Raw genomic sequence first — 112,475 nt, forward strand, 5'->3', positions numbered from 1 at the left:
GCGATCATGGTCATGCCTTCGCGGGCCAGCTCCTTCATCACCTCCAGCACCTCGCCGATCATCTCGGGGTCGAGCGCGCTGGTCGCCTCGTCGAACAGCATCAGCGACGGCCGCATCGCCAGCGCCCGCGCGATGGCGACCCGCTGCTGCTGGCCGCCGGAGAGCTGCGCCGGATAGGAATTGGCCTTGTCGGCCAGGCCGACGCGCGCGAGCAAGGCCTGGGCGGTCTCGACCGCCTCGGCCTTCGGCACGCCGCGGACCTGGATCGGCGCCTCGATGATGTTGCCGAGCGCCGTCAAATGCGGGAACAGGTTGAAGCGCTGGAACACCATGCCGATCTCGCGGCGCTGGCGCGCGATGTTGCGCTCGGAATCCTCGTAGAGGCGGCCGTTGCGCTCGCGATAGCCGATCAGGTGGCCGTTCACCAGGATCCGGCCCCGCTGGATCTTCTCCAGGTGATTGATGCAGCGGATGAAGGTGGTCTTGCCGGAGCCCGAAGGCCCGACGATCACCACCACCTCGCCGCGCTTCACCGTCAGCGAGACGCCTTTCAGCACTTGGTGCGCGCCGAAATATTTGTCGACCCCGATCGCCTCGACCACCTTGTCCTTGGTCTCGGCTGGCACGCCGCCGATTGCCTGCAGGATGTCCCCGCTCATCGCGCCGAATCCCGTGCCAGCATCTTGCGCAAGCCGGCGACCAGGCCGGGATTCTGCGGAATGTTCCGCGACGGCTCGCCGTATTTCCGCTCGAGCCAGGCCTGCACGAAGCCCCAGAGCGTCGTCAGGGTCAGGTAATAGAGCGCCACGACGGAATAGAGCTCGAATACCCGGAAGGTGGCCGAGGTGATCATCTGCGTCGCCAGCAGCAGTTCCGGCACGCCGATCACGCTGACCAGGGTGGTGTTCTTCAGCATGGCGTTGAACTCGTTGCCGAGCGGCGGGACGATCACCCGCACCGCTTGCGGCAGGATGATGCGCCGCATGTATTTGAAATAGGTCATGCCGAGCGACTTCGCCGCCTCGGTCTGGCCGTTCTCGACCGAGAGGATGCCGGCGCGGATGATCTCGGTCATATAGGCGCCTTCGTTCAGGCTCAAGGCGACGATCGCCGCCTGGATATTGCCCGGGATCACCACGAAGCCGAGGTCGATGTCCTCGAAGCGGAAGATGCCGCCGGCGGCGAGCGCGGTGTAGATGAAGACGATCTGCACCAGGAGCGGCGTGCCGCGCATCAGCCAGGTGTAGAACGCCACCAGCGCCCTAACCGCGCGGAAGCGGGATTGCGTGCCCAGGGCCGCGGCGACGCCGATCAGCGTGCCGAAACCCTGGGACACCACACTCAGACTCAAGGTCAGCCAAAGCCCGTGCAGATACACGTTGGTCGGCTGAAACAGATACTTCCAGAACTCGGTCCAGTCGAAGTTCATGATGCGAGCCTAGGCTGGATCTCAGTTCAGGACATCGCCCTCCATGCCCCATTTCTTCAGGATGGCGAGATGCGATCCGTCGGCCTTCATCGAATCATAGGCGGCCTGGATCGCGGCCTTGAGCTCCGGGTCGTCCTTGCGGATGGCGATTCCGGTCAGGATCTTGCCGAAGGGCTCGCCGCCGATGTCGAAGATATGCCCGGCCTTGGACATGAAGTAGCCGGCGGATTCCAATGTCGTGCCGTAGACCTCGACCTGGCCGATCTGCAGCGCCTGGCGCGCATCGTTGTCCTTGGGGAAGACGACGATTTGAGCGGGCGCCTTGCCTGCTTCGGCGAATTTCTTGTTCTGCTCCTCGACCAGGCTCACGATCGTGGTGCCGTTCTCCGCCGCGACCTTGACGCCGGAGAGGTCTTCGAGGCCCTTGATGTTCTTCGGATTGCCCTTGGCGACCAGCAGCGCCTGGCTGCTGTACATGTAATCGACGAAGTCGACCACCTCGCGGCGCGCCGGCTTGTCGAACAGCTGCGACAGGATCGCGTCGCAGTTCTTGGCCTGTAGCGCGGGCACGATGCCGGCGAAGGGGGTGTTGGCCCATTCCGCCTTCACGCCCATCCGCTTCGCCAACTCGTTGCCGAGCTCGATGTCAGAGCCGGCCGGCTGGCTGTTTTCGTCGAAGAAGCCGAGCGGCGGTGCGGAAATGTCGGAGCAGTAGACGATCTTGCCGGCGCTCTTGATCCGCTCCGGGGTCTTGATGTCCTGCGCCTGCGCGGTGCCGGCGAAAGCCAGGAAGCCCAGGGTCAATGTGGCCGCAATGATCCGTTCGGTGAACGCCATGTGATCCTCCCGTGAGTTGATACCAATTTGGATTGGTTTCATAATTGGTTCGCGCTGCACGCTTGCATGCCGCCCAACGAAGTGTCAACAATGAAGCGGAGCTCGATACCAATCATTAAATGGTCTCAAAATTGTCGCGGCGCGAACGGGCGATGGCCAAGCTTTCGGCGGTGCTGGAAGGACCGGATTATCCGGCCAACAGCCGGCTGCCGGCCGAGCGCGACCTCTCGGTGCAGCTGGGCTTGAGCCGCAGCGCGCTCCGCGAGGCGCTCGAGGTGCTGGAGGCGCAAGGCAAGATCTGGCGCCATGTCGGCCAGGGCACCTTCGTCGGCACGCGTCCCGCAGCCGAACCGGCGGAGCTCAGCCTGGTCACGTCGCGCACCAGCCCGACCGAGGTCTTGGAGACGCGGCTGCTGCTCGAGCCCTTGCTGGCGCGGATGGCCGCCTTGCGCGCGACCGAGGCCGAGATCGAGCAGATGGAATATCTGCTGGAGAAGAGCGAGGCCGCGCGTGACGCCAAGACCTGGGAACTCTGGGACGGCCGCCTGCATCGCGCGGTCGCCGAGGCCGCGCATAACGGCCTGCTGCTCTCGATCTTCGACGCCTTCAACGCGATGCGCCGCCAGGCAAAGTGGAGCGCGCTGCGCCAGACGGCGCTCACGCCCGCGCGCCATGCCGCCTATTGCGCGCATCACCGCGCCTATGTCGCCGCCATTGCCGCCCGCGATCCCGCCAGGGCCGAGGCGGTGATGAAGAAACATATCGAGGCGGTGCGCGACGGCCTGCTCGGTGCCGCGGCCGCCGCTGAATAATCCTCCCATCATCCCAGCAAAGGTTGCCGCTCCATCATGCGCGATTTCCAGTCTCCCGGCCGCTCGCCGCTCCGCGTCACCGAGGCCGCCGCCTCGACCTCGCATCCGCTGGCGACGGCGGCGGCGATCGAGATGCTGAAGGCCGGCGGCAACGCGATCGACGCGGCGATCTCCGCCGCCGCCGTGCTCGCCGTGGTCGAGCCGCAATCTACCGGCATCGGCGGCGACGGCTTCCTGCTCTATGCGCCGAAGGGCGAGGGCAAGGTCATCGCCTATAACGGCTCCGGCCGTGCGCCTGAGCGTGCCACGGTCGATTGGTATCTCGGCCAGGGCTTCAACGCGGTGCCGACCTATGGCGTCCATGCCGTAACCTATCCCGGCCTGGTCGATGCCTGGTGCCGCATCCATGCCGACCACGGCAGCAAGCCCTTCGAGCAGCTGCTGCAGCCGGCAATCCGCTATGCCGAGGAAGGCTATATCGTCGCCGACCGCGTCGCCTTCGACTGGGCGCTTTGCAGCGAGCGTTTCGCGGCGCAGGCGAATGTCGACCCGGTGCTGTTCCCGAACGGCCGTGCGCCGAAGGCCGGCGAGAAGTTGCGCGACCCGCGCCTCGCCGAAACGCTGCGCAAGATCGCCCGCCACGGCCGCGAAGGCTTCTACAAGGGCACCGTTGCAGACGACATCATCAGCCACCTGAAGAGCCTCGGCGGCCTGCACGAGATGGACGACTTCGCCGCCACCGCCGGCGAATATGTCGAGCCGATCTCGACCAACTATCGCGGCGCCGACATCTTCCAGCTGCCGCCCAACAACCAGGGCATCACCGCGCTGCTGATGCTGAACATCTTGAGCGGCTTCGACCTCGGCCAGCTCGACCCCTTGAGCGCCGAACGGCTGCATCTCGAGATAGAAGCCGGGCGGCTCGCCTATCGAGACCGCAACGCCCTGATCGGCGACCCGCGCCAGGCCAACATCCGGACCCGGGAGATTCTGGCCAAGGACTATGCGGCGAAGCTGCAGCAGCGGATCAACCGCGACCGCGCCATCGCCGAACTCCCGCTGCCGCTGCTGGAGGCGAGCGACACGGTCTATCTCTGCGTGGTCGATCGCGACCGCAACGCGGTCAGTCTGATCAACTCGACCTATCATTCCTTTGGCAGCGGCGTGGTGGCGCCGAAGAGCGGCGTCATCCTGCAGAACCGCGGCTCGAGCTTCCGCCTCGACCCGAAGCACCCGAACGCGATCGCGCCCGGCAAGCGGCCGATGCACACGATCATGCCGGGCATGGCGGTGAAGGACGGGCACGCGCTGATGCCCTACGGCGTGATGGGCGGCGACTACCAGCCCTTCGGCCATGTGCATCTTTTGACCAACATCCTCGATTTCGGCATGGACCCGCAGGCCGCCTTGGATTGCGGCCGCGTGTTCTACGATGCCGGCAATGTCGAAGCGGAGCGGGGCATTCCGGCGGCAACCGTCGCCGGCCTGAAGCAGCGCGGCCATACCGTGATCGAAGCGCCGGAGCCCTTGGGCGGCGGCCAGGCCATTCAAATCGATCACGCGAACGGCACGCTCACCGCCGGCTCCGATCCGCGGAAAGACGGCTGCGCACTCGGCTATTGAAGGCTGGGTTCTTGAGAGAGGAAAGATCAGGGATGAGTGAAGTCACCACCGTCGCCGAACTGCTACGACAGGGCAACAGCCAAGCGGATGCGATCGGCGCCCCCGAACGCCGCACCATGTCGCGTGGCGAGCTGGTCGCGCTCGTCGATAAGACCGGCGGCGCTCTGCGCAGCGTCGGTGTCGGCCCGCAGGATGCCGTCGCGGTCGTGATGCCGAACGGGCCGGAGATGGCGGCCATGTTCCTGGCGGTCGCCTGCGCCGCGACGGCGGCGCCGCTCAATCCCGCCTATCGCGAGGACGAGTTCGACTTCTATCTCGAGGACCTGCAGGCCAAGGCGCTGCTGATACAGGCCGGGCCCGATGCGCCGGCGCGCATCGTGGCGGCGCGCCGCGGCATCCGCGTGATCGACGTGACACCGGACCTCAGCGGCCCGGCCGGCGCCTTCACCCTCTCGGTGCCCTTCGCCGACAAGGGCCCGATGCAGCCCGGTCCGGATGACGTCGCTTTGGTGCTCCACACTTCGGGCACGACGTCGCGGCCGAAGATCGTGCCGCTGCGGCAGCGCAATCTCGCGGCCTCGGCGCGGCATATCGCCCAGACCCTGGCGCTGACACCGGCCGATCGGTCGCTGGTGATCATGCCGCTCTTCCACATCCACGGCCTGATCGGCGCCTTGCTGTCGTCGATGTATGCGGGGGCGAGCGCGCATTGCCCGCCGGGCTTCAACGCGCTCAAATTCTTCGGCTGGCTCGATGAGGCGAAGGCGACCTGGTATTCGGCGGTGCCGACCATGCACCAGACCATCCTGGCCCGCGCCGAGCGCAACCAGGAGATTCTGGCGCGGCGCAAGCTCCGCTTCATCCGCTCCTCCTCGGCCTCGCTGCCGCCACCGGTGATGAAGGCGCTGGAGGAGACCTTCGGCTGCCCGGTGCTGGAATCCTACGGCATGACCGAGGCCACGCATCAGATGGCGAGCAATCCGCTGCCGCCTGCCCCACGCAAGCCCGGCTCGGTCGGCATCGCCGCCGGACCCGAAGTCGCGATCATGGATCCCGACGGCAAGCTGCTGCCGCGGGGCACGATCGGCGAGATCGTCATCAAGGGGCCGAACGTCACCTCGGGCTATCTCAACAACCCGAAAGCCAACGCCGAAGCCTTCACCAACGGCTGGTTCCGCACCGGCGACCAGGGGATCATGGACGCGGACGGCTATGTGAGCCTCACCGGCCGCCTGAAGGAGATCATCAACCGCGGCGGCGAGAAGATCGCGCCGCGCGAGGTCGATGACGTGATCATGGACCATCCCGCGGTGGCGCAGGTCGTCACCTTCGGGATGCCGCACGAGAAGCTCGGCGAGGAAGTCGCCGCCGCCGTGGTGCTGAAGGAAGGCCAGAGCGTCGCCGAAAAGGAGCTCCGCGACTTCGTGGCCGGCAAGCTCGCCGACTTCAAGGTGCCGAAGAAGATCCTGTTCATGCCCGAGATCCCGAAAGGCGCCACCGGCAAGCTGCAGCGCATCGGCCTCGCCGCGAAGCTGGGCCTTGGTTGAGAAGCGGAGGATGAAGTTCTGCATTTACGGCGCGGGTGCGATCGGCGGGCTGATCGGCGCGCATCTCGCCCGCAGCGGCGAGGACGTGACCCTGATCGCTCGCGGCGCCCATCTGGCGGCGATGCGCGAGAAGGGACTGAAGGTGAGCGGCCATAGCGGCGACTTCACCGTGCATCCACGCGTGACCGAGAATCCCGCCGAGGCCGGGCCGCAGGATTTCGTCATCGTCGCCTTGAAGGCGCATCAGGTGGCGGCGATCGCCGATAAGATGAAGCCGCTGCTCGGGCCGCAGACCGCCGTGGTCATGGCGGTCAACGGCCTGCCTTGGTGGTATTTCCATGGGCTCGAAGGCCAGCTCAAGGATCGCCGCCTGCCGATCGTCGATCCCAATGACGCGCAGTGGACACACATCGGGCCCGAGCGGGTGATCGGCTGCGTGGTCTATCCCGCCGCCGAGGTGATCGCCCCGGGCGAACTGCACCATGTCGAGAACGACCGCTTCAGCCTCGGCGAGCCCAACAATCAGAGGACCGCCCGCGTGACGGCGCTGAGCAAGGCCCTGGTCGCCGCCGGCTTCAAGGCGCCGGTCAAGACCGACATCCGCACTGAGATCTGGGTCAAGCTCTGGGGCAACGTCGCCTTCAACCCGATTAGCGCGCTGACCGGCGGCACCTTGAAGAGCATCGCCGAGGACCCCGACACCCGCGCCGTGGTGCGCGGCGTGATGGACGAGGCGGAGGCGATCGCCGGCAAGCTCGGCGTCACCATGCCGATCCCGGTCGAGAAGCGGATCGACGGCGCCGCCGGCGTTGGCGAGCACAAGACCTCGATGCTGCAGGACTTCGAACGCGGCCGCCCGGTCGAGCTCGACGCCATCGTCGGCGCGGTCGCGGAACTCGGCCGGCTGGTGAACGTGCCGACCCCGATGATCGACACGGTCTACGCCCTCACCAAGCACAAGGCGGTGGAGGCGGGGCTTTATCAGGGGTAGCTTGATAGAAAATTCTATCCAATCAATCCAACCCCGTCTTCCCGATCTCCACCTTCCGCCGCGCGACATATTCCACCAGCGCATCCTTGCGTGCCACATCCAGCGGCGGCGCCGCATAGTTCGCCAGCAGCTCTTTCCAGATCCGGTGCGCGCGCTGGGTCGCATCCATCGCGCCGGCTTCCTTCCAGGTCTCGTAATTGCGCCAGTCGGAGACCATCGGCTGGTAGAACGCGGTCTCGAACCGCTCGAGCGTATGCGCGCTGCCGAAGAAATGCCCGCCGGCCGCGACCTCATCATGGGCCGAGAGCCCGATCTCCAAGTCGTCGATCACCACCGGCTTCACGAACTCCGCCATCATCTGCATCATCTCGGCATCGAGCACCATCTTCTCGAAGGAGGCGCAGAGTCCGCCTTCCAGCCAGCCGGCGCCGTGGTGGATGAGATTGCCGCCGCCGATCACCGCGGCCCAGAGCGACATCTCGCTCTCATAGGCCGCCTGGGCATCGACCGCGTTGGAGGCGTTCACGTTGGAGGTGCGATAGGGCAGGTTATAGCGCCGCGCCAGCTGGCCGCCGGCGATGGCGGCGCGGGCATATTCCGGCGTGCCGAAGGCCGGCGCACCGGAACGCATGTCCACGTTCGAGGTAAAGCCGCCATAGACAACCGGCGCACCCGGGCTGGCCATCTGCGCGAAAGCAAGGACGCCCAGCGCCTCGGCATTCTGCTGCACCAGCGCCCCCGCCAGCGTGACCGGGCTCATCGCGCCCTGCAGGGTGAAGGGCGTGACGATCGCCGGTTGGCGCGAGCGGACCAGCTGCAGCAGCCCGCCCACCATTTCCTTGTCGACTCGGCGCGGGCTGTTCACGCTGATCACCGACATGATCGCCGGCTGCCGCAAGAGTTCCGCGACCTCGACGCCGCGGGCGATGGCCGCCATCGCCATCGCATCGGCGATGCGCGTGCCGCCGATCGCGCGGCCGAAGAATGGACGGTCGGCCAACGTCAGGAAAGCAAAGGCCGTGTCGAGATGCCTTGTGTCGGCCGGCAGGTCGATCGCCTCGACCGGCGCGCCGCCGCAGAAATGCAGCACATTGAGACTCTGCTCCAGACGAATGAGGTCGCACTGATCCTGGTAGGTGCCGGGCCGCCGCCCGCGTTCCAGATCCGAGCAGTTCGGCGGACCGCCCACCGTGCCGAAGGCGATCTCGGTCCCGCCGATCCCGATCTTCTTCGCCGGGTTCCAGGAGGAAACCTCGGCCGTCGCCGGCGCGAGGCCGATGAAATGCGCGACCACCTCGGCCGGGAAGCGAACCATGCGGCTGTCGCGATCCACCTGGGCGCCGTTGGTGGCGAGGATCTGGAGCGCCTCGTCGTTCTGGAACTCGAGGCCGTAATCCGCGAGCAGCTTGAGGCTGGCGAGATGGATGCGCTCGACCTGCTCCGCGCTCAGCACCTCCAGCGGCCGGAAGCTGTTCTCGACCCGGCGCCAGGGCAGCTGCTTCGGCCCGGCGCCGCGCCGCTCGCGCACCCGCCGCGCCCGCACCGATTCCGTCATCGCGCCCGCTCCCCTGGATTCATGACCGCAAGGCTATAACAGCGCCGGGGGGGTGGGGATGAGTTTTGTCGAAGCGCGGCTGCCTATTCCTCATGTCTGCTTTCAATGCCATGATCCGCGCCCCATCCACCGATTTCGTCTTCCGCATGCGCCGCCTCCTCGCCGTCCTGCTCCTGTCAGCCTTCTTTGCAGCACCCACTCTGGCCGAGCCGCAGGCGACGCCGGAGATGAAGGCGATCGCGAAGGCCGGCTTCGCGCCGGAGGATATCGGCTTCGTGCTGATCGATCTCGACGACGGCCGCGCGCTCGCCGAGCAGACCGCCGATGCGCTGTTCATCCCGGCCTCGGTCGCGAAGCTCGCGACGGTATACCCCGCCCAGCAGCTGCTCGGTGCCGACTACAAGTTCCAGACCGGGCTCTACCGCGCCGGCGATGTGCTTTACCTCAAAGGCGGCGGCGATCCGGTGCTGACCAATGTCGAGCTGCGCGACCTCGCCTTGCAGATAAAGGCGCTGCAGCCGAAAGGCGGCTGGAAGGCATTCTTCTACGACGCGAGCGCGACCGGTTCCGCCCCGGAGGTCAGCAACGGCCAGCCGATCCAGGCAACCTACAATGCCGGCGTCGATGGCTTGAGCGTCGACTTCAACCGCATCCAGGTGAACTGGTCGCGCGACGAGGAAGGCAAGCTCGCCTTCCAGGCGCGCGCGGTCGCCGACGGCCTGAACGTGCCGGCGGACTGGGTGCGCTTCCTCCCCGCTGATCACGCGCTGCCGCCCGGCGCCAACTTCCTCTATGCCGGCGACGCCGCGGGGGAGCGCTGGCTTTATGCGCCGGATCTGCCGGAGACCTTGCCGGAGGAAGGGGCGATCTTCCTGCCGGTGAAGCAGCCGGCGCGCAACACCGCCCTGGTCTTCCGCGAATTGGCGAAGCGCAACGGCATCGCCTTGCCGGAGCCGCAGGTCGGGACCGTGCCGCCGGATGCCATTGCGATCGCAACCGTAGAAAGCCCGCCGCTTTCCGAGGTCATGACCGGCCTGCTGAAGTTCAGCAACAACATGACCGCGGAGCTGATCGGCATGGCGACCAGCCGGAAGCTGACCGGCCAGGTCCTTGGTCCCCGCGAGTCCAGCGCGGCCTTGGGCGACTGGCTGCGGCAGCATCTCTCTTACGTCGACTGGACCGGCTTCAGGCTGGTCAACCACTCGGGCTTGAGCAGCGAGAGCCGGGCTTCGCCGCGGCAGATCGCGGCGATCCTGATGGCGATGGCACGCGAGCCGGTGCTGGCCGCCACGCCCAACAAGATCATGGCCGACGACCCGAAGGCCGAGGCGGCGGCGAAGAGCGGCACGATGGATTTCGCCTGCGGCCTCGGCGGCTTTCTCACCGCCAAGAGCGGCAAGCGCCTCGCCTTCGCGATCTTCCTGCTCGACCGCGACAGGCGCGCGGCATTGGACGCGAGCTTCGACCGCCGCATCCTGCAGCCGACGCCCGGCGCCCGGAATTGGCTCGGCCGCGCCCATGCCCTGGAAAACACCCTGCTGAAGAGTTGGCGCGAGCGCTTCTAGGCCGCTGGCTTTCGGGAAAGCTCTCCGGGGAAACGGCAAGAACCCGGGTCTTGGCCCATGCGATACCGTTAGAATTATCCCGTCACGCGCGGGCTTGACTCGCGCATCTTTGGCCGCCGGAGATAGACCCACGGCTCAAGCCCGCGGGTGACGGCTGAACAAGAGGCTTCGCACGATGACCAAGATTACCCTGATCGGCGCCGGCAGCACGGTTTTCGCCCAGAACATCCTCTCCGATGTGCTGAGCAATCCCGAGCTGGCCGAGAGCGCCATCAGCCTGCACGACGTCGATCCCGAGCGGCTCGCGACCTCCGAGATCGTGGCGCGGCGGATCGGCGAGACCCTGGGCCTCGAGAAGCTGCATGTCGAGGCGACTACCGACCGGCGGAAGGCCCTGCAAGGCGCCGATTTCGTCATCCTGATGATGCAGGTCGGCGGCTACAAGCCGGCGACCGTCACCGATTTCGAGGTGCCGAAGCGCTTCGGCCTGCGCCAGACCATCGGCGACACGCTCGGCATCGGCGGCATCTTCCGCGCGCTGCGCACCATCCCGGTGCTGCTCGACATCGCCCGCGACATGCGCGACCTCTGCCCCGACGCGCTGATGATGAACTACGTGAACCCGATGGCGATGAACTCCTGGGCGGTCGCGGAAGCCGCACCGGAGATCCGCTACGTGGGCCTCTGCCACAGCGTGCAGGAAACCTCGGCGCATCTCGCCCGCTGCCTGAACGAGCCGATCGAGAGCATCGACTACGTGAGCGCCGGCCTCAACCACGTCGCCTTCTTTCTGAAATTCGAGAAGCGGCATGCGAATGGTGCCCGCGAGGATCTCTATCCGCGGCTGCGGAAGATGGCGGAGGCGGGCAGCTACCCCAAGAACGATGCCGTGCGTTTCGAGACCATGAAACGGTTCGGTCATTTCGTCACCGAATCATCCGAGCATTTCGCCGAGTATAATTCCTGGTTCATCAAGCGCGGTCGCGACGACCTGGTGAAGAAGTTTTCGGTGCCGCTCGACGAATATCTGGTGCGATGCGAGGACCAGATCGCCGACTGGAACCGCCTGAAAGGCGAACTCGAGGACCAGGCGAAACCGCTGGAGGTGTGCAAGAGCAACGAATATGCCGGCGCCATCATCCACGCCATGGTGACCGGCCGGCACAACCTGATCTACGGCAATGTCCGCAACAACGGGTTGATCGAGAACCTGCCGCCGGAATGCGCGGTCGAGGTGCCCTGCCATGTCGATCGCGGCGGCATCCAGCCGATCCGCGTCGGCCGCGTCCCCGGCCAGCTCGCCGGCATCATGCGGTTAAGCGTCAACGTCCAGGAGATGACCGTCGCCGCGGCCCTTTCGGCCAAGCGCGAGCATATCTACCACGCCGCCATGCTCGACCCGCACACCGCAGCCGAGCTTTCCATGGATGAGATCAAGGAGCTGGTGGACGCGCTGATCGAGGCGCACGGCAATTTGCTGCCGAGGTATCATTAGCGCGCTGGATTTCTCTTTCGTCGTCATTGCCGGGCTTGACCCGGCAATCTTGCGCCGAATGGAGCCAGATGCCCGGATCAAGTCCGGGCATGACAATGGAAGGTGAGCCGCGCTCAGGCACTTACTTCCTGAACTGCATCCGATAATCCCGCGGCGTCTTGCCCATGTGGCGCTGGAAGGCGTCGTAGAAGCGGCTCAAGGAGCCATAGCCGCAGGCAAAGGCGATCTCGATGATCGCCATGTCGGTATCGACCAGCATCATCATCGCCTGGCTCAGGCGCTGGCGGCGCAGATACTGGGCGATCGACATGCCCAGAACCTTCTTGAAGACCACGGTCGCGTTGGTCGGGTGCAGGCCGCCGACCTTGGCCACATCCTCGACCTGGATCGGGTCGCCGAACGCCGCATTGATGAAGGTGGTCATCTTCTGCACCCGGTCGATCATCTTCCGGTCGGCGGTGAGATGCTGCTGCCCGGTTTCCCCTTCGGGTGCCTCGGCTTCGATGGTCGCGGCCGGCAGCGCGTGCATCGCCAGCCGCTTCACCCGCAGCCGCACCTCGTCGCGCAGAATCTGCTCATGCGCCTCGTCGGCCGACTGCCATTCGCCGGCCCAGCGCCGGAACAGCAACGGGTCGATCGCATCCGCTTGCGGCAGGGTGAGGATGCGCCCGCCCATCACCGCGCTCTTGAATCCGTCGGCGATGGCCAAAGCGAGGAAATCGGCGAAGGGCACGTAGACGCAGACCAGCTCCACCTTGCCGCTCTTCGGCTTCTCGACCGCGATCACCTGGTGCGGGATCGCGGCCCAGAAGCAGTAGACCTGGTTCCCGGCCAGGGGCACGCGCCGGCCGTTGAAGAGATAGGTCATCCCGCCGGAGAGCAGCAGGTTCAATTCGACATGGTCGTGCCAATGCGCCTCCGGCATCGCCTCGGCGATATGGTGCTCGGCGAAGAAGGCGCTGGCCTTGAGGAAGCCGTCATTGGCTTCCAGGGTCTCGGCGGCGACGGACATGCCGGCAGAATGATACTCAAAAACGGGAATCTCCAGCGGTTTTAACGGTAGAAATGCCGGATTCCCCGCCCCAGACTGCCGGATCAGTGGCAATCGACCCGGAAACCAATCCGGGCAGCACAGGTGAGGGACATGCGCGGAACGAGACATCTTTCTCTGGCGGTTTCGGCCGCCGCCCTGCTGCTCGGCGCGACGGTGGCGCAGGCCGAGACCGAGATCACCTACCAGCTCTGGGGCTCGCCGCAGGAAGGCGAGGTCTGGCAGAAGGTCGCCCAGGAATTCGAGGCCCAGCATCCCGACATCAAGGTGAAGGTCGAGGTCAACGACTGGGATTCCTATTGGGAGAAAATCCGCGTGCTGATGGCGGGCGGAACGCCGCCCGACGTCTTTGCCATGGACGCGCCGCTCTATCCCGACTGGCAGTCGCGCGGCGTGCTGCTCAATCTCCAGCCCTATATCGATGCCGAACCCGGCATCCTCGACGACATCTACCCGATCACCCTCGAGGCCTATAAGACCAAGGACGGCTATTTCGGCCTGCCGCGCGATTTCCAGACCATCGTCCTCTACTACAACAAGGACATGTTCGACGCAGCGGGCGTGGCATACCCCAACGACAATTGGACCTACGACGATTTCCGCAAGGCCGCGAAGGCGCTCACCAAGGATCTGAACGGCGACGGCAGCATCGACCAATGGGGCTTCTGGGCCGAGGTGCTCGACCCCGAGCCTTATTGGGGCGCCGTGGTCTGGTCCTTCGGCGGCGACATCGTCGACATCCCCAACGGCAAGACCTTGATCGGCAGCGAGCCGGCGATGCAGGCCTGGCATTTCATCAGCGACATGTGGCTCGAAGACAAGTCGATGCCGACCACCGAGCAGCTCCAGCAATACGGCACCGACGGCTTCCAGGCCGGCATCGCCGCGATGGGCGTCTCCGGCCATTGGTCGGTGCCGGATTACGCGCCGGCGAAATTCAAATGGGCGGTGGCGCCGCTGCCGAAAGGCCCCGCCGGTCGCGCCACCGGGGTCAACTCGGCGGGCTTCGTGATCGCCAAGGCGAGCTCGCACCCAAACGAAGCCTGGGAGTTCGTGAAGTTCGCCACCGGCCCGGTGGGGCAGGCGGAAGCGGCGAAGATCGGTCTCGCTATCCCGATCCGGAAATCGGTGGCCGAGAGCCCGGCCTATCTCGAACAGACCTCCGCGCCGATCGACCACAAGCTCTACATCGACGCGCTGCAATACGCGCATCCCAAGCCGGTATTCCGCGGTTATGAGGAATGGTCCGCGGCCGTCGGCGACGCGCTCAACAACGCCTGGACCGGCGCGATGCCGATCGATGACGCGGTCGCCGAAGCCGTGCAGAATGGCGACGACGCGCTGGCGAAGAACCGGCAATAGCGCCGGCGCCGCGTAACGCGCTGCACGGGGAGCCTGGATGAATTTCGGTTTGCGGCCCCTGGGCAGGGAGAAGCTCTGGGTGCTCCTACTGCTCGGCCCCACCTTGCTGGGGCTGGCGGTGGGCGCCTTCGGCTCGATCTTCGCGACCTTGGGGCTCAGCTTCTTCAAATGGGATTTGCTGACGACGCCGGAATTCGTCGGCTTCGACAACTACCTCGGCCTCGCCGGCGACCGCATGTTCCTGCGCTCGCTCTCCAACACCATCATCTTCTCGCTGCTCTATGTGCCGCTCACCATCGTCTGCGCGTTGTCGGTGGCGCTGCTGCTGAACCGCCGCATCCACGGCGTCGGCCTGTTTCGCACGCTCTATTTCCTGCCGGTGATCTCTTCGCCCACGGCGGTGGGCCTGCTCTGGACCTGGATCTTCGCCCAGGACCAGGGCGTGCTGAATGCGATGCTCTCCGGCCTCGGCATCCCGCCGGTCCGCTGGCTGGGGCCGAACATGGCGCTCTACTCGGTCGTGGTGGTCAATGTCTGGGGTGCCATCGGCGAGGGGATGATCGTCTTCCTCGCCGGCTTGCAGGCGATCCCGCGCGAGCAATATGAGGCGGCGCATCTCGACGGCGCCAATGCGCTGCAGCGCCTCCTCTACGTCACCTTGCCGGCGATGGCGCCGAGCCTCTTCTTCCAGTCGGTGCTCTCGACCATCCACGCCTTCCAGGCCTTCGACTACATCTACATCCTGACCCGCGTGGGCAACGGCAATTCCAGCGTGCCCACCCTGGTCTTCTCGATCTACCGCAACGGCTTCCGTTTCTTCCGCATGGGCGATGCGACGGCGCAGGCGATCGTGCTCACCGCCATCATCTTCCTCTTCACCCTGGTCTATTTCCGCATCCAGAAGCGCTGGGAGGTGCCGGCATGATCCGCATCGAACCGGCGCCGTGGGAAAGCCGCTGGCCCGATCGGTTGGCCATGCTGGTACTGCTCTTGGGCGCGGTCGCCATGGTCGGGCCCTTCGTCTGGATGCTCTCGACCTCGCTCAAATTACCCGAGGACCAGTACACCCGGACGCTGATCCCGCCCACCCTCAGCTTCGAGAACTACACGCGGATCTTCGAGATCATGTCCTTCCAGACCCTGCTCTGGAACAGCGTTAAGATCGCGCTGATCTCGACCTTCGGCCAGTTGCTCACCTGCTCGATGGCGGCCTTCGTCTTCGCCATCGTGAAGTTTCCGGGCCGGCAGGTGCTCTTCGTGCTGCTGCTGGTGACCTTGATGGTGCCGCAGCAGATCACCGCGATACCGCAATTCATCCTGTTCAAGTGGTTGGGGCTCTACGGCACCCAGGCGCCGCTCTATCTCCCGAGCTTCCTCGGCGGCGCCTTCGGCGTGTTTCTCATGCGGCAGTATTTCCTGACCATCCCGATCGAGCTCGCCGAGGCGGCGCGGATCGACGGCGCCAGCCTGATGACCATCTATTGGAAGATCTACCTGCCGCTGGCGAAGCCGGCCTTGGCGGCCTTCGCGATCTTCGCCTTCCTCTTCTCCTGGAACGACCTCTTCACGGCGCTGATCTACCTGCCGAGCGATCTCGACAAGACCACCCTGCCGGTCGGCCTCGCGCTGTTCCAGGTTCAGTTCGCCGGCAAATGGACCATCATGATGGCGGCGGTGCTGGTCAGCGTCGCCCCGATCATGGTCGCCTTCTTCATCGCCCAGAAGCACTTCATCGAGGGCGTGGCCCTCAGTGGGTTGAAGTGATTACTTCTCGGCGAAGGCCTTCTCGATCACGAAATGGCCGGGCTCGCCCATGTTGCCTTCCTCGAAGCCGCGGGCCTCGAGGATGCTGCGGAGATCGCTCAGCATCGCCGGGCTGCCGCAGAGCATGACGCGGTCGGTCTCGGCATTGAGCTGCGGCAGGCCGATGTCGTCGCAGAGCTTGCCGTTCTCGATCAGCAGGCTGATGCGGCCGTTGTTCTTGTAGGGCTCGCGGGTGACCGTCGGGTAGTAGATCAGCTTCTCGTTGACCAGCGCGCCGAAATGCTCGTCCGCCGGGAGCTTCTCCGAGATGAGATCGCCATAGGCCAACTCGCTGATATGCCGGCAGCCATGCACCAGCACGATCTTCTCGAACCGCTCATAGGCCTCGAGGTCGCGGATCACCGAGAGGAAGGGCGCCAAGCCGGTGCCGGTGCCGAGCAGATAGAGATGCTTGCCGGGCAGCAGGTTGTCCTGGATCAGGGTGCCGGTCGGCTTCATGCCGACGACGACGGGATCGCCTTCCTTCAGATGCTGGAGCCGCGAGGTCAACGGACCGTTCGGCACCTTGATCGAGAAGAACTCGAGATGATCGTCATGGTTGGCGCTCGCCATCGAATAGGCGCGCAGCAGGGGCTTACCCTCGACCTTGAGGCCGATCATGGTGAACTGGCCGTTCCGGTAGCGGAAGGCGGGGTTCCGGGTGGTCCTGAAGCTGAACAGGCGGTCGGTCCAGTGGTGGACGCTGAGGACGGTCTCTTCGTTGAAATTGCTCATCTTTCAATCCGTCTCGCTGCGGCAGGCGAAGGTCAAGGTATCCCGATATTGGGTGTATACATACGATCGCCAAGCCGGACAATGCGACTTTCTGTGCGGCGCCCATGCCGACGTGGCATATCTGTGCCAAATAACCCCAGAACTTGCATGTGTACTCACGACCGCCTAGAACGGCCGCCGGGTGAGACGTCGCAACGGCGGGGGAGGTCCCCAATGCCCGGCAAGGCCAAGGCATCCCAAGCGAGACGCAGCACCGCTCCGGCCCCCCGAATCCACGAGGGAGCCGCCGCGGCTTTCTACGTGCTCGATCACCAGATCGGCTTCGCTTTGCGCCTGGCGCATCAGCGCCATTGCGCGCTCTTCGCCGACCGCATCGGCGACGCCGAGCTGACGCCGACCCAATGGGCGGCGCTTGCCAAGCTGTGGCAGACCGGCCCGACCTCGCAGAACCGCCTCGGCCGGTTGACCGGCATGGATGCCTCGACCATCCGCGGCGTGGTGAACCGCTTGATGAAGCGCGGCCTGGTGGACACGCGACCCGATCAGGAGGATGCGCGGCTGTTGCTGGTCGGCCTGACGCGGGAAGGGACGCAGCTCTACCGCGCGCTCGCCGCCAATGCGCTGGAGATCACCGAGGCGACGCTCTCACCGCTCGCCAAGGATGAGCGCGAGACCCTGATGCGCCTGCTGGACAAGATGCGCTAGCCGACTTCCGGCGTCGACAGCAGCCAGAGCCCGAACAGGGTGTAGAACACCATCAGCACGGCCAGCGGGATTCCCAACCGCACGGCTTGGCGTCGATCGGCGGTCTCGGCGAGTGCGATGCGATGCGCGGCCAAGGTCGCCAAGATATGCCCCCCGACGATGATCGCGGTCTGCACCCGATAGGCCATGATGACACCCTCGGGGCCGAGCCCCATCGTGGTGCCGTGCTGCAGGCCTGCATCCGGCAGCAGCGACCAGCCGAGCCCGAACGGATCCGACAGCGCCAGGATCGCGGTCGGGAAATCGACGATCAGGCTCTGGAAGTAATGCGCGATGTGGTAGGCTATCGAGATCGGCACGATCGAGAGCACGAAGCGGCCGAGCAGATCGCGCAACGATGCCGGCGTCCCTGAAAGCCATCGTCCTACTGCGATCGCCACGACATAGGCCGAGCCGAGCGCGATCACGCTGAGCAGCAGGCCGACCGTGTTCGGCCCGATCACTTCCGATCGCCCGGGATATTCCAGCGGATTGAGACCGAGCGAGCCGACCCAGAAGAAAGTGCGCGACAATCCGTCGAACGAAACCGTGGCGAGCGTCACCAGCACGAAGAGCGCGCCGCTCACGTCGTCGAAGGACTCAAGCAGCCGCTCTGCCGGCGGGCCAAGGCGAGTCACCACGGCGAGCTGCGGAGCCGTCTCCAGCCGCCAGCTGCGCGTGCTCAAGCGCCCGACCATGGCGAAGAACATCGAGAAAGCCTCGCCGCGCGCGAGCCAGCGCGGACCGAACAGGATCAGTGCTGCGAAATTGACCAGCCAGTAGAGGCTCACGGCGGTGGCGAGCCGCGTCGGGTCCTGCGGCGTCGGATAGATGAGCTCGAACCAGGCGAAGGCGATGAACTGCAGGATCGCCGGTCCGTAGCCGAGGCGCTCGGGATAGGCGAGCAGTGGGCGCTTCGGCAGCAGCAACGCGAGTCCGATCCATGGATTGGCGAAGCTCCAGAGATCGCCGAGCAGGGCCACGACCAGCGTGAATCCCGCCCACCATAAGGTCCAGAGCACCGGCGGCAGCGGGTTGGCGATCGGGTCGGCGCTGCCCCAGAATCCCGCCGCGACCAGCAATGCCAGGAACAGCAGGACCAGCAAGCTGACACCGAGGACGATCGCGCGAGGCAGTTCGCGCTCGGCGCGCACGCGCATCGGCGTCGGCGCAGCACCGCGGTGGAACAGCGCCAGCACGATGAAAGTGACGAGCACCGCGGCGGCGCCACCGAGGATGTAGAGCTCGGTCGGCAGCAGCAGGATGAAGCCGGCGGCGCCGGCATGGGCTTCCGCCGCGCGCGTCGCCACGACCAAAAGCGCGAGACCGAGCGCAAGACCGAGCGCGGGCTTCAATTGGGATTGCCGCACCGTTCCCCCAGTTGACCGGTGTTCGATTGTTCGTATACTAACAATCAACGGCACAACACAATATCGTCCCAGGGAGGCGAAACAAATGCGTGTCCGTTCTGCCAGCACGTCGCGTGGTCTCACGCGTCGTCATCTGCTTGCTGCCGCCGGCGCAGTCTCCGGCCTGCAGCTCGCGAAACCCTTCATCATCACCGCCCGCGCTGCCGAGAACAGCTTGAAGATCGGCCTCCAGGCGCATCGCACCGGCATCGGCGCGGCCTATGGTCTCTGGTACGAACGCACCAGCACCGCCGCCGTCAAGGTGATCAACGCCATGGGCGGCATCGGCGGCCGGCAAGTCGAGCTGATCGTCGAGGACGATGCGACCGATGCCAAGCGTGGCACCGAGGTGATGGAGAAATTCGCCAACGAGCATAAGGTCGACTTCGTGTTCGGCCCGCTGTTCGGCAACGTGGTCGGCGCGGTCGCCGCCCGGGCCGGCGAGCTGAAGATGCCGCTCTTCGTGGTCAGCGAAGGCAGCGAGCTCGCGGCCGGTGACTTCAACCGCTACGTCTTCCAGACTGGCATCACCAACGTGCGCTCGCAGGTGACAGCGATCTCGCCCTGGGTGATCCAGAACGTCGGCAAGAAAGTCACGATGATCATCCCGGACTATATCTTCGGGTATAATCACCGCGACTTCTTCAGCGAGACCGCCAAGGCCCAGGGCGGCGAGGTCAACGCGGTGATCGCGATCCCGCCGACCGAGACCAGCTTCACCAAGTATTTCTCGCAGATTCCCGCCGGCACCGACGCGATCTATCACGTCATGGTCGGTCCGGGCGTCTTGACCTTCGTGCGTGAGCTCGGCGAGTTTTTCGGCGACAAGGGACCCAAGCTGTTCGGTTTCATCGATTCCCTCGAAGCGGTCGATATTGCAGCACCCGGACTCGAATTCCTGGAAGGCTCGCATCTCTGGGAAGCCTTCCCGCGCTATCTCTCCGGCCTCGACACCGAGAATGCCAAGTTCTATCGCGCTTCCGTCGGCATCGACGACAACGGCGCCAGCGTCGACAATGCGAAGGAGATCAGCACCAACTCGCATATGTTCGGCTGCTGGGAAACCCTGTTCTCGATCAAGGAAGCGGTCGAGAAGAGCGGCTATGCCGGCCCCGGCGACAAGGCGAAGTTGGTCGAGGCGATCGAGGCCACGACCGGCTACGACGAAGGCAAGGGCCACCCGCAGGGCAAGAAGCAGTTCATCGGCAAGGCGCACCAGATGTTCGGCCCGCAGTTCATCTCCGAGGTGAAGGGCGGCAAATTGAACGTGGTGCACACCACCTCGATCGAGGATGGCCTCTACGAGCCCAAAGCCGACTACACCAAGCAAGCGCTTTAGAGCCGACGCAGCCGTATAGAGTCATTGTGGTGCACCCCCACCCCAACCCTCCCCCGAAGCCGGGGGAGGGAGTTCTGATCGCATGCAAAGCCCTCCCCCGGCTTCGGGGGAGGGTTGGGAGGGGGTGCCGCAAACTCGATGCGGCAATGATGCACCCATGATCACCGGCTCTGCCCTGCTCCTCGCCCTGCTGGAAGGCTCGGTCGGCGCCGCGGTGCTGGCGCTGACCGCGCTCGGCCTCTCTTTGGTCTTCGGCGTGATGCGGGTGATCAACATCGCCCATGGCGAGTTCGTCATGCTCGGCGCCGTGGTCGCCTGGTGGTGCTCGGCCGATCTCCTCGGCGCGCATCCGCTGCTCGGCTTCGTCGTGGCGCTGGTGGCGGCGCCGCTGATCGTCGGCGCCATCGCCATTGCCTCGGACTGGCTGGTGCTGCGGCGGATCAACTACGACCCCGAGCGCACCATCGTCGCCACCATGGGCCTGCTCTACATCATCCAGCAGGGCGTGCTCATGGTCTACGGACCGGATGCGCGGCCCTTGGAGCCGCCGATCTATTTCCGCGTCCAGTTCCCCTGGTTCGGCTATTCCGGTTACAAGCTGATCGTCGCCGGATTGGCACTGCTGCTGCTCGGCGCCACCTGGCTGCTGCTCTCGAAATCGCGGATCGGCCTCTACATGCGGGCGACGCAACTGGATCCCGAGACCGCCCAGGCCTTCGGCGTGCCGGTGAAGCGGGTCTATGCGACCGTCTTCGCCCTGGGCGCGATGCTGGCGGCGCTCTCCGGCGTGCTGATCGCGCCGATCCGCGGCGCCCACTACCTGATGGGCGCCGACCCGCTGCTGCTCTCCTTCATCGTCGTCATCGTCGGCGGGCTCGGCAACCTGCGCGGCACCTTGCTGGCCGCCGCCTGCATCGGTATCGGCGAGGGCATGATCTCGGTGCTGTTCTCGCCGACGCTGTCGAAGATCATCGCCACCCTGCTGGTCGCCGCCGTGCTGGTCTGGAAACCGGGTGGCCTGGCGCGGGGTGCTGCGACATGAGCGGATCCGCCGCGCGCCTCTATGGGCTGCATCTCGCCGTCATCGCGGCGCTGTTCGTCGTGCAATTCGCGCTGCCGGCCTATCACTACGGCAACGTCACCCGCATCATGCTCTATGCGGTCTTCGCCATCGGCTACAACATCCTGCTCGGCTATACCGGCCTCCTCAGCCTCGGCCATGCGCTGTTCTTCGCCGCCGGCGCCTATGGCGCGGGGTTGACCGCGCATTGGTGGGATTTTGGGCCGATCGCCGCCCTTGCTTCCGGGATCGGGGCCGCGTTGCTGGTCTCATTGCTGACCGGTGCCATCGTCTATCGCACGACCGGTGTCGCCTTCCTGATCGTGACCCTGATGCTGGCCCAGGCGGCCTTCCTCTCGACGCTCTACTTCAACACCATCACCTTGGGCGACCAGGGCATCGTGCTTTCGCTGCCGCCGGTCGAGCTGTTCGGCGCGTCCCTGGGCCTCGCCGATCCGATGGTGAAATACAACGTCGCGCTGGTCGCCTTCGCACTCGCCTTGCTGCTCTCGCTCTGGCTGCTGCGATCGCCCTTCGGCCGTGTGCTGATCGCGATCCGCGAGAACGAGGCTCGCACGAGGCTGCTCGGCTACAACACAGCGCTCTACCGCTTCACCGCCCTCGTCATTTCCGGTACGCTCTCGGGGCTCGCGGGCGCGCTCTATTGCCTGCTGTTCGGCTATGTCGGCTCGTCCTTCGCGTCGCTGCAGTATTCGACCGAGCCGCTGCTCTGGACTTTGCTCGGCGGGGCGGGCGCGACCTTGGGCCCGCTGCTCGGCACCGGCATCATGTATTACCTGATCGAGATCGCCAGCCGCTTCACGTCGAGCTACATGATCATCGTCGGCCTGGCGCTGGTCGCGATCACCCTCTGGTTCCCGGCCGGCCTCGCCGGCTGGTTCCGCCGCTGGCGGCGCGCGCCATGAGCCTTTTGGAAACTCCCCTCCTGCAAACCAAGGGGCTCACGCGCCAATATGGCGGCGTCCGCGCCGTCAACGACGTCTCTTTCGCGCTGGAGCGCGGCGAGATCCGCGGCGTCATCGGCCCGAACGGCGCGGGCAAGACCACGCTGGTCGGCATGATCTGCGGCCGGGTGCTGCCGAGCGCCGGAAGCGTGGCGTTCGACGGGCACGACATCACGCGGATGCAGCCCTGGGACCGGGTCGCCCGCGGCATCGTCTACACCTTCCAGATCACCAGCGTGTTCAAGCGGCTCAGCTGCCGCGACAATGTCGCGCTGGCGGCGCAGCGGCACCTGACCCGGACGCAAGGCCATCGCTTCGCTTTGCCGCCGGCAATGCTGAACGCCGCGGTCGACGAAGCGCTGGCCGCGGTCAATCTCACCGGCGAAGCCGAGCGCATCGCCGGCGAGCTGCCCTATGGCCACCAGCGCCTGCTGGAGATCGCCATGGGCCTGGCGCTCAAGCCTTCGCTGCTGATCCTCGACGAGCCGACCCAGGGCCTGGCGCCGGGCGACATTGGGCCATTCTGCGACCTGATCCGCAAGACCGCGCAGAGCACCACCATCCTCTTCATCGAGCACAACCTCAAGGTCGTGCTCGAGCTCGCCGACCGGGTGACGGTGATGGACCGCGGCGCGATCCTGGCCGAAGGCACGCCCGCCGAGATCGAGCAGCATCCCGCCGTGCAACAGGCCTATCTGGGGGACTGATGCTGGAGCTCAAGAGCATCACCGGCGCCTATGGCCCCGTGAAAGCGGTCAACGAAGTCTCGCTCACCGTCGCCGCCGGCGAGATCCTCGGTCTGATGGGTCGCAACGGCGCCGGCAAGACCACGCTCTTGAAGACCATCATGGGTCTCACGCCGAAGCGCTCCGGCTCGCTGCGGCTCGACGGCGCCGAGATCATCGGCCTGCCGGCCCATGCGATCCCGCGCCGCGGCATCGCCTATGTGCCGCAGGGCCGGCGCCTGTTCTCGGAGCTCACCGTCGCCGAGAATCTGCGCATGGGCCTGCTGGTGAAAGACGCCCCACAGTCAGAGGCCGAGAAGGTCCTCGATCTCTTCCCGATCCTGCGCGAACGGCTGTCGCAACAGGCAGGCACCCTGAGCGGCGGCGAGCAGCAGATGCTGGCGGTGGCGCGCGCGCTCTGCGCCCAGCCCAAGGTGCTGCTGCTGGACGAGCCGAGCGAGGGCCTGATCCCGGCGGTCACCCACCGCATCCTCGACACGGTCGCGGCCTTGCGCGCGCAAGGCGTCGCCATCCTGCTGGTCGAACAGCAGGTGAAATCGGCCTTGCGGATCTGCGACCGCATCGCCCTGATCGAGAACGGCGTCATCCAACACGAGGCGCCGGCCGCTGATCTTGCCGCGGATCCGGTCCCGCTCGAACGCTACATCGGCGTCCACCGGTAGCGCGCCGGATCTAGCGCCTGTGTGAAGTCCGCAACTTCACGGCTGCATCAACCCCCTTCCTAGCCTTCCCCCATCTTGGGGGAAGTAACTCTATGAAGGCGCTGCTCTGCGTGAATGCGATGATTTGCGACAGTTCGCGACGGCTCTCTCCATCCTCCCGCCCCCAAGATGGGGGCGGGTGAGGGTGGGGGTTGATGCAGCCGTGATGTTGCAGATCTCGCGCCGAAGGAGGATCCAATGCGCAAATCAGTCGACGGGCAGTATCCGCACCTCGATGCCGGCTTCGCGCACCGCCTCGACCGAGACCGGGTCGGGCGCGCCCGCGGTCAGCACCATGTCGATATCCGCGAAGCCGCAGACCCGGACCAGCGAGGTCTGCGCGAACTTGCTGGCATCGGTCACGATCACGCTGCTGCGTGAGGCGCGCAGGATTGCCTGTTTCAAGGCGACGTCGGATAGGCTCAACCCCACGATGCCATGCGACGGGTCGATGCCGTTGCAGCCCAGGAAGCCGAAGGTGGCGCGGATCTGGTCCAGGATCAGCGTGCTGTTCGGCCCGACCAGCGAATGCTGCTGCGGGCGGAGCGTGCCGCCGGTCACCACCACCTCGATCCGCGGGATCGCGCGCTCCAGGGCGAGCGCGATGTTGAGCCCCGGCGTGAAGACGGTGAGGTTGGTGAGATCCTGGCGGTCCACGATCGCGTCGGCCACCGCCATCGCGGTGGTGCCGACGTCGAGGATCACGCTATCGCCGGAGGAGAGCATCGCCGCCGCCGCCATTCCGATCGCGCGCTTCTCGCGCTGGTGCGAGGAGACCCGCGCCTCGTAGACGACTTCCGGCACCGCCTCGACCACGCGCATGGCGCCGCCGCGCACCCGCCGGATCCCGCCGGCCCGCGCCAGGATGTCGATGTCGCTGCGCACCGTGACTTCCGAGACACCGAGCTGGCGCGCAAGATCCTGGATCCGCGCGAACTCATGGTGCCGGACGAAATCCAGCAATTGCTGCCGCCGGGCTTCGGAACCGGAGGATTCGCCGGCAGCGGAAGCAGTGGAATCGGGGAAGGGAGCCGTATTGCTCATCGCCGCGATCAAATCGAAAGTCGGAGACCCGGTCAAGCCGAGCGAGAAAGCTTTGAAAAGCTTCATTTCTCCCACCGCTTGACAAAGCGCTTTCGATACGGAAGCTTCTATTTCAAAAGTCGAATAGAAAATTCAGAAGCGAAGACCGGGCGGAGGAGTGGCGTTGTCAGGGACGGTCCCAGGGTCAGCGGCGGCCGCGGGTGAGGCACCCGAGCTGGAAATGCGCGGGATCGGCAAGACGTTCGGGGCGATCCGAGCGCTGACCGACGTCTCCTGCACTTTCTATCGCGGCGAAGTCCACGCGCTGATGGGCGAGAACGGCGCCGGCAAATCCACCCTGATGAAGATTCTCTCCGGCGCCTACCAGGCCGATCCCGGCGGCGAGATCCGCCTCAAGGGCAAGCCGGTGACGATCGACGGCCCGTTGGCCGGCCGGCGCCACGGCATCGCCGTCATCTACCAGGAACTTTCGCTCGCCCCCAATCTCACGGTGGCCGAGAACGTCTTCCTTGGCGACGAGAAGAGTCGCCTCGGCCTCATCGACCGGCGGGCGATGGAGGCGGCGGTGCGGCCGCTGCTCGAGCGCCTGAACGCGCCGTTCAGCCCCGCCGCGCGGGTCGCGACCCTGTCGCTGGCCGAGCGCCAGCTCGTGGAGATCGCCCGCGCGCTTTCGGAACACCCGCGCATCCTGGTGATGGACGAGCCGACCACCGCGCTCTCCGCCCGCGAGGCTGAGCGCCTGTTCGCGATCATCCGGCAATTGAAAGCCGAGGGCATCGCCATCGTCTACATCAGCCATCGCATGAGCGAGGTCTACGAGCTCGCCGACCGCGTCTCGGTGCTGCGCGACGGCCTGCTGGTCGGCACCCTGGACAAGGACCAGGTGAACGCCGCCGCCATCGTCCGCATGATGGTCGGCCGCGAGCTCTCCTCCTTCTACACCAAGAAGCACGGCGGCGCCGCCGGCGACCGGCCGGTCGTGCTCCAGGTCGAAGGGGTGAGCGACGGCCGCCTGATCAAGGATTGCAGCTTCACCTTGCGCGCGGGCGAAGTGGTCGGGCTTTCCGGCCTGGTCGGCTCCGGCCGCACCGAGCTCGCGCGCCTGATCTACGGCGCCGACCGGAAGACCACCGGCCGCGTCCTGGTCGACGGCAAGGAATGCAGGATCGGCTCGCCTCAGGAGGCCATCGACTCCGGCATCGTCTATCTGACCGAGGACCGCAAGGCGCTCGGCCTGTTCCTCGACATGACCATCCGCGAGAATATCGGGATGGGCGTGCTCGACGAGGATTCGCATCCGGGCGGCCTGCTCAACCTGCGTGCGGCCCGCGCCCGCGCCGCCAAGGCGATCCAGGCGCTCGGCATCCGCACCTTGAGCGCCGGCGTCACCGCGGGCTCGCTCTCCGGCGGCAACCAGCAGAAAGTGCTGCTCGCGCGCCTCCTGGAGACCAGGCCCCGGGTGCTGCTGCTCGACGAACCCACCCGCGGCATCGACGTCGGCGCCAAGTCGCAAATCTACCAGATCATCGACGATCTCGCCCGCGCCGGCGCCGCGATCCTGGTCATCTCCAGCGAGCTGCCCGAGCTGGTCGGCATTTCCGACCGCGCGCTGGTCATGCGCGACGGCCGGATCGTCGGCGAGGTGCAGGGCTCGGCGGAACAGCCGATCACCCAGGAAGCCGTCATGGCGCTCGCCACCCTCACCGAAGACAGCAAGGCGGCTTAAGAGACTCTCATGGTCGATCAGACATCCCGCGATCAAACCAGTCAGGCGGCAGTCGAAGCTCGGCAGGGCGCCCAGGCACAGAAGCAGCGGATGCGCACCATCCTGCAAGTCGCCGGCATGCTCCCGGTGCTGATCCTGCTCGCGGTCTTCTTCCAGCTCTCGACCGACCGCTTCATGAGCTGGCAGAATCTGTCGATCGTCACCCAGCAGGCGGCGATCAACATCGTGCTCGCAGCCGGCATGACCTTCGTCATCCTGACCGCCGGCATCGACCTTTCGGTCGGCTCGATCCTCGCCGCCTCGGCCATGGTCGCGATCATCGCCTCGCATATCCCGGAATGGGGAATGCTCGGGATCCCGGCGGCGCTGGGCATGGGGCTCGCCTTCGGCCTCGCCAACGGCATCCTGATCGCGGCGATGCGGCTGCCGCCCTTCATCGTGACCCTGGGCTCGCTGACCGCGGTTCGCGGCATCGCCCGGCTGATGGGCGCCGACACCACCGTGTTCAACCCGCAGCTCCCCTTCGCCTTCATCGGCAACGGCACTTTCCTCGGCGTGCCCTGGCTGGTGATCATCGCATTGGCCGTGGTGGTGATCTCCTGGATCGTGCTGCGGCGGACCGTGCTCGGCAACCGCATCTATGCGGTCGGCGGCAACCCGGATGCCGCGCGCCTCGCCGGCATCAAGGTCTGGCAGATCCTGCTCTTCGTCTATGCCGCCTCGGGCCTGCTCGCCGGCCTGGGCGGCGTCATGTCGGCCGCGCGCCTCTATGCCGCCAACGGGTTGCAACTCGGCCAGTCCTACGAGTTGGACGCGATCGCTGCGGTCATCCTCGGCGGCACCAGCTTCACCGGCGGCATCGGCTCGATCTGGGGCACGCTGATCGGCGCGCTGATCATCGCCATGCTGACCAACGGGCTGATCCTGCTCGGCATCTCCGACATCTGGCAATACATCATCAAGGGTTTGGTCATCATCGGCGCCGTGGCACTCGACCGCTATCGCACGCGGGAAGGTGGACGTACGTGAAGGCGACCAAGACGGCCGGCGCACCGGCGCCGGAAGACTGCAGGCAAGCAACAAACAGAGTCTCAACAGGAGGAACCATGAAGCTCTCTCGTCTCGCCCTCGGCCTGGTCATGAGCACCGCGATCGCGGCGCCGGCCCTGGCTGCCGATCTCGGCAAGGTCGGCATCTCGGTCGGCTCGCTCGGCAACCCGTTCTTCGTCGCCACCATCAAGGGCATCGAGGACAAGGCCAAGGGTATCAACCCGAGCGTCGAGGTGACGTCGGTCTCGTCCGACTACGACCTCAACAAGCAGTTCACCCAGGTTGACAACTTCATCGCCGCCGGCACCAACGTGCTGATGATCAACGCAGTTGATCCGAAGGCGATCGAGCCGGCGGTGAAGAAGGCCCAGGCGGCCGGCATGGTCGTGGCCGCCTTCGACGTCGCGGCGGCCGGCGCCGACGTGACCGTCATGACCGACAACGTGAAGGCCGGAACGCTCGCCTGCCAGTACATCGTCGATCACCTGCCGAACAAAACCGGCGAGGTCCTGATCGTCAACGGGCCGCAGGTCTCCTCGGTCACGGATCGCGTCAAGGGCTGCAAGGAAGTCTTTGCCGCCAACCCGGGCATCAAGATCCTCTCCGACGACCAGGATGCCAAGGGTTCGCGCGACGGCGGCTTCGCCGTGGCGCAGAGCCTCTTGACCCGCTTCCCGAAGGTGGACGCGGTCTTCGCGATCAACGACCCGACCGCGATCGGCGTCAACCTCGCGGCCAAGCAGCTCGGCCGCAAGGAGTTCTTCATCACCGCGGTGGACGGCGCGCCGGACATCGAGGTCGAATTGAAGGACCCGACCTCGCTGATCAAGGCCTCGTCCTCGCAGGATCCCTACGTGATGGCCGGCCAGTCGCTCGAGCTCGCGGCCGGTATCCTCAACGGCAAGAAGCCGGAGCAGAGCGTGATCCTGCTGGATCCCGTGCTGATCACGGCGGACAACATCGCGACCTACAAGGGCTGGACCTCGCACTAACCCTCCCGTCGCGCGGGGTGCCGGCGACGGCACCCCGCGTCTTTTTTGTCAGAGTCCCAAGGCATGTTGGAAAAGCTGCGGCAGCAGGTTCTCGAGGCCAATCTCGATCTGGTGAAGAGCGGACTGGTGCTGTCGACCTTCGGCAATGTCAGCGGCATCGACCGCGCCGCCGGCATCGTCGCCATCAAACCGAGCGGCGTGCGCTACGACAGCATGACGGCGGCCGACATCGTGCTGACCGACCTCGACGGCAAGGTTGTCGAGGGCAGATTGAATCCGTCCTCCGACCTCGGCACCCATCTGAAACTCTACCGGGCCTTCGGCGCGGTCGGCGGCGTGGTGCATTCCCATTCCGAGTTCGCCACCACCTGGGCCCAGGCGGGACGGCCGATCCCGGCGCTCGGCACCACCCATGCCGACTATTTCCACGGGCCCGTGCCGATCACTCGCCCGCTCACCGACGGCGAGATCGGCGGCGACTATGTCGGCAATACCGGCGTGGTGATCGTCGAGGCCTTCGGCAACAAGGACCCGCTCGAGGTACCGGCCGTTCTGGTCGCCGGCCATGGCCCCTTCACCTGGGGCCGTGACGCATCCGATGCCGTGCACAACGCCGTCACGCTCGAATACGTCGCGCGCATGGCACTGAACACCCTGGCGCTGCGGCCGGATGCCGCCGGCGTCTCCCAGGCTTTGCTCGACCGGCACTACTTCCGCAAGCACGGGGCCGGGGCGACCTACGGCCAGAAGAGCTGATGCGCGCGGTCGCCGGCATCGACTTCGGCACGCTCAGCGTCCGCGTGACCCTGTTCGACGAGACCGGCTGCCGCCTGGGGCACGCGGTCGCCGATTATCCGCTGCACCGGCGCGCCAGCGATCCCGATTTCGCCACCCAGTCCCACGGCGACCATATGGCGGCGCTCACCCGCGCGCTGCAGACCGCGCTGAAGGACAGCGGCGTCGCCGGCCCGGATATCGTGGCGCTGGCGGCGGACACCACCGGCTCCAGCGTGTTGATGCTGGGCGAGGGAATGCGGCCGCTCGGCGACTACTATCTCTGGTGCGATCACCGCGCCAAGGCGGAAGCCGAGGAGATCACCGAGCTCGCGCACCGACAGGGCCTGGAGGCGATCGACTGGTGCGGCGGCGTCTACTCGCATGAATGGGGCTTCGCCAAGCTGCTGCATTGGCTGCGCCACAACCCCAACGACCGCGGCCGGCTGGTGACCGCGGTCGAGCATTGCGACATGGTTGCCGCCACGCTCACCGGCGTCACCGATCCCGCGCGGCTGACGCGCAGCATCTGCGCCATGGGCCATAAATGGATGTGGAACCCGCGCTGGCAAGGCCTGCCGTCGCAGGAATTCCTCTCCGCGGTCGATCCGCTGTTCGACGGCATCCGCGCCAAGCTCGGCGGCGACTACCAGACCTGTGACAGGATCGCCGGGCGGCTGTCTCCGTTCTGGGCCGGGCGTCTCGGCATCCCGGCCGGCATCCCAGTGGCGGTCGGCGGCTTCGACGCGCATTGGGATGCGCTCGGCGCCGGCTGCCGCATCGGCGACGTGGTCAATGTCGTGGGCACTTCGACCTGCATCATCGCCATCGCCAGGGAAGTGGGCCTCATCCCGGGCTTGTGCGGCATCGTCCCCGGCAGCGTCGCGCCCGATCTCATCGGCATCGAGGCTGGACTCTCGGCGACCGGCGACATCTTCGACGCCATTGCACGGCGTGCGCATGTCCCGCTGGAAGAACTCGGCAGGGACCTCGACCGCTACGGCCCGGGCGGGAAGGGACTGCTGCGCCTCACCTGGGACAACGGCGACCGCACGGTGCTGGTGAAATCCGATCTGGGCGGTGTGACACTCGGCTGGAACCTGCTGCACACCGCGCAGGATGAGCTCTTCGCCGCGATCGAGGGCACCTCCTTCCACACCCGCCTGATCCTCGAGCGCATGGCGGAGAACGGCGTGCCGATCGAACGCATCATCAACGGCGGCGGCATCCCGCAGAAGAACGCGGTGCTGAACCAGGTCTACGCCGACGTGCTCGGCAAGCCGGTCCTGGTGCCGGACGGCATCCCGACCGGCTTCGGCGCCGGCATCTTCGCCGGCCTCGCCGCCGGCTTCTATCCCGACGTCGCCGCCGCGCAGGCCGCACTCTGCCTGCCGTTCAAGACCATCCAGCCGCGCCCCGAGCGCCGCGCGGTCTACGACCGGCTCTATGGAATGTTCAGGCAGGCCTATTTCGCCTTCGGGTCCGGCCAGCCGGCGCAGAACTTGGGCGAGATCCTGCCATACTTGAAACAACTCGGCGCCGCTCAAGCCGCAGGTTGACCACCGCGCGGAGCTTTAGACGGGTGCAGCCTTTTGAAGCACCGCCGCTGGCGCAGGCCGCTCGTCCCTACAGGGGCGTGTAGTCGATCTCCAGGAAGTCGATCACTTCTTTCTTCCAGCGATCACGCACGAAGGCGACATGGTCGGGGTGCTGGTCGTAAGTGTCGTAGCCGGTCTGGTCCTCGAACTCCATGGAGAAGCCGAACTTGTAGTCGTTCTTGCGGCTCACCTGCTTCAGCTGCTCGAATTTCCGCACCGTCGGGATCTTGCTGAGGATCATGGCATCGGCCAGGAACTTCTTCTCCTCGGCGGAGTCCCGGGGATGTTTCAAGGTGAAGACGACGGTGTGCCGGATCATCGGTTCGTTTCCCCTGTGACCTTATTGTGGCGGATGTTCTACCCGGAACGCGAAGGCGGCGAAAGGGCCGCTGCCTTTCTCCGAATCCCAACCATGGCAAGAGGAAGAAAGGGCGCCTCACACTCCACGGGCACATACCCCAGTGCCATGGTTAACGCGACTAAAAGTGTCGCGCAAATCCCGCAACTCAGGCACCATGCTCCGGTCGGGGCGCGGTTGCCCATGCCATATGGCAATGTGCGGCCGCCGGTTGATTTCCAGAGGCGCAAGATGCGCACGATGCTTTCGATCGATGGCATCCGGGCGGGCGTCGATGACCTGGTCTCTGCTGCGATCCTGGCGGCGGGCTGGGAAGAAGCGCTGGGGCACTTCGCGATGGCGGCGGGTGCCCGCGACGCCGTGCTGATGCGGAATGAGGCGCGCAAGATGGTCACGGCGATCGTGACCCCTGAAGCCGCGCGCGCGGTTGCCGATTTCGCCGCCGGCCGCGCGCCGCCAAACTCGCGCTATCAGCGGGTCGGCACGCATTACGTTGGTTTCCGCATCGACCAGGACGACTATGCCGCCGAGGAGCTGGCGCGCGACCCGTTCTACCAGGAGTTTCTACGCCCGAACGGCGTGTTCTGGCATGCCAACACCGTGCTGGCGCCCGGTCCGGATGAATATGTCGAGCTGAGCCTGAAGCGGCGCGTCGAGCTTGGGCCCTTTCAGCCGGAAGAGCGCGCGCTGCTCGACAGCGTACTGCCGGAGCTCCATGCCGTCGCCCGCATCGCCAAGGGCGTGCTCGACGCCGAGGCGCGCGGCATGGCTTGGATGCTCGGCCGGCGCGGCGGCGCGATCATCGAGCTGGATTCCTGGGGCCGCGTGCTGCCCGGCCAATCGGCCGGCGAGGGCGATCCGGCCGCGCCGCTGCGGATCCTGCGCCGGCGTCTGGTGGCGGGCGATCGGGTGTCGCAGCTCTCGGTCGACCGCGCGGTGGCCAATGCGGTTTCCCGGCCGGGACGGCTGGGGGTCGCGGCGCTTACCGATCCCGAGGGCCGGCGCTATTTGCTGCAGGTCCATCCGGTGCCGGGCCGGGCCCGCGATGTCTTCGCCTCGGCCACGGCGCTGGCGTTGCTGATCGAGCGCGATCGCGATCCGGCGGCGCTCCGCCCCGACCTCGCCTGGATCCGGAGCGCCTATGGCCTGACCGAGCGGGAAGCGCACGTGGCGGCGTTGCTGGCCGAAGGCTTCGATATTGAAGCGATCGCCACGCAACTCAAGATCCAGCCCAGCACCGCCCGCAGCTATCTGAAAGACGCCCTGCAGAAGACCGGCGCCTCCCGCCAGGCCGAGCTCGTCGCGCTGCTCGCCCACGTCTGAGCTGCGGCGGTTCCTCCGCTTGACAAGGCGACCCGCCCGGCCTCAGTTACGGGCGCTGGTTCCTGTCCCGATCGATTGAAAGGGGCAGGTGAAAAGGGAATGCGATAGGCGCCGAGGGTGCCGAAGCGCAGCCGCCCCCGCGACCGTGACCGGAGAGGTCCGCCACTGCCACTGGCCGTTCGGCCGGGAAGGCGGCGGGACCGTAGAGCCGAGGCTCGAAATCCGCAAGCCGGGAGACCTGCCAGCGCAAGATGTCACGGGCGAACGGGGTTTTTCGCGGCCGGCTTAGGACGATGCTTTACCGCATCCCCCGGCCGTCCCCCCTTCCGCCGAAACAAGAAAGGCGTCTCGACCGGAAGGGCGATGAACGATCCGCGGATCTATGGTTGGTGTCCCGGCGCGCTGCGGCCGATGCAATCCGGCGACGGATTGGTGGTGCGGCTGCGCCCGCCGCTCGGCCGCCTGACCACCGAACAGGCGCGCCGGATCGCGGCCCTCGCCGCCGCGCATGGCAATGGGCAGATCGATCTCTCGTCGCGCGCCAACCTGCAGCTCCGCGGCGTCAGGCCGGAAACGCACCGTCCGTTGGTCGAGGCGCTGCAAGCGCTCGACCTGATCGATCTCTCCGCCCAAGCCGAGGCGCAGCGCAACATCGTGGTCACGCCGTTCTGGGCAGCGGATGACGACAGCGCCGTCATCACGCGCAAGCTGACCGCGCTCCTCGCTTCCGAGGATGCGCCGACTCTCCCCGGCAAGTTCGGCTTTGCGGTCGATTGCGGGCCGCGGCCGGTGCTCGCGGGCACCTCCGCGGACATTCGCATCGAGCGGGGCCGCGACGGCTTGATCTGCCGCGCCGACTCCATCTCCTTCGGTTGCACGGTTACGCGCGACGCAGCGGCGGAGACAGCATTGGCCTTCGCGCGCTGGTTCCTCGAAAGCGGCGGCGTGCAGCAGCAGCGCGGCCGCATGGCCCGCCATCTCGCCGCCGGCGCTGACCTGCCCGCGGCTTGGCGGCAAAACCCGGCGGCCGAACCGGCGCCGCGCCCGGGCCCCGGCCTCTGTGCACAAGGCGCGCTGGTGGCGGTCGAGTTCGGACGGATCGATGCGGAGACGCTCGCCGCCCTGGCCGCGCTGGGACCGCTGCGGCTGACGCCCTGGCGGATGCTGCTGATCGAAGGCGCGACGACGCTTACGGATCTGCCCGGCCTGATCCGTGATGCCGGCGACCCACGGCTGCGGCTGGAGGCCTGCACCGGGGCGCCGACCTGCCTGCAGGGCCTCGCCGAGACCCGGCCGCTGGCCCGGGCGCTGGCGCCGTTCCTGCCGGAGGGGGCGCGCCTGCATATCTCCGGCTGCGCCAAGGGCTGCGCCAGTTCCGGCGCTGTCGACCTGACACTTGTCGCAACCGGTCCAGATCGGTTCGACCTGATCCGCTACGGTCGGCCCGGCGATCCCCCCGAACGCCGGGGCCTGACGCCGGACGACATCCTGAAGCTGCATGGAATCCTGCGAGCCTGAATGCCCCACGCCTACGAAAAAGACGGAGCAAAGATCTACGCCCAGAGCTTCGCCACCATCCGCGCCGAAGCCGACCTCGCGCGCTTCTCCAAGGACGAAGAGCCGGTGGTCGTGCGGATGATCCATGCCGCCGGGCTGGTGGGGTTGGAGCGCGACGTCCACTTCACGCCCGGCATGGCGGCGACGGCCCGGGCGGCGCTCGCCGCCGGCGCGCCGATCCTCTGCGACGCGCGGATGATCTCCGAAGGCATCACCCGCGCGCGGCTGCCCGCCGACAACGCGGTGATCTGCACCTTGCAGGACCCGCGCGTGCCGGACCTCGCGCGCGACATGGGCAACACGCGCTCGGCCGCGGCGCTGGAACTCTGGCGCCCGCATCTCAAGGGTGCGCTGGTCGCGATCGGCAATGCGCCGACCGCGCTGTTTCATCTCCTGAACATGCTGGAAGACCCGGCCTGCCCGCGGCCGGCGGCGATCATCGGCTGCCCGGTGGGATTCGTCGGCGCGGCGGAATCGAAAGCGGCGCTGATCGCGGCCGACGTGGTGCCGGCGCTGGTGGTGAAGGGCCGCCTCGGCGGCTCGGCGATCACCGCCGCCGCCGTCAACGCCCTCGCCAGCTGGAAGGAATAGAATGGGCAAGGTGATCTGCGTCGGCCTCGGCCCGGGCGATCCGGAATTGATGAGCGTGCGTGCCGACCGCCTGGTGCGCGCCGCGCGGCATGTCGCCTATTTCTGCAAGGAAGGCCGGCTGGGCCATGCGCGGCAGATCGTGGACGGCATCCTTGCGCCCGACGCTGTCGAGTATTCGATGGAATACCCGGTGACCACCGAGATCCCGCTCGACGACCCGCGGTACAACGAGATGATGGCGGCCTTCTACGTCGACTGGTCGGCGAAGATCGCGGCCGTGTCGCGCGAGGCCGACATCGTCGTGCTCTGCGAGGGCGATCCCTTCTTCTACGGTTCCTTCATGCATCTCCACGCACGGCTGCAGGGCAAGGTCGAGATCGAGATTGTGCCGGGCATCACCGGCATGTCGGGATGCTGGACCAGCACCGGCCAGCCGATCACCTGGGGTGACGACGTGCTCACCGTGGTGATGGCGACTTTGCCCGAGGCGGAACTCACCCGCCGCATCGCCGATACCGACGCGCTGGTGGTGATGAAGATCGGCCGCAACCTGCCGAAGCTGCGCCGCGCCCTGGAGCAGACCGGCAAGCTGCAGCAAGCCTGGCTGATCGAGCGCGGCACCATGCCTGGCCAGAAGGTGCAGCGCCTGGTCGATGCCGGCGAGAGCGTGCCCTATTTCTCGATCGCCGTGGTCCACGGCCAGGGTCGCAGGCCGTGAGCGGCTGGCTCGCCGTGGCTGGGCTCGGGCCGGGCAATGACGCGCTGGTGACGCCCGAAGTGCAGGCGGCACTCGCAACCGCGACCGATGTCGTCGGCTATACGCCCTATGTGGCGCGGGTGGCGCCGCGGCCGGGCCTGACCTTGCACCCGTCCGACAACCGGGTGGAGCTGGAACGCGCCGCCCATGCGCTGACCATGGCCGCGGCAGGGCAGGGCGTCGTCGTCGTCTCCTCCGGCGATCCCGGAGTCTTCGCCATGGCCTCCGCCTTGTTCGAGGCGCTGGAAGCTGGGCCGAAGGAATGGCGCGACCTCGACATCCGCATCCTGCCCGGCATCACCGCGATGCTGGCGGCCGCGGCAGCGCTCGGCGCGCCGCTCGGTCATGACTTCTGCGCCATCAACTTGAGCGACAACCTGAAGCCCTGGGATGTGATCGCGTATCGGCTGCGCATGGCGGCGCGCGGCGGCTTCGCCATGGCCTTCTACAACCCGCGCTCCAAGTCGCGGCCGCATCAATTCGCGCAGGCGCTCGACATCCTGCGTGCGGAATGCGGCAACGAGCGGCTGATTTCCTTCGCTCGCAACGTCAGCAAGCCGGATGAGCGGCTGGAGACGGTGACGCTGGGCGAAGCGGTGCCGGAGATGGCCGACATGCGCACGGTGGTGATCGTCGGCAATGCCGAGACCCGCCGCGTCGGCCGCTTCGTCTACACGCCCCGCTCCACGACGGGGGCGGCATGATCCAGCCAGTCCAGCACGGCGTCGATGCTGCCGGCCACCGGTCGCGGTGGAATCGCCGGGCGGTCGATCAAGATCACTGGGATTCCCAGCTTGCGTGCGGCATCGAGCTTGGCGCGCGCCCCTTCGCCGCCGGAGTTCTTGGCGACGATCAATTGGATGCGATGCGCCTCGAGCAGTTCGCGATCGCCGGCTTCGGTGAAGGGGCCGCGCGCGACAACCGTCTCGGCCTGCGGGAAGGGCAGCGGGTCGGGCGCCGCATCGACCAGGCGCAGCAGATAAAAATGCTCGGGCCGCACGGCGAAGGCCTGCAGGTTCTGGCGGCCGATGGCGAGGAAGACGCGGGTCGGCGCCGTAGGCAAGGCTTCGACTGCCGCTGCGATATCCGCAACCCGCGTCCAGCGGTCCTCCGGTCCGGCCGTCCAGGCCTCGCGCTCGAAGGCGCAGAGCGCGACACCTTCGCCCTTGCAAGCGGCCACCGCATGGGCGCTCATTTGCGCGGCGAAGGGATGCGTCGCGTCGATCACATGGGTGATCTTCTCGCGGCGCAGATACTGCCGCAGCCCATCGACGCCGCCGAAGCCGCCGACCCGCATCGGCAGCGGCTGGCCGGCCAAAGCATGCGTCCGTCCGGCATAGGAGAAGATCGCGTCGGTGCCGCGCGCGGCGAGCGCCACGGCGAGGCGGCTGGCCTCGGTCGTGCCGCCGAGCAGAAGGATGCGTGTCATGTCTAATTCTGGGCCTGATGCCTGGCTGAGTATCATCGGTCTCGGCGAGGATGGCCTGAACGGCCTGACCGCGGCAAGCCGGTGCGCGCTCGACCAGGCGGAAATCGTCTTCGGCGGCCCGCGCCATCTCGAACTGGCCGGAGTTGGCGCGCGCGGCCGGCCCTGGCCGGTGCCCTTCTCGGTGGAGCCGGTCCTGGAACTGCGCGGCCGCCGTGTCGCGGTGCTAGCTTCGGGCGATCCCTTCTGGTACGGCGCGGGCGGCACGCTCGCGGCGCATCTCGCGCCGGAGGAATGGCGCGCCTATCCTTCGCCCTCGACTTTCTCGCTCGCGGCGGCGCGCCTGGGCTGGCGCCTGGAGGAGGCGCTCTGCCTCGGCATCCATGCCGCGCCCTTCGAGCATCTCGTGCCCCTGCTGTCGCCCGGTGTGAAGGCGCTTTGCCTGCTGCGCGACGGCGACGCCCCGGCCGCTTTGGCCGCATGGCTGACCGCGCGCGGCTTCGGCCCCTCGCGGCTCCATGTGCTGGAAGCGCTTGGTGGACCGCGCGAGCGGCTGCGCAATGCCGCGGCTGAAGGCTTCAATCTCACCGGCATCGCCGCGCCCGTGGCGGTGGCGATCGACACTGCGGGCGTCAAAGGCCTGCCGCGTGCTTCCGGTCTGCCCGATGATCTCTTCGCTTCGGACGGCCAAATCACCAAACGCCCGATCCGCGCGCTGACCCTCTCGGCGCTGGCGCCGCGACCCGGCGAGACGCTGTGGGACATCGGCGCGGGATCGGGCTCGATCTCGATCGAATGGCTGCTTGCGGCAGCCGCCACGCGGGCGATCGCCCTGGAGCCGCGCGCCGATCGCTGCGCCAACATCCGCCGCAATGCCGAAACCTTCGGCCTGGCGCATCGGCTCGATATCGTTGAAGGCAGCGTGCCGGAGTCACTCGCAACCCTTCCCAAGCCGGATGCGGTCTTCATCGGCGGCGGCGCTTCGGAGGCGGTGCTGCAGTTTCTGTGGGATCATCTCGCGCCCGGCACGCGCATCGTCGCCAACGCCGTGACCCTGGAGACCGAGGCATTGCTCACCGACTGGCAGGCGCGGGTCGGCGGCGCACTGATGCGCGTCGAGCTGGCCGATGCCGCGCCGCTCGGGCGGATGCGTGGCTGGGAGCGGGCGCGGCCGATCATTCAATGGAGTGTCACTCGATGAAGGACGCGCGATGACCGTGCATTTCATCGGCGCCGGTCCCGGTGCCGCCGATCTCATCACTTTGCGCGGGCGCGACCTGATCGCCGCCTGCCCGGTCTGCCTCTATGCCGGATCGCTGGTGCCCGAGGCCTTGCTCTCGCATTGCCCGCTCGGCGCCCGCATCGTCAACACCGCGCCGCTGACCCTGGACGAGATCATCGCCGAGATCAAAGCCGCGCATGACAAAGGCCAGGACGTGGCGCGGCTGCATTCCGGCGACCTCGCGGTCTGGTCGGCGATCGGGGAGCAGCTGCGGCGCCTGCGCGCCGAGAACATCCCCTATGACATCACGCCCGGGGTGCCGGCCTTCGCCGCCGCCGCCGCCGCCCTGGAAACCGAGCTCACCCTGCCGGAGATCGGCCAGTCGCTGGTGCTGACCCGCACCTCCGGCCGCGCCTCGCCGATGCCGGCCAACGAGACCCTGGAGAATTTCGCCAAGACCGGCACGACGCTGGCGATCCATCTCTCGGTCCATGTGCTGGACGAAGTTGTGGAGCGGCTGACGCCTTACTACGGCGCCGACTGCCCCGCCGCGGTGATCTGGCGCGCGAGCTGGCCAGACCAGCGGATCGTGCGCGCGACGCTCGGCACGCTCGTCGCGGCGACCGAAGGCGAGCGCGGCCGCACCGCGATCATCATGGTCGGCCCGGTTCTGGGCACCGAGGACTTCCGCGAGAGCGCGCTCTACGCTGAAGGCTACGACCGCCGCTTCCGGCCGACCGGCGCATCGCCGCGATTCCCCAAGGGGACGGAATGAGCCTCACGCTGGTCCTGATCGGCATCGGCACCGGCAACCCGCGGCACCTGACGCAAGAGGCAGTCGCGGCGATGAACGAGGTCGATGCGCTGCTGATTCCGCGGAAGGGGCCGGATAAGGAGGACCTCGCCGAATTGCGGCGCGAGATCTGCGCCCGCAACCTGCGCACGCCGGGCCCGCGCCTGCATGAGTTCGATCTGCCGGTGCGCGACGAGAGCACGCCCGACTACCGGCAGCGGGTCGACGACTGGCATGACGCGATCGCCGAGACCTGGGCGCGCGCGCTGGCCGATGCCCTGCCCGAGGGCGGCAGCGCCGGCTTCCTGGTCTGGGGCGATCCCTCGCTCTACGACAGCACCCTGCGCATCGTCGAGCGTCTGCGGAAAAGGAAGCCGCTGCAGCTCCGGGTCGTTCCCGGCATCACTGCGATCCAGGCGCTCACCGCCGGACACGGCATCACATTGAATGAGATCGGCGCGCCTTTCGTGGTCACCACCGGCCGCCGCCTGCGCGACGAAGGCTGGCCGCCCGCCGCCGACACGGTCGTGGTGATGCTCGACGGCAGCTGCTCCTTCCAGAGCCTGGATCCCGCCGGCATCTCGATCTGGTGGTCGGCCTATGCGGGGATGGAGACCGAGATCCGCATCGCCGGCCCGCTCGCCGAAGTGGCCGAAGGCATCGTTGCCGCGCGCCAGGCCGCTCGCGCCGAGCATGGCTGGATCATGGACATCTACCTGCTGCGTCGCGGCGCTCAGCCGGCCCGCGGCGGCATCACCGCATAGCGCAGATGCACCATGCCGTGCTCGAGCGGCGTCGCGGATTTGAAGCTGAGCTCGCATTTGCCGGCGAGGCCGCCCGGGTGGAAGACGATGCCGTGCTGGCTGCTATCGCCGTCGAAAGCCGGGCCGATCAGGACATGGACCTCATCGACCAGGCCGGCGGCCAGGAAGCTGCCGTTCACGGTGCCGCCACCCTCCAGCAGCAGGCGCTTGATGCCGAAGGCGCGGTTCAAGGTCTCCAGCATCGCCGCGAGGTCGATCTCGGGCCCTGCCGCGACGATGTAGGAGACGCCGTCTGCCGCGAGCTCGGCCAGATGCGCATCGCCGACGTCACGGCCCAGCAGCGCGATCATATGATCGCCCCAGACCGTGCCGCCGGAGAAATGCGCCTTGCCGGACGGATCGAGCACCACGCCGTAGCTCTTCGCTTCCTTGGTCGCCACGTGCAGCGGCCGTTCGACCTTCGGCACCTGGGCCGGCGGATGGGCCGCCGCCTTGCTCATCTCCTGCATGGTGACCCGGCCGACGATCCAGGCGTCGCCGCCCAGCGTCTCGTGCACCTTCTCGAACATCGTTCCCCAGTCCTTGCGCTCGCCGTCGGGCGTCAAGGTCCAGCGGCTGGGGTGCTGCCGCCCATCCAGCGAGGAGGTCATCAGCATGATCACTTCGGGCTTCATGATGCTTCCACGGTTGCTGTAAATCGCCCGGCAGAAGACGCCGCCCGGCGGCGATTGTCAAAGCCATCGGCCTGCGGGATTGGAATCCGCCGTCAATTCTGCTTAGTTCGCCGCGCCCGCAATTTTCCAGACCCCCGCATGCCCGAATCCTACATAGACACCTATTACCGGCGCACCATCGCCGATCATTCGGCCTATCCGGCGCTGTCCGGCGCGCAGCAGGTCGATGTCTGCGTGATCGGCGGCGGCCTGGCCGGGCTTTCCACCGCCTATGAATGCCTGCAGCGCGGGCTCAAGGTCGCGCTGCTGGAGCAGCACCGGATCGCCTGGGGTGCCTCGGGCCGCAACGGCGGCTTCGTCACCGCCGGCTATGCGACCGGCCATGCGCAGATCGCGCGCCGGGCCGGCGAGGCGGGGGCGAAGGCTTTGCACGATCTCTCGGTCGAAGGTGTGCGGATCGTGCGCGAGAACATCGACCGCCTCGACCTCGCCCGGGTCAACCCGACGCCCGGTATCCTGCGCGCGATCCGCTACGACGATGCCGCCGGTCTTCAGGCGGAAGTGGCGGAGGCGAAGCGGCGGTTCGGTGCAACCTTGCACTATCTCTCCCGCGCAGAGGTGCAGGAGAAGCTGAAGAGCAAGGCCTATTTCCAGGGTCTCTATTCGCCCGATGGTTTCCACTTCCATCCGCTGAACTACGCGCTCGGCCTCGGCGCGGCTATCGCGCAAAAGGGCGGCCTGATCTTCGAGCAGAGTCCCGTGACCGGCATCACGCGTAAGACCGGCGGCTACGCCGTGACGGCAGCGGGCGGCAAAATCGAGGCCGAGCATGTCGTCCTCTGCAGCGGCGGTTACACCGATCGCCTGGCACCGGCGTTGCACCGCGCCTATCTGCCGATCGCCACCTACATGCTGCTGACGGAGCCGATTGCGAATCTCGCTTCGGCCATCGACACGCCTGCCGCCATCGCCGACGATCGCCGCGCCGGCGACTATTATCGCGTGGTGGACGGCAACCGAATCCTCTGGGGCGGCTGCATCACCACCCAGACGCGCGATCCCGCCAACCTGGCCGCGATCATGCGCCGCCGCATCGTCGACACCTATCCGCAGCTGAAGGACTTGCAGGTCGCCGCCGCCTGGTCCGGGCTGATGTCCTATGCCCGGCACCTGATGCCGCAGATCGGGCGCAGCGCTGACGGCCTCTGGTTCGCGACCGGTTTCGGCGGCCATGGCATGAACACGACCACCATCGCCGGCCGGGTGGTCGCCGAGGCGATCGCGGGCGAGAGCGACCGGATCAGGCTCTATGCGCCCTTCGGTCTCGACTGGAACGGCGGGCCGTTCGGCCGCATCGCGGTCCAGGCCACCTACTGGTATCTTCAGGCCATGGATGCCTGGCGCGAAAGAGGAGCCCACAAGACGCATGCTCGACCCTGACCGCATTCGCGCCGCGATCCCGAACGTCCTCACCGAGGCGCATTTCCCCGAGCTGCCGAACTACTACCGCGGCAAGGTGCGGGAGAACTACGACTTGCCCCCAACCGATTCCATGGGTGGCCGGCGCATTCTGATCTCCACCGACCGGCAGAGCGCCTTCGACCAGGTGCTGGCCGCCGTGCCGTTCAAGGGCCAGGTGCTGACCGAGACCGCGCGCTTCTGGTTCGAGGCGACCAAGGACATCTGCCCCAACCACGTGCTCGACTACCCGGATCCCAATGTCGTGGTCGGCCGCCGGCTGTCGATGTTGCCGGTCGAGATGGTGGTGCGGGATTACCTGACCGGCTCGACCGACACCGCGATCTGGCCGATGTATCGCGATGGGCTACGAACGGTCTATGGCGTTGCGCTGCCCGACGGCTTGAAGAAGAACGACAAGCTCCCCGGCACCATCCTGACGCCGACCACCAAGGCGGAGCAGGGCGGTCATGACGCGCCGATCACGCCCGAGCAGATTGTCGCCCAAGGCCTGCTCAGCCGGAAGCAATGGGACGAGGTCGCGGCGCTCAGCCTGGCGATCTTCGCCCGCGGCCGCGAGATCGCGGCGAAGAACGGCCTGATCCTGGTCGACACCAAGTTCGAGTTCGGCCTCGATGAAGCGGGCAAGATCGTCCTCGCCGACGAGATCCTCACCCCGGACAGCAGCCGCTACTGGAGGGCCTCGAGCTACGCCGCGCGCCAAAGCGCCAGCGAGGAGCCGGAGAGCCTGGACAAGGAATTCCTCCGGCTCTGGATCTCCGCGCGCTGCGACCCCTACAAGCAGCCGATCCCGGAGATTCCCGCCGACACCCTGGTCGAGTTCGCGCAGAAATACATCGCCCTCTACGAGACCGTGACCGGCAAGAGCTTCGCGGCGCCGCCGGCCGGCGAGAAGGTGAAGGACCGCATCCGCCGCAACCTGGCGAAGTTCTTCTAGATGAGCGAAGAAGCGCAACGCGAGACCGTTGCCTTCCTCTCCGACCCGCGGGTGCATGGCGGCGCCACCGTCGAGACCATCACCACCCATGCCTCGCGGATCTTCATGGCGGGCGAGCGCGTCTATAAGCTGAAGCGCGCGGTCAAATATTCTTATCTCGATTTCTCGACCGCCGCGCTTCGCCGCAAGTCCTGCGAAGAGGAACTCCGGCTCAACCGCCGCACCGCGCCGAATCTCTATCTCGACGTCCGGCCGATCACCCGCAACGCCGGCGGCCTGAAGCTCGGCGGCCGGGGCGAGGCAGTGGACTGGGTCGTCGTCATGCGCCGCTTCCCGCAGGAAGCGCTGTTCAGCCATCTCGCCGAAACCGACCAACTGACATCCGGCCTGATGCGCCGTCTCGCCGACCGCATCGTCGCCTTCCACCGCGCCACGGAGGTGATGCGCGACTTCGGTGGCGCCGAGGGCGTCGAGCAGGTTATCCGCATCAACGACGAGAACCTGCGCCGCGACGGCCCGCCCATGATCCCGGTGCGCGAAGCCGAAGCGCTGACCGCAGCGGCCTGCCGGGCCGCAGGCGACCTTTCCGCGCTGCTGGAGCGGCGTCGCGCGACGGGCAAGGTGCGGCAATGCCATGGCGACCTGCATCTCCGCAACATCTGCCTGATCGACGGCGAACCGACCTTGTTCGACTGCATCGAGTTCAACCCCTCGCTGGCGGCGATCGACGTGCTCTACGATCTTGCTTTCCTGCTGATGGACCTGCGCTATCGCGGCCACGGCACCGAAGCGGCCATCGTCTTCAACCGCTACCTGGACGTCAGTGACGAGAGCGACGGCCTCGCGGCCATGCCGCTGTTCCTCTGTCTGCGCGCCTGGGTTCGTGCCCATGTCACCGCGACCGCCGCGAAGAGCGGGGCCGGGGACGCAGCCGAAGCCCGCCGCTATTTCGACCTCGCTTGCGATTTGATGAAGCCACGCCCGCCGCGCCTGCTTGCGGTCGGCGGTCTCAGCGGCACCGGAAAGTCCACCATCGCCGCGATACTGGCTGGCCGTCTCGGCCTCACGCCCGCCCGGGTGCTGCGCAGCGACGTGATTCGCAAGCGCCTGTTCGGCGCGGCGCCGGAACAGCGCCTGCCGGCGGAAGCCTATGCCCGCGATGCGGCCGAACGCGTCTATGCGAAGCTGGAAGCCGAGGCGCAAGCCGCCATCGCAGCCGGCAGCAGTGTCATCATCGATGCCGTCTCCGCCAAGGCGGAGGAGCGCACCGCCTTCGCCGCCCTCGGCAAGCGCTTGAACCTGCCCTTCGACGGCATTTGGCTGGAGGCTCCGGCCGAAATCCTGCGTGCTCGTGTCGGCGCCAGGGGGAACGACGCCTCCGATGCTGATCTCGCGGTCCTGGAGAAGCAGCTGGGTTATGATCTCGGCGCGATCGACTGGCACCGCATCGACGCCTCTCCGGCAGCCGAGGCGATCGCAGACGCCGCGCTGAAGGCGATCAGCCGGTGATCGCCAGCGCCTCGGTCTTGTCGCGGAGATGGCGGCAGAGCATGCGCGGGTCGCGCATCTCCCGCAGCGTCTCGTAGGGCAGCACATCGCCGATTGTGGCGCTGAAGCGGCCGCCGATCTTGTTAGCAACCTCGTGCAGCAGATAGGCCATGCGCGTGGTGACGCCGAGATGGCTGGCGATCTGAAACGCCCGGCTGTTCTGGCCGGGAAAGAAGATCGGCAGCACCGGCGCCTTGGCCTCATGCACCAGCCGGGCGGTGAAATGCTTCCATTCGAAATCGACCGCCTTCCGGGCGAACAGGCTCGGCGTGGTGGCGACGCCCCCACCCGGAAAGACGATGATGCAGCCGCCACCCTTCAAATGCGCGCGCGCCACGGCCCGGCTCTGCAGGTTGGTTTCCTGCGCCGTGGGCGTCGGGTCGAAATCGATCGGCAGGATGTAGTTGCGGATTTCTGCATCCGGCGGATATAGCCGCGAATTGGTCAGCACCTTGAAGTCGCGCCGCACCCGGTTGGCGAGATGCCCGATCAGCAGGCCGTCGATCAGCCCGAACGGATGGTTGGCGACGATCACCAGCGGCCCGCTGCGGGGCAGGGCCTCAAGCTTCTGCGGATCGTAGTCGACCGAGAGCCGCATCAGCCGCATCGCCGCTTCCCAGAAGTCGACGCTGCCCCGAAGCTCGGTCTGATAGATCTTGTAAAGCCGCTTCAACTCGAGCTGGCCGGTGGTCGCCTCGATGAGATGGATGAAGGCGCGGGTCAGCCGGCTGTCGCAGGGACTGGCATAGCTGAGATCAATCGCGGCATGCATGGCTTGGACGCTAGCAGCGATTCGTGACGCCCGGGCCGCAACGGCGTGACGGTTTGATGTCTAGCGCCGCCCGCCGGCCAGCTTCTCCGCTTCCGGCCGTTGCCGAAGCTTCGCCATGGCATAGATGCCGAAGACCGGACCCGCCGCCAGGAAGACGAAGACCTGCGACCAGCCGATCCGGTCGACCAGGAAGGGCACCATGTGGATCGTGAGCATGGTCAGCAGGAATCCGGCGCAGGTCTGGATGGTCAGCATGGTGCCGATCTGCTCCGGCGGCGAAAGCTCGGTGATCGCGGCGGAGAATTGCGCTGAATCCGCGACCACGCTGATCCCCCAGATCACGCAGAGGATGAGCAACAGTGTGGGATTGCCGCCGAACAGATGCCCGACCAGCACCGCGCAGCTGCCACTCGTGGCGAGCGCCACCATGGTGATTCGCGTCCGGCCCCAGCGATCAGCTGCGAGCCCGGCGATCAGGCAGCCGATGGCGCCGGAGCCCACCGTCAGGAAAGCGCCGACCCGCGCCCAGTAGGCGGCGTCCGCGCCGAGCATCGTTCGGTCGAAGCTCGCCTGCAGGAAGACCGCAATCCACGCCCACATGGCATAGAGCTCCCACATATGGCCGAGATACCCGAAGTTGGCGAGGCGTAGCGCCGGCATGCGCCAGGCATCCAGCGCCGCGCCGAAGCGGAAGATCCGCGGCTTGGCGCGGTTGGGCCCGAGCCCGGCAAGATTGATCATCAGCGCCGCGCAGAGGGCCGCGATCGAGGTCGCGGCGATGGTGGCGCGCCAATCGACGCCGCCGAGCGCGTTGAACAAGTGCGGCGCCGCCGAGCCCAGGGTCAAAGCGCCGACCAGCATGCCGACCAGCAATCCCAAGTCACCGCGCGCCCAGGTCGCGGCCAGTTTCATGCCGACCGGATAGATTCCGGCCATCGCCGCCCCAGTGACGAAGCGCAGCACCGGTATCAGCGGCGAGGTCGGCGGCACCACCAGGATCAGTGCATTCGCCCCGCAGGCGACCAGCGCGGAAAGGGTGAAGAGGCGCCGTGGGTCGAATCGGTCGGCCAGACCCAGCAGTGCGCTGATCAGCGTGCCGGCGACGAAGCCGGCCTGGACCGCGCTGGTGAACAGTGAGGCGCTGAAGGCGTCGATCGCCTCGGCCTGCCGTAGGCTGGGCACGATCGCCGTCGCCGAAAACCACAAGGAGAGTGCGAGTACCTGCGCCCCGCACAAAGCCGCCAGCGATGGCCACTTCCCTTTCAGCATGGCAAGACCCGTATCACACTCCGGGCGGATCGGCTAAGGTCCCGCCACGCAACACTTTTGCAAACGAGGTTCCGATGTCGCCCGCCATGTACAACGCGTCCGTTCCGGTCTTCCGCCAGATGCTCTCCGCGCTTTCCAGCATCATCGACAAGACCATCGCCCATGCCGAGGCGAAGAAGATCGATCCGGCGGTCTATGCCAGCGCGCGACTCTATCCCGACATGTTCCCCTTCGCGCGCCAGATCGGCATCGCGACCGACTTCGCCAAGGGCGCCAGCGCGCGGCTCGCCGGAGTCGAGGTGCCGAAATTCGAGGACAACGAGGTGACGCTCGCCGATCTGAAGGCGCGGCTGCAGAAGACCCTCGACTTCCTCGCCACCCTGAAGCCGGAGCAGTTCCAAGGCGCCGAGACCCGCGACATCACCATCCAGCTGCGCGGCACGCCGACGGTGTTCAAGGGCCAGCCCTACCTGCTGCATTACGCGCTGCCGAACTTCTATTTCCACACCACCACCGCCTACGCCATCCTGCGCCATAACGGGATCGAGATCGGCAAGCCGGACTTCATCCATCAGCTGATCACCGCCTGAGGGTTGCGACTCTACACAGAGTCGTGACAGCGCCGCCACAACGGGTCTAGGATCGCCGCCGGAAGAGGGGCGGCTTATGGACGACACGGCGAAACCGGCTGGGGCAAATCCCAGTGGAGCGAATCGGTGGCGGCGCTTTGCCGACTGGGACGAGCGCCCGCTGCGCCTCGACCGCTTCGCCGTCGAGGATGCCGAGAACGGCTTCGCCGCCTTCGCAAGCCCGAACGACCCGAAGCCCGGCCTGGAGCTGAAGAACGGCCGCGTCGTCTCGCTCGACGGCAAGGCCGAGGCCGATTTCGACATGATCGACCTCTTCATCGCCCGCCATCACATCGATCCCGAGATCGCGCCCAAGGCGATGGCGATGGATTCGGCCGCGCTTGCGCGCATGCTGGTCGATTTCAACGTGCCCCGCACCGAGCTGACGCGCCTCGCCCACGGCCTGACGCCGGCGAAGCTGGCCGAAGTGGTGGCGCAGTTGAGCGCCATGGAGATCGCCTTCGCCTATTCCAAGATGCGGGCGCGCAAGACTCCCGGCAACCAGGGCCACGTCACCAACGCCAAGGACGATCCGCTGCAATTGGCGGCCGACGCGGCGACTGCCGTTGCCTTTGGTTTCGACGAGATCGAGACCACGCAGCGCGTCGCCCGCAATGCCTGGTCCAACGCGGTCGCCTGTGCCGTCGGCGGCGCGGTTGGACATTGGGGCACGCTCTTTCAGTGCTCGTCCGAAGAGGCCGAGGAATTGCAGATCGGCATGGCCGGCTTCTCCTCTTATGCCGAGACGGTCTCAGTCTACGGCACCGAGCGCGCCTTCATCGACGGCGACGACACGCCCTGGTCCAAGGCCTTCCTCGCGGCTGCTTACGCGTCGCGCGGCATCAAGATGCGCTGCACCTCCGGGGCGGGCTCCGAGCTCTTGATGGGTTTCCACGAATCGAAGTCGCTGCTCTATCTCGAGGCCCGTTGCCTCTGCCTGCAGCGCGCCATGGGCGTGCAGGGAACGCAGAACGGCGGCATCGACGGCGCGCCGGTGACCTCGACCGTGCCCGGCGGCGTGCGCGAGCTGCTGGCCGAGAACCTGCTCGCGGTCTGGCTCGACCTCGAATGCGCCTCGGGCAACGACGCGCGGAGTTCGGAATCGGAGATGCGGGTCGCCGCCAAGATCACGCCGACCTTACTCGCCGGTTCCGACCTGGTCTGCTCCGGCTTCGGCACCATCAAGGCCTATGACAATTCCTTCAATCCTTCCTCCTTCAACGGCGAGGAGATGGAGGACTTCCTGGTCCTGCAGCGCGACTTCGAGGTCGATGGCGGCCTGACGCCGGTGGATGAGAGCCGAGTGCTCGACGTGCGCGGCCGCGGCCTCGACGCCATTGCCGTCGTGCTGGAGGAGCTGAACCTCGGCAAGCCCAGCGCCGCGATGAAGGCCAGCGTGCAGGTCGCGTCCGGCTCGGCGGAGACCGAATCCTACACCCCCCGCGAAGTGACGCTGATTAGCGATGCGATCAAGGCCCGCGGCATCACCGTGGTCGATGTGATCCTGGCGCTGGACAAGCGCGGCTTCGCCGAAGAGGCGGAGAATCTCCTCAACGTGGTGAAGCTCCGGGTCTCCGGCGACTACCTGCAGACCTCGGCGGTGGTGCGCGACGGCAAGGTGTTGAGCGCGGTCAATGATCCCAACGACTATACCGGACCCGGGACCGGCTATCGGCTCGGCGAGAAACGCCGCGACGAGATCATGCATATCCGCGACGTGCTCGACCGCGAGGCGGTGTTGCGCGACCAGAACCGCCACGCCAGGACCGAGGCCCGCCGCATCGTCTACCGCGACATGGGACCGGCCGACATCGGCAACGACCCGACCGAGGTCGTGGTCGGCATCAGCCCGGCCTTCGGCCTGAAGCTGTTCCAAACGACCGCCGGCCATTCGCTCGCGGCCGTGCTGAAGGAACTCACCGCCGGCATCAAGGCCAAGGGCGGCAAGCCGCGCATCGTCCGCTTCCGCCACACCGCTGACACCTCCTTCCTCGGCCTCTCCGCCGCCGGCATCGCGGGCTCGGGCATCGGCATCGGCATCCAGGCCAAGGGCACCGCGGTCATTCACCAGCGCGGCCGCCTGCCGCACAACAATCTCGAGCTCTTTTCCAACGCGCCGATCACCACGCTCGAGCATTATCGCCGCCTCGGCGAGAATGCCGCGGCCTATGCCAAGGGCGAGCTGCCCGATCCCGTCGTGGTGCTGACCAAAGGCCAGGCGCTCGGCGCCCGCTTCCACGCCCAGACCGCCCTCATCTACGCGATCGAGACCTCGCTCACCGAGGAGGGCGCCAAGCCGGAGAATATCGAAATCAGGCTCCTGGAAGGTGCCGCATGACACTCGCGGTCAACGATTATCCGCTCTCCGAGAAGCGCGCCGATCTCATCCGCACCCGCACCGGCAAGCCGCTCGGCGATATCACCGTGGCCGCGCTGAAATCCGGCGCCGCGACGATGGAAGATCTCCGCATCACCAAGGATGCCTTGCTGATGCAGGCCGAGATCGCCACCGCCGCCGGTCGCCCGCGCCTGGGCAGCAACTTCGAGCGCGCGGCGGACATGGTCGACGTGCCGCAGGATTTCCTGCTCCGGGCCTACGAACTGCTCCGCCCCGGCCGCGCCAAGTCGAAGCAGGACCTGCTCGACGCCGCCATAACCTTCCGCGAGACCCACAAGGCTGAACGCGTCGCCGCCTTCCTGGAAGAGGCGGCGGAAGTCTATGAACGGCGCGGGCTGTTTAAGTTTCGGTATTGAAGACGCCTAACGTGGGGACGCATGACCTGGAAGACCCGCAACCGTTCCTTCTATTACGAGGGCGCACCCGAGCCCGATGATCTCGATCTCACGCCCGCGGAAACCGCGCTGCTGGTGATCGACGTCCAGAACACCTATGTCGAGCGGCCCGACCGCGCCAAGCTCTCGGCCGCGGAACAGGCGAGCTACGACAAATGGACGCCGTTCCACAATCGTATGCAAAAGCAGGTCATTCCGAACAGCCGCCGCCTGCTCGATCTCTGCCGCAAGCACAATATCGAATGCCTGTTCGCCCGCATCGCCTGCCAGACAGCCGACGGCCGCGACCGCTCGCTGTCGCAGAAGATGCCCGGCTGGAACAACCTGCTGCTGCCGAAGAACGAGCATGCCTCGCAGCTGGTGCCGGCGCTCAGCCCGATCGGCGACGAGATCACCGTGACCAAGACCACCGACAGTGCGCTGACCGGCACCAACCTGCGGCTGATCCTGCACAATCTCGGCGTCAGGAACGTGATCTGCGTCGGCATCTTCACCGACCAATGTGTCTCCTCGACCGTGCGCAGCCTGGCCGACGAGAGCTTCCAGGTGATCGTGGTCGAGGATTGCTGCGCCGCCGGCACCGACGAATTGCATGAGAAGGAGCTCGCCATCATCAACATGATTTACTGCCATGTGATGAACACCGACGAACTCATCCGGATGATGAAGCTGAAATGAGCAAGAAGTTCCTCGCCATCGTTCCGGAAAACTCCTCGCCGCCCGCTCTGATCGGCGAGGCGCTGCTGGAAGCCGGTCACAGCTACGACGCGGTCCACCCAATCGACCGCTTCGCCAGCCATTCGCCCCTGTCCTATCCCGGCCTGCCGTCCGAACCCGGCGACTATGCCGGCCTGATCATGATGGGCGGGCCGATGAGTGCCAACGACACCGCCGACCACGCCTTCCTGCAGGAGAGCATGGCCTTGATCCGCGGATTCGGCGTCGCGAAGAAACCGGTGCTCGGCGTCTGCCTCGGCGCGCAGGTGATCGCCCGCGCCTATGGCGGCGAGGTGTTCCGCATGAGCGGATTGGAAGCGGGCTATGTCGGCATGCACACGAGCGCAGCCGCGGCCGACGATCCCGTCTTTCGCGACGTCGCCGCCCGGTTCACCGCCTTCCACACCCACTATGACGCTGTCCGGAACATCCCCGAGGCGGTCATCCTGGCCAGCGGCGGGATGAGCGCGGTGCAGGCCTTTCGCATCGGCGGCACGGCGACCTATGGCCTGCAGTTCCACCCGGAGGCCACGATCGACATCGCCCGCGACTGGGTGCGGAAGTTCGGCGCCGTCTTCTGCAAGGACGAGCCGCGGCTGATCACCCATCTCGACCAGGATTTCGCCGCATACTTCCCGGAATCCAGCCGGCTCTGCCGGAACCTTGTGCAGAATTGGTCCCGACTTGCCTGATTTTTTGCCAGAAGTCTGGCATCCCGTTGTGGAACTTGACCATGCCTGTCAATATTCAGACGGCTGCGGTCAAGTCCGGATGGCCAGGATCCGCTAGCCTCGAAACCATGGCCGTCGTTCAAAATCCCGCGAAAAGCGGGGCGACGGTACCCAAGCCTTTGCCGCCATCGGGCACGGATGGCCGGGGCGTCTCAAAGCGTGCCGCAACAGGGAGCGTGGAGATGACGAGAAGGATATCGCGTCGCAGTTTCATGCAGCATTCGGCGATGGGCACGGCCTTGGCCGCGATCGGCGCCGGCAGTCTCGCGGGCAAGGCCTTCGCCGACCGGGCGAAGGAGCTGAACATCCTGTGCTGGGAGGGCTACAACTCGGCCCAGGTGCTGGATCCCTTCCGCGAGATGAAGGGCGCCACGGTGAAGGCGGAATCGCTCACCAACGACCCCACCATGATCAACCGCCTGCGGGCCGGCGAGACCAAGGTCTGGGACCTGATCAACGTGAACAATCCCTGGGCGCGCAAGATCATGTTCCCGGAGAAGCTGATCAAGCCGCTCGACCGCGCGGCGATGGAGCCCTATTTCGAGAAGATGCTGCCCATGTTCAAGCCGCCCTACAAATGGGCGATGGACGACAGCGGCAAGGAGCTGGTCGGCATGTGCCAGCGCTTCGGCCCCTACAGCTTCGTCGTGAACACCGACAAGATCAGCCGTGCCTCGGCCGAGGACCAGGGCTGGGACCTCTGGAACGATCCGAAGAACGACAAGAAGTACGGCATCCTGGAATCGGACGACTGGAACGTCTTCAATATCTGCTGCATCGCCGGCTTCGATCCGTTCAAGGAGCACACCGACGACCAGGTGGCGAAGTTCACCGAGACGGCGAAGCGGGTGTTCAAGGGTGCCAAGGTGGTCGGCGACATCGCCACGATGAACCAGGCCTTCATCTCCGGCGAGATCGACTTCCACATGACCGGCGGCACCTACAGCGCCTCGCCGGCGCGGCATGACGGCGCCACCTATGTCCGCGGCATCACCCCGAAGAAAGGGCCGATGGAAGGCGGCAAGGGCGGCATCTCCTGGATCGAGGTGACCTCCACCGTCAACAACCCCGAGCTCTCGCCGCTCGCCGTCGAGTTCCTGAAGTACGTCCAGGATCCGAAGGTCGCACACACCGTGGCCTTTGCCGAGGGCACGTTCAATCCGGTGGCGCAGATGGCCAACAAGGAATGCTTCGATCTCTTCTCCAATGAAGAGCTCGATGCGATCCAGTGGGACAGCCTGGACGAGGAGATGGCGCGTTCGGTCGAGTACGACATCGTGCCTGATTACGACAAGCTGCTCGACATCATGACCGCCGCCAAGCGCGAGGCGTCGGGCGGCTGATCGCGCAGCGGACGCGCGGCAACGCCTTCCCGCCGCGGCCGGCTGATCCCGGTCGCGGCGGAAGCGTGTTATAGTCGTCCAGCAGCAGAATGGTTTGAGTTCGGAAGCGGTTCATGAATACGCGCCCTCCCATCCTTCAGCTCAAAGCCCTGGAGAAGGTCTTCGGCGGCTTCGCCGCCGTGAAGCGGATCGACCTCGAGATCGCCGAGGGCGAGTTCTTCACCATCGTCGGCCCGTCGGGCAGCGGCAAGACCACGATGATCCGGATGCTGGCGGGGATGGAGATGCCGACCAGCGGCGATATCATCCTCCGGGGCACGCGGATCAACGACGTGCCGGCCAACCGCCGGCCGACCTGCATGGTGTTCCAGTCGCTGGCACTGTTCCCGCATCGCACGGTCGGGCAGAACATCGAGTTCCCGATGAAGATCCGCGGCGTCGATCCCCTGAAGCGCAAGGAGCGGGCGCTGGAATTGATGCGCCAGCTGCGCCTGCCCGAGGACTACTACGGCAAGAGCGTGACCAAGTGCTCCGGCGGCGAGCGCCAGCGGGTGGCCCTCGCCCGCGCGCTCGCCTATGACCCGGAGATCCTGTTCTTCGACGAACCCCTGTCCGCGATCGATTACAAGCTCCGCAAGACCCTGGAGAAGGAGCTGAAGGACATCCACCGCGAGACCGGCAAGACGTTCATCTACATCACCCACAGTTTGGAAGAGGCGATGGTGATGAGCGATCGCATCGGCGTCATGCGCGCCGGCGAGATGGTTCAGGTCGGCACACCCAACCAGATCTATACCGCACCCAAGGACCGCTTCGTCTCCGAGTTCATCGGCGACGTCAACGTGATCGCGGTGACCGCCGGGGCGAACGGCAGGCTCGCGGCCGATGCGTTCGGGACCGAGTTCACTTCGCCGGCGCCGCTCGGCGGCTTCACCAGCGGCCACCTGGTGGTCCGCCCCGAGTTCCTGCGCTTCCTGGCGAACCGCGGCGAGGCCGAGAATTGCCTGGTCGGCCGCGTCTACAACGAATACGCCCTCGGTTCCCGCATCCAGTACCAGGTGCGCGTGGGCGAGCACGTCTTCATCGTCGAGAAGCTGCGGCAGCAGGCTTTTGCCGGCAAGCTCGACGACGAGGTGCTGATCGGCTGGGACGCCCGCGACGCCATCCTGGTGAACGACTGATGGCGCGCAGCGTGCCTTTGGGTGGGAGGCTGGGGCCGGGACCGCGCGCGGCGCTGCCGCTGATCATTTTCCTGCTGGTCGGCTTTGCCGCGCCGCTGCTCGCGGTGATCGGCTTCAGCCTGATGCCGCCCCGGACCTTCGGCCTGCTGCACGCGCCGACCCTGGCGAACTATGCCGATATCTTCGAGAGCACGGCCTATATCTCGTTCCTGTGGTCGCTGGCCCTCGCCTTCGCCACGATCGTGGTCCTGGCGCTGGTCTGCTATCCGGTGGCGCTCGGTCTCGCGCGCGTCTTCGGCAGGTGGTCGCCACTCTTGACCCTGGTCTTCACCATCCCGCTCTTCGTCTCGGAGAACGTCCGGCTCTACGGCTGGGTGCTGTTCTTCATCAAGAGCGGCGTCCTGCTCGGCACCTTGAAGTCCTGGTTCGGCGTCGAACTCGATTCCTGGCTCTTCACCCGCGGGATCATCGTCTTCGGCATGGTCTATGTCTATCTGCCGTTCATGCTGTTCCCGATGACGCTGGGGATCAGCATGGTCCCGAACGAGACCCGCGAGGCGGCCTTCGACATGGGCGCCACCCGGTGGCAGGTGTTCCGCGAGGTCGACCTGCCGCTCTCGATGCCGGGGATCATCATCGGCGTGCTGCTCTCCTTTGTCCTGGCGGTCGGCGCCATCGCCGAGGCGAAGGTGCTGGGCGGCCAGCAGGTCATCCCGATCACCCATGACATCGAGATCGCCTTCACCTATGCGCAGAACTGGCCGCTCGGGGCGGCGCTCTCCTGCCTGCTGATGATCGTGATCGGCGGCCTGGTGCTGGCGGTGCTGCGGCGTTTCGATCTCGACGCCATCCTGGGGAGGCGCTGAGCGATGCAGCAGCGCTGGCGCACCTCCCTGATCTGGGTCTGGACCGCGACGGTCATCGTCTTCCTCTATCTCCCTGCGCTCTGTCTGCTGTTGGCTTCGCTGACCGCCAGCCGCTACTTCATCTTCCCGATCCCCCGTTGGGGGACCGATTGGTGGAAGAAGACCTTCGACTCGCTGGAGGTCCACGCGCTGTTCGATACCTCGATCTCCATTGCCCTATGCGTCACCGTCATCGCCGTGGTGATCGGCCTCTTCGGGGCGCTCGCCTTTGCGCGCTACGACTGGCGGGGGCGCTCGCTCTACCAGAAGATCGTGCTGCTGCCGATCTTCTTTCCGCAATCGGTGCTCGGCCTGGCGCTGCTGCTCTGGTTCAACGCCCTTGGTCTCGATCTCTCCTGGAAAAGCGCGGTCTTTGCCCATCTGGTCTGGATCATCCCCGTCGTGACCCTGGTGATCTCGATCCAGGTCTACAGCTTCGATCCGGCGCTCGAGGAGGCGGCCTTCGATCTCGGTGCCACTCGCTGGCAGGTGTTCCGCGAGGTGACCTTCCCGGTGCTGTTCCCCGGCATCTTCTCCGGCGCACTCTTCGCTTTCCTGCTTTCCTGGGGCAACTTCCCGCTGTCGCTCTACACGACCGGCGCGGACACCACGATCCCGGAATATCTCTACGCCAAGATGGTCGCCGGCTATACGCCCGGCGTGCCGGTCCTGGGTACGGTCAACACCGTGGGCGCGGCAGTCCTGCTGATCGGCGCTTATGCGCTGATCCTGTTGTGGCGCCGCCGCCGCGCCGAGAAAACCAGCTAGGGGAGACACGCCATGGCCACGTCATCGCTGCAAGGAAAATCCGTCATCGTCACCGGCGCCACCAAGGGCATCGGCAAGGGCATCGCCCGGGTCTTCGCGAGAGACGGCGGCGCCAGGGTCCTGGCGGTCTCGCGCAACCTGAAGGAAGCCGAGGCGGTCGCCAAGGAGTTCGGCAACGGGGCCTCCGGCTTCGCGGCCGACGTGACCAAGCCCGAGGACATGGCGGCGATGGCCAAGGCGGCGAACGAGCGCTACGGCGGCATCGACGTGCTTTGCGCCAATGCCGGCGTCTTCCCGCAGGTGAAGCTCGAGGAGATGTCGGTCCAGCAATGGGACGACACCTTCGCCATCAACTTGAAGGGCTGCTTCCTGTCGGTGCAGGCCTGCGTGCCCTACCTGAAGAAAAGCCAGCAGGGCAGGGTGGTGATCACCTCCTCGATCACCGGCCCGGTGACTGGCTTCCCCGGCTGGTCGCATTACGGCGCGACCAAGGCCGGGCAATTGGGCTTCATGCGCACCGCCTGTATCGAGCTCGCGAAATACGGCATCACGGTCAACGCGGTGCTGCCCGGCAACATCGTGACCGAAGGCCTGGCCGAGCTGGGCGAGGCCTATCAGAAGAGCATGGCCGCCTCGGTGCCGCTGAAGCGCCTCGGCCATGTCGACGACATCGGCCACGCCGCCTTGTTTTTCGCCTCCAAGGAAGCCGCCTACATCACCGGCCAGACCATCATCGTGGACGGCGGCCAGATCCTGCCGGAGAGCCTGGACGCCCTCGCTCAGGCTTGAGGTCCGCGACGGAATCCGGCATTGGCGGCCGGTCGGCCTAAAATCCGTCACAATCATATGGTGTAGATAGGGCCGCGACCAAATTCGCGGACCCATCCCCGTGCCCAGACTGCGCCTGTTTGCCTTGTCCCGCCAGCCTTTCGGCTGGGGTGGCACATTCTGTTGTCGCGCCTTGTCCGCGACAGTTGTATTCCTTTACCAGACACCCAACCCCTTGCCCGCCGGAGCACCCATGCGCGGTTTCCGCCTGCTCGCCTCGCTGCTGACCTTCCTCGCCTTGCTTGCCGCAACCCCCGCCGTGGCCGATCCCGACATCATCATCCGTTTCGAATCCAGCAGCACCGACGGGAAGATGGTGGATTCGTCGAACGCGCTGCGCAGCACCGAGCTGCAGGTGATCTCGGAGCGGGCGACCGCCGAGGCCTGTTTCACCTTCAACCGGCCGCTCGACCGATCGCCGAAGCTCAACCTGGAGAATTTCGTTGCGGTCGAGCCGCAGGTGGCGATCGCCGCCTCGGTGCGCGACAGCACCTTGTGCATCGAGGGCCTGCTGCATGGCGAAACCTACAAGATCCGCCTGCTGAGCGGCCTGCCGGGGGTTGGCGGCAAGCTGGAGACCGCGGAGGAGCATGAGGTCAAGGTGGGCAGCATGCGCCCGAGCGTCATCTTCGCCTCCAACGGCACGGTGTTGCCGCGCCTGGACAGCAAGGGCCTGCCGATCCAGACCGTCAATGTCGCCTCGGTCCATATCGCCATCGCCCGGATCAACGACCGCAACCTGATCGACCGGGTCCAGAGCAGTGGTTTCGGCGATTGGTGGACGGCGCTGACGGTCGGCGAATCCCAGGGCGAGCTGGTCTGGGAGGGCGATCTCGCGGTCGAGAAGGTCCCGAACCGGCCGGTCGTGACGGCTTTGCCGCTGACCCAGACCGTCGGTAAGCTGCGGCCCGGGCTTTACTTCGCGACCATCCTCTCGGCCGATGGCGTGGCGTTGCGCAATGAGGACGACTACCGAAAAAAGCCGGCCAATCAGTGGTTCGTGGTCTCCGATCTGGGGCTGTCGAGCTTCGTCGGCGATGACGGGGCGCTGGTCCAGGTGCGCTCGCTGAAGACGACACAGCCGCTGGCCGATGTCGACGTCGTCCTGATCGCGCGCAACAACAAGATCCTGTCGCGCGCCCGCAGCGACCGGCAGGGCTTCGCCCGCTTCGCGCCCGGCATGCTGCGCGGCAAGGGCGGCAACCGCGCCGCCGCGATCTATGCCTATGGCGGCAAGGGCGAGTTCTCCTATATCGGCCTGGAAGGGCCTGCGCTCGACCTCTCCGACCGCGGTGTCGGCGGGCGGCCGCTGCCCGGACCGCTCGACGTCCTCGCCTTCTCCGAGCGCGGCATCTATCGCCCCGGCGAGACCGCGCATGTGACGCTCCTCTTGCGCGATGACCACGGCCGGGCCGTCGAGCACCTGCCGCTGATCGCCAAGCTGCTAGATCCCACCGGCACCGAGGTCGAGAGCCACAACCTCACCGACCAGGGCGGCGGCGGTTATCGGCTGGATTTGCCCTTCGCGGTCTCGGCCAAGAGCGGGCAATGGACCGTTACGGCGCAGGCGACCTCGGAAGGCGAGGGGATCGGCTCGGTGAGCTTCCAGGTCGCCGATTTCGTCCCGCCGCGGATCGAGTTCGATCTCACCTCGCCAGCCAGGATCGTCGCCAAAGACCAGCCGGTCGACATCGATGTCGCCGCGCGCTTCCTCTACGGCGCTCCGGCCGCCGATCTCAACGGCGAGCTCTCGGTGGTGCTGCGGCGGGCGGCCAAGCCCTATCCCTCCTTCGCCGACTACCAGTTCGGCGAGGAACAGGACCGTGGCACCCCGCCGGTCCAGGTCGATCCGGTCAAGTTCAAGACCGACGGCGAGGGCAAGTCGGATACCCAGTTCACCCTGCCGGCCTTGCCCGCCACCAGCCAGCCTCTCGAGGCCGTCGTCCATGCCAGCCTGTTCGATATCGGCGGGCGCCCGGTCGAGAAGTCGATGACTCTGCCGGTCGAGAGCCATCCTTATGCCATCGGCATCAAGCCGAACTTCGACTCCGATTATATCGGTGGCGACAGCGTCGCCGGCTTCAGCGTGATCGCGGTCGATCCCAGCGGTCAGCGCATCGCGCGGAAGGGTCTGACCTGGGTGCTCTACGAAGTCTTCTACGAATGGCGCGAATACCAGAGCATCAACGGCGACTGGGACTGGCAGCGGGTGGAGCGGGATTCGCCGGCTTTGGCCGGCGGCGTGATCGATATCGCCGCCGATCAGCCGATCGAGCTTTCCCATGAGGTCGGCAATGGACAATTCCGCTTTGAGGTCTTCGACCAGGACAGCGGCGTGGTGAGCAGCGTCGCTTTCTACGCCGGCTGGTGGGGCGATACCGGCCGCAGCGCGCGGGCGCCGGACCAGGTTTCGCTCTCGAGCGATCGCGCCGTCTTTGCGCCGGGCGAAACCACCCGGCTGTTCGTCAAGCCGCCTTATGACGCCGACGTGCTGTTCAGCCTGGTCGATCGCGGCGTCCGGCGCAGCTTCAGCCGCAAGATCAGCGCGGCTGGCGCCGATGTGTCATTCGATATTCCGGAGGATGCCCGTGCCGGGATCTATATGGTCGCCACCGCCTTTGCCGCGCCGGACGGCAAGCAGACCCGCCTGCCGCGCCGCGCGATCGGGACCTACTGGCTGCCGATCGACCCGAAGGTGAACCGGCTCGACGTCGCCGTCGACCTGCCGGAAGTGGTGACGCCGCGCCAGACGTTGACGGTGCCGGTTTCCGTCCAGGGCGCCGCGCCGGGAGAGGCCGTTCATGTCGTGCTCTCGGCGGTCGATGACGGCGTGCTGCAGCTCACCGCCTATCAGACACCGGATCCGCTCGACTATTTCTTCGGCAAGCAGCGCCTGGGCGTCGATATCCGCGACCTCTACAGCACGCTGATCGACCCGCTCGGCGCCAAGGCCGGGACGGTGCGCAGCGGCGGCGACGCGGCGCCGCAATCGCGCCAGCTCGGCAATGCGCCCAAGCGCAATACCGAGGTTGTGGCGCTTTATTCCGGCATCGTCACGGTCGATAAGGACGGCAAGGCGCGGATTCCCCTGGAGCTGCCGGATTTCAACGGTCGCCTCCGATTGATGGTGGAAGCTTGGAGTACCACCAAGGTCGGCGGCATGGAGCGGATGCTCACGGTCCGCGCGCCGATGGTGGCGGAGCTTGCGCTGCCGCTCTATCTGGCACCCGGCGATCACTCGACGGCGGTGCTCAGCCTCACCAATCTCGACGCCAAGCCGGGTGATTATTTTGCCAAGCTGGTGACCGACGGCCCGGTCGGCGCATTAGGACGGCCGTCCGCGGCGACGCCGATCCGGCTCGGCCAGGGCGACGCCTTGCGTGCCGCCTTCGGCCTGGTTGCCAGCGGGCCGGGTGACGGCAAGCTGCAGCTGGAAGTGACCGGTCCCGACGGCTTCAGCCTGGTGCGGAACTGGCATATCGCGGTCCGGCCGCAGAACCCGATCGACATCAAGCGGCAGATCGCGACCCTTCCGCCCGGCGCCGACTTCAAGCTCGACTGGGCGGCCGCCGCCGGCATGTTCCGCGACACGGCGCGGCTCAACCTCACGGTCAGCTCGGTGCCGGACTTCGACGCCCCGGGCCTGGTGGGCACGCTCAGCCGCGATCCCTACTGGTGGTGCTCGAATGTGGTGAGCCGCTACGTGCCGCTGCTCTACAACGGCGACGTCTACCAGCAGCTCGGCCTCGGCGACAAGGCGAAGCAGAAGGCGCGGATGGAGGAAGGCATCCGTGACATCCTCGGCTATCAGGTGGCGCGCGGCACGTTTGCGCCCGGCTGGTGGTATCTGGACGAAGCCGAGGAGGAATGGCTGACCGGCTATGTACTCGACTTCATGACCCGCGCTCGCGAGCAGGGTTTCGAGGTGCCCAGCCTCGCCTATAGCCGCGGCATCCGCTGGATGACCCGCTTCGTCGCCCAGGACCGTAACTCCGATCATGATCTCGGTGTCGAGGCCTATGCTTATTATGTGCTGGCCCGTGCCCATGCCATGGACGCGGGGCGCCTGCGCCGCTTCTTCGAGGCGAAGGGCAAGGACCTGCCGACCGCCTTGGCCCGCGCTCAGATCGGCGCGGCGCTGGCGCGGCTTGGGGATCTCGAATCCGCCAAGCTCGCCTTCGATGCGCTCGACAATTCCGACCACGACTTGCTGACCCTGGTCGGCGGCGTCAGCGGGCGCAGCCTCGACGATTATGCCTCGCCGATCCGCGATCGCGCCGCGGTCATCGCGCTCATGGCCGAGAGCGGCGTGGTCGATCGCAACCGGATTACCGCGCTGGCAGTCGCGCTGGCCAAGGAAGCGGCCGAGACCCGGATCATGAGCGCCCAGGAGCTCGCCTGGCTGCTCTATCTCTCCAACGACCTACGCGCCATGGCGGCGCCGATCGCCGTGAGCCTCGACGGCGAGCCAGCGGGGGACAAGGCCAGCCGCCAGCCGGTGTTCCGCCGCTTCGACGGCGAGGCCGATGCGCGCGACCTGCTCGCGACCCTGCACAACGACGGCGATGCGCCGCTCTACCTCTCGGTCTCGGCGGTCGGCAATCCGCTCGGCGAGCTGCCGGCTGTGGAGAACGGTTTCGACATCAAGCGCCGGATCGTCGATCGCTTCGGCAACGACGTCGATCTCACCGCGATCAAGCAGAACGATCTGCTGGTGGTGATCATCGAAGGCCGCCGGCTGAACGAGGAGGGCGGCCAGACCACCGTTGCCGACATGCTGCCGGCCGGGCTCGAGATCCAGAACGTGCCGCTCGACGCCGGCAAGCGGACCGAGGACCTCGCCTGGCTCGACGAGCTCAGCCGGCTGCAGCAGAAGGAGTATCGCGAAGACCGCTTCGTCGCGACCGCCGACATCAGTCGCTATTATTGGCGTTATCGCGGGCAATTCCGCATGGCTTACATGGTCCGCGCGGTGACGCCCGGCGACTACGTCATCCCCGGCATCTATGTCGAGGATCTCTATCGGCCGAATGTCTTCAGCCGCGGCCCGGCCGAGCACCTGAAGATCCTGGCCGACTGAGCATGCGGCTGGGCGGCGTGCATTGGCGGAAATGGCTGGCGGGCGTGGGCGGTTTCGGCCTCGCGCTCGTCCTGCTGGCCGTCCTGGCCGACCGGCTCTGTCCGCCGGATCTCACGCGCTACCTGACGCGCTCCACGGTGGTCGATGACCGCAAGGGCGTGCTGCTGCGGGCCTTCACCACCGCCGACGGAACCTGGCGCCTCCCGGCCGATCCCGAGGCGGTGGACCCGCTCTATCTGAAGATGCTGCTCGCCTACGAAGACCGGCGCTACGAGACCCACTTCGGCGTCGATCCGCTGGCGCTTGCCCGCGCGCTTGGGCAGTGGATCGCGCAGGGCCGCGTGGTGTCCGGCGCCTCGACCATCACCATGCAGACCGCGAAGCTGCTGGAGCCGCGGCCGCGCACCCTCGGTGCCAAGGCGATCGAAATGGCGCGCGCGCTGCAGCTCGAAGCGCGTTTCTCCAAGCGGGAGATTCTCGCCACTTATCTCACCTTGATTCCCTATGGCGGCAATCTCGAAGGGGTGCGCGCGGCCTCGCTCGCTTATTTCGGCAAGGAGCCCACGCGCCTGACCGAGGCCGAGGCGGCGTTGCTGGTCGCCCTGCCGCGCGATCCGGAGGGGCTGCGGCCGGATCGCTTCCCCGCGGCGGCTCGCGCCGCCCGCAATGCCGTGCTGGAGCGGGTCGCGGCGCGCGGTGTGATCGATGCCGCGGCTTTGGAACGCGCCCGGGTCGCGCCGGTCCCGAGCGGACGATTGCCGCTGCCTTTCCTGGCGCCGCATCTCGCCGAGCAGCTCGCGGCCAAGACGCGCGGCGGCGAAATTGCGACCACGCTCGATGCCGGCCTTCAGGAGCAGCTCGAAGCGCTGCTTCGCCGCAGCGTGGCGCAATTCGGCGGCCGGGTCGGCACCGCTGCGATCGTCGTGCACAATCCGACGCTCGCGGTCGTCGCCTATGCCGGCGGCGCGGATTACTTTGACGCCGATCGCTTCGGCATGATCGACATGGCCTCGGCGACCCGCTCGCCGGGCTCGACCTTGAAGCCCTTCATCTACGGTCTCGGCTTCGACCGGCTGGTGGTGCATCCCGACACCTTGATCGACGACGCGCCGCGCGACTTCGCCGGCTACATCCCGCGCAATTTCGACGACGGCTATCACGGCGAGGTCACGGTGCGCGAGGCGCTGCAGCATTCGCTGAACGTGCCGGCGGTCGCCGTGCTCGACCGGATCGGCGCCGGCAGCTTCGACGCGGCCTTGCGGCAGGCCGGCGTCACCCTCGCTTTCAACCGCGGACAGGGCCCGGCCACCCTCCCGCTGGCCTTGGGCGGCGTCGGCATCGACCTCAAGGAACTCGCTATGCTCTACGCGGCGATCCCCAATGGCGGGATGGTGCGGCCGCTGCGCGTGACACCGAATGCAGCCAGCAGCGACGGTGCGCGCTTCATGGATGAGGCCGCGGCCTGGTATGTCGCGCGGATCCTCGAAGGCGTGCCACCGCCCCCCGGCTATGCCGATGCCGATGAGCGCCAGCATGCGGCGATCGGCTACAAGACCGGCACCTCCTACGGCTATCGCGACGCCTGGGCCTTGGGCTTCACCGGCGACTACACGATCGGCATCTGGGTCGGGCGGCCGGATGGGACGCCTTGCAGCGCATGCGTCGGCATCGAAGCGGCAGCGCCGATCCTGTTCGGCGCCGTCGATCTGCTGCCGCCGTCCCTCGATCCGCCCAAGACGCCGCCGCCCGAAATCATTGCCGGCCCGACCAGCGCACTGCCGGAAGGCCTGCGCCGCTTCGATACCCCGGATCCGATCGCCGAAAGCAGCGCCGCCTTGCGCAATCTGCACATCGCTTTCCCGCCGGACGGCAGCCGGGTGCCGCTGGAGGATGCGGCGGAGAGAATCCTGCCGCTGGCCTTGCGGGCGACCGGCGGCCGGCAGCCCTTGACCTGGATGGTGAACGGCCGGCCGCTCGCGACGTCCGGGCGGCGCGGCGACGCCGACTGGATTCCCGACGGCGCCGGCTTCGCCGAGATCGAGGTCACCGACGCCCTCGGGGCGCGGGCCAGCGCTGAGGTGTTTCTGATCCCGACCGAAGAACCGGGACGCCTGGATGAAGAGTGAGAACGGCATCGCCGGCGGCCTGATCCTGCTCCAGTTCGCTCTGGCGGCCGGCGCAGCGGCCCACACGCCCTGCGACCGCCTGCGCGCGGAGCTGCAAATCCTGGCCGCGCAACATCCTGAAGCGACCGAAGATTGGGGTGATGGGCGATTCCTGAACGCAGTCATCGGCCCGAAGCGCGACGACAATGCCAAGGGTACCGATTGCAAATCCTTCGCGGATTGGCTCCGACAGGAGGCCTCGCTGCGAGCATCGCGGGCCATCTTGAAGACGATGATCGTCTGCTCTGCTGGGGTTGGCTGCAGCTCTACGATCACCGCGAGGATGGCGGCTTCATCGCGCTCGCCGGCACGCAAGGCAGCGCGCATTGCCCGACGGTGCAGGTGATCGCGCTCGACCAGGACCGGCTGCGGCTAGGATGGGGCTGGGAATCGGACTGCAATCCCTCGACCTTTGGCGTCCTGCGGGTCGATGGCCGCGCCTATCCGGCGATGTTCAGGCCCAAGATCTACGGCACCGATCTCAGCTACCGCCTGGACCTGATCTCCGTCGACCCCAGCATAGACGGTCCCTTCTGCGGGCTGTCGATCATATATCAGCCGGAGTTCATCGGCCGCTGGTTCGGTCCCAAGGGCGAGGGTGACGTTGACCCCGCTTTGCGCCGGGCGGTCGATCCGATCATCTCGGCACTCGGTGCCGGCGGCGATGTGCAGGGGCTGGTCGCACCCTGGCTCGATCACCCCCGCGGCAACTCGCCTTACGACCTGGCGATCGACGGCTATCCCGAGCAGCCCATGGACGGGATGCGCTACCCGAATACCGGCGATCATGTCTATTCACTGCCGTTTGGCGTGCCGTTCCTTGGCGGCGCGTATGACGATGACGGCTATTACGCCAATGCCTATGGCACATCCACCGAAGACGCGGCGATCCCCATCATCGTCAACGGGCGACGGCTGCTCCTCACCTTCGGGCACGCCTGGGCGCCGGGGACGCCGCCCCCGGATCCCGGCTTCGGCCTCTGGGAATACAACGACCAGCGGCGGGACTTCGACGGCGTCGCCGGCGGCATCGTCGAACGCCGCGGCAGGAACCCGAAGATCGAGTAGCCGTAGCCGCCAGCACCCCGGCCGCGCATAGGGCTCGAGATCGGCCACCGGCTTGACGTCACGCAACGCCCTGCTGGTCCATTGTCCGATCAAGCGGCCGGCTCCGACGCTTCCCTCTGGTGTTCCGCGGCCAGGCGGCTGCGCCTGCGCTCGCGGCGTTCGCGGAAATCGGAATACTCCTGGTCGGCCAGGACACCGATCAGGATCACCGAGCCGCTGACCGCGAAATTCAGCGAGGAGGGGATGCCGAGCAGATTGACCAGGTTTTGCAGCACCTGGAGCAGAATGGCGCCGAGCACGACACCGATGATCGAACCTTCGCCGCCCCGCAGCGAAAATCCGCCGAGCACGGCCGCGGCAATGGCGTAGAGCTCATAGAAGTTTCCGTGTGAGCTCGGCAGGATCGAGCGGGTGTACATGGCGAGGAATATGGCCGATATCGCGGTCAGGGCGGCGCAGATGACATAGGCGGCGATGATGACGCGGTGGGTACGAATCCCGGAGAATCGCGCGGCCTCCTCGTTCTTGCCGACCGCGTAGAGATATCGCCCGAACACGGTCCGGTGGAGCACGATCCACATCATTGCGGCGAGCAGCAGCATGAAGAAGAAGGCATGCGGAATCGGGATTGAGCTGTAGGCGCCGTCGGACAGGATCGCCACCAGATCGGTTCGCCCGGTGGTGATGTATTCCAGCGTCTCGAACCGCACCCCGAACGGAAACCCCGCGGTGGCGTCCTGGGTGTAGAAGCGCGCCAGACCACGGTAGATCAGCAAGCCGCACAGGGTGACGACGAAAGGCTGCATCCGCTTCTTGGTGATGAGCAAGGCGTGGACGAAGCCCATTGCCACCCCGATCGCGACCATGAGCAGGGCGGCCAGCGGCCAGGGCACACCTTCCACGGCAATGAGATCGACAAAGACAACGCCGAGCAGTGCGATCATCGATCCCACCGACAGCTCGATTCCGCCGGTGATGATGACGAAAGCCTGGGCGATCGAGAACATGCCGAACAGGCCCACCAGGTTGGCGGTATTGGCAATGTTGATCGGGGAGAGAAAGCGCGGATTGATCAGCGCCACCACGGCACCGACGACCACGATCAACACCAGCAGCCCGATATCCTTCTTGAAGCTCAGCATCCGTCAGTCCCCAGTTGTGCTGCCCGGCCGGGCGCCCCCGGCAATTCCGCCGACCGCAAGCCGCAGAATGTTCTCTTCGCTGCACATCTTGCGGGCGAGAATGCCCGTGATGCGCCCCTGGTGCATGACCGCAACCCGGTCGGAGACGCCGATCACCTCTTCCATGTCGGAGGAGATCATCAGGACGGCGACGCCGGCATCTGCGAGCGCGCGCATCAGCCGATAGATCTCGGACTTGGCGCCGATATCGATGCCGCGGGTCGGTTCGTCGAGGATGATGGCCCTGGGCGCCATGGCCAGCCATTTCGCCAGCACGATCTTCTGCTGGTTGCCGCCGGAGAGTGCGCCGGTGCGCACCGTCACGCTCGGCGCACGGATGTCGAGTTCGCTCCGGCTGCGTTCGGCGCGTCGCCGCTGGGCCTCGGTCGAGACCAGGTTCCCCTTGGCATAGGCGTGGAGATTCGGCAGCGTGACGTTCTCGGCCATCGTCAGGTCGAGCAGCAGGCCCATCCCCTTGCGGTCCTCGGGCACCAGGAAGACGCCGGCCTTGACCGCGTCGGCGGCCCCGGCAAATCGCACCGGCTGCTCTTCGAGGAAGATCTCGCCGCCTTCGTTGCGATCGACGCCGAACAGCGCATGGGCCAGCTCGGTGCGGCCTGCGCCGACCAGGCCGGCCAGGCCCAGGATCTCCCCCCGATGAAGATCGAGGGATACTTCGCTGGCGGGAAAGGCGCGGGTGCGGAAGTTGCGTATCGACATGACCGCGGCGCCGCGCGGCTGTGCCGGGTCCGCATAGGCGACCTTGAGGTCGCGGCCGACCATGAGCTTCACCATCGTGTCATGGCTGATGGCGTCGCCTTCCAGCTGTCCGACCAGATGGCCGTCGCGCAGCACCATGATGCGATCGCAGGCCTCGACGATCTCGGTCAGGCGATGCGATACCAGCATGACGGCGATCCCGCTGGCCTTCAGGGCGGCGATCAATTTTAGCAGGCGACCGGTCTCCGCGATCGGCAGGCTCGACGTCGGCTCGTCGAGGATGACCAGCCTCGCGTTCAGGCTGAGCGCCTTGGCGATCTCCACCATCTGGCGCTGGGCGAGCGAAAGACGGGCGACCGGCGCATGCGCGCCGAAGTTCGCCCCGAGCTTCTCGAGATAGGGCTGCACCATCCGATGCAGCCGCTTCGTGTCGATGATGCGCAGCGGGCCGTATCGATAGGGTTCGCGGCCGATGAACACATTGGCGGCGACGTCCAGATTGTCGAACAGGTTGAGTTCCTGGTGGACGAAGGCGATGCCGGCTGCCATCGAGTCCGCCACGGTCAGCGCCGCTCGTTCCTTGCCGTCGATTTCGATGCTGCCCTTGTCGGGGGAGATCACCCCGCCCAGGATTTTCATCAGCGTGGACTTGCCCGCGCCGTTCTCGCCGACCAGCCCGACGACCTCGCCGGCGCGCAGCTCGGCGGAGCAGCCGGCGAGTGCCGTCACGCCGGGATAGGACTTGGCGATGCCCTTCAGCCGGAGGAACGGCTCCGGTTGGACGACTGGGGCGGAAGACAAGGTGGTCAAAGGCACTGGTCAATCCAGGAAAAGGACCCGCGGCCGCGGGAGGTGCGTCTGCCGCGGGTCAGGCTCCACTACTCTTTCAGCTTGGCCTGGAAGTCGGCCTGGAACTTGTCCACGTTGTCCTTGGTGACGACGATGCCGGGGATGATGATGAGCCCGTCCGCGGGCACACCCGACTTATCGCCCTTGAGATAGGCGGCCATCAGCTTCATGCCTTGATAGCCCCATTCGAACGGCTGCTGCACCACGGTCCCGGCGAAGGAGCCTTCCTTGACGGCGCCGAGGGTGATCGGGTCTTCATCGAAGGCGACCACGGTGATCTTGCCGAGCTTGCCAGCGTCGCGCAGAGACTCGTAGATCCGCGGTGGATTGTACGAGTAGAAGCCGACCATGCAGTTGATCTCGGGATGCGCCACCAGCGTATCGTCGACATTGGCGCGGGCCCGGGCCTGGTCGTGATCGTCGGTGCGGACATCGACCATTTCGATATTGTGCGCGCCGGCCACCTGCTTGAAGCCTTCGATGCGCTCGCGCGCATTGTCGGACCCGGTGTTGCCGACGAAGCCCATGCACTTGCCGCCTTGCGGCATCGCCTTCACGGCGATCTCTCCGGCGTTCTTGCCGAGATCGGTGTTCGAGGAGCCGATATAGGCGACCCGCTTCGACGTCGGGGCATCGCTGTCGAAGGTGAACAGCGGAACCTGCGCGCCGACCTTGTTGAGCGCATCGAGCTGAGTCTTGGGGTCCAGGGCGGAGACCGCCACCGAACCGACGCCTGCCGCCAGCAGGTCGTCGAGCAACCGCTGCTGGATGGCAGCGTCGGCACGCTCCGGATACTGGAACAGCAGCTCGTAGTCCGGCAGCTCCTTCTGGGCCTTTCGCACGCCCGCCTCGGCGATCTTCCAGAAGTCCGAAGGCCCGTTGACGACGAAGGCGAGCTTCGGCTTCTCCTGTGCCATCGCGGCACTGGCGATCATCATGCCGATGGCGGTGCCCGCGGCGATGATGAGACCGGTATACTTCATAATCGTTCTCCCTTTCGGTTTCTTGTCGGACCGGCATCGGTGCCGGCGGCCTCTCCCCATCCGTGCGCCCAGGCCGACTTGATCATGGGCGCACGAGATCATTCGCGCGGCCACGCCGCGCGCTGAAATCGCTGCGATCTTCAAAACAGCGTCGACCGCCTTCGCCGGCCGGTCGACGCGCCTATGCGAGTGCTTCAGCCATGGTCCGCATCTGGATCTGGATGATCCGCGACGCCTTCGGTTGCGTGCAGGCGAACAGGATGGCTTCCGCCACGTCCTCGGATTCCAGCATCTTAGACTCGCGGACACTGTCTTCGGTACGGCCCTTGCCGAGCGCGAACTCCGTTTTCACCCCGCCCGGGCAGATCGCACCGACCTTGATTCCGTGCGGGCGGAGTTCCTTGTCGAGCGCCTGGGCGAAACCGACCTGCGCGAACTTGGTCGCGCAATAGACCGCCTCGCCTGGAAAGCCATAGACTCCGGCCATCGAGGACACCATCAGGATCGTGCCCTCGCCTTGGGCGATCATCACCGGGGCGACGTGGCGGGCAAACAGAAAGGTCGAGCGGACATTGCCGTCGAACATCTCGACATAGTCGGCGAGGCTGGTGTCGACCAGCTTCTTGTAGTTGCCGACGCCCACGTTGTTGATCAGGAAATCGATGCGGCCGAAGGCGGCCTTCGCGGCTTCAACGGCCTGTAGTGCCGTCGCTTCCTCGCGGGCATCGCCCACGACCGCGACGCCCTTCGCGCCGCTGGCGCGCGCTTCTTCGATCAGGCCCTTCAAGCGGTCTTCGCGGCGCGCGGTCAGCACCAGACTTGCGCCCTCGCGCGCCAGCGCGCGCGCCGTCGCCCGACCGATCCCGGCGCTCGCGCCGGTAATGACTGCCACCTTGCCTTGCAATCTCTGAACCACTGAATGCCCCTGCACTTCCTGAGGTGTGAAAAATTGATCCCCGCGACGCTTCTCGGGCGCCGTCGTCAATCATTCCGATGTGATTCAACAATAGGAGAGGCCTTGCCTTTCGGTCCAAGTGATAATAGAGATCGATTCCATCTACTCGGACGATAAGAGACTGGCGTGGGACCATGGAGCTCCGTCATATCCAGCACTTCATCGCGGTGGCCGAGGAGTTGAACTTCAGTCGCGCGGCCGAGCGCGTGCATATCGTCCAGTCGGCGCTGTCCACTTCTATCCGAAGTCTCGAAGAAGAACTTCAAGCCCGGCTCTTCGTGCGCAGCACGCGGCAGGTTCAGTTGACACCGGCGGGCCGCGCGCTGCTCGAAACGGCGCGCGAGGTCTTGCGGGTCATCGACCTTGGCCGGGAGAAGGTCGCGGCCATCGAAGGGTTGCGGTCCGGATCGCTCTCGCTCGGAACGGTGCACAGCCTGCCGGCTTTTCTCGATCTGGCGTCGTTGATCTCGCGGTTTCACGCGGTGCATCCGGGGATCGAGGTGCGGCTGCGCCAGGGCGACGCTCTTGGCCTGATGGAGCACCTTCGCGCCGGTCGGCTCGATCTTGCCTTCCTGCCGCTGCTCGATCCGCCCGACGATATCTCGACCAGGATCATTGCCTGCGAGGATCTCGTGGTCGCCACGCCGCCGCATCATCCGCTGGCCGGGCGGACCGACGTAACCTTGCGGGAGCTGGCGAACCATGCCTTCGTCGACTTCGAGATTGGCTGGGGGACGCGGCCACTGATCGATCGTGCGTTCGGAAAAGCCGGTTTGCATCGGCGGACCGTGTTCGACGTGACTGATATCGAGACGATCATCGATCTCGTCAGCCGCGGGCTGGGGGTTGCCCTGCTCCCGGAGACCATCGCGGAGATGCGGCAGCCGAAGATCGCGGTCGCCGAGCTCTCCGAGGAGCCGATCTGCTGGGAGCTGGTCCTGGCCCATTGCCGCGCCGACGGCGCGGAGCCGGGCAATGGCGCCGCCAAGGCCTTCCGCGACCTGATGCCGGAGCAATAGCCGGCCGCAGCGCCTAGCGGGAGATCAGGGCTTCGAGCCGCGGTGTGCCGAAATCGGGATCGCGCTCCCTGACCCAGTCGATGAAGGCGGCGATCCGGTTCACCTTCTTCACCGCATGGTTCTGCGCGATGTCCGAAAGGCGATGCTCCAAGAACGGATTGCGGAACCGCTCCAGGGTGGTCGCGACATAGCGCTGTGCTTGCTCCTCCATGCCGCGGCGGGCGAAGCCCGGCAGCACCTCGTTCCAGTAGATCTCCATCAGGCGCTTTGCATCGTCGGTACCGTCGATGATCTGCCGCACCAGCTCGCCTTCCGGCGCGCCGCGCTTCATCCAGCCTTCGGTGAGCACGGTGTGGCCCAGGTTGAGAATATGCAGCTTCAGCCGCGCATAGGGCTCGAGATCGTCCACCAGCTTGACGTCGCGATGGTCGAGGAAATCGAACCCGCCCTTGCGGATCGCCCAGAGCGCATAGGGCTCGGCCACGGCGCCGATCGGCTCGATCGGCTGGGCGACGATGCGATCCACCAAGGTGTCCGGGAAGGTGACCGCCTGTGCCATCCAGTCGCGAAAACCCGCGCTCTGACCGGTCGTCTTGGCGAGCTCCTGCAGGATGCCGCTCAGCACCCGGCCGTTGTTGGAGATGAGCTCGGTCGGCAGGAACAGCAGCGGCTTGCCGCCGGCGCGATGCCGCGCCAGCAGCAGCGCCAGCACCTTGGCGGGAAAGCTCGCCGGCGGCTGGGTCCCGGCATAGTCATGCGCCGCGTCGGCGGGGTTGAGCTCGTAACCGCGCTCGGCGACATTGGAGATCGCGATCTCCGCCTGTTCGGCGAAGCAGCGCAATACATCAGGCCATTCTTGGTCCGCCTCGTAGGCCCGATCGATGCTGGCGACCTCGATCGTCTCATCGATGGTCTTGCCGTCTTCGAGGCCGCGGATGCGGACCGGATAGGGTCGGCCGCTCTTCAGCGCCGCGATGCGGCCGGCGCGATCGCCGCCGCTTGTGGTCTTCACCACGGCGATCGGACCGACGTCCTGGCCCGCGAGCCTCGCCTGGTGCACGAACAGGTCGGCATGCGCCTGCAGGAACCGGCTGGTTCCGAACTGGATGATCCGGCGCATGCGGGTCAGTCGAGCTCGACCAGGGCTTTCACGAGACCGCGCTTCTCGCTGGCCCAGCGCGGCAGGTCGGCGATCGCGCCCGCGAGCGAGGTGCGATGGGTCAACAGGCGCTCGAGCGGCACCTTGCCGTCGCGGATCGCCGCGATCACCCGCGTGAAGTCCGCTTGCGTCGCATTGCGGCTGCCCATCACCGTCATCTCGCGCTTGTGGAAGTCGGGGTCGGAGAACGTGATCGTCTCGTTGACCACGCTGACCAGGACCAGTGTACCACCATGGGCGACGGTGAGAAAGGCGGCTTCCATCGAGGCGCGGTTGCCGGTCGCGTCGAACACCACGTCGAAGCCTTCGCCGCCGGTGGCCGCGGAGATCTGGGCTTGGACCCTTTCGCCGGCCTTGATCACGGCGCCGGCGATGCCGGCCTCGATCGCGAAGTCGAGGCGCTCCGGGTCGCGATCCATGACGGTGACCGCGCCGCCGGCGATGCCGGCGAACAGCGCGGCGCCGAGTCCGATCGGCCCAGCACCGATCACCAGCACCCGGGCGCCGGAGCGGAGCGTCGACCGTGCCACCGCATGGGCGCCGATGGCGAGGAACTCGCAGCTTGCCGCCTGGTCGACCGTGAGGCCGGCGGCGGGATAGAGATTGCGCTCGGGCACGGCAATGCGCTCGCACATGCCGCCGTCCTTGTGGACCCCGAGCACGCTGATGGCGACGCAGCAATTCGGCTTGCCGTTGCGGCAGGCGATGCAGCTGCCGCAGGCGACATAGGGATTGACGACGACGGTGTCGCCGGTCTTGAGCGAGCTGGCCGGCGACGCCTCGATGACGACGCCGGAGAACTCATGACCGATGACGCGTGGATATTTGAGGAAGGGGTGGCTGCCCTCGTAGATGTGGTAGTCGGTCCCGCAGATTCCGATCCGGCGGACGCCGACCAGCACCTCCGCCGCGCCGCGGACCGGCTCGGGGCGTTCTTCCAGCGCGATCTGGCCGGGCTGTCTGCAGACGACTGCTTGCATGATTCACTCTGCTGTTGGCGGGCCCGACGAGGGCCGGCGCGGCGCCGGCCCTCGCTTGGCGGTCAGAAGTTGGCCATGTTGTCCTTGGTCACCAAGGCGGCGCCGGAGTCGATCAGGGATTCGACCTTCTCGCCCTTGATGGCCTTCACCAGCGCATCGACGCCGAGCTCCGCCATCTTGGCCGGGAACTGGGCCACGGTGGCATCCTCGAGGCCGGCTTCGAGCGCTTCCTTCTCGCCGCAGCAGAAGTCGAAGCCTGCGAGCACGATCTTGTCCTTATCGATCTTCGCGTTCTTGATCGCCTGCGCCGCACCGGCGGCCGGCGGGCCGCAGGCCGCGAAGATCGACTTGATCTCCGGGTTCTTGGTGATCAGGTCCTCGGCGACGCTGATGCCGAGCTCCTCGGTGCAGTTGGTGGCGCCCCTGCCGACGATCTTCACGTCGAGGCCGTCGAGGCCGTCCATCATGCCCTTCACCCGGTCGTCGAGCGCCGGCACGCCGGGCACGCCTTCCAGGATGCCCATCGTGTCGCCGGGTTTCAGCACGGTCTTCAGGTAGCCGCCGATGATCTTGCCGGCATTGTAGTTGTTGGTGGTCGCCAGCGAGGTCGCGTTCTTCCAGTCGGGGATGTTGTTGTCCATCAGGACGACCTTCACCCCGGCGGCGACCGCTTTGTCGAGCGCCGGCGCCACGGTCGGATCGACCGGGGTGATGGCGATGCCCTTCACACCCTTGGTGACCATTGATTCGATGAGCGCGATCTGGCCCTCGATATCCGTGGCCGAGGTGCCTTGGCCGAAGACGATCTCGACCCCGGGATGCGCCTTGGCATAGGCCTTGGCGGCGTCTTCCATGGTGGCGAAGAACGGCACCGGGAACTTGGTGATGAAGCCGAGCTTGATGGTGTCGTCGGCCAGGGCGGGCCTGACGAAAGCCAGAGCCAGCGCCAGTCCTCCCAGCAGCAGTTTCAGTCTCATTGACGTCTCCTCCCAATTGGATCGCCTCGCATCGGGCGACCCTTCCATCCGCCGCCCATCGGCGGCGAATTACTCATGCCTCCGCGCCGACGATCATCGACACCAGCTCCTGCTGGTTGGCGCGGTTCGGCTTCAGCTCGCCGACCTTGCGGCCCTGGCGCAGGACCACGGCGCGGTCGGCAAGCTCGATGACGTGTTCCATGTTGTGGGTGATCAGGATCACCGCATTGCCCTCGGCGCGCAGGCGCGCGATCAAGTCCAGCACCTTGCGCGATTCCCGCAGGCCCAGCGCCGCGGTCGGCTCGTCGAGGATCACCAGCTTGCGCGCGAACACCGTGGCGCGCGCCACGGCGATCGCCTGGCGCTGGCCCCCCGACATTAAGGCGACTGGCGCGTCGAATTTCGGCAGCTTGACCTTCAAGCGGTCGAGCACGCCTGCGGCCTCGCGTTCCATGGCGCGCTTGTTGAGCAGCCGCAATCCCTGCGGCAGCCAGGAGGGAAAGCCGAGCTCGCGGCCGCAGTAGAAGTTCTGCGCCGGCGTCAGGTTGTCGAACAGCGCCAGGTCCTGGTAGACGGTCTCGATTCCAGCCCGCCGCGCCGCCGCCGGTGAGTGCAGGAGCACGGTTTCGCCGTCGAGCCGGATCTCGCCCTCGTCCAGGGCATGGACGCCGCTGATGCATTTCACCAGCGTCGACTTGCCGGCGCCGTTGTCGCCGAGCAAAGCCAGCACTTCGCCGCGATGCGCCTCCAGGCTGACGCCTTTAAGCGCATGGACCGCGCCGAACCGCTTCTCGGCCTGGTGGATGGCGAGCAGGGGCTGGGTCATTGGCCCCTCGCCGATTGCAGCACCCGCGCGCGCGCTTCCAGGTGGTTGCGCAGCACATCCGCCTCGACCGCGACGACGATGATCAGGCCGATGGCGATCATCTGGAAGAAGACGTCGACCCCCAGCAGGTTGAGCGCGTTGCGGATGACACCGATCATCACCGCGCCCACCAGTGCATGGCCGATATGGCCGCGGCCGCCGAGGAAGCTGGCGCCGCCGATGATGACGGCGGCGATGGTGTCGAGTTCCAGCAGGTTGCCGTAGAGCGGCGAGCCTGCTTCGGTGCGGCCTGAGAGCAGCACCGCGCCGATGCCGGCGCACAAGCCCGAGATCACATAGGTCGAGATCAGCACGCCGCGGACCGGGATGCCCATCTGCCGCGCGGCATCGGGCTGGCCGCCGACCGCGTAGATCCAGCGGCCCCAGACCATCGCCTTCGCCATCACCAGCACCAGCGCCGCGACGCCGGCGACGACGAAGAAGGAGTTCGGGATGCCGAAGCTGTCGCCGCCGCCGATCGCGGCGATCGCCGGCGGCATGCCGCGCATCGTGGTGTGGCCGATCGCGAGTTCCAAGGCGAGGCCCTTGCAAATGCTCAAGGTCGCCAGCGTGATGATGAAGGGGTGCGGCAGCCGGCCGAAGACATAGGCGATGCCGTTGACGGCGCCGACCGCGGCGCCGGAGAGCACCATCGCCAGCATCACCAGCGGCGCGGAATCGGTCTGCCGGAACACCAGCCCGCCGATCACCGTGGCCAGCGCCAGGTTGGCGCCGACCGAGAGGTCGATCCCGCGGGTGAGGATGACCAGATGCTGGCCCATCGCGACGGTGGCGATGACTGCGGTCTGCGCGACGATGTTGCCGATGTTGCCGGGTTTCAGGAAATCCGGGGTGAGCAGCCCGATCACGGCGACCAGGGCGACCAGGATCAGCAGCGGCCCGATGCCGAGCAGCCGCAGGCCGAGGGTGATCAGGGCGGAGCCACGCGGCGCCGGATCGCCGATGCCGACCTCCGGCTGTTCTCTCGCCACGTCCACCATGCCTTCCCCTGTTTATGTTTCTTATAGACAAAAAGCAGGTGCTGGCGCTGGTCAATTTGTTTTTTATGGATTAATAATCAGTCTGAGCAGAGATGGGGCAAAAATGAAGACCGATGCAGTGTTCAAGCGGGCGTTCAATGAGGCGCTGGATCTGGTGTCCAACCTCGGCGAGGGCGCCGCGCTGCCTTCAGAAAATCAGCTCGGCGCGCAGTTGCGGGTGAGCCGCACAACGGTGCGCAAGATCCTCTCGGTCTTGGGCGAGCAGGGCACGATCGGCGGCAGCGGGCGGGATCGCTCGGTGCGTGCCGCCGCCAGGGTCCCGCGCTTTCCCGAGGAAGAGACCGTGACCATGTCGGAGCAGGTCGAGCGCCGCTTCATGGAATGGCTGCTGCGCGACAACACGCGGCCGGGCAGCAGCATCAACGAGCTCGACCTGGCGCGCCGCTTCGGCGTAGCGACCACCGGCATCCGCGAGTTCCTCAATCGCTTCGAACGCTTCGGCCTGATCGAGAAACGACCGAATGCCGGTTGGGTGTTCAAGGGCTTCACGCCGAGCTTCGCGCTCGAGCTGTTCGAGATCCGCGAGATGTTCGAGCTGCGCTCGGCGATGGCCTTTGCCGCCTTGCCCGACAGCTCACCGCTCTGGCCGCGGCTGAAGGCCCTGCGCGAGGAGCATGTCGCCCTGCAGCAGGAAGTAGACCTGCGCTTTCACGATTTCTCCGACCTCGACAGCCGGCTGCACCGCCTTATCAATTCCGCCGCGCCCAACCGCTTCATCGAGGATTTCTTCGACATCATCACGCTGATCTTCCACTATCACTACCAGTGGAACAAACGCGACGAGCGCCAGCGCAACGAGGTCGCGATCCGCGAGCACCTGACCTATATCGATGCGCTGCTCGGCCGCAATACCTCGATCGTGGAGCTGGCCTGCCGGGCGCATCTCGCCTCGGCCAAGGAGACGCTGATGCGGGCCTCGTCAACGCGGCAGGGCTGATGATTCAGCCGAGCTCCACCAGCGCCTTCACCAGCCCGCGTTTCTCGCGGACCCAGCGCGGCAGGTCGGTGATGGCGCCGCTGAGCGAGGTGCGGTGGGTGATCAACTTCTCCAGCGGCACATGGCCGCTCTCGATCGCGGTGATCACCCGCTCGAAATCGGCGCGGGTGGCGTTGCGGCTGCCCTTCACCGTCATCTCGCGCTTGTGGAATTCCGGATCGGAGAAGGTGATGTTCTCCGTCACGATGCTGACCAGCACCAGCGTGCCGCCATGGGCGACATGGCGGAAGGCGCCCTCCATCGAGGCCTTATTGCCGGTCGCATCGAAGACGACGTCATAGCCTTCGTTGCCGGTGGCCGCGGCGACCGCTTCGACGACCTTGTCGTCGGCCGCCATCGAACGCGCGGCGATCCCGTTCTCGACCGCGAAACCGAGGCGCTCGCTGTCGCGGTCCATGATCGTGATGTCGCCGCCGGCTAGCTTGGCGAACAGCGCCACGCCCAGACCGATCGGCCCGGCGCCGATCACCAGCGCCCGCTTGCCCTCGATGATCTCCGATCGCGCGACCGCATGCGCGCCGATCGCCAGGAACTCGCAGCTCGCCCCCTGGTCGACCGTGAGGCGGCCGGCCGGATAGACGTTGCGCTCGGGGATGCTGATCCGCTCGCACATGCCGCCGTCGCGGTGCACGCCGAGCACGCCGATCTGCATGCAGCAATTCGGCTTGCCGTTGCGGCAGGCGATGCACTTGCCGCACGCGACATAGGGATTGATCACCACCGTCTCGCCGGCTTTGAGTGCGCTGCCTTCGGGCGCCTCGATCACCGTGCCGGAGAACTCATGGCCGACGATGCGCGGATATTGGAGATAGGGGTGCTTGCCCTGGTAGATGTGGAAGTCGGTGCCGCAGATCCCGATCCGCTGCACGCCGACCAGCACCTCGCCCGCGCCGCGGATCGGCTCCGGGCGGTCCTCGACCACGATCTCGCCGGGCTGCCGGCAGACGACTGCTTGCATGAACTCTGACCGTCTGGAAATGGATGGGATCAGCCTTGGTTAGGCCTTTCGGCCGCCCGTTACAACCTTCGAGCTAAAGCCTTGATTCGTCTAGTGTCTGACAAGGCTCTGGCGGTAAATCCGCGGCGAGACCCCGGTCCAGCGGGTGAAGGCGCGGGTGAAAGCGGAGAGTTCCGAGTAGCCCAGCAGCAACGCCACCTCGGTCAGCGGCAGCTGGCGCTGTTCGAGATACATGCGGGCGAGGTTCTGCCGCATGGTCTCGACCGCGTCTTTATAGGTGAGGCCCTGCTCGGCGAGGCTGCGCTGCACTGAAGGTGCGGAGACGCGAAGCTCCGCCGCGATCTGGTCCAGGGTCGGCGCGCCGTTCGGCAGGCGCATGCGGATCGCGGTGCGGATCCGGTCGAACAGGCCGCCTTCGCCGCCCTGCAACCCCAGCGCCTGCAGGCTGGCCTGCATGGTCGCCAGCAATTTGAGATCGCGCGCCGGCATCGGTTTCTCCAGCACGTCGCGGCGGAAGGCGAGGGCGTTGGTTGGCTGGCTGAAATAGACCGGCGCATCGAAGGCCGCCTCATGCTCCTGCCAGAGCTGCGGCCGCGGATGCTCGAAATAGACCTCCTCGGGCGACCAGTGCGGGCCGCAGCATTCGCGGATCACGTTGAGGAACATGCCGAGCGAAAGCTCCGCATCCTGTCGCCGCTCCAGGATCTCCGGCGCCTCGACCCGGTATTCCAGGCGAATGAGCCCGTCGCGCCCGGGAACGAGGCGCATGGACGAGGATTCCTGGTGATAGCGGAACAGGCCGACCAGGTTTTCCAGCGCCGAGCCCAAGGTCGGCGACGAGACCGTGGCATAGCCCCAGAGGCCGAGATCGCGCGGCTGGAACTGGTTGCCGAACCAGAGGCCGAAATTGTCGTTCTGGGTCCGCCGCGAGGCTTCCTCGAACAGCCGGCAATAGTCGCTCAATTTCAGCTTGAGCGTGGGCGAGCCGGCCATGTCCGGGGCGATGCCGGAATTGCCGAAGATCCGGTCGATGTCGCCGCCGGACTTCTCGATAAAGGGCACGATTCCGGTCGCGGCACAGGCGAGCACGATCGGGCCGTGCGCGTGTTCGCTCTGGATTTCAGCCAGTCCGGTCATGGCGCGCCTTCCCTGCTGGGATCCCTGTAGAACGGCGTCTTTGAGCGAAGGATTGCACGCTTGCTGCACCGCCGCAAGCGGGGTGTCGGGCGTCGCTGCCTGTCAAGATCGGCAGGCCGCCGGTCAAGTAAGACGCGGTCCCGGGTCCTAGGGTCCAGCAGTTCCGAGGAGAGGCGATGAGCGAGATGCCGAGTCACGAGTCCCTGATGCGCAGCATCGGCCTGCTGGCCGAGGCGGCCTTGCCGCGCTGGGGTCTCGAGGGCGCCGCCCTCAAGATGATCAACCACTCTGAAAACACCACTTACCGCGTGGCTCCAGCCGGTGGCCGCAAGCCGGTGATCCTGCGCGTGCACCGCCCCGGCTATCACAGCGTCGACGGCATCCGCAGCGAACTGGCCTGGATGCGCGCGCTTCAGGCCGAAGGCGGCGTGCCGACCCCGCAGGCGATCCCGGCGCGCGACGGCCAGGATGTGCAGACCGTCGCGCATCCCTCGCTCTCGGCGCCGCGCAACTGCGTGCTGTTCGAATTCATCGAGGGCGAGGAGCCGCGACAGGATCACGACCTGATCGAGCCCTTCAAGCAGCTGGGCGAGGTGACCGCGCGCACGCATCTGCATTCGATGCAGTGGAAGCGGCCCGCCTTCTTCGAACGCACCATCTGGGACTTCGAGCACAGCATCGGTTCAAAGCCGAACTGGGGCCCCTGGACCGAAGGCCCCGACATGACCCCGGCGCGCCTGCCGCTGCTGAAGAAACTGGCCGCGGCGATGGGAAAGCGTCTCGCGCGCTACGGCCAGGGGAAGGACCGCTACGGCCTTATCCATGCCGATTTCCGGCTGGCCAATCTGCTGATCCACCAGGGCGACATCCGGGTCATCGATTTCGACGACTGCGGCCTCGGCTGGTTCCTCTACGACGCCGGCACCGCGGTCAGCTTCTTCGAGCACAAGCCGGAAGTGCCGGGCCTGATCGCGGCCTGGGCCGAGGGCTATCGCCGGGTGCGACCCTTGTCGCAAGAGGACGAAGCGGAGCTGCCGACCTTCGTCATGCTCCGCCGCATGATCCTCTTCGCCTGGATGGGCAGCCACGCCGAGACCGATCTCGCCAAGCAGGAAGGCCCGGCCTACGCCGAGGGCACCTGCGAAATGGCGGAAGCCTATCTCACCAAGTTTGGATGAGGCCGAAGATGGAACAGCCCAAGGGATTCAACGAGGGCCAGAGCCCGGCCAAGCAGGAATTCATCGCGAAGTCGAAAGAGTTCTGGAACCCGAACAAGACCCAGTTCTGGCAGGACCAGCATGTCGACCTGGTGATCGACCGCCGGGAAGGCTACCTGCTCTATGACATGGACGGCCGGCGCCTGATCGACGTGCATTTGAACGGCGGCACCTACAACATCGGCCATCGCCATCCGGAGCTGATCGAGGTCCTGCACCGCGGCACCACCCGCTTCGACATGGGCAATCACCATTTCCCGGCACTGGGGCGCACCGCGCTGGCGGAGGAGCTCGCCAAGGTCTGCGGCGGCGGCATGCAATACACCATGTACACCGCGGGCGGCGCCGAGGCGATCGACCTCGCGATCAAGTGCGCGCGCAACGCGACGCAGAAGCGCAAGATCGTCTCGATCATCAATGCCTATCACGGGCATTCGGGCCTCGCGGTCGCGACCGGTGCCGACCGATTCTCCAAGACCTTCCTCTCCGACCGCCCCGACGAGTTCATCCATGTGCCGTTCAACGACCTGAATGCGATGGAGGACGCGCTCCGGGCCAAGGACATTGCCGCGGTCATCATGGAGACAATTCCGGCGACCTACGGCTTCCCGATGCCGGTGCCGGGCTACCTGACCGCGGTGAAGCAGCTCTGCGAGCGCTACGACGCGCTCTACATCGCCGACGAGGTGCAGACCGGTTTGATGCGCTGCGGCGAGATGTGGGGCTATCAGCGATACGGCATCGAGCCCGACCTGATGGTGACGGGGAAGGGAATCTCCGGCGGCATATATCCGATCGCCTGCGTGGTCGCGACCGAGCGCGCCGCTCAATGGCTGAAGCAGGACGGCTTCGCCCATATGTCCACCATGGGCGGCGCTGAATTGGGCTGCCTGGTGGCGCTGAAGGTGCTGGAGATCCTGCAGCGGCCGCAGATCAAGCCGATCGTGAATTACATCTCGGAGACGATGCGGTCGGGGCTCACCGAGATCATGAAGCTCTATTCCGACTTTTTCGTCGGCATCCGGCAATGCGGCGTGGTCATGGGATTGGAGTTCGACTACCCGGAAGGCGCCAAGCCGGTGATGAAGCATCTCTACGAGCACGGCGTCTGGGCGATCTTCTCGACCCTCGACCCGCGCGTGCTGCAGTTCAAGCCCGGTGTACTGATGCCGACGGCGCTCTGCGAGGAGCTGCTGGAGCGGGTCGAGCGCGCGATCGGCCTGGCGCGGGCCGAATGCATGGGCTCGAAGTCCAAGCGCTGGGTGCGGAGCGCGGCCGAATGAACTCGATCGTCGCCGAGCTGCTCGCGGGCGAGAAACGCCAGACCGGCCAGGCCGACCTGATGCTGGAGGCGGCCGGCTGGGCCGCGTCCGCCTTCGCCTTGTTCGACCGAGCCAAAGTCGAGGCGATCGTCCATGCCGCGGCGGAGGCGGGCTACGCCGTCGCCGGCAGGCTCGGCGAAGCCGCGGTCAAGGAAACCGGCTTCGGCGTTGCCGCGCATAAGAAGCTCAAGAATGAGATCACCACCCGCGGCCTCGCCGAGCTCTATCGGGGCGAGGACTTCTGCTCCAAGCGGATCATCGCCGAGAAGAAGATCGTCGAGCTGCCGCGTCCGGCCGGCGTCATCTTCGCGCTGACGCCCTCGACCAACCCGGTCTGCACCGTCTTCTTCAAGATCCTGCTCGCGCTGATGACCCGCAATGCGATCGTGATTTCGCCGCACCCGATGGCCAAGGCCTGCTCGGCCGAGGCCGCGCGGGTCATGGCGGCGGCGGCGGAGAAGGCCGGCGCGCCCGTCGGCACCGTCCAGGTGATTGACACACCGACGCTGCCGCTGGTCGAGCATGTGATGCAGTCGCCCAAGATCAACGTGATCCTGGCGACCGGCGGCACGCCGATGGTGCGCGCCGCCTACAGCTCCGGCAATCCCGCGATCGGCGTCGGCCCCGGCAATGCGCCGGCGCTGGTCGATGCCAGCGCCGATCTCGACCGGGCGGCGAAGCGGATCGTGGAATCGAAGAGCTTCGACAACTCGATCCTCTGCACCAACGAAAGCGTCGTGGTGGCGGAGGAGACGATCGCCGACCGCCTGCTCTCCGCTTTCGCGAAGAACGGCGCCTATGTCGCCAAGCCTGACGAGGTCGCGGTTTTGCGCGACCTGCTGTTCGGCAAGGGCAGCTTCAACATCGAGGTGCTGGGTAAGTCGGCGCTCGAGATCGGCCAGAAGGCCGGGATCCGCGTGCCGGCCAATGCCAAGATCATCCTGGCCGAGATCGACCGGATCGGCATCGACGAGCCGCTCTCCAAGGAGAAGCTCTGCCCGGTCGTGGGCTTTGTGCGCGCGCCGCATGCCGAAGGCGCCATCACCATGTCCCGCGCGCTGATCCGGCTCTCCGGCGCCGGGCATTCGGCGGCGATCCACAGCAAGAACCCGGCCACCATCCTGAAATTCAGCGCCGCGGTAAAGGCGCTGCGCGTCGCGGTCAACGCACCCTGCAGCCAGGGAGCGGCCGGTTTCGCGACGCATCTGGCGCCGACCTTCACCATCGGCACCGGCTTCTTCGGACGCTCCTCCGTGGGAGAGAATATTGAACCTAAGCACCTCGTGAACTGGACCCGCATCGCCTACAACAGCGACCCCGCTGAAGCCTTCGGCGATTTCAGCGGCATCGACGCCCGTTTCCCCGATCCGGTGCTCGGCCGCGAATCGCCGATGACCCTCGGCCGCCTGCAGGAAGGCGCCGAAGCCGCACCCGCGAGCGACGAGGTCGCCATCCTGCGCGAGGAGATCCGCCGCATCGTGCTCGACGAACTCCGCCACGCCCTACGGAAATAGGGTGGGGAAACAGCCATGGCGGAATTGCGCTCCTTCATCTTCATCGACCAGTTGCAGCCGCAGACGCTCTGCTACATGGCGAGCGGCATGCGCGGGCGGTTGCCGCGCACCAACATGGCGGCGCAGATCATCGAGATCGCACCGGGCCTCGACATCGAGCCGCTGACCGACGTGGCGCTGAAACATGCCGATGTCGGCGGCGGCATGCTGGTGGTCGAGCGGCAGTTCGGCACCCTGGAATTTCATTCGCGCTCGACCTCTTCCGTGAAAGCGGCGGCGCGCGCAGTGCTGGACGAGCTCGAGGCCGACGAGGGCGATGCGATGAAGCCCAAGGTCCTGGCGGCGAAGATGGTGACCCGGGTCGATCCGGTCCATGCCTTTCTCATCAACCGCAACAAGGCGGGCTCGATGATCCTGCCGGGCGAATCGCTGTTCGTGCTGGAGATGCAGCCGGCGTCCTACGCCATCCTCGCCACCAACGAGGCGGAGAAGGCGGCGGAGATCAAGGTCGTGGACTACCGGATGATCGGCGCGACCGGCCGGGTCTATCTCTCCGGCGAGGAATCGGATGTACGCATGGGCGCGCAGGCGGCGGAACGCGCCATCCGCGCCTTGGAAGGATAGTGATGCTCGACGGCAAGGAACTCCGTGCTCTGATCCGCGACGTGATCGCGACCGAGATCGCGGCGGTGAAGCGTGATGCCGCGCCGGTGAAAGCCGCGCCCGCGGAACATCGGGTGCGGATCGCCAATGACGCCGACCTCGCGGCCTTTGCCCGGCAGGTGCTGAGCCTGGCCGGCGATCCCGCCACCCGCAGTGCCATCGCCAACGGCAGCTACCGCTTCACGCTGGAAGGCGGCGCTGCGACGGCGCCGATGCCTGCCGCGCCGGCAAGCGCTTCCTCGCGGATCGAGAAGGGCGTGGTGACCGAAACCCTGCTGCTGAAACTGCCCAAGGGCACGAAACGGCTGCAGGTCGGCGCCCAGGTCAGCGTCACGCCGCTCGCCCGCGACAAGGCGAGCAGCCTCGGCATAACCATCGAGAGGATGAAGCCATGATTCGTGGAAACGTGGTCGGCCGCTATTGGGCGACCAAGCGCATCGAGCACATTCCCTCGGGCGCCTTTCTGGAAGTGGAGACGTCGGGCGGCGGCCGCATCATGGCCTTCGACGTCTTGGGCTGCGGCGAGGGCGAGGAGGTCATGGTGGTGACCGGCTCGACCGCGGCCTCCTGGCTCGGCGGCGGCAAGATTCCGATCGACGCGCTCATCATCGGATCCCTGGACCAACCGGCCGACGCCAAGTCGGCCCGCAAGTAACTCAATCAAGCAACGGAGAGAACCATGTCCAACGCAATCGGAATGATCGAGACCAAGGGCTTCGTCGCGGCACTCGCCGCTGCGGATGCGATGGTGAAAGCGGCGAACGTGACCATCGTCGGCCGCGAGGAAGTGGGCGACGGCCTGGTCGCCGTCATCATCAACGGCGATGTCGGCGCGGTGAAGGCCGCGACCGAAGCCGGCGCCGAAGCCGCCAACACCGTCGGCACCCTGGTCTCGGTGCATGTCATCCCGCGGCCGCATGCGGACCTGGCGAAGCACTTCACGACGTCGGGCAAGTGACGATCCTTCCGGATCGTCATACCCGGGCCACGTCCGCGAACGCGGACATTCGCTAACGTGGGCCCGGGGATCTGGCGGGGCGTGCTTCCATGACCGAGCTCAGAGTCTATCTGCTGATCGAATCCCTCGCGCGGCAGTTCGCGGCGTACATGTCCACGCCGACGCGGGCGCGGGGCTATCCGCCGCTGGAGGGCGAGCACAGCCTGATCATCGAGGTGGCGCCGGCCTTGGCGATCCACCGGATCTGCGATCTCGCCTTGAAGAGCGCGCCGGACATGGAGCCCGGCCTGCTCTATGTCGAGCGGCAATACGGCCTGCTGGAACTGCATTCCGCCGACCTCGACGCCCTGAAGCAAGTGGGGCAGGTGGTGCTGGACGGAATCGGCCGCAAGGCGACCGACCAGCTGAAGCCGCGCACCCATTTCGCCGACATCATCGAGAATGTCGCCGACCAGCATGCGATCATCCTCAACCGCACCCGCGAGGCCTCGATGCTGCTGCCGGGCAAGTCGCTGCTGCTCTATGAGCTCGAGCCGGCCCTGTTCGCCACCGTCGCCGCCAACGAGGCCGAGAAGGCGGCGCCCGGCATCACCCTGGTCGATGTGCAGATGATCGGCGCGACCGGGCGGCTGTTCCTATCGGGCTCGACGGAGGATTGCACCAAGGCCCGCGACCGCATCGACGCGGTGCTGGGCAAGGTCGAGGGCCGCGCCGCGTCGCGCTGACTGGCGAGAGTCTTCAGTCGCACCCCCACCTTACCTCCCCCAGCTTCGGGGGAGGCTGGGACGGGGTGCCCCAGACTCGCTCTCTCAGAACCCATCCACCGGCAGCTTTAAATACCTTACGCCGTTGCTCTCCGGCTCCGGCAAAATCCCGGCGCGCATGTTGATCTGCACCGAGGGCAGGATCAGCTTCGGCATGCTCAGGGTCTTGTCGCGGCCGGTGCGCATGGCGACGAATTCCGCTTCCGAGATGCCGTCGCGGATATGCAGGTTCTTGGCGCGCTGCTCGGCGATGGTGGTTTCCCAGCGGTACTCATCCCGGCCCGGTGCCTTGTAGTCGTGGCAGAGAAAGACCCGGGTCTCCGGCGGCAAGGCGAAGACCTTGCGGATCGACTGATACAGGACCGCGGCATCGCCGCCGGGGAAGTCGCAGCGCGCTGTCCCATAGTCCGGCATGAAGAGCGTGTCGCCGACGAAGGCGGCATCGCCGATCACATAGGTGATGCAGGCGGGGGTATGGCCCGGCGTGTGGATCACCCGGGCGTCGAGATTGCCGATCTTGAAACGGTCGCCGTCCTTGAACAGCTGGTCGAACTGCCGTCCGTCGGTCTTGAAATCGGCCCCGGTGTTGAAGATCCGGGCGAAAGCATTCTGCACGATCCGCACATGCTCGCCGATCGCCGAGCGGCCGCCGAGCTGGTGTTTCAGATAATCGCCGGCGCTGACATGGTCGGCATGGACATGGGTCTCCAGCACCCAGTCGACCGTGAGGCCCCGCGACCGGACATGGGCGACGATCTTGTCGGCGGAGGCATGGCGGGTGCGGCCGGAGGCATGGTCGAAATCGAGCACGCTGTCGACCACCGCGGCCCGCCGGGTTTCGGGGTCCGCGACCACATAGCTGACGGTGAATGTGTCCTCGTCGAAGAAAGCGACGATATCCGGCTGCATGAACACTCCACTCAGAACGCTGTTTCGGCTGACTATAGCGAAACCGGTGATTTTCCGAAAATGCCATGCAATTCAATTTACTATAAGTGGAACAGAATCCCCTGGGCGCCGTTCGGTCCCAAGTGGGCTGCGCTGGCGGCCCTCTTTGGCGCATAAGGGCGGACTGCTATGCTCGATTTCAAGAGTATCGTCCCGGAGGAGACGCAGTTGAGCGAGCCCCAGATCATGGAGGGCTTCCCCCCGCCCAACGAAGGGCAGGTCACCATCACCAACTGGCGCCTGCCCCCCTTCAACCGCTGGGCCTTCCACCATGTGCGGGAGTTGATCCCGACCTCGACGATCCACCGCACCGAGAAGCCGGTTGAGCGGATCACGCTGATCTCCTCCTTGCTCGAGCGGCTGGCCTTCCAGGGGCCGGATGGACGCGAATGGACGGTCGGCAGCTTGCTGCCGCTGACCTGGACCGACGGCTTCCTGGTGATGCAGCGCGGCCGGGCGCTGATGGAATGGTATGACGCCGGCATGCGGCCGGAGATCCAGCACATCGTCTTCTCGGTCTCGAAGTCGATCTCGGCGATCCTGGCCGGCGCGGTGATCGGCGACGGCAGGCTCGATCCCGACGCGCTGGTGACGCGCTACATCCCGGAGGTCGAGGGCTCCGCCTATGGCGGCGACTGCACGGTGCGGCATGTGCTCGATATGACGGTCAGCATCAATTTCATCGAGGACTATCTCGACGCCCAGGGCGATTTCATGCGCTACCGCGTGGCGACCGGCTGGAATCCCGTACCGCCGGGGTCCAGGGCGGAAGATCTCCGAAGCTTCCTGGGCACTCTGCGGCGCGGGCCGGGGCCGCATGGCCAGGTCTTCCACTATGTCTCGCCGAACTCGGACCTGCTGGGCTGGATCCTGGAGCGCGCCACCGGGCGGCCCTATGCCACGCTGCTCGCGGACACGATCTGGAAGAGGCTCGGCACCGAGTTCGACGCCTATGTCACGGTGGACCGCATGGGCGCGCCGCGCACCGCCGGCGGCATCTGCGCGAGCCTGCGCGACCTCGGCCGGTTCGGCGACATGGTCAGGAACCGCGGCCGCCTGGGCGACATGCAGGTCGTGCCGGAATGGTGGATCGACGACATCCGCACCAAGGGCGATCCGGTCGCCTGGGCCGGCAGCAGCATGGCCAAGCTGCTGCCGCGGGGCCGCTACCGCGGCAAGTGGTACTCGACCGGCAACGAACGCGGCGCCTTCTGCGCGATCGGCATCCACGGCCAATGGATCTACATCGATCCGGCTTCCGAGGTGGTGATCGTCAAGTTGTCGTCGCAGCCGCTGCCGCTCGACGATGCGATGGATGGCCTGTTGCTGACCGCGTTCGACGCGATTGCGCGCAGTTTGGGAGGGTAACCGTGCTACGCCGCATCCGCCTTGCTGTGTCGGGGAAACGCCTTGCCCTCAGCATCGAAGAGATGCAGGTGCGCGACATCGGTCGAGACCGGGATCCGGCTGCCAATCTCGGCCCGGCTGTCGCCCGGCGAGCGCGCGGTGAGCATGGTGCCGTCGTCCCGTCTTACATGGACGTAGCTCGCCTCGCCGAGGTGCTCCACGGCGTCGACCGTGCCGGTGAGGACCATGGCGTGACGCGCGCCTTCCCCCAGATGTTCGGGTCGGATCCCCAGCGTTACTGAGTCTCCGGGCTTCGCGTCGCCGCCGGCGAAGGGAATCGGCATCGGCTTAGCCTCGCCGAAATCGACGGTCAGGCCCATGGCATCGATCGCGGTTACCGCTCCCTTCACGAAATTCATCTTCGGCGAGCCGATGAATCCGGCGACGAACTGGTTCTGCGGGTGGTGGTAGAGCTCCAGCGGCGGCCCGACCTGCTCGACCCGGCCCTGGTTCATCACCACGATCTTGGTCGCCAGCGTCATCGCCTCGACCTGGTCATGGGTGACGTAGATGGTGGTGGCGTTCAATTGGCGATGCAGCTTGGCGATCTCGATCCGGGTGTTGATGCGGAGCGCGGCGTCGAGGTTGGACAGAGGCTCGTCGAACAGGAAGACTGCGGGCTCGCGCACGATGGCGCGGCCGATCGCGACCCGCTGGCGCTGGCCGCCGGAGAGGTCGCGTGGCTTGCGCTCGAGATAGGGCGTCAATTGCAGAATCTCGGCTGCCTTGCGCACGCGCTTGTCGGCCTCGGCCTTGTCGGTCTTGGCGAACTTCAGGCCGAAGGCCATGTTCTTGTAGACCGACATATGCGGGTAGAGCGCGTAGGACTGGAACACCATGGCGATGCCGCGCTCGGCCGGCGGCACCTGGTTGACCAGCTTGCCGCCGATATGGAGCTCGCCCGCGGTGATCTCCTCGAGGCCGGCGATGATGCGCAAGGCCGTGCTTTTGCCACAGCCCGAGGGGCCGACGAAGACCACGAACTCGCCGTCCTTCACGTCCAGGCTGATGCCGTGCAGCACCTCGACCTTGCCATAGGACTTCTTGATGTTGCGCAGCGAAACGTCAGCCATGGTGTCGAATCCGTCTCGTCATTTGACTGCTCCCATGGTCAGGCCGCGGACCAGGTGCCGCGAGAAGGCGATGTAGAGCACCAGAATCGGGGCAATCGCGAGACTGAGGGCGGCCAGGACCGCATTCCAGTTGGTCACGTATTGCCCGATGAACTGCTGGGCTCCGAGCGTGATGGTCTGCTTGCCGTGGCCCGAAGCTAGAATGAGCGGGAACCACAGATCGTTCCAGATCGGCACCATGGTGAAGACCGCGACGGTCGCCACGGCCGGGCGGATCAGCGGCAGGATCACGTCGGTGAAGATGCGATATTCGCTGACCCCGTCGCAGCGCGCCGCCTCGCGCAAGTCGCGCGGGATCTGCGCCATGAATTCGCCGAGGATCAGGATCGCCAGCGGCAGGCCCATCGCGGTGTAGACCAGGATCAGCGCGGTCAGGGTGTTGATCAGCCCCATGCCGACGATCATTTTCAGGATCGACACCGTGCCGAGGCGGATCGGCACCATGATGCCGATCGCCATGTAGAGCGCGACCAGGGTGTTGCCCTTGAAGCGGTATTCGCCCAAGGCCCAGGCCGCCATCGCGCCGGCGATCAGCACCAGCGCCAGGGAGATCACCGTCACGATCAGGCTGTTGCCGAAATAGGTGCCGAAGGCGGCCTTGTCCAGCACCTGGGCATAGCCAACGAGATCGAAGGTCTCCGGGCTGGGGAGCGACAGCGGATTGCCGAAGATCGCGCTGCGGGACTTCATCGAGTTGATCAGCACCAGCCCGATCGGGAAGGTGGCGATCAGGGTGTAGAAGATGAGCGCCGCATGGACGGCGATGCGGTTCAGATTGACGCGTCGGTTGACCATCGCCATCGCTGCCTCCGCTACGCCAGGTGATGCTGCAGCTTGCGCTGCACGGCGAAGAGATAGAACAGGACCCCGATCAGGATGATGAACAGCATCACCGTGGCGACGGCGGCGCCCATGGTCGGGCTGCCGGCCTGGAGCTGATAGCCGAAGAAGGTGCGGTAGAAGAAGGTGCCGAGAATGTCGGTCGCGTAGTTCGGCCCGGCCTGCGCGCCCTTCATCGCATAGATGAGGTCGAAGGCGTTGAAATTGCCGACGAAGGTCAGGATCGAGACCACGCCGAGGGTCGGATAGACCAGCGGCAGGCGGATCTGCCAGAACACGTAGAAGGGCGGCGCGCCATCGACCGTCGCTGCATCAATCAGGTCGTCCGGGATGTTGATCAGCGCGGCATAGATCAGGATCATCGGGATGCCGACGAACTGCCAGACCGAGATCAGCGAGACGGTTATGAGCGCGGTGCCTTCCTGGCCGAGCCAGGGCGCGAATAGCGCGCCGAGGCCGAAGGTGGTGAGGAAGCCCTTCGCGATGCCCCACAGCGGCGAGAGGATGAGCTGCCAGACGAAGCCGATGATCACCACGGAGAGCATGGTCGGCATGAACAGCAGGGTGCGGTAGATCCCGGCGCCCTTCAGCCGCGGCAGGCTGAGCAGGGCGGCGAGCGCCAGGCCGATCGAGGTCTGCACGACCATGTGGATCGCGAAGAAGACGAAGTTATTGCGGAGCGCGTTCCAGAACGGCTTGGACCAGACCGGGTCGGTCAGCAGAGTCACGAAATTGCCGAGGCCGATGAAATGCTGCGCCCCGGTCTCGTCGGCGGTGTAGAGGCTCAAGCGGATCGTGTCGATCAGCGGGTAGATGGAGAAGACCGTGTAGACGATGAAGGCCGGCGCCAGGAACACGACGATATGCGTCGGCCATTTCCGTCTTCCGACGGAAGTATCCGCCGCCATGGCGATCGACGTCATGCCCGGGTTTTCCTCGCTGCTCTCATGCCGGAAACGAACCGCGGGTCGCGGCCGGTGCCACGACCCGCGGGATTTTCAGTCTAGCCGATCACTGGGCCGGCTTGTACCAGCCGTCCAGGCCCTTCTGCAGCTGCTCGGCAGCGGCTTCCGGGGTCTGGGTGCCGTTCAGCACATTGGCGCTGACCGCCCACAGCTCGTTCTCCAGGTTGGGCGTGCCGCGCGAGAGGATCTGGTAGGAGTTCCGGATCGTGCTCTCACAGTTCTTGCGCCAGCCGACGAAGGTCTGCGCCACCGGGTCCTTGATCTCGACCGCTTCCTGGGTCAGCGGGAAGAAGCCGGGGAGGGCGTTGGCGTAGAGGCCGGCGAACTCCGCCGAGCCGACCCATTCGATGAAGGTCTTCGCGGCGTCCATGTTCTTCGACTTGGCGTTGACGCCCATGCCGATGTCGACATGGTCGCTGATGTAGCACTTGTCGGTGCCTTCCGGCTGCACTGGCGGGAAGGCGTCGAAGGCGAGATCCTTCGACTGCTCGAACAGCGGGATGTCCCAGGAGCCGGCCGGATAGATCGCAGCGCGACCCAGCGAGAACAGGTTCTGGGTGTCCGGATACTTCTGCGCCTGATAGCCCTCGCCCATGTACGGGCCCCAGGTCGCCAGCTCCTTGAAGACGTCGACATATTCCTTGTCGGTGAGCTTCGCCTTGCCGGCGATCAGCGCCTTGCGGCCTTCCTCGCCCTTCCAGTAGTCGGGGCCGATGTTCTGGAAGCCCATGGTCGCCGCTTCCCACTGGTCCGCGGTGCCGAGGGCGATCGGCGTGTACTTGCCGTCGGCCTTGATCTTGTCGAGCACGGCGTGGAACTCGGCCGTGGTCTTCGGCGGGGTCAGGCCCAGTTCCTCGAAGATCTTCTTGTTGTAGATGAAGCCGTGGATAACCGAGGCCATCGGCATGCAGAAGGTGTCCTTGCCGTCATCGGTCTGCCAGGCGGCCTTGGCGACGTCGGAGAAGTTCTTCATCGACGGGACGTCGTCGAGCTTCACCAGGTAGCCCTTCTTGTAGAGATCGAGCGAGGCGTCGAACGGACGGCAGGTGATGATGTCCGCCGCGGTGCCACCCTCGAGCTCGGTGTTCAGCGCCGCGTTGTACTCGGTCGGCGGATAGCCCTTGAACGATACCTTGATTTCCGGATGCTTGGCCATGAAGGCTGGCAGGATCTGCTTGTTCCAGATGTCGGCATCGTCGTTGCGCCAGCTCTCGATCGTGAGCTCCTGCACTGGCGCCGGCTTGTTCATATACCATAGGCCCACCGCCGCGACGGCGATGACCACCACTGCACCCCCGATGAGTGCCCCTTTGTTGGCCATGTTCAGCTCCCTTGTTTTCGTTGCAGGTTGGTCGGTTGGCGAGATTCGGTCGTTTGGGCGGAGCCCAGGGCGGCGCGCAGACTGCCGCCGACTTGGGAGAGGATCTGCTCCGCTTCCGCGGGGCTGCGCCCGGCGAGCACCAGGGCGGCCGGCTTGATGCGGTCGTTGCAGGCGGCGAGCGCCGTGGCCGCCGCGTCTCGGGTGGCGCCGGTGATGCTCTGAAGAATGCCGATCGCGCGGTCGCGCAGCTTGGCGTTCTGCACCCGGAGATCGACCATCAGCCCGTCATGCACCCGGTTCAACCGGATCATGGTCAGGCTGGAGAGCATGTTCAGGACCGCTTTCTGCGCGGTGCCGGCATTCATGCGGGTCGATCCGCTGATCACCTCCGGCCCGGTCTCCAGCAGGATCGCGTGGTCGGCGGCGCTCAGCATCGGCCCGCCGGCGTTGTTGGCGATGGCGATGGTGAGCGCCTTCGCGCGGGCCGCGGCTTCCATCACCGCCAGCGTGTAGCGGGTGGTGCCGCTGGCGGCGACCGCGATGACCGCGTCGTTCGCGGTGAGCTTCAGCGCCTCGGCCTCGATCCGCCCGCGGTCGTCGTGGTCCTCGACATCGCCTTTGAGGCCCGGCGTCAGATCGGTGCCGCCCGCCAGCAGGACGAAGACGCGGTCATCGGGCCAGTTGAAGGTTGGGCCAATCTCCATCGCGTCGCCCGCGGCCAGCAGACCGGAGGCGCCGGCGCCGGCATAGACCACCCTTCCGCCGGCGTTCAGGCGGCCGGCGAGGGCCTGGGCCGCGGCGGCGATGGAGGGCATGGCCGAACGGATCGCCGCGATGGCGCGTGACTGACCCTCCCAGAAAGCATCGAGGATCTCCCCGTCGCTCCAGGTGTCGAGGCCGCGATAGCGCGCCGCGTTGGTCTCAGTCCCGAACGTCATCTGGGCCAAATGCCATATGGCTGTTCTCAGCCTCGCCTTCCCTTAACTGATATTATGCTGGTATTATAGAAACGAGTCAAATTCTTTGCCACTTCCCGATCTGGACCTAAACTGGCATTATAACTCTGGCGAATGTCTGGGAGCGCCGCCAGCTGAATGGCTGACACTCTATTTATAGGAATCGACGGCGGAGGGACCCATTGCCGGGCCCGGATCCGCGACGGCGGCGGTCGTCTGATCGGCGAGGGCACCGGTGGACCGGCCAACCTGCGCCTCGGCCCCGCGGTCGCCATGGCCGCGATCGTCGATGCCGCCATAGCCGCGGCGAAAGTGGGCGGCCTCGGCGAAGGCGATCTCGGCCGCGCCTCGGTCGGCCTCGGCATGGCGGGAGCCATCGACGAGGCCCGCAACGGCCAGCTGCTGGCGCAGCCACATCCCTTTCCGCGTGTCGCCATCGACACCGACGCCTATATCGCCTGGCTCGGCGCCTTCTCTGGCGGCGACGGCGCGATCCTGATCATCGGCACCGGCTCGGCCGGGCTCGCGGTGGTTAAGGGCCAGCGCTTCAATGTCGGCGGCTGGGGCAACGTGATCTCCGACGATGCCAGCGGCAACGAGATTGGCAAGCACGCCATCCGGCGCGCGCTCTGGGCCCATGACGGCATGGCGCCGATGACCAAACTCGCCGCGAAGATCCTCGATCGCTTCGATCATCAGCCGCCGAAGATCGTCACCTGGGCCGACCAGGCGCGACCGACCGACTTCGCGCAGCTCGCGCCCTTGGTGCTGGACTATGCGGGGCAGGGCGATGCGATGGGCGTCGCGGTGATCGAGCATGCGGCCGAAGGTGCCGCCCGCATCGCCGATCGATTGCTCGACGCCGGTGCGCCGGGAATCGCTCTCTTGGGCGGGCTCGGCGAGCCGCTGCGGCCCTGGCTGCCGCGGCGAATCCAGGAGAAGCTGGTTGCGCCGAAGGGCGACGCTATGGAAGGCGCGCTGCTGCTGGCGCGCGAGGCGCAGCCCCAGGGGGCGCTTCCATCGCAGCAGAGGGCGGGCGCTTGAAGACGGCGGCGCAACCGGATTTCCGCGACGCGGGTTCGCTCGACGAGAGCAGCCCGACGCCGCTCTATTTGCAGCTCCAGCATCTGATCCAGCAGGCGGTGCGCTCCGGCAAGCTCCGCGCCGACGAGGCCCTGCCCAGCGAGCGCGATCTCTCACGCCAGCTCGGCATCTCCCGCGTGACCGTGCGCAAGGCGATCGCGGGCCTGGTCGAGAAGGGCATGCTGGTGCAGCGCTGGGGCTCCGGCACCTTCATCGCGCCCGCGGTGCAGGTCGAGCAGCCGCTCTCCCGGCTCTCCAGCTTCACCGACGACATGCTGGGGCGCGGGCTGCAGCCCGGCGCGGTCTTTCTCGGCCGCGGCGTCGGGCCGGCCACGCCGAAGGAATCCATGGCGCTTGGCCTCTCGCCGGGCGAACTGGTCAGTCGCTTCGACCGTCTCCGCACCGCCGACGACGTGCCGATGGCGATCGAGCATGCTGTGGTGCCGAACCGCCTGGTGCCGGATCCGGAAGCGGTCGCGACCTCGCTCTATGCCGTGCTGATCGGCCGGGGCCATTCGCCGCGGCGCGCCTTGCAGCGCCTGCACGCGGTGCTGCTGAATTCCGAGCAGGCGAAGCTGCTGCAGGTGCCGGACGGCACCGCGGCGCTCTACATCGAGCGGCGCTCCTTCGACCAGGACGGGGTCGCCGTCGAGTTCACCTCCTCCTACTACCGTGGCGATGCCTATGACTTCGTCGCCGAATTGAGCCTTGGCACACCGAGTACCGAACAGGAATAGAATGGGATCTGCAAACGGAAGCCTGATGCGCAGCGAGGCGCTGGAAGCGCCGCAGGTGGTGGCCAGGATGCTCGCCGCCAATGCCGGGCGCTGCGCCGACCTGGCTAAGCGCCTGCGCGCCGCGCCCCCGCCTTTCGCGGTGACCTGCGCGCGCGGCAGCTCGGACAATGCCGGGACCTACGCGAAATACCTGCTGGAGATCCACCAGGGCCTGGTGACCGCCTCGGTTGGGCCCTCGGTCAGCTCGGTGTTCGGCGGCGCGCCGCGCATGCAAGGGGCACTCTGCCTCACCATCTCGCAGTCGGGGCGCAGCCCGGATCTGCTGTCGCTGACCGACGCGGCGCGCGGCGCCGGGGCCATCACGGTGGCGCTGGTGAACGACACGGAATCGCCGCTGGCGCAAAAGGCGGAGATCGTGCTGCCGCTGCTGGCTGGCCCGGAGCGCAGCGTGGCGGCGACCAAGTCCTATATCGCCTCGCTCGCCTCGATCCTGCAGATCGTCGCGCATTGGTCGGGCGACGCGCTGCTCCATGCGGCGGTCGATCGCCTGCCTGAGGAGCTGTCGCTGGCCACGCAATACGACTGGTCGGCGGCGGAGCCGATATTGAACAGTGTGCGCAATCTCTTCGTGATCGGCCGCGGTCCCGGCTTCGGCGTCGCGCAGGAAGCGGCGCTGAAGCTGAAGGAGATCTGCGGCCTGCATGCCGAGGCGATGAGCGCCGCCGAGCTGATGCATGGACCACTCGCTCTGCCGGGCCAGGATTTTCCGGTGATGGCCTTCCTGCAGCCGGACAAATCCGAGAGCGGCGTGCTGAAGATCCTGCGCGGCCTCGCCGGGCGTGGCGTGCCGGTGATCGCCGCCGGCGCCGGCGACCAGGCGACCGGCGCGATCTCCTTGCCGAGCCTCCCGGAATCCAATCCCTTCTCGGCGCCGATCCTGCTGATCCAGAGCTTCTATCTGCTGGCCGAGCGCCTCGCCTGGGCGCATGGCCGCGATCCAGACCGCCCGCCGCATCTCAAGAAAGTCACGGAGACCCAGTAATGGCGACGGCACTGATCGGCGCCACTTTGTTCGACGGCATAGGTCTGCGCCGCGGACATGCCGTCCTTATCGAAGCCGGCAAAATCGCCGGCGTCATGCCGGAGGCGAAGCTGCCCAAGGGCGTGGAGCAGCAGGCGATCAGCGGGCTGCTCGCGCCGGGCTTCATCGACGTGCAGGTCAATGGCGGCGGCGGCGTGCTGTTCAACGAGACCCGCAGCATCGCCGGCATCGCCGCGATCGGCGCCGCGCACCGCCGCTTCGGCACCACCGGATTCCTGCCGACCTTCATCACCGACACGCCGGCGAGCATGGCCGAGGCGATCAAGGCCGCCGATGCCGCGATGCAGGCACGCACCCCCGGCGTGCTCGGGATCCATCTCGAAGGCCCCTTCCTCAACCCAGAGCGCAAGGGCATCCACCGCGCCGAACTCATGCGTCCGATCGGCGACCAGGACCTGGCGATGATCGACCTGCCGGCCGGCGGCCGCGTGCTGGTGACCCTGGCGCCGGAGAAGACCGAGCCGGCGACCATCGCCAAGCTCACCAAATCCGGCATCATCGTCGCCGCCGGCCACACCAAGGCCGACCTCGAGACCATCCGCGAGGCGCAGCGAGCGGGCCTCACCGGCATCACACATCTCTTCAACGCCATGCCGCCGATGATGGGGCGCGAGCCCGGCCCGGTCGGCGCGGCGCTGGAGGACAAGCAGCTCTGGTGCGGGCTGATCGTCGATCTGCACCATGTATCGGCGGTTTCGTTGCGCGTGGCTTTGGCGGCACGCGGCACCGAGCGGATGATACTGGTGACCGACGCCATGCCGTCGGTCGGCAGCGCGGAGGATCATTTCGAACTGCTGGGCGAGAAGATCAGCCGCATCGACGGCGCGTTGGTGAACGATGCCGGCACGCTCGCCGGCTCCGATCTCGACATGGCGAGCGCCGTGCGCAACACGGTCCGCCACCTCGGCGTGCCGGTCGAGGATGCGCTGCGGATGGCATCGCTCAATTCCGCAGCGTTCCTGCGCCTCGATGGCGAGCTCGGCCGGATCGCCGAAGGCTATCGCGCCGACCTGGTGCTGCTGGACGGCGATTACAAAGTCAAAGCGACCTGGATCTCGGGCGCGCGACAGGACGAAAGGGTGAAGGGATGAGCGGCAAGCTGCGGGTCCTCAGCGTCGGGCTGGGCAATATGGGCATGTCCCACGCCATGGCCTATGCGCGGATCGACGGCTACGAGGTCGCCGCGGTCTGCGAACGCCGCATCGCCGAGCGCCAGCTGCCGCCGGTGCTGGCTTCGGCACAGCGTTTTGCCGACTACGGCGAGGCCCTCAAGGCGGTGAAGCCCGACGTGGTCTCGATCAGCACCTGGTCGGACAGCCACGCCGAATATGCGATCGCCGCCATGGAGGCGGGGGCGCATGTCTTTGTCGAGAAGCCGCTGGCGGACACCGTGGAGGATGCCGAGCGCGTGGTCGCGGCGGCGAAGCGCACCGGCAGGAAGCTGGTGATCGGCTATATCCTTCGGCACCACCCATCCTGGATCAAATTCATCGCGCTCGCCAAGACCCTGGGGTCGCCGCTGGTCTTCCGCATGAACTTGAACCAGCAGAGTAGCGGCAAGCAGTGGGAAGACCACAAGAAGCTGCTGCAGAGCCTGTCGCCCATCGTCGATTGCGGCGTCCATTATCTCGACGTCATGTGCCAGATCACCCGGGCCAAGGCGGTGCGTGTGCACGCGCTCGGCGCGCGCCTGACCGACGGCATGCCGGACGTCGATCTGCCGCAGGGCATGTATAATTACGGCATGCTGCAGGTCGCCTTCGACGACGGCTCGGTCGGTTGGTACGAGGCCGGCTGGGGCCCGATGATGAGCGAGACCGCTTTCTTCGTGAAGGACGTGATCGGCCCCAAGGGCAGCGTCTCCATCGTCGTTGCCGACGAGGGCAACAAGGACACCAAGTCCGCCGACATCAACACCCACACCAAGACAAACCGCATCCTGCTGCACCACGCGGCGCTCGACGCCGCCGGCAATCTCGCCCGCCAGGACGAGGTCTTCGACACCCAGGACGAGCCTGACCATGACGCGCTTTGCGAACGCGAGCAGCGCTATCTGCTGAAGGCGATCCGCGAGAACGTCGACCTCACCGATCACATGTCGGATGCGGTGCGCAGCTTGCGGATCGCACTGGCGGCGGATCGTTCAGTGCGGATGGGCGAAGTGGTTACGCTTTAGCCCCCACCAGATGTGGTGCCATGCGATGGAATCATTGTGCGGCACCCCCGCCCCCACCTTCCCCGAAGACGGGAGAGGGAGTCAAATCGAGCCCTCCCCCGTCTTCGGGGGAGGATCGGGTGGGGGTGCAGCAAACTCCGTGCAGCAGACTAGATTCGCACCGGCTCCAGATCCGTCGACCACAGCGCGGTGTCGGCGGTATCGCGCAGGGTCACGGTCATGACGCCGGTATCGGCCTTGATCGCAACATGGCCGAAGAACTGCATGCCCTCGACCGGGCTCAGGTTCACCTTGCCGGCTTCCGGCGCCTTCACGTATTTCACCTCGGGGCCGAAGGTCATGTCGAGGTCGTTCGGGCCGAAGGTGCCGGCGTGGATCGGGCCGGAGACGAACTCCCAGAACGGGTTGAAGTCCTGGAACTGCGCCTTGTTGGGATCGTAGTAATGCGCGGCGGTGTAATGCACGTCCGCCGTCAGCCAGACCGTGTTCTGCACATTCGCCGCCTTGATGAAGCGCAGCAGGTCGGCGAATTCCAGCTCGCGGCCCAAGGGCTTGCCGCCGTCGTTGTTGGCCACCGCCTCGAAGCCCTTCTTGTCCTTGGCGTTGTTCCAGACGATCAGCGAGAGCGGCATGTCGGCGGCGATCACCTTCCAGAGCGCCTTGGAGGAGACCAGCTCCCGTTTCAGCCAGGCGAGCTGCTCGGCGCCGAGGAAGACCGCCTTGCTCTCCTCGGTCTCGAGGTTGTCGCCGTTGGGATCGCGATAGGTCCGCATGTCGATCATGAAGACGTCGAGCAGCGGGCCGTAGGCGATCTTGCGATAGACCCGGTTCGGTTCCTGCGGGTATTGCGCGATCGGCATGTACTCCTGGTAGGCGCGGGCAGCGCGGGCCGCCATCACCGCGATCGACTTCTCGGTATAGGGCTCGGCCAGCACCTTGGAGGCCGACCAGTTGTTGGTCACCTCGTGGTCGTCCCATTGCGAAAGCACCGGCACGGCGGCATAAAGTGCCAGCAAATTCTTGTCCATGAAGTTGTATTTGTACTGGCCGCGGAACTCGTCGAGCGTCTCGGCCGGCTTGGACTTCTCCGGCGTGACCAAGTTCTTCCAGGTGCTGCCGTCGGGCAGCTTCACCTCGGCCTGCAGCGGGCCGTCGGCATAGACGTTGTCGCCGGAATGCAGGAAGAAATCCGGCTGGTGTTTCAGCATCGTGGCATACGCCTTCATCCCGCCGCGGGATTCATCGATGCCCCAACCCTGGCCGCAAGTATCGCCGGACCAGGTGAAGGAAACGTCGCGCAGCGCCGTCGGCGCGGTGCGGAAATGGCCGGTTAGCGGTTCGCTTTCGACGCTGGGATCGGCCAGATCCTGGAACTTCACGCGATAGAAGATGTCCTGGTTCGAAGGCAGGCCGCCCGCCAGCAGCTTCACCGTGAAATCGGAATCCGGCAGCGCCGCGACTTTCGGCAGGGTATGCGCGTCCTTGAAGCTCTCGGTGGTCGACCATTCGAACACCGCGTTGGCCGGACGGTCGGCGCGCGACCACAGCACCGCGCGATCGGTGCCGACGTCGCCGGACTGGATGCCATGGGTGATCAGCGGCCGCGCGGCGGCGCGGCTGATGCGCGGCGCGGCGATGCCGGTGAGCGTGGCGGCGCCGATGGCGGCGGTGCCTGTCAGGAAGCGGCGGCGCGATAGGCGATTCTCGGTGATGCGGATCTTCATGGCGGGGACTCCGGAACGGTTCAGGCGGGGGCCGCAACATCCCGCCGGAACGTGACAGAAGTTTCGCGTTTCGATGAAAGAGCAGTCACAATCAGTCGAAGCCGGCGCTCATCCTGCCCAGCACGAAAAAGTCCATCACCACCGTATCGCCGGCCGCGACATCGACCGGCTTCACGCAGGTGCCGGTGGTGACGATCTCGCCGGCCTTCAGGCCGAGGCCGCGCTTGTTGAGGTGATTGGCAAGCCAGGTGAGCGCGATCCGGGGATCGCCCAGCGCATTGGCGCCGCTGCCCTCGGCTACGAGCCTGTCCTGTTTCCAGGCGCGGACCGGCTGCCGGGAAAGATCGAGCCCGCGCCAGTCCGGCACTTCGGGACCCAGCAGGAACCAGGCGTGGAAGGCGCAATCGGCGCAGATCGAGGGCGCGCCGATCGTGTCGAACACCTGATAACGCGCGTCCGGCACCTCGATCGCGAGATGCATCGCCGCGACCGCATCAATGACCTCGCTCTGGTCGTAGTCGCGCCCACGCGGCGGCAAGTCGCGCGCCATCCTGAAGGCGAACTCCGCCTCGGCGACGCGCATGTGGTTGCGGGCGATCGGGCGTCGGGCACCGTCGGCCAGCACGAAGTCGCGGAACAGCCGGCCGGCCAGGGGCTCAGTCACGCCGATATGCTTCTGCCCGGCGGCGCTGGTGGCGGCGATCTTCCAGCCGACCGCCGGCTGCTCCACCAGATCCAGCATCGCTTCCTGGATTGCGTAACCCTCGGCCAGCGACGCGGGCCGGATTTCCGGCGGCAGGGCATCGATGCGTGTCTCGGCGAGACGGGTGCGCCACAGCAGTTCGGCGGCGCGGGCGATCGCGGTCTGGTCCATTTGTCCCCCAGCTTGACGGGCCGCATCTTACCGCGTTCGATGGCCCCCAGTGGAACATCAAAAGCAGGGGATTGGGGGAGATGGCGAACTCGGAATTTCCGCGTTTCGACTTGAGCGGGCAGGTGGTGCTGGTGACGGCGGCGGCACGCGGGCTGGGCCGCGCCTGCGCCTTGGCCTGTGCCCATGCCGGGGCGGATATCGCGCTCGGCTTGCGCGACAGGAAGTCGGGCGAGAGCCTGGTCGCGGCGATCCAGAAGCTCGGCCGCAAGGCGCTGCCGCTGCAGATGGACATGACCAAGCTGGACGAGATCCAGAGCGCGGTCGCCGAGGCCGACCGGCATTTCGGCAAGATCGACGTGCTGGTGAACAATGCCGGCGCCAGCCCGGAGAACCTGGCCGAGAACGTCAACGAGGCCGATTTCGACCTGACCTTGCAGGTCAATCTGAAAGGCACCTTCTTCGCCAGCCAGGCGGTGGGCAAGCTGATGATCGCAAGGCGCTATGGCCGCATCATCAACATGAGCTCGCAGGCCGGCAGCGTGGCGCTCCGCGGCGAGCCGATCTACTGCATGAGCAAGGCCGGGATCGATCACCTCACCCGCTGCCTGGCGCATGAATGGGGCCGCTACAACATCTGCGTCAATGCCGTGGCGCCGACCTTCATCTGGACCGACGGCACGCGGCCCGCGCTCTCGGACCCGGAATTCCTGAAGCAGACGGTCGCGAAGATCCCCTTGGGCCGCATCGGCGAACCGAAGGAGGTCGCCGGCGCGGTGGTGTTCCTGGCGTCGCCGGCCGCCTCGCTGGTCAACGGCACCATCCTGCATGTGGACGGCGGCTGGACCACGGGCTGAGCGGATCACCAATTCTCGAAGTATTCGCCGCAGGTCTTTTCGCACAAGCGGGCGGCCGTCACGTTCATCACCGGAATGAACATGGTGTTGCCCGACACGGTCATTTGCTGAATATCGGAAAACTCGCCGACGAAGATCGCGGTCGTTCCGGGATCTCCGAACATTTCGTTGGCGATGCCCTGCGCGATGAACTGGCCGTGGTCGCCATAACTGCCCGCTTCATCCCAGGTGAACCAGCCGCGACGGTCGCCGACCATTTGGACGAAGCTGCCGCGCACGACTAGGCGCTGTCCCTTGAATCGGTATGGATTCGGCTGGATATCCTGCAGCCAGCCGAAGCCGTCGATCGGTCCGGCCTCCTGGCGGATACTCTCCCAACTCGCCCAGCGTTCCTGGATCTCCTTCTCCCCGACACGGTTTCTCATGTGGACCGCCAAGCGGGAATCGGGATTTTGCTTGTCCACGAGCAGGCCAGACCAAATGTTGTCTTTCGGGCCGCCATGGACTTCGTAACAGCGATCCGCTCGCTGCTTCCGCATCAGACCGAGATCGTGCAGGCACAAAGCGTCATCCTTGATCGCGAAGCTCTCGGTATAGACGAGGCTGACCTTAGAATTGCCGTCGGAAGCGATTACAAGAAGTTTGCCGTCGGTACTGAAGTAGGCGGCCTGACTAAGCCTGGTGCCGTCTGCGGCGACGCCAGACCCAACGAGGAGGTGCCCGAGGAATTGAGATCGGATCTCATCTGCATTCAGCGCGGGTTCGTCATCGGCGCGTGCGGCAAGACCGGCAAACGCAAGCGCTGCCGATGCGACACCGAGCCGGGCCAGCCTGCTGAGTTTCACGGATGCCTCCTCAGGCGTCGATCGCCAGCAGGCTGTCGCGCACCCGGACCAGGTGCTGGTGGATGAGCCGCCGCGCCTTCTCGGCGTCGCGCTGCTTCAGGGCATCGACCAGGGCGCTGTGCTCGCGGTCGTATTGCGAGCGCAGGCCGTCGGTCAGGCTCTTCTGCTTCAGCCGGTGCCAATGCGGCTGGTGGCGGGCGGTGTTGATCGCCTCGCAATAGTCGATCAGCAGCTGGTTCTTGGTGGCGCGGAACACCGCGAGATGCAGCGCTGCGTCCCAATGCTCGAACTCGGCGATGCCCTTGGCGGCGATCGAGCGGCGCAGGATCTCCTCGATCTCGGCGAGGTCCTCGCTGTTGGCCCGGTGCGCGGCCAGGGCCGCCGCCTGGGGCTCGATGATGAGGCGAACCTCCATCACCTCGGCCGGGCTGGCATCCTTCATGTGCCGGCCGAGGCCGGGCACGCCGCCGCCGCTCTTCGCCCGGACATAAGTGCCGCGGCCGACCACCCGGATCAGGTCGCCGCCCATCTGGTTGAGCGCGCTCCGCACCGTATTCCGCGCCAGGCCATAGAGCGCGGCGAGCTCCCGCTCGGGCGGGAGCCGGTGTCCCTCGGGCCATTCGCCGCTTTCGATACGGCGGTGGATGTCCGAAACGACGTCCTCGGCATTCTGGAAGCGGGTGTTGGTGGTCTGGGGCAGGGCCATTGAGGCATTTCCATTATCGATGATTCGGCGCCCCCCGCCGTTGACTCGGCGCGGGAAGGCTGACACCATACCCTATACCAAACGGGTCAATGGTTCAACATTGGCTCAATCGGGAGGGGTTCATGCGGATTGCCACGTTTCGTGCGGGCAGCCGAAGGCGCGTCGGCCTGCTGAGCGCCGACGGCAAGACCATACGTCCGTTCGATCTCGGCGCCGAAGTGGAGGAGCGCGGCGCGCTGCCGGTCATCGAGCGCGGCTTGCGGGCGGATTCCCCCAGCCTCGGCGCCTCGATCCCGACCGCCGGCCTGGTCTTCGACGCGCCGATCCCCCGCCCGCGCCGGAACATCTTCTGCGTCGGCAAGAATTACTACGAACACGCCCATGAATTCGCCAAGAGCGGCTTCGATTCCAGCGCTGCCAGCGGGGCGGTCCCGGAATCGCCGATCGTCTTCACCAAGGTGCCGGAATGCGTGATCGCACCGGGGGCGGCGATCGAGATCGACCCGGCGGCCAGCAGCGCGATCGACTATGAGGCCGAGCTCGCCGTCGTGATCGGCAAGGGCGGCCGGGGCATCAAGAAGGCCGACGCGCTGAAGCATGTCTGGGGCTGCACCATCGTCAACGACGTGACCGCCCGCGACCTGCAGGCCAAATACAAGCAGTGGGACATCGGCAAGTCCCAGGACACCTTCTGCCCGATGGGGCCGGTCCTGGTCTCCGCCGATGAGCTGGACATCGCCAACATCGACCTCAAATGCTGGGTCAACGGCGAGCTCCGGCAGAGCGCCAATACCAGCCTGCTGATCTTCGACGTGCCGACCCTGATCGAGACCATCTCGGCGGGGATCACGCTCTATCCCGGCGACATCATCGCCACCGGCACGCCGGTCGGCGTCGGCATCGGCTTCAACCCGCCGAAATACCTGAAAGCCGGCGACACGGTGAAGATCGAGCTCTCCGGCATCGGCGTGCTGGAGAATCCGGTGCGCCAGCGCGGCAGCGCGGTCGAACCGAAAGCGAGAGCGGAGGCGCGCGCGTGAGCAGCCTCGCGGTCGAGCGCATGCAAGTCGAGGTCGAGGGCAGCGGCGATCCGGTCATCATGCTGCATGGGCTGGGCGGCACCTCGAACACCTTCTGCCCGCAAGTTCTCGGACTGGGTGGGCGCTATCGCACCATCCGCCCGGACCTGCCGGGCAGCGGCCGGAGCCCGCTTTCCGGCAGTCTCTCGATCCAGAGCATGGTCGATGCGGTGGCCAAGGCGGCGCGGGCGGTCGGCGCCGAGCGGGCGCATTTCGTCGGCCATTCCATGGGCACCATCGTCTGCCAGCACGTCGCCGAGCAGCATCCGGAGCTGGTGCGCAGCCTCGCTCTGTTCGGCCCGATCCACCAGCCGCCGGAGCCGGCGCGCAAGGGCCTGGGCGACCGCGCGGCCAAGGCGCGCAGCGAAGGCATGCCCGGCATCGCCGACCAGATCGTGCAGGCGACCTTGTCCGGCGACACCAAGAGCAACGCGCCGGTCGCGGTCGCTTTGGTGCGCGAGTTCATCATGCGCCAGGACGCCGAGGGCTACGCGAAGAACTGCGAGGCGCTCGCCGCGGCGCAGCCGGCCAATCTCGACCGCATCAAATGTCCGGTGCGGCTGGTCACCGGCGACGAGGATCCGGTGGCGCCCGCGTCCAACGCGCGCGCCATGGCGGAGCGCCTGGCAGATGCGCGGGTCACCATTCTCAACCGCTGCGGCCATTGGAGCACGATCGAGCGGCCGCAGGAATGCAATCAGGTCTTGAGGGAGCTGTTCGGCGGGCGCGCCTAGACGCAAGGCACATCCGGAGCACCAAGAATTCCGGAGAGCGGGAGGACGAAGACATGGCCAACGTGCTTTACACCAACGTGCGGATCTTCGACGGGTCCGGCGAGCATCCCTATCTCGGCGAGGTCCTGATCCAAGGCAACCGGATCCGGCGGGTCGCGCGCGGCACGCGCAGCATCCCGATGAACGGCAACATCGTGATTGACGGCGCCGGCGCCACCCTGATGCCGGGCTTGTGCGACGCGCACACGCATCTCTCCTGGAACAACGCGCCGAGCCTCGAGGCGCTGATCAATCTGCCGCCGGAAGAGCACACCTTGTTCGCCGCCGACGTGGCGAAGATCTATCTCGACCATGGCTTCACCATGTGCGTCGGCGCCGCGGCGGCGAAGCCGCGGCTCGACGTGGTGATCCGCAACGCCATCAACAAGGGCCAGATCCCCGGCCCGCGCTATCTTGCCAACTGCCCGGAGATCACCACGATCGGCGGGCTCGGCCACGCGCATCCGCCGCACGTCCCGCACGAGGCGCTGAACTTCGGCCTGGTGGTAAACGGGCCGGAGGAAGTGCGCCGCACCGTCCGCACCATGATCGGCTACGGCGTCGATCTCATCAAGCTCAACCTCTCCGGTGAGGAGCTGACCAATGTCGGCGCCGAGGAATCGCCGATGTCCGAGGAGGAATGCGTGATGGCGGTGCGGGAGGCGAAGCGCCGCGGCCGCCGGCTCTGCGCCCATGCCCGCTCGGCGGAATCGGTCAAGATGTGCATCCGCCACGGCATCGAGATCATCTACCACGCGAGCTTCGCCGACGAGGAGGCGCTTGACCTGCTCGAGGCCAACAAGGACAAGCATTTCGTGGCGCCTGGCCTGGCTTGGCTGATCCGGATCTCCCACCACGCGGGCGAATGGGGCATCACGCCGGAAAAGGCGCGCTCCATGGGCTATCACCGTGAGCTGGAGATCGCGATCGAGACCGCGAAGAAGATGAAGCGCCGCGGCATCCGGGTGCTGCCCGGCGGCGATTACGGCTTCGCCTGGACTCCGCACGGCACCTATGCCCGGGACTTCGAGTATTTCGTCGAGCTCCTGGGTTTCACGCCGATGGAGGTGCTGGTCGCGGCGACCAAGCTCGGCGGCCAGATCATGGGCGCGCCCGGCGAGCTCGGCCAAGTGAAGGAGGGCTATCTCGCCGACATCATCCTGGTCGACGGCGATCCGCTCTCCAACATCAAGATCCTGCAGGACAAGAAACGCATCCTCTCGGTCATGAAGGACGGCGAATTCTTCCGCGCCCCGGAAGCCAACCGCCCCGGCCTGCGCGTCGCGGTGTAGGGGCGATGCTTCTGGCCGCCAACAAAAGAGCCGTCATGCCCGGGCTTGACCCGGGCATCTCGTGCCGGTCGGCGCAAGATCGCCGGGTCAAGCCCGGCGATGACGGCTTCCCTGTGGCGGTCAAGCGTCCATGAAGCTCTTCATCCTCACCGTGATGAACGGCATGACCCTGGCCGCGCTCTACTTTCTGGTGGCGAGCGGGTTCACGCTGGTCTTCGGCCTGATGCGCAACGTCAACCTGGCGCATGGCTCGCTCTATCTCCTGGGCGCCTATGTCGGCTTCGACATCGCCGACTGGACCGGGTCCTGGTTCCTTGGCGTCGCCGGCGGCTTCCTCGGCATGGCGGTGGTCGGCGCGATCCTGCAGGTCGCGATCTTCCGCAGGATGCAGGGCCAGGACCTGCGGCAGACGCTGGTCACCATCGGCCTCTCGATCGTGATGGCCGACCTCATGCTCGCGGTCTGGGGCGGGCAGACCTATCAGTTCGATCCGCCGTCCTGGCTCTCCGGGCCGGTGCAGCTGATGAGCGGGCCGGTGGTGAAGTATCCACTCTACCGCCTGGTGCTGTTCGCCAGCGCCATCGTGATCGGCGTCGGGCTCTGGCTGCTGCTGAACAAGACCCGGATCGGCATGATGATCCGCGCCGGCGTCGATGACCGCGGCATGCTCGCCGCGTCGGGCGTCAACGTTCAGCGGATCTTCACCATCACCTTTGCGCTCGGCGCCGGGCTCGCCGGTTTCGCCGGCGTGGTCGGCGGCACCGCGCTCTCGATCGCGCCCGGCGAGGACACGCGCTATCTGCTGGCCTCGCTGGTCGTGGTCATCGTCGGCGGCATGGGCAGCGTCACCGGTGCGGCGATCGGCGCGATCCTGATCGGCCTCGCCGAGCAGCTGGGCCTGGTCTACTCGCCGACTTACGGCGTGGTCTACACCTTCCTGATCATGGTCGTGGTCTTGGCCTTCCGGCCCCAGGGCATCATGGGGAAGGCCGCATGAGCTGGACGGCGACAGGAGCGGCGACGAAGCCGGCGACACCGGCCTGGATGAAGGTGATCCGGCCGCAGCATGTGCTGGTGGCCCTGTTCCTGGTCGCCTATCCGCTGGTCGCCTCGCCGTTCTGGACGGTGCAAATCGGCGCGCAGTCGCTGTTCCTCGGCGTGATCGCGCTCTCCCTCATGTTCCTTGCCGGCTATGGCGGCATGGTCTCGCTGTCGCAGATGACGGTCGCCGGCGTTGCCGGCTACATGGTCGCGGTGTTCGGCACCAACAGCACGCATCCGCTGTTCGACTGGCCGCTCTGGGCCGCGGTGCCGATCGCCCTCTTGATCGCCACCGCCTTCGCGATCCTGATCGGCATCATCTCGGTGCGCACCGCCGGCATCTACACGATCATGATCACGCTGGCGATCGGCGTCGCGGTCTTCTATTTCGCGCAGCAGAATTACGCGATCTTCAACGGCCATAGCGGCTTTGCCGGCCTGCCCGCGCCGGTCGGGCTCGGCCTCGACTGGCGCGAGCCGATGCCCTTCTACTACATGAGCCTCGGCGTCGCCGCCGCGAGCTATCTCGCCGTCCTCTATCTCGCGCGCTCGACCTTCGGCCTCACTTTGCAGGCGATCCGCGACAATGCCCGGCGCATGAACGCGCTCGGCTTCAACGTCAACGCCCACCGTGTGGTGGCCCACGGCGTGGCGGGGCTGATCGCGGCAGTCGGCGGGCTGCTCTATGTCTGGATGAACGGCCGGGTCTCGCCGGGCACCATCGACATCGGGCCGGTGATCGACATCCTGGTGATCGCGGTGATCGGCGGCCTCAGGCATCCGGTCGGGCCGTTCATCGGCGCGGTGCTGTTCGTGCTGATGAAGAATTTCGCGATCGACCTGATCAGCCCCGAGCGCTTCAACACGCTGATCGGGCTCATCTTCCTGGGGATCGTTCTGGTTTCACCCGACGGACTGCTCGGCCTCTGGCGCCTGGCAGCCGATCGCTTGAAGGCTGCCGGTTCCACTCGGCAGTGGGGCAGCAATTCGTGGCGTAACAACAACAGCAAATAATCTGGGAGGGACTGATGACTGGATTAACTCGGAGAAGCGTGCTCGCGGCCTCGGTCGCGCTGACCGTGGGCTTCAGCGTCTCGGCGGCGATGGCCGAGGACACGATCAAGGTCGGCGCGCTCGCGACCCTGCAAGGCGCTTTCACCGTGCTCGGTGAGGACGGCATGCGCGGCGTGAAGCTCGCGCTTCAGCAGCACAACAACATGGCGGGCGGCAAGAAGATCGAGCTGGTCACCGGCTCGTCGGATGCCTCGCCGGACAGCGCGGTCAACGCCGCGCGCAAGCTGGTCGAGCAGGACAAGGTGCAGATCCTGGTCGGCCCGCTCTCCGGTGACGAAGGTCTCGCGGTCAAGAACTACGCCAAGACCCAGCCGCAGGTTACCTTCATCAACGGCACCTCGGCCGCGCAGGATACGACGCTCCGCGATCCGGCGCCGAACTTCTTCCGCTTCACCACCGATGGCGCGCAATGGCAGGCGGGCCTCGGCGAATACGCCTTCGGCACCAAGGGCTACAAGAAGGTCGTCACCATCGCGGAGGACTATTCCTTCCCCTACACCCAGGTCTTCGGCTTCATGAGCGGCTTCTGCAAGTCGGGCGGCCATGTGGTCGACAAGTTCTGGGTGCCGATCGGCAACAAGGACTTCTCCTCGATCGTCGCCTCGATCCCGGACGACATCGACGCCATCTACGTGGCGCTGGGCGGCGCCGATGCGGTCAACTTCCTGAACCAGTATGAGCAGGCCGGCGGCGACAAGCCGATGATCGGCGGCTCGATCACCGTGGACCAGACCGTGCTCGGCTCCAAGGGCAAGCAGCAGGAATACGTGGTCGGCACGCCTTCGGCCGGCCCGATCGCCGACGACTGGGACAATGCCGAATGGAAGAAGTTCGTCGCCGACTACAAGGCGGCCTTCCCGGACGGCTTCCCGTCGCCCTCGCTGTTCGCACATGGCTATTACATCTCTACCCTGGCCATGCTCGACGCGCTCGACCAGGTGAAGGGCGATCTCGGCGGCGACCAAAAGGCCTTCCGCGACGCGCTGCAGAACCTGAAGCTCGCGACGCCGACCGGTCCGGTGACCCTGGACAAGAACCGCAACGCCGTCGCCAGCATCTTCCTCACCGAGGTGGCGAAGGCCGATGACGGCCATCTCTACAACAAGGTCATCAAGGTCGTGGACAACGTGAACCAGACCCTCGGCATTCCCGAGGAGGAGTTCATGAAGCTCGGCCCGGTCAGCCGCGACAACCCGAGCTGCCCGTGATCGAGGCCTTGTGACGGAGCGCCAAGGCGTGGCCGAAGCGCTCAGACTGAACCGTGCCGGTGCGGCCCATGCCCTCGTCCTCGAGGGCGTGAGCCGCACCTTCGGCGCATTGGTGGCGCTCGATAAGGTCGATCTGACCGTCGGCGCCGGCGAGCGCCGCGGCATTCTCGGCGCCAACGGCGCCGGGAAGACGACACTGTTCAACGCGATCACCGGCGACTTTCCTTCGACTGCCGGCCGCATCCGCTTCTTCGGCGAGGACGTGACGACGCTCCCACCCTATGAGCGGATCCGCCGCGGCATGCGCCGGACCTACCAGAACTCAATGCTATTCCGGGGCCTCTCGGTCCTCGACAATCTCTATCTCGCCTGCCGCGGCGTCACCGCCGGGCGTTTCAGCTTCATCCGCCCGCGCCAGGACGACGCGGCGCTGGAAAGCGCCCGCGACCTCGCGCATGCGGTGCATCTCGACGGCGTCGCCGACACCCTGGTCTCCGATCTTTCGCACGGCCAGCAGCGGCAGCTGGAGATCGGCATGGCGCTTAGCGGCGCGCCGCGCCTCATTCTGTTCGACGAGCCGGCCGCCGGCCTCTCGCCCGCGGAGCGGCGTGACCTGGTGCAGATCCTCTCTGCCCTGCCGCGGCATATCAGCTACGTGATCATCGAGCATGATCTCGACGTCGCCTTGCGCGTGGTCGACCGCGTCACGGTCATGCATAACGGCGGGGTCTTCAAACACGGCACGCCGGCGGAGATCCAGGACGATCCCGACGTGCAACGCATCTATCTGGGTGGCAAGCATGGCTGAGGCGGCGAGAATGCCGGCCGGCCAGCCGGTGCTCGAGGTCGAGGGGCTGCAGGTCTATTACGGCCATGCCCATGCCTTGCAGGGCGTCTCCTTCAGCCTGAAAAGTGGCGTGCTGGCGATCGTCGGCCGCAACGGCATGGGCAAGACCACGCTCTGCAACGCGCTGATGGGGCTCATTCCGGCAAGCGGCGGCAGCGCGCGCTCGCATGGCATCGACCTGCTCGGCCTGGCGCCCAACGAGGTGGTGGGTCTCGGCATCGGCTATGTGCCGCAGGGCCGGCGGGTCTGGGCCTCGCTCACGGTTGACGAGCACCTGCGGCTTTCCGCGCGCGGCAACACCGCCAAGTCGGCCTGGACGGTGGACCGGATCTACAAGACCTTCCCGCGCCTGGCCGAGCGCAAGAAGAACGGCGGCGCGCAGCTTTCCGGCGGCGAGCAGCAGATGCTGGCGATCAGCCGCGCGCTGCTCGCCAACCCGAAGCTCCTCATCATGGACGAGCCGACCGAGGGGCTGGCGCCGGTCATCGTCGACCAGGTCTCGGAGATGCTGCGCAGGCTCGCCGACGAGGGCGAGATCTCGGTGCTGCTGATCGAGCAGAACCTGGGCGTCGCCACTTCGGTCGCCAGCCGCGTCGCGGTCATGGTCAACGGCCGTCTGGTCCGCGAAATGCCGGCCCAGGAGCTGGCCCAGGACCAGGAGCTACAGCAGCGCCTGCTCGGCGTCCGCACCCATGGCGAGGAACACGCGCCGCCACCGGCGGAGGAGATCGTCGACGAGCAACCGCAGACGGTGATCTACCAGGTGCGCCGCCACGCCGAGGATGACGGCGGCGCGGCGTCCCTGCCGCCGGCCGTTGCGCCAGTCGGCTACACGACGGCGCGCGCGCCGACCCGCTGGTCGCAAGGGAATCCCTTGCAGGCTGCCACGACGGAACCGGAAGAAATCGTCGCCGAGACGCGCGACAGCCCGCCCACAGAGATGCAGGTGCCGGTCGCGCAGCTGGTCGGCCGCTCCTGCTATGTCGCCGGCACCTTCGACACCAAGGGTCGCGAATTGGGCTTCCTGGCGAACTGCCTACAGAAGCTGGGCCTGCGCACGGTGACGGTCGATCTCTCGACCAGCCAGATGCCCTCGGCCGCCGATGTCGGGCCGCAGGAAGTGGCGCGCTTCCACCCCAAGGGCAGCGGCGCCGTCTTCAGCAACGATCGCGGCCACGCCGTCTCCGCCATGGCCGAGGCCTTCGAGCGGTTCATCCTGTCTCGCCGCGACGTCGGCGGCATCGTCTCCGCCGGCGGATCCGGCGGCACCGCGCTGGCGACGCCGGCGATGCGGCGGCTGCCGATCGGCCTGCCCAAGGTCATGGTCTCGACGGTGGCCTCCGGAGACGTGCGGCGCTATGTCGGTCCGTCGGACATCTGCATGATGTATTCGGTGACCGACGTCTCCGGCATCAACCGGATCTCCGAGCAGGTGCTCGCCAACGCCGCGCATGCCTTGGCCGGCATGGTGGCGCATGCACGGCGTGGCGCCAGCACGGCGAAGCCCGCCATCGGCCTCACCATGTTCGGGGTGACGACGCCCTGCGTGCAGGCGGTGCAGAAGGCGCTGGAAGAGCGCTTCGACTGCCTGGTGTTCCACGCCACCGGCACCGGCGGCCAGTCGATGGAGAAGCTGGCGGATTCCGGCCTGCTGGCCGGCGTCATCGACGTGACGACCACGGAAGTCTGCGACCATCTGTTCGGCGGCGTGTTCAGTGCCGGTGAGGCGCGGTTCGACGCCATCATCCGCTCGCGGATTCCTTATGTCGCCTCGGCCGGCGCGCTGGACATGGTGAACTTCGGCCCGATCGAGACGGTGCCGGCGGAGTACAAGAGCCGCAATCTCTACATCCACAATCCGCAGGTCACCTTGATGCGAACCACCGTCGCCGAGAACGAGCGCATGGGCCGCTGGATCGGCGAGAAGCTCAATCGCATGGACGGGCCGATCCGCTTTCTCATTCCGGAGCGCGGCGTCTCGCTGCTGGACGTGCCGGGCAAGCCGTTCCACGACCCGGCCGCCGACAATGCCTTCTTCAAGGCGCTTGAAGCCACGGTGCGCCAGAACGACCGGCGCCGGATCATCCGCCTGCCTTACGACCTCAACGATCCCGCCTTCGCGGCGGCGCTCGTGAAGACCTTCCTGGATCTCATCGATCGAAACGGACGCTGAACCCATGCCCAGAATCGCACGCAAGGACATACTCGAAAAATTCCGCGGCATGATGGCCCGCAACGAGCCGATCGTCGGCGGCGGCGCCGGCACCGGCCTCTCCGCCAAATGCGAGGAGGCCGGCGGGATCGACCTCATCGTCATCTACAATTCCGGCCGCTACCGCATGGCCGGGCGCGGCTCGTTGGCCGGCATCCTCGCCTATGGCAACGCCAACGAGATCGTGGTCGAGATGGCCCGCGAGGTGCTCCCCGTTGTGAAGAAGACCCCGGTGCTGGCCGGCGTCAACGGCACAGACCCCTTCCTGCTGACCGATCATTTCTTGAAGCAACTGGGCGCGCTCGGCTTCTCCGGCGTGCAGAACTTCCCGACCGTGGGCCTGATCGACGGCACCTTCCGCGCCAACC

At 66.5% G+C, this 112,475-nt stretch carries 104 protein-coding genes and 1 riboswitch (2 of these 105 cut by a window edge); of the genes, 70 read left to right on the plus strand and 34 right to left on the minus strand.

Annotated elements, in window-relative coordinates:
- The 3 genes in view from ACYQ4T_RS02545 to ACYQ4T_RS02555 are tightly spaced (at most 21 nt apart) and all read right to left on the minus strand, a layout consistent with a single transcriptional unit that may run on beyond the window.
- A protein-coding gene (locus ACYQ4T_RS02545; RefSeq protein WP_459850561.1) for an amino acid ABC transporter ATP-binding protein crosses the window boundary here: on the minus strand, positions 1-659 show its 5' portion. 154 nt of this gene lie to the left of the window's left edge; only the first 659 of its 813 coding nucleotides appear in the window; the start codon lies at positions 657-659; its stop codon lies off the left edge, out of view.
- Complete coding sequence (locus ACYQ4T_RS02550) at positions 656-1,429, minus strand: amino acid ABC transporter permease (RefSeq protein ID WP_459850563.1); 774 nt, start codon at positions 1,427-1,429, stop codon at positions 656-658. Before ACYQ4T_RS02550 ends, ACYQ4T_RS02545 begins: the two co-directional genes overlap by 4 nt.
- 21 nt (positions 1,430-1,450) lie before the next feature.
- The gene (locus tag ACYQ4T_RS02555) at positions 1,451-2,266 is read right to left on the minus strand and encodes an ABC transporter substrate-binding protein (RefSeq protein WP_459850565.1); all 816 of its coding nucleotides are present in this window, start codon (positions 2,264-2,266) and stop codon (positions 1,451-1,453) included.
- 152 nt (positions 2,267-2,418) lie between these two features.
- On the opposite strand from ACYQ4T_RS02555, the gene ACYQ4T_RS02560 reads away from it, so the two are divergent.
- The 4 genes from ACYQ4T_RS02560 to ACYQ4T_RS02575 are packed head-to-tail and all read left to right on the plus strand — an operon-like array spanning position 2,419 to position 7,239.
- On the plus strand, positions 2,419-3,078 hold the full coding sequence (locus ACYQ4T_RS02560) for a FadR/GntR family transcriptional regulator (protein ID WP_459850566.1): 660 nt from the start codon (positions 2,419-2,421) through the stop codon (positions 3,076-3,078).
- 36 nt (positions 3,079-3,114) lie between these two features.
- A complete protein-coding gene (gene ggt, locus ACYQ4T_RS02565; RefSeq protein WP_459850567.1) occupies positions 3,115-4,701 on the plus strand; it encodes a gamma-glutamyltransferase in 1,587 nt (528 codons plus the stop codon).
- A 32-nt stretch (positions 4,702-4,733) separates the two neighbouring features.
- Complete coding sequence (locus ACYQ4T_RS02570; RefSeq protein WP_459850569.1) at positions 4,734-6,248, plus strand: acyl--CoA ligase; 1,515 nt, start codon at positions 4,734-4,736, stop codon at positions 6,246-6,248.
- A 10-nt stretch (positions 6,249-6,258) separates the two neighbouring features.
- Positions 6,259-7,239, plus strand: a complete 981-nt coding sequence (locus ACYQ4T_RS02575) for a 2-dehydropantoate 2-reductase (protein WP_459850571.1) — start codon at positions 6,259-6,261, stop codon at positions 7,237-7,239.
- A gap of 22 nt (positions 7,240-7,261) precedes the next feature.
- Here the strand turns inward: ACYQ4T_RS02575 and ACYQ4T_RS02580 are convergent, their stop codons facing one another.
- Positions 7,262-8,794 carry a trimethylamine methyltransferase family protein gene (locus ACYQ4T_RS02580; RefSeq protein WP_459850573.1) on the minus strand — a complete coding sequence of 511 codons (1,533 nt, stop codon included), beginning with the start codon at positions 8,792-8,794 and terminating at the stop codon, positions 7,262-7,264.
- Between the two features lie 92 nt (positions 8,795-8,886).
- On the opposite strand from ACYQ4T_RS02580, the gene ACYQ4T_RS02585 reads away from it, so the two are divergent.
- Positions 8,887-10,359, plus strand: a complete 1,473-nt coding sequence (locus ACYQ4T_RS02585) for a D-alanyl-D-alanine carboxypeptidase/D-alanyl-D-alanine-endopeptidase (RefSeq protein ID WP_459850575.1) — start codon at positions 8,887-8,889, stop codon at positions 10,357-10,359.
- Positions 10,360-10,534: 175 nt separating this feature from the next.
- Positions 10,535-11,854 (plus strand): alpha-galactosidase, encoded by a 1,320-nt coding sequence (melA, locus tag ACYQ4T_RS02590; protein ID WP_459850577.1) that lies wholly within the window; start codon positions 10,535-10,537, stop codon positions 11,852-11,854.
- A gap of 121 nt (positions 11,855-11,975) precedes the next feature.
- Here the strand turns inward: melA and ACYQ4T_RS02595 are convergent, their stop codons facing one another.
- Positions 11,976-12,866 carry a helix-turn-helix domain-containing protein gene (locus tag ACYQ4T_RS02595; RefSeq protein ID WP_459850579.1) on the minus strand — a complete coding sequence of 297 codons (891 nt, stop codon included), beginning with the start codon at positions 12,864-12,866 and terminating at the stop codon, positions 11,976-11,978.
- A 132-nt stretch (positions 12,867-12,998) separates the two neighbouring features.
- On the opposite strand from ACYQ4T_RS02595, the gene ACYQ4T_RS02600 reads away from it, so the two are divergent.
- From ACYQ4T_RS02600 to ACYQ4T_RS02610, 3 genes are read left to right on the plus strand one after another with little or no spacing between them, the layout of a single operon-like run.
- Positions 12,999-14,267: an ABC transporter substrate-binding protein gene (locus tag ACYQ4T_RS02600; protein ID WP_459850581.1), complete on the plus strand. Its 1,269-nt coding sequence runs from the start codon at positions 12,999-13,001 to the stop codon at positions 14,265-14,267.
- A gap of 37 nt (positions 14,268-14,304) precedes the next feature.
- A complete protein-coding gene (locus ACYQ4T_RS02605) occupies positions 14,305-15,192 on the plus strand; it encodes a carbohydrate ABC transporter permease (RefSeq protein ID WP_459850583.1) in 888 nt (295 codons plus the stop codon).
- A complete protein-coding gene (locus ACYQ4T_RS02610; protein WP_459850584.1) occupies positions 15,189-16,031 on the plus strand; it encodes a carbohydrate ABC transporter permease in 843 nt (280 codons plus the stop codon). The genes ACYQ4T_RS02605 and ACYQ4T_RS02610 overlap by 4 nt, the downstream gene beginning before the upstream one ends.
- On the opposite strand, the gene ACYQ4T_RS02615 is transcribed toward ACYQ4T_RS02610, so the two are convergent.
- A complete protein-coding gene (locus ACYQ4T_RS02615) occupies positions 16,032-16,805 on the minus strand; it encodes a ferredoxin--NADP reductase (RefSeq protein ID WP_459850586.1) in 774 nt (257 codons plus the stop codon).
- A gap of 213 nt (positions 16,806-17,018) precedes the next feature.
- Here ACYQ4T_RS02615 and ACYQ4T_RS02620 point away from each other — a divergent pair, with 213 nt between their 5' ends.
- On the plus strand, positions 17,019-17,510 hold the full coding sequence (locus ACYQ4T_RS02620) for a MarR family winged helix-turn-helix transcriptional regulator (RefSeq protein WP_459850588.1): 492 nt from the start codon (positions 17,019-17,021) through the stop codon (positions 17,508-17,510).
- Here the strand turns inward: ACYQ4T_RS02620 and ACYQ4T_RS02625 are convergent.
- The gene (locus ACYQ4T_RS02625; protein WP_459850589.1) at positions 17,507-18,904 is read right to left on the minus strand and encodes a hypothetical protein; all 1,398 of its coding nucleotides are present in this window, start codon (positions 18,902-18,904) and stop codon (positions 17,507-17,509) included. The two genes, ACYQ4T_RS02620 and ACYQ4T_RS02625, sit on opposite strands and share 4 nt — an antisense overlap.
- A 100-nt stretch (positions 18,905-19,004) precedes the next feature.
- Here ACYQ4T_RS02625 and ACYQ4T_RS02630 point away from each other — a divergent pair, with 100 nt between their 5' ends.
- From ACYQ4T_RS02630 to ACYQ4T_RS02650, 5 genes are all read left to right on the plus strand, one after another.
- The gene (locus ACYQ4T_RS02630; RefSeq protein ID WP_459850591.1) at positions 19,005-20,297 is read left to right on the plus strand and encodes an ABC transporter substrate-binding protein; all 1,293 of its coding nucleotides are present in this window, start codon (positions 19,005-19,007) and stop codon (positions 20,295-20,297) included.
- A 157-nt stretch (positions 20,298-20,454) separates the two neighbouring features.
- On the plus strand, positions 20,455-21,339 hold the full coding sequence (locus tag ACYQ4T_RS02635) for a branched-chain amino acid ABC transporter permease (protein WP_459850593.1): 885 nt from the start codon (positions 20,455-20,457) through the stop codon (positions 21,337-21,339).
- A complete protein-coding gene (locus ACYQ4T_RS02640; protein ID WP_459850594.1) occupies positions 21,336-22,283 on the plus strand; it encodes a branched-chain amino acid ABC transporter permease in 948 nt (315 codons plus the stop codon). Before ACYQ4T_RS02635 ends, ACYQ4T_RS02640 begins: the two co-directional genes overlap by 4 nt.
- Positions 22,280-23,029, plus strand: coding sequence for an ABC transporter ATP-binding protein (locus ACYQ4T_RS02645; protein WP_459850596.1), 750 nt, complete (start codon positions 22,280-22,282; stop codon positions 23,027-23,029). Before ACYQ4T_RS02640 ends, ACYQ4T_RS02645 begins: the two co-directional genes overlap by 4 nt.
- A complete protein-coding gene (locus ACYQ4T_RS02650; protein WP_459850598.1) occupies positions 23,029-23,730 on the plus strand; it encodes an ABC transporter ATP-binding protein in 702 nt (233 codons plus the stop codon). The genes ACYQ4T_RS02645 and ACYQ4T_RS02650 overlap by 1 nt, the downstream gene beginning before the upstream one ends.
- 246 nt (positions 23,731-23,976) lie before the next feature.
- On the opposite strand, the gene ACYQ4T_RS02655 is transcribed toward ACYQ4T_RS02650, so the two are convergent.
- Positions 23,977-24,813 carry a DeoR/GlpR family DNA-binding transcription regulator gene (locus ACYQ4T_RS02655; protein WP_459850599.1) on the minus strand — a complete coding sequence of 279 codons (837 nt, stop codon included), beginning with the start codon at positions 24,811-24,813 and terminating at the stop codon, positions 23,977-23,979.
- A gap of 220 nt (positions 24,814-25,033) precedes the next feature.
- On the opposite strand from ACYQ4T_RS02655, the gene ACYQ4T_RS02660 reads away from it, so the two are divergent.
- From ACYQ4T_RS02660 to ACYQ4T_RS02680, 5 genes are all read left to right on the plus strand, one after another.
- Positions 25,034-26,539, plus strand: coding sequence for a sugar ABC transporter ATP-binding protein (locus ACYQ4T_RS02660; protein WP_459850601.1), 1,506 nt, complete (start codon positions 25,034-25,036; stop codon positions 26,537-26,539).
- 9 nt (positions 26,540-26,548) lie between these two features.
- Positions 26,549-27,568 (plus strand): ABC transporter permease subunit, encoded by a 1,020-nt coding sequence (locus ACYQ4T_RS02665; protein WP_459850603.1) that lies wholly within the window; start codon positions 26,549-26,551, stop codon positions 27,566-27,568.
- A 77-nt stretch (positions 27,569-27,645) separates the two neighbouring features.
- Positions 27,646-28,581, plus strand: a complete 936-nt coding sequence (locus ACYQ4T_RS02670) for an ABC transporter substrate-binding protein (protein WP_459850605.1) — start codon at positions 27,646-27,648, stop codon at positions 28,579-28,581.
- Between the two features lie 63 nt (positions 28,582-28,644).
- Positions 28,645-29,337 carry an L-ribulose-5-phosphate 4-epimerase gene (locus ACYQ4T_RS02675; RefSeq protein WP_459850607.1) on the plus strand — a complete coding sequence of 231 codons (693 nt, stop codon included), beginning with the start codon at positions 28,645-28,647 and terminating at the stop codon, positions 29,335-29,337.
- Positions 29,337-30,914 carry a ribulokinase gene (locus ACYQ4T_RS02680; RefSeq protein ID WP_459850609.1) on the plus strand — a complete coding sequence of 526 codons (1,578 nt, stop codon included), beginning with the start codon at positions 29,337-29,339 and terminating at the stop codon, positions 30,912-30,914. Before ACYQ4T_RS02675 ends, ACYQ4T_RS02680 begins: the two co-directional genes overlap by 1 nt.
- Before the next feature lie 67 nt (positions 30,915-30,981).
- Here the strand turns inward: ACYQ4T_RS02680 and ACYQ4T_RS02685 are convergent, their stop codons facing one another.
- A complete protein-coding gene (locus tag ACYQ4T_RS02685; protein ID WP_459850611.1) occupies positions 30,982-31,272 on the minus strand; it encodes a Dabb family protein in 291 nt (96 codons plus the stop codon).
- Between the two features lie 270 nt (positions 31,273-31,542).
- Here ACYQ4T_RS02685 and ACYQ4T_RS02690 point away from each other — a divergent pair, with 270 nt between their 5' ends.
- From ACYQ4T_RS02690 to cobJ, 5 genes are all read left to right on the plus strand, one after another.
- A complete protein-coding gene (locus ACYQ4T_RS02690) occupies positions 31,543-32,634 on the plus strand; it encodes a helix-turn-helix transcriptional regulator (RefSeq protein WP_459850613.1) in 1,092 nt (363 codons plus the stop codon).
- A gap of 39 nt (positions 32,635-32,673) precedes the next feature.
- Positions 32,674-32,894, plus strand: a riboswitch (cobalamin riboswitch).
- A gap of 103 nt (positions 32,895-32,997) precedes the next feature.
- Positions 32,998-34,152 (plus strand): precorrin-3B synthase, encoded by a 1,155-nt coding sequence (gene cobG / locus ACYQ4T_RS02695; protein WP_459850615.1) that lies wholly within the window; start codon positions 32,998-33,000, stop codon positions 34,150-34,152.
- The gene (locus tag ACYQ4T_RS02700; protein WP_459850617.1) at positions 34,153-34,782 is read left to right on the plus strand and encodes a precorrin-8X methylmutase; all 630 of its coding nucleotides are present in this window, start codon (positions 34,153-34,155) and stop codon (positions 34,780-34,782) included. It abuts the gene before it with no gap.
- A 1-nt stretch (position 34,783) separates the two neighbouring features.
- A complete protein-coding gene (locus ACYQ4T_RS02705; protein ID WP_459850619.1) occupies positions 34,784-35,500 on the plus strand; it encodes a precorrin-2 C(20)-methyltransferase in 717 nt (238 codons plus the stop codon).
- The gene (cobJ, locus tag ACYQ4T_RS02710) at positions 35,497-36,243 is read left to right on the plus strand and encodes a precorrin-3B C(17)-methyltransferase (RefSeq protein ID WP_459850621.1); all 747 of its coding nucleotides are present in this window, start codon (positions 35,497-35,499) and stop codon (positions 36,241-36,243) included. Before ACYQ4T_RS02705 ends, cobJ begins: the two co-directional genes overlap by 4 nt.
- Here the strand turns inward: cobJ and ACYQ4T_RS02715 are convergent.
- Positions 36,210-36,968, minus strand: a complete 759-nt coding sequence (locus ACYQ4T_RS02715) for a cobalt-precorrin-6A reductase (protein WP_459850623.1) — start codon at positions 36,966-36,968, stop codon at positions 36,210-36,212. The genes cobJ and ACYQ4T_RS02715 overlap by 34 nt on opposite strands.
- On the opposite strand from ACYQ4T_RS02715, the gene cbiE reads away from it, so the two are divergent.
- From cbiE to cobF, 3 genes are read left to right on the plus strand one after another with little or no spacing between them, the layout of a single operon-like run.
- Positions 36,967-38,166 (plus strand): precorrin-6y C5,15-methyltransferase (decarboxylating) subunit CbiE, encoded by a 1,200-nt coding sequence (gene cbiE / locus ACYQ4T_RS02720; protein ID WP_459850625.1) that lies wholly within the window; start codon positions 36,967-36,969, stop codon positions 38,164-38,166. The two genes, ACYQ4T_RS02715 and cbiE, sit on opposite strands and share 2 nt — an antisense overlap.
- A gap of 10 nt (positions 38,167-38,176) precedes the next feature.
- Positions 38,177-38,962, plus strand: coding sequence for a precorrin-4 C(11)-methyltransferase (gene cobM, locus ACYQ4T_RS02725; protein WP_459850626.1), 786 nt, complete (start codon positions 38,177-38,179; stop codon positions 38,960-38,962).
- Positions 38,959-39,744: a precorrin-6A synthase (deacetylating) gene (gene cobF / locus ACYQ4T_RS02730; RefSeq protein ID WP_459850628.1), complete on the plus strand. Its 786-nt coding sequence runs from the start codon at positions 38,959-38,961 to the stop codon at positions 39,742-39,744. Before cobM ends, cobF begins: the two co-directional genes overlap by 4 nt.
- On the opposite strand, the gene ACYQ4T_RS02735 is transcribed toward cobF, so the two are convergent.
- The gene (locus ACYQ4T_RS02735) at positions 39,714-40,418 is read right to left on the minus strand and encodes a dihydrofolate reductase family protein (RefSeq protein ID WP_459850629.1); all 705 of its coding nucleotides are present in this window, start codon (positions 40,416-40,418) and stop codon (positions 39,714-39,716) included. The two genes, cobF and ACYQ4T_RS02735, sit on opposite strands and share 31 nt — an antisense overlap.
- A gap of 138 nt (positions 40,419-40,556) precedes the next feature.
- Here ACYQ4T_RS02735 and ACYQ4T_RS02740 point away from each other — a divergent pair, with 138 nt between their 5' ends.
- Genes ACYQ4T_RS02740 through ACYQ4T_RS02750 form a run of 3 tightly spaced genes read left to right on the plus strand, consistent with a single transcriptional unit; the run spans position 40,557 to position 44,343 of the window.
- Positions 40,557-41,858: an NAD(P)/FAD-dependent oxidoreductase gene (locus ACYQ4T_RS02740; RefSeq protein ID WP_459850631.1), complete on the plus strand. Its 1,302-nt coding sequence runs from the start codon at positions 40,557-40,559 to the stop codon at positions 41,856-41,858.
- Positions 41,845-42,834, plus strand: a complete 990-nt coding sequence (locus ACYQ4T_RS02745; protein WP_459850633.1) for a phosphoribosylaminoimidazolesuccinocarboxamide synthase — start codon at positions 41,845-41,847, stop codon at positions 42,832-42,834. The genes ACYQ4T_RS02740 and ACYQ4T_RS02745 overlap by 14 nt, the downstream gene beginning before the upstream one ends.
- On the plus strand, positions 42,835-44,343 hold the full coding sequence (locus tag ACYQ4T_RS02750) for a bifunctional aminoglycoside phosphotransferase/ATP-binding protein (RefSeq protein WP_459850635.1): 1,509 nt from the start codon (positions 42,835-42,837) through the stop codon (positions 44,341-44,343).
- Here ACYQ4T_RS02750 and ACYQ4T_RS02755 read toward each other — a convergent pair.
- Positions 44,333-45,154 (minus strand): lysophospholipid acyltransferase family protein, encoded by an 822-nt coding sequence (locus tag ACYQ4T_RS02755; protein ID WP_459850637.1) that lies wholly within the window; start codon positions 45,152-45,154, stop codon positions 44,333-44,335. The genes ACYQ4T_RS02750 and ACYQ4T_RS02755 overlap by 11 nt on opposite strands.
- Before the next feature lie 60 nt (positions 45,155-45,214).
- On the minus strand, positions 45,215-46,423 hold the full coding sequence (locus ACYQ4T_RS02760) for an MFS transporter (protein ID WP_459850639.1): 1,209 nt from the start codon (positions 46,421-46,423) through the stop codon (positions 45,215-45,217).
- A gap of 74 nt (positions 46,424-46,497) precedes the next feature.
- Here ACYQ4T_RS02760 and ACYQ4T_RS02765 point away from each other — a divergent pair, with 74 nt between their 5' ends.
- The 13 genes from ACYQ4T_RS02765 (at position 46,498) to ACYQ4T_RS02825 (ending at position 64,631) form a co-directional block, all read left to right on the plus strand.
- Positions 46,498-47,013 (plus strand): DUF1993 domain-containing protein, encoded by a 516-nt coding sequence (locus tag ACYQ4T_RS02765; RefSeq protein WP_459850640.1) that lies wholly within the window; start codon positions 46,498-46,500, stop codon positions 47,011-47,013.
- A gap of 76 nt (positions 47,014-47,089) precedes the next feature.
- Positions 47,090-49,390: a propanediol/glycerol family dehydratase large subunit gene (locus ACYQ4T_RS02770; RefSeq protein WP_459850641.1), complete on the plus strand. Its 2,301-nt coding sequence runs from the start codon at positions 47,090-47,092 to the stop codon at positions 49,388-49,390.
- Positions 49,387-49,806 carry a diol dehydratase small subunit gene (locus tag ACYQ4T_RS02775; protein WP_459850643.1) on the plus strand — a complete coding sequence of 140 codons (420 nt, stop codon included), beginning with the start codon at positions 49,387-49,389 and terminating at the stop codon, positions 49,804-49,806. Before ACYQ4T_RS02770 ends, ACYQ4T_RS02775 begins: the two co-directional genes overlap by 4 nt.
- 21 nt (positions 49,807-49,827) lie before the next feature.
- Complete coding sequence (locus ACYQ4T_RS02780) at positions 49,828-50,523, plus strand: cysteine hydrolase family protein (protein ID WP_459850645.1); 696 nt, start codon at positions 49,828-49,830, stop codon at positions 50,521-50,523.
- Positions 50,520-51,254 carry a type 1 glutamine amidotransferase gene (locus ACYQ4T_RS02785; protein ID WP_459850647.1) on the plus strand — a complete coding sequence of 245 codons (735 nt, stop codon included), beginning with the start codon at positions 50,520-50,522 and terminating at the stop codon, positions 51,252-51,254. Before ACYQ4T_RS02780 ends, ACYQ4T_RS02785 begins: the two co-directional genes overlap by 4 nt.
- A gap of 221 nt (positions 51,255-51,475) precedes the next feature.
- Positions 51,476-52,636 carry an ABC transporter substrate-binding protein gene (locus tag ACYQ4T_RS02790; RefSeq protein ID WP_459850649.1) on the plus strand — a complete coding sequence of 387 codons (1,161 nt, stop codon included), beginning with the start codon at positions 51,476-51,478 and terminating at the stop codon, positions 52,634-52,636.
- 113 nt (positions 52,637-52,749) lie between these two features.
- A complete protein-coding gene (locus tag ACYQ4T_RS02795) occupies positions 52,750-53,817 on the plus strand; it encodes an ABC transporter ATP-binding protein (protein WP_459850651.1) in 1,068 nt (355 codons plus the stop codon).
- Complete coding sequence (locus ACYQ4T_RS02800) at positions 53,817-54,683, plus strand: ABC transporter permease (protein WP_459850653.1); 867 nt, start codon at positions 53,817-53,819, stop codon at positions 54,681-54,683. Before ACYQ4T_RS02795 ends, ACYQ4T_RS02800 begins: the two co-directional genes overlap by 1 nt.
- 3 nt (positions 54,684-54,686) lie before the next feature.
- A complete protein-coding gene (locus ACYQ4T_RS02805; RefSeq protein WP_459850655.1) occupies positions 54,687-55,490 on the plus strand; it encodes an ABC transporter permease in 804 nt (267 codons plus the stop codon).
- A gap of 12 nt (positions 55,491-55,502) precedes the next feature.
- On the plus strand, positions 55,503-56,279 hold the full coding sequence (gene fabG / locus ACYQ4T_RS02810) for a 3-oxoacyl-ACP reductase FabG (RefSeq protein ID WP_459850657.1): 777 nt from the start codon (positions 55,503-55,505) through the stop codon (positions 56,277-56,279).
- Between the two features lie 232 nt (positions 56,280-56,511).
- On the plus strand, positions 56,512-61,398 hold the full coding sequence (locus tag ACYQ4T_RS02815) for an alpha-2-macroglobulin family protein (protein WP_459850659.1): 4,887 nt from the start codon (positions 56,512-56,514) through the stop codon (positions 61,396-61,398).
- A 2-nt stretch (positions 61,399-61,400) separates the two neighbouring features.
- Positions 61,401-63,524 carry a penicillin-binding protein 1C gene (pbpC, locus tag ACYQ4T_RS02820; protein WP_459850661.1) on the plus strand — a complete coding sequence of 708 codons (2,124 nt, stop codon included), beginning with the start codon at positions 61,401-61,403 and terminating at the stop codon, positions 63,522-63,524.
- Positions 63,525-63,743: 219 nt separating this feature from the next.
- Entirely contained in the window at positions 63,744-64,631 is an 888-nt protein-coding gene (locus ACYQ4T_RS02825) for a hypothetical protein (RefSeq protein WP_459850663.1), read from the plus strand.
- 89 nt (positions 64,632-64,720) lie between these two features.
- Here ACYQ4T_RS02825 and ACYQ4T_RS02830 read toward each other — a convergent pair whose 3' ends face one another.
- From ACYQ4T_RS02830 to ACYQ4T_RS02845, 4 genes are all read right to left on the minus strand, one after another.
- Positions 64,721-65,773, minus strand: a complete 1,053-nt coding sequence (locus ACYQ4T_RS02830; RefSeq protein ID WP_459850665.1) for an ABC transporter permease — start codon at positions 65,771-65,773, stop codon at positions 64,721-64,723.
- A 3-nt stretch (positions 65,774-65,776) separates the two neighbouring features.
- Positions 65,777-67,348, minus strand: coding sequence for a sugar ABC transporter ATP-binding protein (locus tag ACYQ4T_RS02835; RefSeq protein ID WP_459850667.1), 1,572 nt, complete (start codon positions 67,346-67,348; stop codon positions 65,777-65,779).
- Between the two features lie 62 nt (positions 67,349-67,410).
- Positions 67,411-68,364: a sugar-binding protein gene (locus ACYQ4T_RS02840; RefSeq protein WP_459850669.1), complete on the minus strand. Its 954-nt coding sequence runs from the start codon at positions 68,362-68,364 to the stop codon at positions 67,411-67,413.
- Between the two features lie 181 nt (positions 68,365-68,545).
- Entirely contained in the window at positions 68,546-69,349 is an 804-nt protein-coding gene (locus ACYQ4T_RS02845; RefSeq protein WP_459850671.1) for an SDR family oxidoreductase, read from the minus strand.
- Between the two features lie 104 nt (positions 69,350-69,453).
- On the opposite strand from ACYQ4T_RS02845, the gene ACYQ4T_RS02850 reads away from it, so the two are divergent.
- Positions 69,454-70,338: a LysR family transcriptional regulator gene (locus ACYQ4T_RS02850; RefSeq protein ID WP_459850673.1), complete on the plus strand. Its 885-nt coding sequence runs from the start codon at positions 69,454-69,456 to the stop codon at positions 70,336-70,338.
- Between the two features lie 13 nt (positions 70,339-70,351).
- Here ACYQ4T_RS02850 and ACYQ4T_RS02855 read toward each other — a convergent pair whose 3' ends face one another.
- The 5 genes from ACYQ4T_RS02855 to ACYQ4T_RS02875 form a co-directional block, all read right to left on the minus strand.
- On the minus strand, positions 70,352-71,458 hold the full coding sequence (locus ACYQ4T_RS02855) for a mannitol dehydrogenase family protein (RefSeq protein WP_459850675.1): 1,107 nt from the start codon (positions 71,456-71,458) through the stop codon (positions 70,352-70,354).
- A gap of 5 nt (positions 71,459-71,463) precedes the next feature.
- A complete protein-coding gene (locus ACYQ4T_RS02860; RefSeq protein ID WP_459850676.1) occupies positions 71,464-72,477 on the minus strand; it encodes a zinc-binding alcohol dehydrogenase family protein in 1,014 nt (337 codons plus the stop codon).
- A 62-nt stretch (positions 72,478-72,539) separates the two neighbouring features.
- On the minus strand, positions 72,540-73,454 hold the full coding sequence (locus tag ACYQ4T_RS02865; protein ID WP_459850678.1) for a sugar ABC transporter substrate-binding protein: 915 nt from the start codon (positions 73,452-73,454) through the stop codon (positions 72,540-72,542).
- A 73-nt stretch (positions 73,455-73,527) separates the two neighbouring features.
- Positions 73,528-74,280 carry an ATP-binding cassette domain-containing protein gene (locus tag ACYQ4T_RS02870; RefSeq protein ID WP_459850680.1) on the minus strand — a complete coding sequence of 251 codons (753 nt, stop codon included), beginning with the start codon at positions 74,278-74,280 and terminating at the stop codon, positions 73,528-73,530.
- Positions 74,277-75,311 (minus strand): ABC transporter permease, encoded by a 1,035-nt coding sequence (locus ACYQ4T_RS02875; protein ID WP_459850682.1) that lies wholly within the window; start codon positions 75,309-75,311, stop codon positions 74,277-74,279. The genes ACYQ4T_RS02870 and ACYQ4T_RS02875 overlap by 4 nt, the downstream gene beginning before the upstream one ends.
- Positions 75,312-75,423: 112 nt before the next feature.
- Between ACYQ4T_RS02875 and ACYQ4T_RS02880 the strand changes: the two genes are divergently transcribed.
- Complete coding sequence (locus ACYQ4T_RS02880; protein ID WP_459850683.1) at positions 75,424-76,317, plus strand: GntR family transcriptional regulator; 894 nt, start codon at positions 75,424-75,426, stop codon at positions 76,315-76,317.
- A 4-nt stretch (positions 76,318-76,321) separates the two neighbouring features.
- On the opposite strand, the gene ACYQ4T_RS02885 is transcribed toward ACYQ4T_RS02880, so the two are convergent.
- The gene (locus ACYQ4T_RS02885) at positions 76,322-77,335 is read right to left on the minus strand and encodes a zinc-binding alcohol dehydrogenase family protein (RefSeq protein WP_459850685.1); all 1,014 of its coding nucleotides are present in this window, start codon (positions 77,333-77,335) and stop codon (positions 76,322-76,324) included.
- A 90-nt stretch (positions 77,336-77,425) separates the two neighbouring features.
- Positions 77,426-78,472 carry an AraC-like transcriptional regulator QhpR gene (qhpR, locus tag ACYQ4T_RS02890; protein WP_459850687.1) on the minus strand — a complete coding sequence of 349 codons (1,047 nt, stop codon included), beginning with the start codon at positions 78,470-78,472 and terminating at the stop codon, positions 77,426-77,428.
- A gap of 176 nt (positions 78,473-78,648) precedes the next feature.
- Between qhpR and ACYQ4T_RS02895 the strand changes: the two genes are divergently transcribed.
- The 8 genes from ACYQ4T_RS02895 to ACYQ4T_RS02930 all read left to right on the plus strand — a co-directional run bounded on the left by ACYQ4T_RS02895 (position 78,649) and on the right by ACYQ4T_RS02930 (position 84,871).
- Positions 78,649-79,650, plus strand: a complete 1,002-nt coding sequence (locus ACYQ4T_RS02895; RefSeq protein ID WP_459850689.1) for a phosphotransferase enzyme family protein — start codon at positions 78,649-78,651, stop codon at positions 79,648-79,650.
- An 8-nt stretch (positions 79,651-79,658) separates the two neighbouring features.
- Positions 79,659-80,972, plus strand: coding sequence for a class-III pyridoxal-phosphate-dependent aminotransferase (locus tag ACYQ4T_RS02900; protein ID WP_459850691.1), 1,314 nt, complete (start codon positions 79,659-79,661; stop codon positions 80,970-80,972).
- Positions 80,969-82,525, plus strand: coding sequence for an aldehyde dehydrogenase family protein (locus tag ACYQ4T_RS02905; protein ID WP_459850693.1), 1,557 nt, complete (start codon positions 80,969-80,971; stop codon positions 82,523-82,525). Before ACYQ4T_RS02900 ends, ACYQ4T_RS02905 begins: the two co-directional genes overlap by 4 nt.
- Positions 82,526-82,540: 15 nt before the next feature.
- Positions 82,541-83,149, plus strand: a complete 609-nt coding sequence (locus tag ACYQ4T_RS02910; protein ID WP_459850695.1) for a BMC domain-containing protein — start codon at positions 82,541-82,543, stop codon at positions 83,147-83,149.
- A gap of 2 nt (positions 83,150-83,151) precedes the next feature.
- Positions 83,152-83,583, plus strand: a complete 432-nt coding sequence (locus ACYQ4T_RS02915) for a hypothetical protein (protein WP_459850697.1) — start codon at positions 83,152-83,154, stop codon at positions 83,581-83,583.
- Positions 83,580-83,843, plus strand: coding sequence for a EutN/CcmL family microcompartment protein (locus ACYQ4T_RS02920; RefSeq protein ID WP_459850699.1), 264 nt, complete (start codon positions 83,580-83,582; stop codon positions 83,841-83,843). Before ACYQ4T_RS02915 ends, ACYQ4T_RS02920 begins: the two co-directional genes overlap by 4 nt.
- A gap of 24 nt (positions 83,844-83,867) precedes the next feature.
- Positions 83,868-84,146, plus strand: a complete 279-nt coding sequence (locus tag ACYQ4T_RS02925; RefSeq protein WP_395019205.1) for a BMC domain-containing protein — start codon at positions 83,868-83,870, stop codon at positions 84,144-84,146.
- Between the two features lie 89 nt (positions 84,147-84,235).
- Positions 84,236-84,871 carry a hypothetical protein gene (locus tag ACYQ4T_RS02930; protein ID WP_459850701.1) on the plus strand — a complete coding sequence of 212 codons (636 nt, stop codon included), beginning with the start codon at positions 84,236-84,238 and terminating at the stop codon, positions 84,869-84,871.
- 84 nt (positions 84,872-84,955) lie between these two features.
- On the opposite strand, the gene ACYQ4T_RS02935 is transcribed toward ACYQ4T_RS02930, so the two are convergent.
- Positions 84,956-85,819 carry an MBL fold metallo-hydrolase gene (locus ACYQ4T_RS02935; protein WP_459850703.1) on the minus strand — a complete coding sequence of 288 codons (864 nt, stop codon included), beginning with the start codon at positions 85,817-85,819 and terminating at the stop codon, positions 84,956-84,958.
- A 207-nt stretch (positions 85,820-86,026) separates the two neighbouring features.
- On the opposite strand from ACYQ4T_RS02935, the gene ACYQ4T_RS02940 reads away from it, so the two are divergent.
- A complete protein-coding gene (locus ACYQ4T_RS02940; RefSeq protein WP_459850705.1) occupies positions 86,027-87,226 on the plus strand; it encodes a serine hydrolase domain-containing protein in 1,200 nt (399 codons plus the stop codon).
- A 5-nt stretch (positions 87,227-87,231) separates the two neighbouring features.
- On the opposite strand, the gene ACYQ4T_RS02945 is transcribed toward ACYQ4T_RS02940, so the two are convergent.
- From ACYQ4T_RS02945 to ACYQ4T_RS02965, 5 genes are all read right to left on the minus strand, one after another.
- On the minus strand, positions 87,232-88,338 hold the full coding sequence (locus ACYQ4T_RS02945; protein ID WP_459850707.1) for an ABC transporter ATP-binding protein: 1,107 nt from the start codon (positions 88,336-88,338) through the stop codon (positions 87,232-87,234).
- Between the two features lie 18 nt (positions 88,339-88,356).
- Positions 88,357-89,199, minus strand: coding sequence for a carbohydrate ABC transporter permease (locus ACYQ4T_RS02950; RefSeq protein WP_459850709.1), 843 nt, complete (start codon positions 89,197-89,199; stop codon positions 88,357-88,359).
- An 11-nt stretch (positions 89,200-89,210) separates the two neighbouring features.
- Complete coding sequence (locus tag ACYQ4T_RS02955) at positions 89,211-90,161, minus strand: carbohydrate ABC transporter permease (RefSeq protein ID WP_459850710.1); 951 nt, start codon at positions 90,159-90,161, stop codon at positions 89,211-89,213.
- Positions 90,162-90,249: 88 nt separating this feature from the next.
- Positions 90,250-91,524, minus strand: coding sequence for an ABC transporter substrate-binding protein (locus ACYQ4T_RS02960; RefSeq protein ID WP_459850712.1), 1,275 nt, complete (start codon positions 91,522-91,524; stop codon positions 90,250-90,252).
- A 2-nt stretch (positions 91,525-91,526) separates the two neighbouring features.
- Positions 91,527-92,462 (minus strand): N-acetylmuramic acid 6-phosphate etherase, encoded by a 936-nt coding sequence (locus tag ACYQ4T_RS02965; protein WP_459850713.1) that lies wholly within the window; start codon positions 92,460-92,462, stop codon positions 91,527-91,529.
- A gap of 156 nt (positions 92,463-92,618) precedes the next feature.
- Between ACYQ4T_RS02965 and ACYQ4T_RS02970 the strand changes: the two genes are divergently transcribed.
- The 5 genes from ACYQ4T_RS02970 to ACYQ4T_RS02990 are packed head-to-tail and all read left to right on the plus strand — an operon-like array spanning position 92,619 to position 97,578.
- Positions 92,619-93,524 carry a glucosamine kinase nucleotide-binding domain-containing protein gene (locus tag ACYQ4T_RS02970; RefSeq protein ID WP_459850715.1) on the plus strand — a complete coding sequence of 302 codons (906 nt, stop codon included), beginning with the start codon at positions 92,619-92,621 and terminating at the stop codon, positions 93,522-93,524.
- Positions 93,521-94,300, plus strand: coding sequence for a GntR family transcriptional regulator (locus tag ACYQ4T_RS02975; protein ID WP_459850716.1), 780 nt, complete (start codon positions 93,521-93,523; stop codon positions 94,298-94,300). The genes ACYQ4T_RS02970 and ACYQ4T_RS02975 overlap by 4 nt, the downstream gene beginning before the upstream one ends.
- A 25-nt stretch (positions 94,301-94,325) precedes the next feature.
- Positions 94,326-95,342, plus strand: coding sequence for an SIS domain-containing protein (locus ACYQ4T_RS02980; protein WP_459850718.1), 1,017 nt, complete (start codon positions 94,326-94,328; stop codon positions 95,340-95,342).
- Positions 95,342-96,493 carry an N-acetylglucosamine-6-phosphate deacetylase gene (gene nagA / locus ACYQ4T_RS02985; protein ID WP_459850720.1) on the plus strand — a complete coding sequence of 384 codons (1,152 nt, stop codon included), beginning with the start codon at positions 95,342-95,344 and terminating at the stop codon, positions 96,491-96,493. Before ACYQ4T_RS02980 ends, nagA begins: the two co-directional genes overlap by 1 nt.
- Positions 96,490-97,578 (plus strand): Gfo/Idh/MocA family protein, encoded by a 1,089-nt coding sequence (locus ACYQ4T_RS02990; protein WP_459850722.1) that lies wholly within the window; start codon positions 96,490-96,492, stop codon positions 97,576-97,578. The genes nagA and ACYQ4T_RS02990 overlap by 4 nt, the downstream gene beginning before the upstream one ends.
- 149 nt (positions 97,579-97,727) lie before the next feature.
- Here ACYQ4T_RS02990 and ACYQ4T_RS02995 read toward each other — a convergent pair whose 3' ends face one another.
- Both ACYQ4T_RS02995 and ACYQ4T_RS03000 read right to left on the minus strand, forming a co-directional pair.
- The gene (locus ACYQ4T_RS02995) at positions 97,728-99,302 is read right to left on the minus strand and encodes an alkaline phosphatase D family protein (RefSeq protein WP_459850724.1); all 1,575 of its coding nucleotides are present in this window, start codon (positions 99,300-99,302) and stop codon (positions 97,728-97,730) included.
- Positions 99,303-99,393: 91 nt separating this feature from the next.
- Complete coding sequence (locus ACYQ4T_RS03000) at positions 99,394-100,176, minus strand: 2-keto-4-pentenoate hydratase (protein ID WP_459850726.1); 783 nt, start codon at positions 100,174-100,176, stop codon at positions 99,394-99,396.
- Positions 100,177-100,256: 80 nt separating this feature from the next.
- Here ACYQ4T_RS03000 and ACYQ4T_RS03005 point away from each other — a divergent pair, with 80 nt between their 5' ends.
- Positions 100,257-101,030, plus strand: coding sequence for an SDR family NAD(P)-dependent oxidoreductase (locus ACYQ4T_RS03005; protein WP_459850728.1), 774 nt, complete (start codon positions 100,257-100,259; stop codon positions 101,028-101,030).
- A 5-nt stretch (positions 101,031-101,035) separates the two neighbouring features.
- Here ACYQ4T_RS03005 and ACYQ4T_RS03010 read toward each other — a convergent pair whose 3' ends face one another.
- Together ACYQ4T_RS03010 and ACYQ4T_RS03015 are read right to left on the minus strand one after the other, a co-directional pair.
- A complete protein-coding gene (locus ACYQ4T_RS03010) occupies positions 101,036-101,875 on the minus strand; it encodes a hypothetical protein (protein WP_459850730.1) in 840 nt (279 codons plus the stop codon).
- 10 nt (positions 101,876-101,885) lie between these two features.
- Positions 101,886-102,581: a FadR/GntR family transcriptional regulator gene (locus ACYQ4T_RS03015; protein ID WP_459850732.1), complete on the minus strand. Its 696-nt coding sequence runs from the start codon at positions 102,579-102,581 to the stop codon at positions 101,886-101,888.
- Between the two features lie 122 nt (positions 102,582-102,703).
- Here ACYQ4T_RS03015 and ACYQ4T_RS03020 point away from each other — a divergent pair, with 122 nt between their 5' ends.
- From ACYQ4T_RS03020 to ACYQ4T_RS03060, 9 genes are all read left to right on the plus strand, one after another.
- Entirely contained in the window at positions 102,704-103,621 is a 918-nt protein-coding gene (locus tag ACYQ4T_RS03020) for a fumarylacetoacetate hydrolase family protein (RefSeq protein ID WP_459850734.1), read from the plus strand.
- Entirely contained in the window at positions 103,618-104,394 is a 777-nt protein-coding gene (locus ACYQ4T_RS03025) for an alpha/beta fold hydrolase (protein WP_459850736.1), read from the plus strand. The genes ACYQ4T_RS03020 and ACYQ4T_RS03025 overlap by 4 nt, the downstream gene beginning before the upstream one ends.
- 53 nt (positions 104,395-104,447) lie before the next feature.
- Positions 104,448-105,725, plus strand: coding sequence for a metal-dependent hydrolase family protein (locus ACYQ4T_RS03030; RefSeq protein ID WP_459850738.1), 1,278 nt, complete (start codon positions 104,448-104,450; stop codon positions 105,723-105,725).
- A gap of 130 nt (positions 105,726-105,855) precedes the next feature.
- Positions 105,856-106,722 carry a branched-chain amino acid ABC transporter permease gene (locus tag ACYQ4T_RS03035; RefSeq protein ID WP_459850740.1) on the plus strand — a complete coding sequence of 289 codons (867 nt, stop codon included), beginning with the start codon at positions 105,856-105,858 and terminating at the stop codon, positions 106,720-106,722.
- A complete protein-coding gene (locus tag ACYQ4T_RS03040; protein ID WP_459850741.1) occupies positions 106,719-107,780 on the plus strand; it encodes a branched-chain amino acid ABC transporter permease in 1,062 nt (353 codons plus the stop codon). Before ACYQ4T_RS03035 ends, ACYQ4T_RS03040 begins: the two co-directional genes overlap by 4 nt.
- A 14-nt stretch (positions 107,781-107,794) precedes the next feature.
- Complete coding sequence (locus ACYQ4T_RS03045) at positions 107,795-109,048, plus strand: ABC transporter substrate-binding protein (protein ID WP_459850743.1); 1,254 nt, start codon at positions 107,795-107,797, stop codon at positions 109,046-109,048.
- A gap of 28 nt (positions 109,049-109,076) precedes the next feature.
- Positions 109,077-109,856 (plus strand): ABC transporter ATP-binding protein, encoded by a 780-nt coding sequence (locus ACYQ4T_RS03050; RefSeq protein WP_459850745.1) that lies wholly within the window; start codon positions 109,077-109,079, stop codon positions 109,854-109,856.
- A gap of 10 nt (positions 109,857-109,866) precedes the next feature.
- Positions 109,867-112,068: a Tm-1-like ATP-binding domain-containing protein gene (locus ACYQ4T_RS03055; RefSeq protein WP_459850747.1), complete on the plus strand. Its 2,202-nt coding sequence runs from the start codon at positions 109,867-109,869 to the stop codon at positions 112,066-112,068.
- 4 nt (positions 112,069-112,072) lie between these two features.
- A protein-coding gene (locus tag ACYQ4T_RS03060; RefSeq protein WP_459850749.1) for a phosphoenolpyruvate hydrolase family protein crosses the window boundary here: on the plus strand, positions 112,073-112,475 show its 5' portion. It continues 431 nt past the right edge of the window; the window shows 403 of its 834 coding nt (coding positions 1-403); its start codon is at positions 112,073-112,075; the stop codon falls past the right edge of the window.

The organism is Dongia sp. agr-C8 (assembly GCF_054658695.1).

Coding starts and splice junctions, on each gene's coding strand:
- ACYQ4T_RS03030 (WP_459850738.1), top strand. CDS start 104,448: ATGGCCAACGTGCTTTACACCAACGTGCGGATCTTCGACGGGTCCGGC.
- ACYQ4T_RS02715 (WP_459850623.1), bottom strand. CDS start 36,968: ATGACACGCATCCTTCTGCTCGGCGGCACGACCGAGGCCAGCCGCCTC.
- ACYQ4T_RS02620 (WP_459850588.1), top strand. CDS start 17,019: ATGCCCGGCAAGGCCAAGGCATCCCAAGCGAGACGCAGCACCGCTCCG.
- ACYQ4T_RS02750 (WP_459850635.1), top strand. CDS start 42,835: ATGAGCGAAGAAGCGCAACGCGAGACCGTTGCCTTCCTCTCCGACCCG.
- cobG (WP_459850615.1), top strand. CDS start 32,998: ATGAACGATCCGCGGATCTATGGTTGGTGTCCCGGCGCGCTGCGGCCG.
- ACYQ4T_RS02865 (WP_459850678.1), bottom strand. CDS start 73,454: ATGAGACTGAAACTGCTGCTGGGAGGACTGGCGCTGGCTCTGGCTTTC.
- ACYQ4T_RS02740 (WP_459850631.1), top strand. CDS start 40,557: ATGCCCGAATCCTACATAGACACCTATTACCGGCGCACCATCGCCGAT.
- ACYQ4T_RS03035 (WP_459850740.1), top strand. CDS start 105,856: ATGAAGCTCTTCATCCTCACCGTGATGAACGGCATGACCCTGGCCGCG.
- ACYQ4T_RS02840 (WP_459850669.1), bottom strand. CDS start 68,364: ATGAAGTATACCGGTCTCATCATCGCCGCGGGCACCGCCATCGGCATG.
- ACYQ4T_RS02600 (WP_459850581.1), top strand. CDS start 12,999: ATGCGCGGAACGAGACATCTTTCTCTGGCGGTTTCGGCCGCCGCCCTG.
- ACYQ4T_RS02560 (WP_459850566.1), top strand. CDS start 2,419: ATGGCCAAGCTTTCGGCGGTGCTGGAAGGACCGGATTATCCGGCCAAC.
- ACYQ4T_RS03005 (WP_459850728.1), top strand. CDS start 100,257: ATGGCGAACTCGGAATTTCCGCGTTTCGACTTGAGCGGGCAGGTGGTG.
- ACYQ4T_RS02550 (WP_459850563.1), bottom strand. CDS start 1,429: ATGAACTTCGACTGGACCGAGTTCTGGAAGTATCTGTTTCAGCCGACC.
- melA (WP_459850577.1), top strand. CDS start 10,535: ATGACCAAGATTACCCTGATCGGCGCCGGCAGCACGGTTTTCGCCCAG.
- ACYQ4T_RS02930 (WP_459850701.1), top strand. CDS start 84,236: ATGACCGAGCTCAGAGTCTATCTGCTGATCGAATCCCTCGCGCGGCAG.
- ACYQ4T_RS02555 (WP_459850565.1), bottom strand. CDS start 2,266: ATGGCGTTCACCGAACGGATCATTGCGGCCACATTGACCCTGGGCTTC.
- ACYQ4T_RS02815 (WP_459850659.1), top strand. CDS start 56,512: ATGCGCGGTTTCCGCCTGCTCGCCTCGCTGCTGACCTTCCTCGCCTTG.
- ACYQ4T_RS02615 (WP_459850586.1), bottom strand. CDS start 16,805: ATGAGCAATTTCAACGAAGAGACCGTCCTCAGCGTCCACCACTGGACC.
- ACYQ4T_RS02585 (WP_459850575.1), top strand. CDS start 8,887: ATGTCTGCTTTCAATGCCATGATCCGCGCCCCATCCACCGATTTCGTC.
- ACYQ4T_RS02575 (WP_459850571.1), top strand. CDS start 6,259: ATGAAGTTCTGCATTTACGGCGCGGGTGCGATCGGCGGGCTGATCGGC.
- ACYQ4T_RS02855 (WP_459850675.1), bottom strand. CDS start 71,458: ATGCGCCGGATCATCCAGTTCGGAACCAGCCGGTTCCTGCAGGCGCAT.
- ACYQ4T_RS02955 (WP_459850710.1), bottom strand. CDS start 90,161: ATGACGTCGATCGCCATGGCGGCGGATACTTCCGTCGGAAGACGGAAA.
- ACYQ4T_RS02635 (WP_459850593.1), top strand. CDS start 20,455: ATGATCACCGGCTCTGCCCTGCTCCTCGCCCTGCTGGAAGGCTCGGTC.
- qhpR (WP_459850687.1), bottom strand. CDS start 78,472: ATGACCGGACTGGCTGAAATCCAGAGCGAACACGCGCACGGCCCGATC.
- ACYQ4T_RS02795 (WP_459850651.1), top strand. CDS start 52,750: ATGAATACGCGCCCTCCCATCCTTCAGCTCAAAGCCCTGGAGAAGGTC.
- ACYQ4T_RS02765 (WP_459850640.1), top strand. CDS start 46,498: ATGTCGCCCGCCATGTACAACGCGTCCGTTCCGGTCTTCCGCCAGATG.
- ACYQ4T_RS02570 (WP_459850569.1), top strand. CDS start 4,734: ATGAGTGAAGTCACCACCGTCGCCGAACTGCTACGACAGGGCAACAGC.
- ACYQ4T_RS03045 (WP_459850743.1), top strand. CDS start 107,795: ATGACTGGATTAACTCGGAGAAGCGTGCTCGCGGCCTCGGTCGCGCTG.
- ACYQ4T_RS02850 (WP_459850673.1), top strand. CDS start 69,454: ATGGAGCTCCGTCATATCCAGCACTTCATCGCGGTGGCCGAGGAGTTG.
- ACYQ4T_RS02925 (WP_395019205.1), top strand. CDS start 83,868: ATGTCCAACGCAATCGGAATGATCGAGACCAAGGGCTTCGTCGCGGCA.
- ACYQ4T_RS02830 (WP_459850665.1), bottom strand. CDS start 65,773: ATGCTGAGCTTCAAGAAGGATATCGGGCTGCTGGTGTTGATCGTGGTC.
- ACYQ4T_RS02800 (WP_459850653.1), top strand. CDS start 53,817: ATGGCGCGCAGCGTGCCTTTGGGTGGGAGGCTGGGGCCGGGACCGCGC.
- ACYQ4T_RS02735 (WP_459850629.1), bottom strand. CDS start 40,418: ATGAAGCCCGAAGTGATCATGCTGATGACCTCCTCGCTGGATGGGCGG.
- ACYQ4T_RS02680 (WP_459850609.1), top strand. CDS start 29,337: ATGCGCGCGGTCGCCGGCATCGACTTCGGCACGCTCAGCGTCCGCGTG.
- ACYQ4T_RS02905 (WP_459850693.1), top strand. CDS start 80,969: ATGAACTCGATCGTCGCCGAGCTGCTCGCGGGCGAGAAACGCCAGACC.
- ACYQ4T_RS02980 (WP_459850718.1), top strand. CDS start 94,326: ATGCGCAGCGAGGCGCTGGAAGCGCCGCAGGTGGTGGCCAGGATGCTC.
- ACYQ4T_RS02655 (WP_459850599.1), bottom strand. CDS start 24,813: ATGAGCAATACGGCTCCCTTCCCCGATTCCACTGCTTCCGCTGCCGGC.
- ACYQ4T_RS02900 (WP_459850691.1), top strand. CDS start 79,659: ATGGAACAGCCCAAGGGATTCAACGAGGGCCAGAGCCCGGCCAAGCAG.
- ACYQ4T_RS02700 (WP_459850617.1), top strand. CDS start 34,153: ATGCCCCACGCCTACGAAAAAGACGGAGCAAAGATCTACGCCCAGAGC.
- ACYQ4T_RS02885 (WP_459850685.1), bottom strand. CDS start 77,335: ATGCAAGCAGTCGTCTGCCGGCAGCCCGGCGAGATCGTGGTCGAGGAC.
- ACYQ4T_RS02770 (WP_459850641.1), top strand. CDS start 47,090: ATGGACGACACGGCGAAACCGGCTGGGGCAAATCCCAGTGGAGCGAAT.
- ACYQ4T_RS02780 (WP_459850645.1), top strand. CDS start 49,828: ATGACCTGGAAGACCCGCAACCGTTCCTTCTATTACGAGGGCGCACCC.
- ACYQ4T_RS02880 (WP_459850683.1), top strand. CDS start 75,424: ATGAAGACCGATGCAGTGTTCAAGCGGGCGTTCAATGAGGCGCTGGAT.
- cobM (WP_459850626.1), top strand. CDS start 38,177: ATGACCGTGCATTTCATCGGCGCCGGTCCCGGTGCCGCCGATCTCATC.
- ACYQ4T_RS02690 (WP_459850613.1), top strand. CDS start 31,543: ATGCGCACGATGCTTTCGATCGATGGCATCCGGGCGGGCGTCGATGAC.
- ACYQ4T_RS03015 (WP_459850732.1), bottom strand. CDS start 102,581: ATGGCCCTGCCCCAGACCACCAACACCCGCTTCCAGAATGCCGAGGAC.
- ACYQ4T_RS02705 (WP_459850619.1), top strand. CDS start 34,784: ATGGGCAAGGTGATCTGCGTCGGCCTCGGCCCGGGCGATCCGGAATTG.
- ACYQ4T_RS02580 (WP_459850573.1), bottom strand. CDS start 8,794: ATGACGGAATCGGTGCGGGCGCGGCGGGTGCGCGAGCGGCGCGGCGCC.
- ACYQ4T_RS03055 (WP_459850747.1), top strand. CDS start 109,867: ATGCCGGCCGGCCAGCCGGTGCTCGAGGTCGAGGGGCTGCAGGTCTAT.
- ACYQ4T_RS03020 (WP_459850734.1), top strand. CDS start 102,704: ATGCGGATTGCCACGTTTCGTGCGGGCAGCCGAAGGCGCGTCGGCCTG.
- ACYQ4T_RS02610 (WP_459850584.1), top strand. CDS start 15,189: ATGATCCGCATCGAACCGGCGCCGTGGGAAAGCCGCTGGCCCGATCGG.
- ACYQ4T_RS02965 (WP_459850713.1), bottom strand. CDS start 92,462: ATGACGTTCGGGACTGAGACCAACGCGGCGCGCTATCGCGGCCTCGAC.
- ACYQ4T_RS02685 (WP_459850611.1), bottom strand. CDS start 31,272: ATGATCCGGCACACCGTCGTCTTCACCTTGAAACATCCCCGGGACTCC.
- ACYQ4T_RS02665 (WP_459850603.1), top strand. CDS start 26,549: ATGGTCGATCAGACATCCCGCGATCAAACCAGTCAGGCGGCAGTCGAA.
- ACYQ4T_RS02970 (WP_459850715.1), top strand. CDS start 92,619: ATGGCTGACACTCTATTTATAGGAATCGACGGCGGAGGGACCCATTGC.
- ACYQ4T_RS02950 (WP_459850709.1), bottom strand. CDS start 89,199: ATGGCGATGGTCAACCGACGCGTCAATCTGAACCGCATCGCCGTCCAT.
- ACYQ4T_RS02605 (WP_459850583.1), top strand. CDS start 14,305: ATGAATTTCGGTTTGCGGCCCCTGGGCAGGGAGAAGCTCTGGGTGCTC.
- ACYQ4T_RS02960 (WP_459850712.1), bottom strand. CDS start 91,524: ATGGCCAACAAAGGGGCACTCATCGGGGGTGCAGTGGTGGTCATCGCC.
- cbiE (WP_459850625.1), top strand. CDS start 36,967: ATGTCTAATTCTGGGCCTGATGCCTGGCTGAGTATCATCGGTCTCGGC.
- ggt (WP_459850567.1), top strand. CDS start 3,115: ATGCGCGATTTCCAGTCTCCCGGCCGCTCGCCGCTCCGCGTCACCGAG.
- ACYQ4T_RS02670 (WP_459850605.1), top strand. CDS start 27,646: ATGAAGCTCTCTCGTCTCGCCCTCGGCCTGGTCATGAGCACCGCGATC.
- ACYQ4T_RS02915 (WP_459850697.1), top strand. CDS start 83,152: ATGCTCGACGGCAAGGAACTCCGTGCTCTGATCCGCGACGTGATCGCG.
- ACYQ4T_RS02650 (WP_459850598.1), top strand. CDS start 23,029: ATGCTGGAGCTCAAGAGCATCACCGGCGCCTATGGCCCCGTGAAAGCG.
- nagA (WP_459850720.1), top strand. CDS start 95,342: ATGGCGACGGCACTGATCGGCGCCACTTTGTTCGACGGCATAGGTCTG.
- ACYQ4T_RS02990 (WP_459850722.1), top strand. CDS start 96,490: ATGAGCGGCAAGCTGCGGGTCCTCAGCGTCGGGCTGGGCAATATGGGC.
- ACYQ4T_RS03000 (WP_459850726.1), bottom strand. CDS start 100,176: ATGGACCAGACCGCGATCGCCCGCGCCGCCGAACTGCTGTGGCGCACC.
- ACYQ4T_RS02790 (WP_459850649.1), top strand. CDS start 51,476: ATGACGAGAAGGATATCGCGTCGCAGTTTCATGCAGCATTCGGCGATG.
- fabG (WP_459850657.1), top strand. CDS start 55,503: ATGGCCACGTCATCGCTGCAAGGAAAATCCGTCATCGTCACCGGCGCC.
- ACYQ4T_RS02595 (WP_459850579.1), bottom strand. CDS start 12,866: ATGTCCGTCGCCGCCGAGACCCTGGAAGCCAATGACGGCTTCCTCAAG.
- ACYQ4T_RS02675 (WP_459850607.1), top strand. CDS start 28,645: ATGTTGGAAAAGCTGCGGCAGCAGGTTCTCGAGGCCAATCTCGATCTG.
- ACYQ4T_RS02760 (WP_459850639.1), bottom strand. CDS start 46,423: ATGCTGAAAGGGAAGTGGCCATCGCTGGCGGCTTTGTGCGGGGCGCAG.
- ACYQ4T_RS02785 (WP_459850647.1), top strand. CDS start 50,520: ATGAGCAAGAAGTTCCTCGCCATCGTTCCGGAAAACTCCTCGCCGCCC.
- ACYQ4T_RS02745 (WP_459850633.1), top strand. CDS start 41,845: ATGCTCGACCCTGACCGCATTCGCGCCGCGATCCCGAACGTCCTCACC.
- ACYQ4T_RS02895 (WP_459850689.1), top strand. CDS start 78,649: ATGAGCGAGATGCCGAGTCACGAGTCCCTGATGCGCAGCATCGGCCTG.
- cobF (WP_459850628.1), top strand. CDS start 38,959: ATGAGCCTCACGCTGGTCCTGATCGGCATCGGCACCGGCAACCCGCGG.
- ACYQ4T_RS02995 (WP_459850724.1), bottom strand. CDS start 99,302: ATGAAGATCCGCATCACCGAGAATCGCCTATCGCGCCGCCGCTTCCTG.
- ACYQ4T_RS02775 (WP_459850643.1), top strand. CDS start 49,387: ATGACACTCGCGGTCAACGATTATCCGCTCTCCGAGAAGCGCGCCGAT.
- ACYQ4T_RS02910 (WP_459850695.1), top strand. CDS start 82,541: ATGGCGGAATTGCGCTCCTTCATCTTCATCGACCAGTTGCAGCCGCAG.
- ACYQ4T_RS02660 (WP_459850601.1), top strand. CDS start 25,034: ATGCGCGGGATCGGCAAGACGTTCGGGGCGATCCGAGCGCTGACCGAC.
- ACYQ4T_RS02640 (WP_459850594.1), top strand. CDS start 21,336: ATGAGCGGATCCGCCGCGCGCCTCTATGGGCTGCATCTCGCCGTCATC.
- ACYQ4T_RS02755 (WP_459850637.1), bottom strand. CDS start 45,154: ATGCATGCCGCGATTGATCTCAGCTATGCCAGTCCCTGCGACAGCCGG.
- ACYQ4T_RS02630 (WP_459850591.1), top strand. CDS start 19,005: ATGCGTGTCCGTTCTGCCAGCACGTCGCGTGGTCTCACGCGTCGTCAT.
- ACYQ4T_RS02870 (WP_459850680.1), bottom strand. CDS start 74,280: ATGACCCAGCCCCTGCTCGCCATCCACCAGGCCGAGAAGCGGTTCGGC.
- ACYQ4T_RS02860 (WP_459850676.1), bottom strand. CDS start 72,477: ATGCAAGCAGTCGTCTGCAGACAGCCCGGCCAGATCGCGCTGGAAGAA.
- pbpC (WP_459850661.1), top strand. CDS start 61,401: ATGCGGCTGGGCGGCGTGCATTGGCGGAAATGGCTGGCGGGCGTGGGC.
- ACYQ4T_RS02935 (WP_459850703.1), bottom strand. CDS start 85,819: ATGCAGCCGGATATCGTCGCTTTCTTCGACGAGGACACATTCACCGTC.
- ACYQ4T_RS02805 (WP_459850655.1), top strand. CDS start 54,687: ATGCAGCAGCGCTGGCGCACCTCCCTGATCTGGGTCTGGACCGCGACG.
- ACYQ4T_RS02920 (WP_459850699.1), top strand. CDS start 83,580: ATGATTCGTGGAAACGTGGTCGGCCGCTATTGGGCGACCAAGCGCATC.
- ACYQ4T_RS02945 (WP_459850707.1), bottom strand. CDS start 88,338: ATGGCTGACGTTTCGCTGCGCAACATCAAGAAGTCCTATGGCAAGGTC.
- ACYQ4T_RS03040 (WP_459850741.1), top strand. CDS start 106,719: ATGAGCTGGACGGCGACAGGAGCGGCGACGAAGCCGGCGACACCGGCC.
- ACYQ4T_RS02645 (WP_459850596.1), top strand. CDS start 22,280: ATGAGCCTTTTGGAAACTCCCCTCCTGCAAACCAAGGGGCTCACGCGC.